This window comes from Micromonospora sp. WMMD987 (genome assembly GCF_029581435.1).
Classification (GTDB): Bacteria; Actinomycetota; Actinomycetes; order Mycobacteriales; family Micromonosporaceae; genus Micromonospora; species Micromonospora rifamycinica.
Map to the genome: position 1 here is coordinate 5,745,066 of NZ_CP120861.1, position 115,343 is coordinate 5,860,408.

Consider the following 115,343-nt stretch of genomic DNA (forward strand, 5'->3'; position numbering starts at 1 on the left):
GTCGGGGATCCAGACGTCGGGGGTGACCGCGGTGCCGCTCGCCTGCCCCACCCCGGCGAGGCTGGCCCCGTGCTTGCTGGCCACCGCGGCGGCCACCTCGACCGGCTCGGAGGCGGTGACGTTCACCTTGATGCAGGTGCCACCGACCGCCGCCCCGTCGGCCACCCACTGGGCCGCCGCCCCCTCGACCGCCGGGGCGACCTCGGGCGCGGCGGCCACGCCGAGCTGGATCTCACCGGAACAGGACGGTCCGGCCAACTGCTGGTAACCGATCCAGGATCCGCCGACCACGACGACGAGCGCGGTCGCCGCCGCGGCGGCGCCTGCTCCACGGATACTTGTTCGCATGCGATGGCGGCCAGACACGCTGACCATCTTGCGTATCTCGTTCGCTTTCTGCCATGACCGTTCGGACGAAAGTTACGCAGGAGAAACAGTTGATCACTGTTTTGACACTCTGCGTAGTCGAATCATCTCGTGACGTGGCCCGGTCCATACCGGACAGCCGCACGTCAGACGGCCGTACGTCAGGGCAGTACGCAGGTCGGGCTCGGGACGGGCACCGGCTCGCCCACCGGCGACGGCACGCCCGAGTCGGGGTCGACCCAAAACACCCGGATCATGTCAGCCCGCTCGTCGGCCACATAGAGGTGCCCGTCGGTCAGCGCGAAGTGCCGGGGCCACTCCCCGCCGGTGTCCACCTCGTGGACCAGCCGGGGCAGCTCCCCGTCGAGGGCGAAGACCGCCAGCGTGCCCACCCCCCGGTTGCCCAGGTAGAGGAACCGGCCGTCCGGCCCGACCAGGATCTCCGACGGCTGGACGTGACCGGCCCGCCCGCTCGCGTCCACCCGACCCCGCTGGTGCAGCGTCCCCTCGTCGGTCACCTGGTAGGCGGTCACCGTCGCGTCCAGCTCACCGGCGAGCCAGCAGCGCCGACCGTCCGGGTGTCGGGCCAGGTGACGGGGGCCGGTGCCGGGGATCGTCCGCACCCGGGGGTCACGCGGGACGAGCCGGCCGGTGGCGGCGTCCAGGTCGTACCGGTAGATCGAGTCGGTGCCCAGGTCGACGGCGAGCAGCGGACCACCGCCGGGGTCGGGCGACACCATGTGGCAGTGCGCCTGCTCCTGACGCTCCGGGTCCGGGCCGTGCCCCTGGTGGACCAGCAGGTCGGTGCGCTCCCCGGGCACCCCCCGGGCATCCAGCGGCAGCACGGCGACGCTGCCCCCGCCGTAGTTGGCGACGAACAGGTGCCCGCCGTCGGGGGCGACCGCCAGGTGGGCCGGCTCGGCACCCCCGGTGGACCACACCCCCAGCGGGGTCAGCCCGCCGTCGGCGTCGACGTCGAAGGCGCTGACCTGCCCCTCGGGCAGCTCGTTGACCGCGTACAGCACCGGCCGGGCCGGGTGCCGCACGAGGAAGGACGGCGCCGGGGTCACCGCGACCGTGCCGAGCGGGGTCAGCCGCCCCGACTCCGGATCCCGCCGGGCGGCGACGATGCCCTCCCCGCGTCCACCCGTGTGTGCCGTGTAACCGCCGATGTGGACGATCGTGCCCGTCACCGAACCACCCTCCGTCGATCCGCGCCGTCGACCCCCAGGCTTCCCGGAATCGCCGGCCGTCACCCCTGATTCCCGGATTTCCCCGCCCCACCGGCGGCCGGGCCGCCCGACCCCACCGCACCACAGAGCCGGGCCGGGCCGGGGCCGGGCGGGTCAGCCTACCGGCACCGGTTCGCCACGCTGCCGGGCCACGTGCTCGACCAGCGAGATCAACACCAGTTTGCCGGACTGCCGGTCCCGGGCGTCGCAGAGCACCACCGGCACCTCCGGCTCGATGTCCAGCGCCTGCCGGACCGCCTCGGCGCCGAACCGGCGGGTGTCCTCGAAGCAGTTGACGCCCACCACGAACGGAATGCCCCGCTGCTCGAAGTAGTCGATCGAGGGGAAGCAGTCGGCCAGCCGACGGGTGTCGGCCAGCACCACCGCGCCGAGCGCCCCGAAGGCCAGCTCGTCCCAGAGGAACCAGAACCGGTCCTGCCCCGGGGTGCCGAACAGGTAGACCTGGAGGTCGTCGGTGATGGTGATCCGGCCGAAGTCCATCGCCACCGTGGTGGTCGACTTCCCCTCCACCCCGGAGAGGTCGTCGGTGCCGATCCCGGCGTCGGTCAGCACCTCCTCGGTCTGCAACGGCCGGACCTCGCTGAGCGCACTCACCAGCGTCGTCTTGCCGGCGCCGAAGCCGCCGGCAATGAGGATCTTGAGGGCCAGCGGGAGCCGGCCCGCTGAGGAATCGCGATCAGAGCGCACGTAGTCCACTGACCACCGCCTTGAGGATGTCGTCGTCGGGAAGGCCGGCGGCGGCCGGCGGTTGGTGCACGGTGACCAGCCCACGGGCGATCAGGTCACCGAGGAGGACCTGGACCACCCCGAGGGCGAGGTCCAGGTCGGCGGCGAGGTCCACGACCGCCACCGGCTGCCGGGCGCACTCCACCAGCCGGCGGTGCTCCGGTTGCAGACCCGACTGCCCGTACGGGTCGACACCGGCCGCAGCCAGGACGAAGGCCACCAGGTCGAAGCCACCCACGGCGGGCCGCACCCGGCCGCCGGTGAGCGTGTACGGGCGGACGACCGGGCCGGCTGCGGCGTCCAGCCACTCGTGCTGGGAACCCGGCTGCTCAGCCCGCATCGGCGATCCCCGCCGCGGCCCTGGTCGGCGCGGTCAGGTTCTCGCCGACCCGGACGACCAGCATCGCCATCTCGTACGCCACCAGGCCGATGTCGGCGTCCGCCGCGCAGGCCACCGCCAGACAGGCGCCCTGACCGGCGGCGGTCACGAAGAGGTAGGCCTCCTCCATCTCCACCACGGTCTGCCGGACGCCCCCGGCGGCGAGCTGCCGGCTGGCCCCCTTGGCCAGACTGGAGAAACCCGAGGCCAGCGCACAGAGGTGTTCGGCGTCGGCGCGTTCCAGTCCGGCGGACGCGCCGAGCAACAGGCCGTCGGCGGAGAGGACCACCGCCTGCCGGGCCGCCGGCACCCGGTCCACCAGTTCGTCGAGCAACCAGCCGAGGTCGGCGTTCTGCCGTGTCGTGTGCACCACTAGGCGTCCCTCTCAGTCGCGGTCGAATCGGGCGTCGCCGCCGGGCCGGCAGGCGACGGGGATGCTCCAGCGTCGCCGGAAGGCGACGGGGATGCTCCAGCGTCGCCGGAAGGCGACGGGGATGCTCCGGCACCGCCGGGGCGCCCCGGGCCGTCGCCGACGGCCGGGCCGGGCCGGGCCGTCGACACCGGGTGGACGCCGCTGCTGTCCAGACGTCCCCGGGCGGTGCCGGCCTGGAGGGCCGACATCTGCCGCCGCACCTCCTCGGGCGAGCGGGCGGTGGGCGCGTCGTGCCCCGTCGGGGTACGCGGCCGGGCCGCCGGGCCGCGTCGCCGGACCCGCCGGGGCAGGCTGTCACCGTCGACGGCGGCCTCCACCGACGAGGTACGGGCCGGGGCGAACGGCAGCACGGTCTGCTCCGACCGCTCCGGGACGGTCCGGGGCGGCCGGGGCAGGGTGGTCAACCGGGACACCGACGTCGCCGGTCGGTCCCGGGCCGGCGGGGAGATCTCCGGTTCATCGGTGATCAGGTCGGCCGGGAGGCGCACCAGCGCGGTGAGCCCGACCGGTGTCCCGGCGCGCAGGGTGACCCCGACCTCGTGCCGGGCAGCCAGCCGGGACACCACGAACAGGCCGAGCCGGGCGCTGTCGGCCGGATCGAACTCCGGTGGCGTGGCCAGTCGGCGGTTGGCGTCCTCGACGGCCTGCGGGGCCATCCCGAGCCCGTGGTCGACGATCTCGACCAGGTAGCCGTCGGCCGTCGCCGTCCCGGTCACCTCGACCCGGCGTTCCGGTGGCGAGAACGCGGTGGCGTTCTCGATCAGCTCGGCGAGCAGGTGGATGACGTCGGCGACGGCCCGGCCGAGCAGCCCGGCCGGTTCGACCCGGCCGATGTCCACCCGCTCGTACGCCTCGACCTCGGAGGTGGCACCCCGCAGCACGTCCAGCAGGGCGACCGGCTGTCGCCAGCCCCGCCCCGGCGCGGCCCCGGCCAGGATCACCAGGTCCTCGGCGTGCCGGCGCAGCCGGGTGGCCAGGTGGTCGACCCGGAACAGCTCGGCCAGCTCGTCCGGATCCTCGGCGCGGCGCTCCATCCGGTCGAGCACGGCGAGCTGCCGGTGCACCAGCCCCTGGCTACGCCGGGCGAGGTTGAGGAAGACCTCGTTCAACCCCCGGCGCAGCGTCACCTCGTCGATCGCCGACCGGACCGCCACCCGGCTGACCTCGGTGAACGCCCGACTGACATCGCCGATCTCGTCCGCGCCGTGCGACAGCGGCGGGGCTTCCCGGGCCACGTCGACCCGCTCGCCCCGGCGCAACCGGGTCACCACGTCGGGCAGCCGGTGCTCGGCCAGCTCCAGCGCGGCGCCGCGTACCGCGGTCAACCGGCGGGCCAGCGTCCGGCCGACCCGGAAGGCGACCAGCACCGAGACCACGATCGCCGCCAGCCCCAGCACTCCGGCGACACCGAGCCGGGCCAGGATCGTCACGGCGACCGGCACGGAACGCTCGGCCAGCCGGTCGGCCTGGCTGAGTTCGAAGTCGCGCAGCTCCTGTTGGACGGCCTCCTGACTGGTCTGCCACTCCCGCGCGTCGACCGGCGGGGCGGCGGACGGGCCGGCGGCCAGCACCCGCTCCTGCATGGTGCGCAGCCGGACGAACGCCTCCCCCGCCACCAGCCGCTGGTAGGCGGTCCGGCCGGCCGGCGGCAGATCGGCCACGGCCGTCTCGGCGAGGAACCGCTCGTTGGCGATGGTCCGGACCACCCGCAGGTGCTCGCCCTCGGTGAACCGGCCGGTGACCAGTGCCCCGGCCAGCACCGCGTCGGTCTGGCCGAGCAGCTCGCGGGAACGGCCGATCGCGGTCAGGGCGAGCGCCTGCCGGTTCAGCTCGGCGTCGGGCAGGGCCGCGGTGGCGGCGAACGCCTGGAACGCCGAGGAGATCATGCCGCTGTACAGGCCGATCACGCCGGCCCGGTCGACCTCCCGGCGGTCGATGAAGCCCCGACCGGCCGGCAGCGCCTCCAGGGCGGCCCCGAGCGCGGTGAGCCGGGTGTCGAGCAGGTCGCCGGCCGCGTCCCGGAGCTGCTCGCTGCCCATTCTGCGGCGCAGCTCGACGATCGCCTCGTCAGTGCGTCGCCGTTGCTCGGCGAGGGTGGGCAGGGTGCCGGTGCCGGCCAGTTGGATCACCGAGGCCCGGCGCTCGCGTTGCAGCTCGGCCACCACCCGTTCGCCGGGACGGCCGAAGTCCGCCAGCAGGGTGCGGGCGGCGAGCAGGTCCAGCGCCGGCCCGAAGGTCAGCGTGGTGGCGAAGATCCAGAGCGCCAGCAGGGCGGCCACCGGGGTGACGACCAGGGCGGTCAGCTTGGCGCGGATCGGCCAGTCGCGGGTGTCCATGAATCCTCGCCTGGGCGGGTGTGTCGGCGGTGACGCCGGCACCGGCCGGGCGGGTCCGGCATCGGCGCCGGGCACCGGCGCGGCACCGTGGGCAGAATACGTAATCCTGAGGCTCAGCACTACCGTGCGTCCCCCGACGTCACCGCTGCGTCGTTGGTGCCGCGCTGACCGGTTCGCGGCGGTGGACCGGCGCGGGAACCGGCCACAGCCGGGTTGATCAGGCATCGACGCCGGCCCGTCGGCTCACGCGACGGTCACCGCCCGCCCGGTACGGCGACGGAAAAACCTGCCGGGGATTCGTCACCCGATCGCCCCGGGGACCTACGCCGTGCCCGGTTCGTCATACCTCCGGTGGGCGGACGACGGAGGAAATTCGCCGGATCGGGATTGGTGATCAGTGCGGGGAGGGAATACCGCAGGGCGAAGGAGGAGCCATGTCGCCCACGCAGATAGTCCTACTGGTTCTCGTCGTACTGGTGGTGGCGGCGCTGGTCGCCGTGGCCGTGGTGGCCAGCCGCCGACGCGCCCTGAGGTCCCGGTTCGGCCCGGAGTACGACCGGGTGGTCGCGGAGCAGGACAGCCGCGGCGCCGCCGAACGGGAGTTGCGCGAACGGGAGCGCCGCCACGCGGAGCTGGAACTCACCCCGCTCGACCCGCAGGACCGCGCCCGGTACACCGCCGCCTGGGAGGAACTCCAGGTCCGTTTCGTCGACGACCCGGCCGCGACCGTCACCGACGCCGACGAGCTGGTCAGCCGGCTGATCGCCGATCGTGGCTACCCGACCGGCGAGTTCGCCGAGCAGGCCGCCCACCTCTCCGTGGAGCACGCCCGCACCCTGACCCACTACCGGGACGCGCACGAGATCCGGCTGCGTCACGAGCGCGGCGAGGCCGGCACCGAGGACCTCCGCCAGGCCGTCGTCCACTACCGGGCGCTCTTCGCCGACCTGTTGGGCGAGGAACCGGTCGGGCACCGCCCCACGCAGCAGCCGCGCCCGGACACCCCGCAGGACGCCACCACCCGCTGAGGAGACCACCGCCATGCGCCAGGACGAGCAGCAGCTCAACAACGACCACCCGGAGGTCGTCCGGTCCACTCCGGTGGCGGTGCCGCCCCCGGACGCCGGGGACGCCACCACCGGCCGGCACGGCCGGGACCGGCACGCCGGGACGCCCGAGGACGCGCTCGACGACCGGGGCACCTTCGACGGGCCGGGGGCCGCCGACGACCCGGACGGCACCCGCCCGTACCCGCTGGACCACGCCGACCGGGACGACGCGGACACCCGGGACCGGACGAGCGACCGGGACACCGTGGCCGACCGGGATGCACTGGTCGACCGGGACACCGTGGCCGACCGCGACGGTGACCGGCGGCCGGAGTTCCACGAGCCGGCCCCGCTGCCGACCGCCTTCGGGGCGACCAGCGTGGGCGACGCGGTCGCCGCGTCGGCCCTGGCCGGCGGACCGCAGGACGAGCGGGACGCCCGGGACGAGCACACCGCGCTGCCCGGCGACGGTGCCCCGGGGCGGACCGAACCGTTCGACGACGAGCGGGCCGACCCCACCGCGGCGGACCGGATCCACGACGGGAACCGGTGGACGGCCGGCGGCAGCGCCCCGGAGGCGCTCGACCGGGACACCACCGACCGGAACCCCGTCGGCGGTGCCGCCGACGGGGTGGCGACGGCCTCCGACGGCACGGCCGCAGCGGTGGGCGCGACGGGGACCGACGGCCGCACGGCCGACACGGTGGTCGCGAAGGAAACCGACGGACGCACGGCCGACACGGTGGTCGCGACGGGGACCGACGGCGGCACGGCGGGTGCGGTGGTCGCGGCGGAGGCCGGCGGACCCGGCACCGGGAACGTACCCAGCGACGCCGCCACCCTGTTCGAGGCGGACACCGCCCAGGGCTTCCGGGACCGGTGGCGCGACGTCCAGCTCCGGTTCGTCGACGACCCCCGGGCCGCGGCCGGCGAGGCGCAGTCGCTCGTCGAGGAGGCGATCCGGTCCCTCTCGGAGGCGCTCGCCGCGCAGAAGGAGCGGCTGGGTGGCTGGCAGGGCGCCGGTGAGGCCGACACCGAGCAGCTCCGGGTGGCGGTCCGCCAGTACCGCGACTTCCTGGACCGGGTGTTGGGCCGCTGACCCGGGCCGGACCCGACGACACCGACACGCGACGCCCCGGCCGGAGCCACTCCCGGCCGGGGCGTCGTCGGATCGACGTCGAGTCGACCCGGACGGACGGCATGAAAGCCCGCACGAAGGGTAATAGCGCGCCCGGTGAGTGCCGACGACGCGGCGGAAGGGTGGCGGGCGATGGACGGTGCCGGGCTCAGACTCGACATGAACGCGCTGGACTACGGGATCCTCGCGCTCTACTTCGTCACCGTGCTGGGCGTCGGTTTCGCCGCCCGCCGGGCGATCCGCACCAGCGTCGACTTCTTCCTCTCCGGGCGGTCGCTGCCCGCCTGGGTGACCGGCCTGGCCTTCGTCTCGGCCAACCTGGGCGCCCTGGAGATCATCGGGATGGCCGCCAACGGCGCGCAGTACGGCATCATGACGGTCCACTACTACTGGATCGGCGCCGTGCCGGCGATGATCTTCCTGGGCATCGTGATGATGCCGTTCTACTACGGCTCCCGGGTCCGCAGCGTCCCGGAGTACCTACGGCTACGGTTCAACCGCCCGACCCACCTGCTGAACGCGATCAGCTTCGCGGTGGCCCAGGTGCTGATCGCCGGGGTCAACCTGTACGCGCTGGCGCTGATCATGCAGGCGCTGCTCGGTTGGCCGCTCTGGCTGGCGATCGTCGTCGGCGCGGCGATCGTGCTGGCCTACATCACCGTCGGCGGGCTCTCCGGCGCGATCTACAACGAGGTGCTCCAGTTCTTCGTCATCATCGCCGGCCTGGTGCCGATCACCGTCATCGGCCTGGTCAAGGTGGGTGGCTGGTCCGGCCTGATGGAGTCGGTCCGCGACTCCAAGCTGGGCGAGGCCGGGCTGCACGCCTGGGAGGGCACCGGCAGCACCGCGAACCCGCTCGGCGCACACTGGCTGGGCATCGTGTTCGGGCTCGGTTTCGTGCTCTCCTTCGGCTACTGGACCACCAACTTCGCCGAGGTGCAGCGGGCGCTGTCGGCCAAGAACATGAGCGCCGCCCGGCGTACGCCGATCATCGCCGCGTACCCGAAGCTGGTCATCCCGGTGGTCACCGTGATCCCCGGTCTGATCGCGCTGGTCACCGTCAAGGGGCTGGGCGCCGACTCCGGTGACCTGGTCTACAACAACGCGATCCCGCTGTTGATGCGCGACCTGCTGCCCAACGGGGTGCTCGGAATCGCGGTCACCGGCCTGGTCGCCTCGTTCATGGCCGGCATGGCCGCCAACATCAGCGGCTTCAACACCGTCTTCACGTACGACATCTGGCAGGCGTACGTCCGCAAGGACCGGTCCGACGAGTACTACATCCGGATCGGCCGGATCGCGACCGTCGCCGGCGTGGTGGTCGGCATCGGCACCGCGTTCATCGCGGCCGGGTTCAGCAACATCATGAACTACATCCAGGCGCTCTTCTCGCTGTTCAACGCCCCGCTCTTCGCGACGTTCATCATCGGCATGTTCTGGAAGCGGATGAGCGCGCTGGCCGGCTTCTGGTCGCTGCTGGCGGGCACCCTGGCCGCGCTGGCGACCTACCTGCTCTACAAGGCCGGCGTGGTGCACTTCAACTCCGACCTGGAGGAGAGTTTCTGGGGGGCGGGCATCGCGTTCGTCACGGTCGCCGTGGTGGCCGCGGTGGTCACCCCGCTGACCCGCCCCAAGCGCTCCGAGGAGCTGACGGGCCTGGTCTACGGCATGGGTGGGATCGACCTGAAGGGCGACGTGCTCGCCGGTGACCAGGTCTGGTGGCGGTCGCCGGTGCTGCTCGGCGCGATCGCGCTGGTCCTGGCCGTGCTCTTCTACATCCCGGTCTTCTGAGCCCGGTCCGTCACGAGAGGGAGGCGCAGGACATGGACCAGCACAGCGAGCGGGCGGACGACCCGCGGATCGCCGAGACCGAGGACGAGCGGAAGCGGTCCGCCGCCGCCCGGCTGTTCGACATCCGCCGGGTCATCGGTGGTCTCTTCGTCGCGTACGGGGTGATCGTCGGGCTGGTCGGCCTCTTCGACTCCGCCGCCGAGATCGACAAGGCGCAGGGCGTCCGGATCAACCTGTGGGCCGGGCTGGCGATGCTGGTCTTCGGACTGCTCATGCTGGCCTGGCAGTGGCTGCGTCCGGTGGTGCCGCCCACCACCGAGGAGGCCCGCGAGGTCTGATCCGCGCCCGGCATGGGGTCGCCCGGACGGGGTACCCGGGGCGCGGGAAGGCGTCTGGGACAGGAGGGCGGCACCATGACCGATCGTGACCCGAACCGACCGTTGGAGGAGCGCCCGGAGGTGGCCGCCGCGGTGGACGACGACTCCACCGTGCCGCGGATGACCCGTGCCGAGGGCGTCGACCCGGCGAACCCGTCGTTCGTCGAGCCGGGCGGCCGGACGTCGGCGGTCGACGCCCCGACCGGGGACCTGATCGGTGACCCGTACGCCGCCGGCACCGGGGCGACCGGGACCGGCACCGGGGCCGGCGGGGACGACATCCGCACCGGGGCCGAACAGCCCTGGGAACCGGAGGACCTGGTGATGGCACGCGGCCAGGACCTGACGCCGGCGAACCTGGAACGGGCCCGCCGTGACCTGGCCGAACTGGGCCGGGCCGCGGTGGAGCGGACGGTGCCCTGACCCTGCGGATTCGGGCTCCGCTGCGGCGCTGCCGCGCCGGGGCTCATTCGGCTCCGCTGCGGGCTTCGCGCCGGGCGGATCCGGCTCCGCTGCGGGCGTCGGGCCGGGCGGATCCGGCTCCGCTGCGGGCGTCGGGCCGGGCGGATCCGGCTCCGCTGCGGGCGTCGCGCCGAGCGAATCCGGCTTCGCTGCGGGCTTCGCGCCGGGTCCGTGCCACGGCGTGGCCCGCGCGCCATCCGTCACCCCACGGGGACGCCGGTACCACGGGTGGGCCCCCGGTCCGACCTCTCGGTCGGACCGGGGGCCCGGGTGCGCCCTACCGCGTCAGTGCCTCACTCCAGCCGCGGCGGGCAGGTTCGTCAGAGCGCCGGGTAGGCGTTCTTCATGAGCTCCTGGAACTGAGCGGAGAACCAGGCGCCGGAGATCGGCGCGTTGGGCAGGGCACCGCTCATGCTGTTGCCGTTACGGGCGTTACCGGTGTAGGTCGGGTCGCACATCCGGTCGAAGCCCTTGCCCTCGTTGTTCGGGATGAGGGAGCTGGAGCCGTCGGACTCACCCGGGGGCTTCACCCAGACGTAGGCGTCGATGCCCGGCTCGGGGTTGGCCTTCGGCCGCTCGCCGAGACCCGCGCCGGCCTGGTTGCACCAGTTGCCGGCGTGGAAGCGACGGTCGACGCGGCCACCGTTGACGTAGGTGTCGACGCTGGTCGTCGCGCCCGGACCGGTGGGCCGGGCGGTGCCGCCCCAGCCGTTACGGGAGGTGTCGATCAGCATGCCGATGTTGCTGTTGAAGCCGACCGAGACCAGCTTGTCGCGGAACGCCTGGGCGAACGACAGCTCGTCGACGTAGTAGTTCCAGTCGATCCACTTGGACTGGCGGACGGTCTGGCCGTTCACCGAGTCGGTGATCTTGATGTACGGCTCCTTCAGGGCGGAGTAGTTCGCCGTGTTGGTGATGAAGCCGTGCACGTAGTTCACGTTGCTGCCGGAGGCGACCGCGGCGGTCTTCAGGATGTCGGCGGTCGGGCCGAAGTTGGTGTCCCAGCCCAGCCAGCCGTGGTGACCGGCGTCGATGTAGTTGTAGACGTTGCCGATCGGACCCAGCTTGGACAGGGCGTAGCCGACGCCGTTGACGTACGCGCCGTTGGCCTTCACCACGTCACACTGCACGGTGCCACCGGCGTTGCCGGAGGTGTTGGTGACCAGGTTCGGCAGCGAGTCGATCTCGATGATGTTGATGATCCGCAGGCTGGCGTACTTGGCCTGGCTCTGGATCGCGGCGATCGGGTCGATGTACTCCGCCTTGTAGCGCGGCAGTTCGTCGGCGGCCAGCTCACCGTTGGAGGCGAGCGCCGAGCAGTCCCGGCCGGGCAGGTTGTAGATCACGAACTGGATGTAGCCGGCACCCTGGGCGAGGGCGGCGTCCAGGTGGTCCTTGACGCCCATCGCGCCGTTGGAGCTGCTGTCCGGGGTGCCGTTGATCGCGGCGATCCGGTCCAGCCAGACGGCGGTCGGGTTGTTGGAGACCCGGCTGCCACCGGCCTCGGCGTCCGCCTTGGCCTTCCACTCCGGGTTCACGTAGCCCTTGACCCCGGCGTAGGGGTTGTCCACCTTCTGCCCCGGCGGAGGCGTGGTGGGCGGAGGCGTGGTCGGCGGAGGCGTCGTGGGCGGCGGGGTGGTGGGCGGCGGCGTGGTCGTCGGCGGAGGCGTGGTGGGCGGCGGCGTGGTGGGCGTGACGCCACCGCAGACCACCCCGTTCAGGGTGAACGAGGTCGGCTTGGGGTTGCTGCCGCTCCACGAGCCGTTGAAGCCGAGGGTGGTGCTGCCGCCGCGACCCAGCGAGCCGTTGTAGGACTCGTTGGTGGCGGTCACGTTCTGGCCGCTCTGCGACCACTTGGCCGACCAGCCCTGGGTCACCCGCTGGCTGCTGTTGGGGAAGGTGAAGCCGAGGGTCCAGTTGCTGATCGGGTCACCCACGTTGCGGATGGTGACGTTCGCGGTGAAGCCGCCGGACCAGTCGTTGGTGGTGTAGTCGATGCTGCACTGGGTGGCGGCCTGCGCCGCGGTGACCGGGATGGTCACCAGCCCGCCCGCGACCAGCACGCTCGCCCCGGTGAGGGCGAACGCCCGGCGTCGGGCGGACATACTTCTCCACAGATTCATGCCTTTTGCACTCCTTGGGCGAGACCGGCACCGCGAGGGGACCGGCAAGTGGCGCGTGAGCGTCCTGGGGTACGGACGACCCCGGCGCCAACGGGACATCTCGGGGGGGTGCCCGACCCCGGAGGGCGGGCGTGGTGGTGGCGAGCTGCACCGGCCCCGTGGGACCGGTCGGCGGCGACGTCGTCCGGTGCACCGGTTGCCCTCGACCTCTGCCGTGCGCGGTGTGGCTCCCCGAACCGCGTGTAGGGATTCTTGCATGGGAGCGCTTCCATGGCAATGGCTCGATACCTCGCGGCAACCTGCCCGCAACGCCCGGACCGGCACTCCGGCCCCGACGAGCGTATCCCCGCCCAGCTCGGCCGGCAGCACACCAACCGCGCGCCGAGGTGGCAAGTGCCGACAGAAGCCCTCTAGATCTCTTAAGCCCCGCATCATCGCTAAAGCCGAAAACACGAATCTTTCCCCGAATAAGTCGTGAAACCGTCTAACGTCGGTCATAGCTCGACTGTCGTCGGGCTCAGGACAACAGGGGATGGAGTGACGCAGGTCATGGCTAACAAGATGCTCGGGAAGGTCGTCGCGGGTGCCGCTCTCGGTGGCGCGTCCCTTCTGGTATTCACGCCGGGGATCGCGTTCGCGGACGGTCACCACGACGGCGAGAGCCGGGACGGCAAGGTCTTCGCCAAGCCGCACGTCGTCAAGCCCGGCGAAGAGGTCAAGCTCATCGAGATCTGCCCCCAGGCGCAGGAACACGCCTTCGCCTGGTCCAAGGTCACCGGCAAGGTCAAGCTCAAGCCGGCCGAGGGCCGGGGTGAGGACCACGGTGACTGGAAGGACGACGAGGGCAGAGGCGAGGACCACGGCAAGGGCGAAGAGGGCAAGGGCGAGGACCACGGCAAGGGTCCTGACGGCAAGGGCCCCGACGACAACGGCCCCAAGCCGCAGCCGCCGGCCGAGGGTGGACAGCCGCCGGCCGACGGCGGGCAGCCGCCGGCCGGTGGCCGGGGTGGTGGCTTCATGGCTGCCGACCAGGGTCCGGACCACGGCGACAAGGGCGACGAGGGCAAGGGCAAGGGCGAGGAGCACGGCAAGCCCGGTGACGAGTCCGGCGAGCACGGCAAGCCCGGCAAGCCCGGCGACGAGTCCGGCGAGCACGGCAAGCCCGGCGAAGAATCCGGCGAGCACGGCAAGCCGGGCGAAGAATCCGGTGAGCACGGCAAGCCGGGCTACGGCGAGGAGTCCGACGAGGACGACTGGCTGGGCCACGAGGGGTACGGCGAGGACGAGGAGTACGACCACGGCAAGGAGGACGGCGGCTGGGAGCACAAGAAGCACTTCGTCTACTACGGCGAGGCCGAGGTCTCCGAGGACGCCCGTCCGGGCCGCTACGAGCTGAAGGGCTCGTGCGGCGAGGGTGCACTGGTCGTCCTGCCGAGGGGGCACGTCGACGGCGGCGACGGTGGGATGACCACCACCGGTGCCGACCGGAGCATGGTCGCCGGCGGGGCGGGCATGATCGGCGCGGCTGCCCTCGGTGGCATCGTGCTGATGCGTCGGCGTCGGGCCGATGAGCTCGGCTGACCTGACGGCGACACGGGCCGGCGGCCGTCACGGGAGACCGTGGCGTGCCGCCGGCGCGGCCGTCGTCGTCCTGCTCGCCATGGCCGGTTCCGGCCTCGTCGGCGCGTCCCTGCGCACCACGCCCCCGCCGCGTCCGCCGCAGCCGGCCGCCCAGGCCGCGCCGCAGACCGCCCCGGCGGCCACCCCCGGCACGGACACCGGGCCGGTCGACGACCCGGACGCCGGCGTCCCCGCCGACGCCAGCGCGCCGGCGGGCCCCGACCCGCTGCCCCGGTCCGCCCCCACCACCATCACGATCCCGAAGATCGGGGTGAACGCGGAGATCATGCCGCTGGGTACCAACCCGGACGGCACGGTCCAGGTGCCCCCGTTGGAGCAGGCCCAGCGGGCCGGCTGGTACGAGCCCGGAACCAGCCCCGGCGAGGCCGGCAACGCGGTGATCGTCGGGCACGTCGACTCGGCGAAGCTCGGGCCGGCGGTCTTCTTCCAGCTCGGCGCGCTCCTGCCGGGCGACCTCGTCGCGGTCTCCCGGGCCGACGGCAGCACGGCCACCTTCACCGTCGACGAGGTGCGCTCCTATCCCAAGGAACAGTTCCCCACCGAGCTGGTGTACGGCCCGAACGACCGGCCCGGGCTGCGGGTGGTGACCTGCGGCGGCCAGTTCGACCAGGGCACCGCCAGCTACCGGGACAACGTGATCGTCTTCGCGACGCTGACGTCCTGACCCGTCGCGCGTCCGCCGCCGCGCGGGCGCGGCACCCCACGACAGGGCACCGACCCGCGCCCCCGGTTCGTCACCGGGGGCGCGGGTCGGCGTACGGTCAGGCCGCCGCCGACGTCCGCACCAGGGTACGGATCTGGCGCAGCAGCACCGACAGCGAGGCGAGGTCGGCCCGCGACTCGTCGAACTCCCCCATCGCCCGGTGCGCCCGGTGGATCGAGGTGGCGTTCGACTGCTCCCACTGGAGCACCCGCTCCTGCGGCGGCAGGTCACCGGCCGTGGAGTCGAGCACCTCCCCGGTGAGCGCGGCCAGCGCGGCGTACAGGTCGTAGCGCAGCGCCATCCGGGCCAGCGTCTGCCAACGGTCCTCCCGCGGCAGCAGGGAGATCTTCGACAACAGCGAGTCCACCCGGAACCGGTCGGAGAGCACGAAGTAGACCGAGGCCACCTCGCCGACGTCCCGCCCGCTGGTGCGCGCCGTCTCCACCACGTCCAGCAGACCGAAGCTGTACATCAGCCGGGTCGCCTGCTCGGCCAGCCCGGCGGGCAGCCCCCGGGCGGTCATCGTGTCGATGTGCGCCCGCAGCGACTCCCGTTCGCTGCCGTGGAACCGGTCCTGGAGGTCGGGCAGCAGCCGGGCCACCCCGTCACGGAGCCGTTCGATCTCGGCCGGCACGTCGATCGGCGAGCGCCGGTTGGTCACCAGCCAGCGCACCGCCCGGTCGAGCAGCCGCCGGGTGTCCAGGTAGACGCTGGTCTGCAACTCCGGCGAAACCCGGTTGTCCAACGCCTCGACCGCGTCCCACAGCTCCCGCAGCCCGAAGACCTCGCGGACCACCACGTACGCCCGGATCACGTCGGCCGCCGACGCGGCCGTCTCCTCGACGACCCGGAAGACGAACGAGATGCCGCCCCGGTTGATCGCCTCGTTCACCAGGACGGTGGTGACGATGTCCCGGCGCAGCCGGTGCTGCGCCATCCGGTCGGCGAACCGCTCGCGCATCGGCGTCGGGAAGTAGTCGACCAGCACCCTGGTCGTCCACTCCTCGTCCGCGAGGCCCTCGGCCAGGATCTCCCGCTCCAGCACGATCTTCACGTACGCGAGGAGCACGGCGAACTCCGGCGCGGTCAGCCCGGACTCGGTGCGTACCGCCAGTTCCTCGTCCGGGGGCAGCGCCTCCAGCGCCCGGTCGAGCTGACCGGCCCGTTCCAGCTCGCTGATCATCCGGCGGTGCACCGGCAGCAGCGAGGCGGCCTGGGCCTGCGAGTTGTTGATCGCCCGCGCCTGGTCGTAGTTGTCCCGCAGCACCAGCTCGGCGACCTCGTCGGTCATCTGGGCGAGCAGTTCGTCGCGGGCGGGGACGTCCAGCGCGCCGTCGGCGACCGCCGTGTTGAGCAGGATCTTGATGTTCACCTCGTGGTCGGAGCAGTCCACCCCGGCCGCGTTGTCGATGAAGTCGGTGTAGATCCGGCCGCCGGTGGACGCGTACTCGATCCGGCCGTGCTGGGTGCAGCCCAGGTTGCCACCCTCGCCGACGACCCGGCACCGCAGGCTCTTGCCGTCCACCCGGATCGCGTCGTTGGACTTGTCGCCCACCTCGGCGTTGGTCTGGCTGGACGCCTTCACGTACGTGCCGATGCCGCCGTTCCAGAACAGGTCCACCGGCGCGGTGAGGATCGCCTTCATCAGCTCCGCCGGGCTGAGCTGGGTGACGTCTTCGGCCAGGCCGATGGCGGCCCGCACCTGCGGGGTGACCGGGATCGACTTCGCCCCGCGCGGGAAGACGCCGCCGCCTTCGGAGATCAGCTTCGGGTCGTAGTCCTCCCAGGACGACCGGGGCAGCTCGAACAGCCGCTTCCGCTCGGCGTACGACGCGGCGGCGTCCGGATCGGGGTCGAGGAAGATGTGCCGGTGGTCGAACGCGGCCACCAACCGGATGTGCTCGGAGAGCAGCATCCCGTTGCCGAACACGTCGCCGGACATGTCGCCGACGCCGACCACGGTGAAGTCCTGGGTCTGGGTGTCGTGGCCCAGCTCCCGGAAGTGCCGCTTGACCGACTCCCAGGCACCCCGGGCGGTGATGCCCATCTTCTTGTGGTCGTAGCCGGCGGAACCACCGGAGGCGAACGCGTCGCCCAGCCAGAAGCCGTGCGCCGCCGAGATCTGGTTGGCGATGTCGGAGAACGTGGCGGTGCCCTTGTCCGCCGCGACCACCAGGTAGGGGTCGTCCGGATCGTGCCGCACCACGTCCACCGGCGCGACGATCTCCCCGGCGACGATGTTGTCGGTGACGTCGAGCATCGCGCCGACGAACTCCTGGTAGCAGGCGACCGCCTCGTCCCGGTCACCCGGCTTCTGCTTGAGCACGAAGCCGCCCTTGGCGCCCACCGGCACGATCACCGCGTTCTTCACCATCTGCGCCTTGACCAGGCCGAGCACCTCGGTCCGGAAGTCCTCCCGCCGGTCGGACCAGCGCAGCCCGCCCCGGGCCACCGGCCCGTACCGCAGGTGCACACCCTCGAACCGGGGCGAGTAGACGAAGATCTCGAACTTGGGCCGGGGCGCCGGCAGGTCCGGAATGGACTGCGGGTCCAGCTTGAACGCCACGTACGGCTTGGGTCGCCCGTCGGCGCGCTTCTGGTAGAAACTGGTCCGCAGGGTGGCCTGGATCAGCGTCAGGTAGGCGCGCAGGATCCGGTCCTGGTCGAGGCTGGCCACGGCGTCCAGCGCGCCGCCGACCGCCTCTACCAGCTCGTCGCTGCGCTCCCGACGCTGCGCGGCACCGCCGCCGTCCGGGGCGAACCGGACCTCGAACAGTTCCACCAGCAGCGCGGCGATCCGCGGGTACGCGATGAAGGTCTGCTCCATGTACTCCTGGGAGAAGACCGCCCCGGTCTGCCGCAGGTACTTCGCGTACGCCCGCAGCACCACCACCTGCCGCCAGGTCAGGCCGCCGCGCAGCACCAGCTCGTTGAAGCCGTCCACCTCGGCCTCGCCCCGCCAGGCGGCGGCGAAGGCGTTCTCCACGTGCGGGCGCACCTCGGCCAGCTCCTGGTGCCCCTCGGGCAGCCGCAGCCCGAAGTCGTACAGGAAGACCCGGCCGTCGATCCGGTCCACCTCGTACGGGTGTTCGTCGACCACCCGGACGCCCAGCGAGTGCAGCACCGGCAGCACGGCGGAGAGCATCATCGGCTCGCCGTAGCGGTAGACCTTGAACCGGACGTCCATCGCCTCGTCGACGCCGGTGTCGCGCTGCCCCGGCCGGGACGCCCACTGCTTGCGGAACAGGTGCATCTCCAGCTGGCCGGGCTCCTCCAGCAGCTCCAGCTTGGCCAGGTCCTTCATCGCCTCGTACGGCGTGTGCCCGTCCTTGTAGCCCTCCGGGAACGCGTCGGCGTACCGGGTGAACAGGTGCTTCGACTGCTCGTCACCGAGCTTGCGCTCCAGCACCAGGCGGTAGTCGTCGTCCCAGAGCCGGGTGGCGTCGGCCAACTCCTCGGCGAGCAGGTCGGCGTCGATCTCCCCGGGCGGCCGGTTCGGGTCGGTCCGCACGATGAAGTGCACCCGGGCCAGCATCGACTCGGTCACCCGGGTGGTGTAGTCCACCCCGACACCGTTCAGCTCACGCAGCAGGATGTCCTGCATGCGTAGCCGGTTCTGGGTGGTGAACCGGTCCCGGGGCAGGTAGATCAGGCAGGAGATGAACCGCCCGTACGCGTCGCGGCGCAGGAACACCCGCAGTTGCCGGCGGCCGGCCATCCGTAGCACGCCGACCACCGCGTGGTACAGGTCGTCGGTCTTGATCTGGAACAGCTCGTCGCGCGGGTAGGTCTCCAGGATCTGGAGCAGGTCCTTGCCGGAGTGGCTGCGCTGGCTCAGCCCGGAGCGGTCCAGCACCTCGGCCACCTTGCGGCGGACCACCGGCAGTTCCCGCACGCTGGTCCGGTACGCCGCGGTGGAGAACAGGCCCAGGAACCGCCGCTCGCCGACCACCTCGCCGGCCTCGTCGAAGATCTTGAACCCGATGTAGTCCAGGTAGGCCGAACGGTGCACGGTGGCCCGGGAGTTCGCCTTGGTGATGATCAGCAGCCGCTTCTCCATCACTTTCTCGTGCGCCTCCGGCGTCATCGACGACAGCGCCCGCGCCTCCGGCGAGTCCGACCGCAGGATGCCGAGGCCGGTGCCGAGCACCGCCTCCAACGCCGGGCCGCCCTGGCCACCGGAGTCGACCAGCCGGTACTCCCGGTAACCGAGGAAGGTGAAGTGGTCGTGGGCCAGCCAGCGCAGCAGCTCCACCGAGTCGGTGATGTCCTTCTCCGGCACCGGCGGGCGGTCGTCGGCCGTCCGGGCCGAGGCCAGCTCGTCGGCCAGGGCGAGCGCGCGCTGGCGCATCTTGGGCCAGTCCTCGACGGCCTCCCGCACGTCGGTGAGTACCCGCTGCAACTCGCGGCGCAACTGGTCGCGCTGGTCGGCGTCGCGGACCGGGTCGATCTCGATCCGCATCCAGCTCTCGACCAGGTCGCCGGCGATCGCGTCGTCCGGCTCCACGTCGGCGGAGACCTCGGTCAGCCGGCCCAGCGGCTCCCGCCGGACCACCACCAGCGGGTGTACCAGCAGGTGCACGTCGAGGTGGTGCGCGTTGAGCAGGGCGGTCACCGAGTCGACCAGGAACGGCATGTCGTCGGTGACGATCTCGACGACGGTGTGGTGCTGGTCGGCGTCGGGTGAGTGGATGCGCAGCTTCAGCTCGCCCGGCACCCGCTGCTGGGCCAGGTCCCGGTGCGCGCGGGCCGCGTCGAGCATCTCCTCGGCGGTGAAGCCGATCAGCTCCTCGTCCGGCGCGAACCGCCAGAACCGCCCCACCAGGGTCGCCGCGTCGTGGTCGTCACCGGCCAGCGCCACCGCCTGGGCGACCAGGCGTTCGGCGTTGGGCACCGGCTCGTCGAGTGCGGCGTCCTCCACGTCGTCGCCGAGCACTTCCACCGGAAGCCCCAGGTCGTAGAGGGTGTCGACGCTCGAACCGGTCATCCCGGTCACGCCTGTGTCGAGTCGACCGTAGCCGTCCCCGCCGGGTGGACTGTCCCCGTCGGTCACCGAATCGAAGCTGTCGTCCCGGCCGGTGTCGCTCTGCCGGAGGTCGGGTACCGGTTTGATCGCCGGACGCCGGTCCATCGGTGCCACTCCCCTCGACGACCCACCGCGTTGTGGGTCACTCTGCCGCCCCACCATAGGCCCTGCCGTTGCGTGTCTGCGTCGGCGGACCACCGGTGGGACGTCCGGTTCGGGACGCTGGCCTGGCATCCGTTGCAGATGCCCGGTCGGCCGGGTGCCGAGTACCCCGTCTCGGGATGTTCATCACACCTGCGCGTCCGCCTCTTCGCCCGCCGCCGGCCCGTCGCGATCCGCCCACCGGGCGGTCACGAAGCGACCGGATCCGGCAGCCGTCAGGTGCGCCCCGGCGGCCGGGCCGGTGGCGCGGGGCAGTGCCGGCGGCGGGCGCGTACTAGCGTGCAGGGCAGCCCGTCCTCCGGAAGGTGCAGCTCCATGTCCCTGTCGTACCCGTACCGCCGCCCCGGCACTCCCCCTCGGCGGGGGCTCGCCGCCCTGGCCGTCTGCGTGGTGGCGGCGGTCGCCCTGGTCGGCTGCTCCGGTGACGACGGGCTCGACGTCAGCGTGGACGCGTTCCTCGCGGGCTGGCGCTCCGGCGACCTCGACGAGGTGGGCTTCGTCGAGCCCACCGGGGCCAGGGTGCCCGCCGCCACCGTCACCGAAGAGATCAAGAAGCTCTCCGGTGACCTCGCCGCCACCCCGCCCACGCTGGAACGCGTGGGTGACGTCGAGGTCACCAAAAACCTGGCCACCGCCCGGGTCGACATCCGGTGGGCGCTGCCGGGCGGGGCGACCTGGGCCTACCAGCGGCCGGTCCGGTTGCGCCAGAACAGCGGCGACCAGTGGCAGGTGATCTGGGAACCCGAGGTGCTGCACGAGCAACTGGCCAAGGGCGACCGGCTGGCGCTGCGGCGGACCGCCGCGCCCCGGGCGGGTGTGCTCGACGGCGCGGGCCAGCCGATCGTGACGCCCCGGCCGGTGGTCCGGATCGGCGTGCAGCCGAGCCAGGCCGGCGATGTCAAGGCCCTGGTCGGACGGCTGGACGCGGCGTTCAAGGCGATCCGGCCGCCGATCAGCCCGCCGGTCGACCTGACCGACCTGCCGCAGCGGCTCAGCGCGGCCGACCCCGACGCCTTCGTCGAGGTGGTGACGTTGCGCGACGAGGCGTACCGGCAGATCCGGTCCCGGATCTACGACCTGCCGGGGACGACGTTCCGGGCCGAGAAGCTCGACCTGGCCCCCACCCGGGAGTTCGCCCGCGCCCTGCTCGGCACGGTCGACCAGGCGCAGGCCGACGACCTGGCCGCCCACCCCGACCGGTACGCCAAGGGTGACCTGGTCGGGCACGGTGGCCTCCAGGGCCGCTACGACGAACGGCTGCGCGGCGCTCCCGGGACGACCGTCGAGATCCGCCGGCCCGCCCCCGAGGGGGGCAGCACGGTGGTCACCGAGGCGTTCCGGCAGGAGCCGACCGCCGGTCAGCCGGTGCGCACCAGCCTCGACGTGGCCACCCAGAACGCCGCCGACGCCGCGTTGCGGGCCGAGAAGCGACGGTCGGCCGTGGTGGCGCTGCGGATCAGCGACGGCGCGGTGCTCGCCGCCGCCAACGGTCCCGGGGCGGCCGGCGAGAACCTCGCCTTCACCGCCCAGGTGCCGCCGGGCTCCACCTTCAAGACGGTCAGCGCCCTCGGCCTGCTGGACCGGGGCGCGGTGACCCCGCAGACCGTCGTCGACTGTCCGAAGACCCGCGCGGTGGACGGTCGGTCGTTCAAGAACTCCGACGACTTCGTCCTGGGCAAGGTGCCGTTCCGGACCGACTTCGCGAAGTCCTGCAACACCGCGTTCGTCGGGCTGGCCCCGCAGCTCGGCCCGGACGGGCTGGCCGTCACCGGCCGCACCCTGGGTCTGGAGGGCCGCTGGGACCTCGGCGCGGACGTCTTCACCGGCAAGGTCTCCACCGGCGGCGGCCCGACCGAGCAGGCCGCCGCGGCGATCGGCCAGGGCACCACCGTGGTCAGCCCGCTGGCCATGGCCGGGGTGACCGCCGCCGTCGCCCGGGGCCGTTGGGAGCAGCCGAAGCTGGTGCTCGACCCGGCCCCCGCCGCGCCCGCCGGGGCCGGCCCGCCGCTGAAGGCCGAATCGGTGGCGGGGCTGAAGACGATGATGCGCGAGGTGGTCACCGCCGGCACCGGCAGGACGCTGGCCGACGTGCCGGGTGACCCGGTGTACGGCAAGACCGGCACCGCCGAGTACGACAACGACCCGACGCACACCCACGCCTGGTTCGTCGGTTGGCGGGGGGACGTCGCGTTCGCCGTCTTCGTCGAGCAGGGTGGATCGAGCACGGCCAGCGCCGTCCCGATCGCCGAACGCTTCCTCCGCGCCCTGGGCTGACCCGGCGGTCAGGCCACCGGCTCCTCGGCCCGTCCCGCCCCTTCGGCCCGGCCGCCCGGCTCCCCGGCCCGGTCCTGCCCCTCGACCCGGCCCAGCTGCCCGGCCCGCCCCGACTCCCAGGCCGGGTTCGGCTCCCCGGCCAGCCCTGCGCCGCCGGCCAGCCCTTCGCTCCCGCTCGGGTCCGGCTGCGCCGGGACCAGGTCGGGGTGGGCCGCCCGGGGTGGCAGCAGCCGGGGCGCGACCGCGTCCGGCGCGACGACCGGGGCCAGCCCGGCGACGACCGTGTTGACGATCTCGGCGGCGTACGCGCCGTCCGGGTCGTAGTCGGGGTCGAAGACGGTCAGTTCGACACCGAGGCAGTGCGGGGTGTCCACCAGGCCGGCGAGCAGGATCTCCAGCTCGGCGAAGGCGATCCCGCCCGGGTCGGGGGCGTCCACCGCCGGCATCACCGCCGGGTCCAGCACGTCCACGTCGATGTGCACCCAGTAACCGGCGCAGTCGGCCAGTTGCTCGTGCGCCCACTGGGCGCTGCGGGCGGCCCCTTCGGCGCGCAGCGCCGGCACCGGTCGGGTGGTGATCCCGGCGGCCTGGAGGTCGAGGCGGTACTCGTCCTGCGCCCGGATGCCGAGCACCACCACGTCGATGTCCCGGAAGTACGGTCGGCGGCCCTCGATGGCGGCCAGGTCGGCCTGCCCGCGCCCGGTGACCAGGGCCAGGTCCTCCCCGGCCGCGGCACCGACGTACGAGGCGTTGCCGGGGTGCCGGAAGTCGGAGTGGCCGTCGACGAAGACCAGCCCGATCCGCCCGCCGACCGCCTCGCCGAGCCGGTGCATGGCCAGGGCCGAACCGAGCAGCACCGAGCAGTCACCGCCGAGGACCAGCGGGAACTCACCCCGGTCGATGATCGCGCCGATCCGGTCGGCGAGCACCGTCGAGTAGCCGGAGATCTCCCGGGCGTGGCAGACCCCGTCGCCGGGCCGCCAGTCGCCCGGGTCGTACCGGGGGGCGGTGAGGCAGCCGGCGTCCCGCGCGCCCAGCCGGGCGAGCAGGCCGTGGTCGCGCAGCGCCCCGGGAGCCTTGCCACAGCCGGGGACGGAGGTGGCGGTGGGCGGGCGCAGACCGAGATTGGTCGGCGCGTCGAGGACGGCGATTCGGCGCATCACGGGCTCCCGTCCTCGATGGTCGGCGGGCCGGCCCACCGGCCGGCCCGCTCGGGGGTGTCAGGGGTTCAGAACAGGGCGCTGGCCAGGGCACGTCGGGCGGAGGCCACGGCGGGGTCGTCCGGGCCGGCGATGCTGAACAGGGAGACCAGGTGCTGGCGGGCCCGGTCCCGGTCGTCGCCGCTGGTCCGGCGGACCAACCCGACCAGTCGCGCGTACGCCTGCTCGGCCATCCCGCTGAGCACCTCGATGTCGGCGGCGAGCAGCTGCGCGTCGACGTCGTCGGGCTTGTCCCGCGCGGCGGCGAGCGCGGCCTGCGGGTCCGCGCCCGCGACCCGCCGGGCCACCCCGACCTGGGCCAGCCCGGCCTCGGCCGCGGCGTCCGCCGGGGACTCGGCCAGGATCTTGCGGTACGCCTGCTCGGCGGCGTCCAGGTCGCCGCTCATCAACGCGTCGTCGGCCTCGTCGAGGCGCGGGTCCTCCGGCTCGGCCACGGTGACGCCGCCGGCCTTCAGCACGGCGGCGAGCCACTGGCGTAGCTGCGGCTCGGGGATCACGCCGGGGAAGGCGTCGATCGGCCGCCCGCCGACGACCGCGTAGACGGTCGGGATCGCCTGGATCTGGAACATCTGCGCGATCCGGGGGTTCTCCTGGACGTCCACCCGGGCGAGAACCCACTGGCCGGCGCCCTCGGCCGCCAACCGCTCCAGCACCGGGGCGAACTGGTCGCTGTCCGGATAGCCGGCCGCGCCGAAGAAGACCACCACCGGGGTGGTCAGCGATCGTTCGAGCACCTCGGCCTGGATGTTCGCCTCGGTCACGTCGAGCGCGGCACTGCCGGCTGTGGTGGGACCACCCGGCACCCCGGTGGGTGCGCCGGTCTGGCTCGGTGTGGCGGGACGGGAACTGGCCGGTGCGGTGCCGCGCAGCGCGCTGAGGTCGACCGCGCCGCGGGTGAAGATCGACGAGGTGATCCGTGGGTCGCTCATGGTTACCTAGTCTCGCACGAGCCCCAGCGTCCCTGGCTCAGCCACAACGCCCACAGTTGCCACTCTCACCTCCCGTTCCTCCCCCCGCCACCCCCAACCCCCCGCGCCCGCCCTCCGCCCCGTCGATCATGGAGTTGTGGTGGGCGTAGCGCCCCTTTTACGAGGATCTGCCACCACCACAACTCCATGATCGACCTGGGGTGGGGGTGGGGGTGGGGGTGGGGGTGGGTTAGAAGCGGGCGGGTTCGCGGTAGGTGCCCCATTCCGTGCGGAGGGCGTCGCAGATCTCGCCGAGGGTGGCTTCGGCGCGGACGGCGTCGAGCATGGGAGGGATCATGTTGCCGCCGGTGCGGCTGACCTCGATCATGCGCTGCACCGCCGCCGTCACCGCCGCGTCGTCCCGGGCGGCCTTGCGCTCGGCGAGCACCCGGCGCTGCTCCAGCTCCACCTCGTGCGAGATGCGCAGGATCTCCAGTTCCTTGGCGACCGTGCCGGTGTGGCAGTTGACCCCGACGATCTTCTTGTCGCCCTTCTCCAGCGCCTGCTGGTAGACGAAGGCCGACTCGGCGATATGGCCGGTGAACCAGCCGTCCTCGATACCGCGCAGGATGCCGGAGGTCATCGGGCCGATCCGGTGCGGGCCGTCGCCGCCGAGCTGCCGGATCCGGGCGAAGATCTCCTCCGCCTCGGCCTCGATGGCGTCGGTGAGCGCCTCGACGTACCAGGAGCCGCCGAGCGGGTCGGCCACGTTGGTCACCCCGATCTCCTCCATCAGCACCTGCTGGGTGCGCAGGGCGATCTCGGCGGATTCGTCGGTGGGCAGGGCCAGGGTCTCGTCCAGGGCGTTGGTGTGCAGCGAGTTGGTGCCGCCGAGCACCGCTGCGAGGGCCTCCACGGCGGTGCGTACCACGTTGTTGACCGGCTGTTGCGCGGTCAGCGACACCCCGGCGGTCTGGGTGTGGAACCGCAGCCAGAGGGCCTTCTCGCTGGTCGCGCCGTAGACGTCGCGCAGCCAGCGGGCCCAGATCCGGCGGGCGGCGCGGAACTTGGCGATCTCCTCGAAGAAATCCAGGTGCGCGTCGAAGAAGAAGCTCAGCCCGGGGGCGAAGACGTTGACGTCCAGGCCGCGCGAGAGCCCCAGCTCGACGTAGCCGAACCCGTCGGCCAGGGTGTACGCCAGCTCCTGCGCGGCGGTGGAGCCGGCCTCGCGGATGTGGTAGCCGGAGACCGACAGCGGCTTGTAGCGGGGGATCTCGGTGGCGCAGTACTCCATCAGGTCGCCGATCAGGCGCAGGTGCGGCTCCGGGTCGAACAGCCACTCCTTCTGCGCGATGTACTCCTTGAAGATGTCGGTCTGCAACGTGCCGTCCAGCCGGGACGGGTCGACGCCCTGCCGCTCGGCGGCGACCAGGTACATGCAGAAGACCGGCACCGCCGGGCCGGAGATGGTCATCGAGGTGGTGACACCGGCCAGGTCGATGCCGTCGAAGAGCACCTCCATGTCGGCGGCCGTGTCCACCGCGACCCCGCAGTGCCCGACCTCGCCGAGCGCCTGCGGGTCGTCGGAGTCGCGCCCCATCAGCGTCGGCATGTCGAACGCCACGGAGAGCCCGCCGCCGCCCGCGCCGAGGATCATCTTGTACCGCTCGTTGGTCTGCCGGGCGTTGCCGAAGCCGGCGAACTGCCGGATCGTCCAGGCCCGACCCCGGTAGCCGGTCGGATGCAACCCCCGGGTGTACGGGAACTCGCCCGGCCAGCCGATCCGTTCGAACCCCGGGTACGCGGTGCCCTCGGGTGGCCCGTACACCGGCTGCACAGTGGCCCCGGACAGGGTGGTGAAGTCCGCGTCCCGCTTGCGCGCGGCGTCGTACCGGGCCTGCCAGCGTGCCCGTCCGGCGGCGATCTCGTCGGCGTTCATCCGCGGGGCTCCTCCTCGAGTCCTCGACTGTGCCCCGAGTGTAGAACGACACCTGAACGATCGCTAAGGAAACTCGTACCGGACGGTAGCCGGTCGGCGGGAGCAGGGGCCGTCGTGGTCGGCGCGCAGCAGGCAGCGTCGGCCGGTGTCCAGCCGCAGGTCACAGAAGACCCGATGGTGTACGCCCTGCTCGTCCTCCGCCGACACGGTGGTCTCGCCGGGGTCGGCCTGGGCGAGCACCCCCGCCCAGCGGGCCAGCACCCGGGCCAGCCGGACGGCACCGGGCAGGTCCACGGCGACCACGGGCAGGTGGACGACGAACCGCTCCCGGCCGGCGGTCACCGGTACCACCCCTCGTTCACCCGCTGCCGGAACTGCGTGGACTGCCAGCGGCGCAGCGCGTCCCGAACCCGGGCGGCCTCGTGCCGGCTGTCGCCGAGCGCCTGGTAGGCGGCGGCCAGGTCGACGGCGACCCGGTCGAGGAACTCCTGCACCTCCGCCGGGTCGAGCCCACGCCGACCGAATCGGGTCCAGCGGAACTGCCACTCCCGCACCTGCCACGGCCGCAGCGGGCGGTAGGCAGCCGAGCGGTAGCAGCGCGGCCGGCGGGGGTGCCGGGTCCACCCGGGTCGACCGAGTAAACGGAGGATCAACCGCACGACGATCCACCTCTCTGTATTGGGGGTTGGGTTGTGTCGCTGGGAATTCACTGCCACAGGGGTTCGCCATCCAAAGACGCACAGTCGCAGGGATTGGGGTCGCACGGGCTGGAAGGGGTGGGTCCGCCCGCCCGCCTCGCACGGGCGGACCCACCCCGCCCCGCGACCGCAGCCCTCGTCGGCAGTACGGCGGCGGAGCAGCTCAACCAGCCAGCGAACCCGAAGGAGTGAACACCCTTCGTAACCTCACGAGCACGCGTTGCCACAAGAGAAAGTAGCAACGATTCAACGTGGCTACAATCCATCATTGCAATGAAGCCTTGTTCGAAGGCGGCAACGGGGGCATAAGGCTTGCGGGATGACCATCGATCCGCGCTCACACACGCCGGTCTACGTGCAGCTCGCCGAACTCCTTCGGGGGCAGATCGAATCCGGTGACCTGCCGGCTGGGTCGAGCGTCGGCAGCGAGACCCGGTTGAGCCAGGAGTACGGGATCGGCCGTGACGCCGTCCGGATGGCCATCGCGCTGCTGCGATCGGAGGGACTGGTCACCACCAGCCGACCCTTCGGAACACGGGTTCGCGATCTGCCACAGCGCAGGAGGGTGGAGTTGGCGGGAGGCGCGAGGGTGATCACGCGGATGCCGAGTGGTGCGGAGCGGCGCAGCATGCAGCTCGACGAGGGCGTACCGATCCTCGAAGTCCACAGCCCGCAGGGCGACGTGGAACTGCTACCGGGCGACGAGGTCGAACTGATCCGACCGAAACACGACTGAGCCGCCGGACCGAGCTGGCCCAAGCGACCGAGAGGGTGGCCGCTGCTGCGGCGACCATCCTGATCCGTCAGACGTCGTAGACCTTGAGTACCTCGTCGCCGTAGTGGTTGATGACCTTTACCGCGATCTTGCCGGAGTCGGGGCGCGGGAAGGGGCGGGAGCGGGTGGAGTAGAGCGACGCCCACGCCGACTCGTCGATGTCGTTCCGGAGCGCCTTGCGCAGTCGAGTGTAGGGATCAAGGGCATCCGGCTTGCCCTCGCTGCCGGCGAAGTAGATGTGCCGGACGAAGAACTCTTCCTCGTCATAGGCGGTGTCGCGCATCCACATGGCGATGTCGTCGGTGTCGCCGTCGCCGCGTAGCTCGCCGGTGGTGGGGTTGTAGACGTCCACTCCCCGGATGTCGACCACCAGCCCGTCCCGGGTCGAGTCGATGGCGATGTCCGGCTCACCGAACACCGTAAAGAGGTTGGCCGTGCCGGTCTTCTTGAGCAGCGTGTCGCCCATGGCGAGGTCCGCGTTCATCCGGACCATGAGGATCGGCAGCCGGCCGACCTGACGCTGCTCGGCAACCGTCGCGAAGTCCTACCTCGTTCACCTGCCGGTTCTGGGTGATGTCGTCCTGGGTGAAGACGGTCAGCTCCATCTGGCCGCCGCGCTTGCGTGGCCGGGGCACCGGAATGAAGAAGCTGGACGGACGGCGACCATCGAGCACCCGATCGGTGATGCCGTCCCGGTCAAAATCGAAGTATCGGCTGGGTGCCTCGTAGGGCGAGTTGATGATGGGGTTGTCAATCACCCGGTCGCCCACGCCGCCTCCGTCGCCCCTCGCCGAAGGAAAGAGCTTACCGGTTCGCGTAGACAGGGAATCCATCCAGGGGACTGCGACAGGGCCACCATCTGGGCTTCCCGTTCAGACCACCCAGCCGGCTAATGCACCTGAACCAATTTCAGCACCACATCGGCCATGTTGATCTCGTCGGCCGGTAGGCCGTCGACCGACATCGGGCCGGCTGAGCGACAGCTACCCGACAGGGAAGAATATTGCGACTGCGACCCTGGTGTCTGAATAATGGCCTCTCTTGCCGGGTTCGGCGGTTGCTACCTCGCCGGCATCACTCGGCCGGGCTGCCCTGGGGCAGGCCCATGTCCGACCAACTTCGCCAGACTTCAGGGAGGCTGATCTATGCATGCCATCGCCCGCACACAGAGAGTGCCTGGCCAGACCCCTGCCCAGGAAGGCTTCACCACTCAGCGTGACATAGCCGGATGGCGGTTCCCCTGGCGTAGCGCCCGTGCCACCATTGCAGCAGAGAAGGCGTTTACCCAGTGACACGACCACGTCACGCTAAGGGCGGTGCATACGAGGATCTACTGAAGGAGGCAGAGCGGGCCGGTTGGACCGTCGCAGGTGGGGGAAACAAGCACTTCAAGCTGAAGTGCCCGAATCCGTGCAAGTGCATGAAGACCATGTCGACGACGCCATCTGACCCAAACTACCTGCGGAACATGCGGGCACAGCTCCATCGAGTGACTTGTTGGGAGGACAAATGAAGATCGAGATTCGTCTCGCTGCCGAGATGACCTTCTTCTCCGACCCGGAGGGCACCGACGAGCAGTTCGAGGCGTTCCTGGACGAGGTGATGGATCAACTGGGTGCCATCGGACGTGCGGACGTCGACCTCGCCGCCAGACTGACCGAGCGGTACGCCGAGTTCGAGACGACGGTGGAGGCGGCCGACTTCAACATCGCTGGTGCCGGCTTCATGATGGACCTGCGCACCGCCCTGCATGCGGCTGGCTGCAACACGGCGGAGTGGCCACGGTTCGCGCCGAGCCAGCAGCACATCCGCGAGTTGCAACCAAGCTGACCGGACCAACGCAGCCCCCTGGCCTCCCTCGCGGAGACAGGGGGCTTCGCCGTTGCACACCCGGCCACTCAGGCGACGGATGCTCCTGAATCGCTCAAGGCTACGTCGTCGACCCGGATGTTGATCTCGTCGGCGCGGAGGCCGTACGACTCGACGGCTGCCGTGACGGCAGCCCGGACCGCGTCGGTGACCTGGGGTACCGGGTGGCCTGCAGAGATCACCAGGACCAGGTTGACCACGACCGCGCCGTTGGTGACATGCGCCGAGCAGCCCCGCCGGGCGTCGCCCACCCGGTCCAACCCAACCCTGTCGAGCACGGCGTTGAAGAACCGGGCCACGTCACCACCCAGCTCGGCCACCCCGGGGACGGACTTCGCGGCGGCCACCGCGATCTTCTCCACCACCTCGTCGGAGACCTGCGTGGTCCCGCCCGCCACCGCGTCCGCCGTCACCGACAACTCCTGCGTCGCCTCGTGATCCATCGACACCCCTGCCCCTCCCCCACCCGCACCCAATGACCCCCGAACCCTACAAGCCACCACCCCAGCCGACGATCATGGAGTTATGGTGCCGCGGATGCCTGCTTTCGCGGCTTTCTTCTGGCACCACAACTCCATGATCGCCGCGGTGGGGGCGGGGTGGGAGCGAGGATGGGCAGGGGGCGGTGGGTCAGGAGCTGATCTGGGCGAGCAACTCGTCCGCCGCCGCGTACGGGTCGAGGGTGCCCTCGGCGACCTTCGTGGCGAGCGTGCTCAGCTGCGTACCGTCGCGCAGGGAACCGATGCGGGCGCGCAGGGTGCCGAGCGCGATCGCCTCGATCTCGGCGGCGGCCCGCTTCTCGCGGCGGCGGCGCAGCTCGTCGTGCTGTTCCAGCCAGCCCCGGTGCTTGTCGATCGCGGCGGCGATGTCGTCGATCCCCTCGCCGCGCGCGGCGACCGACCGGACCACCTGCGGCCGCCACTGCCCCGGCCCGCGCTCGCCCAGCGCGATCATGCCCTGGATGTCGCGGACGGTGTTGTCCGCGCCGTCCCGGTCGGCCTTGTTGACCACGAAGACGTCGGCGATCTCCAGGATGCCGGCCTTGACCGCCTGGATCGCGTCACCCATGCCCGGGGCGAGCAGCACCAGCGTGGTGTCGGCGAGCGAGGCCACCTCCACCTCGGCCTGGCCGACCCCGACGGTCTCCACCAGCACCACGTCACAGCCGGCGCCCTCCAGCACCCGGACCGCCTGCGGGGTGGCCGCCGACAGCCCACCCAGGTGGCCCCGGCTGGACATCGACCGGATGTAGACGCCCGGGTCGGTGGCGTGGTCCTGCATCCGTACCCGGTCGCCGAGGATCGCCCCGCCGGTGAACGGGCTGGACGGGTCGATGGCCAGCACCCCGACCCGACGCCCGGTCGCCCGCAGCGCCCGGACCAGCTCGTTGGTGGTGGTCGACTTGCCGACCCCCGGGGAGCCGGTCAACCCGACCACCTGGGCCTGCCCGGCGTACGGCGCGAGCGCCGCCGCCACCTGCGGCAACACCGCGTCCCCGGACTCGACCAGGGTGATCAGCCGGGCCACCGCCCGGGGGTCACCCTCGCGTGCCCGCCGCACCAGCATCGGTACGTCCCGACTGCGGCGTACCCCGACGGCGGCCACGGTGGGGGCGTTCTCGACACTCACTGGGCCACCTTCACTCACGACTGCGGTGCTCGCCAACCCTCACTGCCAGGCTCGACGGCCGGTCAGCTCCGGGCGTCGGCCGGCACGTGGATGATCAGCGCGTCGCCCTGGCCGCCGCCACCGCAGAGCGCCGCCGCGCCGGTGCCGCCGCCGCGCCGCTGGAGTTCCAGCGCGAGGGTGAGCACCAGCCGGGCGCCGGACATGCCGATGGGGTGACCGAGCGCGATGGCCCCGCCGTTGACGTTGATCTTGTCGGTGCTGATCCCGAGGTCCCGTGCGGACTGGATGCCGACCTGGGCGAACGCCTCGTTGATCTCGATGAGGTCGAGATCCTCGATGCTCAGGCCACCCTTCTTCAGGGCGTGCTGGATGGCGTTCGACGGCTGCAAGTGCAGGGAGTTGTCGGGGCCGGCCACGTTGCCGTGCGCGCCGACCTCGGCCAGCCAGGTCAGCCCCAACTCGTTCGCCTTGGCCTTGCTCATCACCACGACGGCCGCCGCGCCGTCCGAGATCGGCGACGAGGAGCCGGCGGTGATCGTGCCGTCCTTGGCGAACGCCGGACGCAGCTTGGCCAGCGACTCGACGGTGGTTTCCGGCCGGATGCCCTCGTCCTCGGTGATCACCAGCGGCTCGCCCTTGCGCTGCGGGATGACCACCGGGGTGATCTCGTCGGCGAAGTGCCCGTTCTTCTGGGCGGCCGCGGCCCGCTGGTGGCTGGCCGCCGCGAACTCGTCCTGTTCCGTCCGGGTGATGCCGTGCCGCGCGCCGAGGCGCTCGGTGGACTCCCCCATCGAGCAGCAGTCCCAGGCGTCGCTGAGCCCGTCGTGGGCCATGTGGTCCTTGATCGTGACGTCGCCGTACTTGTAACCGGTGCGCTGGCCGAGCAGCAGGTGCGGGGCGTTGGTCATCGACTCCATGCCACCGGCCACCACGATGTCGAACTCGCCGGCCCGGATGAGCTGGTCGGCCAGGGCGATCGCGTCCAGGCCGGAGAGGCACACCTTGTTGATGGTCAGCGCGGGCACCGACATCGGGACGCCGGCCTCGACGGCCGCCTGGCGGGCCGGGATCTGCCCGGTGCCCGCCTGGAGCACCTGCCCCATGATCACGTACTGCACCTGGTCGGGGGCGACCCCGGCGCGCTCCAGGGCCGCCTTGATCGCGATCCCGCCGAGCTTCGTCGCGGGGAGATCCTTGAGGTTGCCCAGCAGCCGGCCCATCGGGGTCCGCGCGCCGCTGACGATCACCGATGCCACTGCCTGCCTCCGAGGGGGTACCGAACTGTACGCCTTAACGGCTGTTCGGCCAGACTAACCTCATGGCTGAGAACTCCCCCGTCGAGCCCGCTGCCGACTGCGTCACAGACATCGGGCTGCGCCGTATCGACCACGTCGGCGTGGCGGTCCCCGACCTGGACGCCGCGATCGACTTCTACCAGCGCACCTTCGGGATGCGCTGCATCCACGAGGAGACCAACACCGAGCAGGGCGTCCGCGAGGCGATGATGGCGGTCGGCCCGACCGCCGAGGGGGGCTGCGTGCAGCTGCTCGCCCCGCTGACGCCGGAGTCGACCATCGCCAAGTTCCTCAACCGCAACGGCCCCGGCCTGCAACAGCTCGCCTACACGGTGGCCGACATCGACGCCGCCTGCGCGACGCTGCGCGAGCGCGGTGTCCGGCTCCTCTACGACACCCCGAAGCGCGGCACCGCCAACTCCCGGGTCAACTTCGTCCACCCCAAGGCCGCCGGCGGCGTCCTCATCGAACTCGTGGAACCCGCCCCCACCCCCCACTGACCCATCCTCCCCGCCCCCACTGCCCGTCGACGTCGATCACGAGGCTGGCGTCAGGTTTCACGTTCGGACCGACGCCAACCTCGTGACCGGCCGGGTTGATCCGCCGGGAGGCGGAAAGAGGCGCGAGTGGTAGGAGGCACGGGTGCGATCGGGGGGCTGACCGACCGGCGGAGTGGTGGGGGATCGGTGGGAGTGCGGTTCGGCGGAGGTGGTGGGAAAGCAGCCGAGGTGGTGCATTCTTTCGTCGTCCCGGGGAGTCGGGGTACCGCCCGGACCTGGCAAGATCGCGCCGCGGGACGCACCGGCGGGACGATCCGGCAGACCCTGTAAAGAGGACACGAAAGCTCGGCACCGCTCTTGCGAACGACCCCGGGGGGTCTGCGAGTATGTCCCAATGCCCCAGCAGCAGTCCTCCCCTCTCGCGTTCTTCGATAACGCGAACTCGCAGCCGGACTTCACGGTCGGCCTGCGCGGATACAACACCCACCAGGTCGACGACTTCCTCGGCCGGATGACAGCCGCGCTGACCCAGTCGGAGCAGGCCCGCGCCGAGGCCGAGCAGCGGATGAACGACGCCCAGCGTCGGCTCCGCCAGGCCGAGCAGCGGCAGGCCGCGCTCGAGCAGAAGCTCACCGACACCAACAAGCAGCTCGAGGAGAACAGCCGGCCGACCCTCTCCGGTCTCGGCACCCGGGTCGAGCAGATCCTCCGGCTGGCCGAGGAGCAGGCCAACGACCACCGCAACGAGGCCAAGCGCGAGTCGGAGGGGATCCTCTCCGCCGCCCGGCTGGAGGCGCGGGAGATCACCGACAAGGCCCGCGCGGAGGCCGCCGCGATGAAGGCGACCGCCGAGCGGGAGGCCGGCACCGTCCGTACCGCCGCCGAGCGGGAGGCCGCCGAGGCCCGGGTGCAGGCCCGCCGGGAGGCGGACACGCTGCGCGCCGACGCCGACCGGGAGACCAAGCAGCTGCGTACGGTCACCGCGCACGAGGTGGCCGAGCTGAAGTCGACCGTCGAGCGTGAGGTCGCCACGCTGCGTGCCACCGCCGAGCGGGAGATCACCCAGCAGCGGGCCAAGGCGGCCCGGGAGGCCGAGGAGAAGCGCGCCGAGGCTACCAAGCTGCTGACCGACGCCCGCGACAAGCGGGACAAGGACCTCCAGGCCCTGGAGCTCCAGCTCGCCGAGCGCCGGGAGAAGGCCGAGCGCGAGGAGTCGGAGCGGCACGCCGCCCAGGTGGCGCAGACCCAGAAGCTGGTCGGCGAGGCCGAGCAGCGGGCCCGGGCCGCCCAGGAGCGCGCCAAGGAGATCGAGCAGCGCGCCGAGGCCCGTCGGATCGAGTCCGAGCGCACCGCCAACGAGACCGTCGACAAGGCCAAGGCGCTGTCCGAGAAGACCCTCAACGAGGCCAAGGCCGAGGCGAAGCGGCTGCTCACCGAGGCGCGTACCGAGGCGGACCTGACCACCCAGGCGGCCCGCCGCGAGGTGGAGGACCTCACCCGCCAGAAGGACGCGGTCACCTCCCAGCTCGGTCAGATGCTCTCCGGCCTGGCCGGGATCGTGCCGGGCGTGCCGGCCCAGCAGCCGGCCGCCGCGCCGGCCAAGCCGGAGCCGGCCAAGGCCGACACCGAGGCGCGGGCCACCGCGGAGACCGCCAGCTGACCGACTGCATCGACGGGGCATGAGTCGCGGCGCGGGAGCCCACCGGAAGACCGGTGGACCCCCGCGCCGCGCCCGTTCTCGTGCTGTGACACCCTGTCGCGCGACCACAGTGAAACAGCTCCCCACAGCGGCGTCCGTATCGCCCCAGGAGGGCCGGATGCGTGTGAGGATGGGGGCATGTCGCACGGCGAGGAACTGTTCGCTCTCGGCGGGGATGTGACGACGGAGCCCAGCTTCGAGTCCGCCCTGCGGGGATACGACAAACGACAGGTCGACCGGTACGTCGCTCGTGCGGAGCACGAGATCACCACCCTGACGGGTGAGCGGGAACAGGCGTACACGCAGATCCACAAGCTGGCCGGCCAGGTCGAGCACCTCCAGCGGGATCTCGCCCAGGTGCGCAAGCAGGTCGGCGTGGTGGACCGGGCCTCCTTCAAGCATCTCGGCCCCCGGGTCGAGCAGATCCTCGCCCTCGCCGAGGAGCAGGCGGACGCCATTCTGGCCGCCGCCAACGAGGAGATCGAGGCCCGCCGGGCCGCCGCCGAGCACATCATCGCCGAGGCCCGCGAGCAGGCCGCCCGGGCACTCAAGGACTTCGAGATCGCGCTCGCCGCCCGGCGGGCCGAGGAGGAGCGGCACACCACGGCCCGCAAGGCCGAGGCGGACGCCGCCGTCCGTACGGCCAAGGCGGAGGCGGCCCGGCTGCGCGCCACCGCCAAGGACGAGTCGACCCTGCTGCGCGCCACCGCCGAGGAGGAGTCGAACCGGCTGCGCGCCGCCGCCGAGGAGGAGTCGAACCAGCTACGCAGCACCGCCCGGGAGGCCCTGGACAAGGCCAAGCAGGAGGCCACCCAGCTCCGCGACACCGCCCGGGAGATCCACAGCCGGGCCCAGCAGGAGGCCACCAAGCTCCGCGAGATGGCCAAGGCGGCGCTGGCCAAGGCCCAGAAGGAGGCCACCGACCTGCGGGACGCCGCCAAGGAGGTGCACACCAAGGCGCAGCAGGAGGCCAGGCGGCTCATCGAGACGGCCACCGAGACCAGCCGGGTCACCCACGCCAGGGCGCAGCAGGAGGCGAAGCAGGTCACCGACGACGCCGCGGGGGCGGCGAAGGCGACCCGGAACCAGGCCCGCCAGGAGGCGCACCGGCTGGTCACCGAGGCGACCGAGGCGGCCCAGCGCAGCCGGGCCGAGGCCGAGGCGTACGTACAACGGATGCACACCGAGACCGAGGAGTACGTCCGGCAGTCCCGCGCCCAGACACAGCAGGAGCTGGGTGCCTGGCGTGCGGGGGTGGAGCAGGAGGTCAACGGTCGGCGGGAGGCCGCCGACCGGGAGCTGGCCCAGCGCCGCGCCGCCGCCGAGCAGGAGTTCGCCAAGCACCGCGACGGGCTGGACCGCAAGCATCAGGCCCGGCACGACGAGTTGGAGCAGCAGCACCAGGCCCGGCAGGCGGAGCTGGAACGGGAGTGGACCGCCCGGCGCGACGAGATCGAGCAGGGTGCAGCGGAGATCCGTGGCGCCGCCGAGGCGGACGCGGCGACGCTGCGCCGGCAGGCCGAGCAGGAGACCACCGAGCTGCGCCGGCAGGCCGAGCAGGAGACCACCGAGCTGCGCCGGCAGGCCGAGCAGGAGACCACCGAACTGCGCGACCGGGCCGAGCGGGAGACCGCGGACAAGCGTCGCCAGGCCGACGAGCACGTCGCCGCCTCGCGTCGGCAGTTCGACGAGTACGCGGCCACCACCCAGCAGCACCTGGCCACCACCCAGCAGCACCTCGCCGCCACCCAGCAGGAGGCGGCGGCGGGTCGTCAGCAGCTCGCCCGGGTGATGCTGGAGATCGCCCAGGCCCAGCAACAGCTGGCCGACCTGCGGCAGGAGACCTGGCAGGCGCGGCAGGAGCACGACGAGCTCCAGCGGGAGGTCACCGAACTCCGGGTGCGCGCCGCGGCACCGGCGGCCCTCGACGCGGCGGTACCGTCGCCCGACGGCGGCCGTCCCGGGACGGGTTCCCGCGGCAACGGCAGGAAACCGAAGGCGGAGCCGGTGACCACGGTGGACGGAGGGACGGCCAGCGCCGGAGTGGACGGCGAGCCGACCGTCGCCGCGGTGCCGGGTACCGCAGGCCGGGAGGCCACCCCGACGAAGATCACCAGCACCGGCGAGAACGGCAAGCGGCCCACCAAGCCGACCACCGACGAACGCAGCGCCGCACCGAACACGGTGACCGTCGAGTCGGAGTGACCCGGACCGGCGGGCCGCAGGCCCCGACGGCCGGCTGGCCGGCATCGGCGGCCGGCCACTACCCTGCGGGTAGAGGCTCGTACGGTAGGTGTCCGGCGGCGTGGACCGGGCGGGACGCACCGGTGCGCGGCACCGGAGGGGGACCGGACCGCCGGCAGCGGTCCGGGTACGGCAGGGAGGCTCGGTGGCACAGCACGACCCGGCGCGCGACGACGTGACCCGGGACAGCGCCCTCCGGGGCCTACCGGCACCCCGCCCCGGGGCGGCGGGCGATACCCCGACCGGGCAGGCGGGCCACACCCCGACCGGGCAGGGGGGCACCGTGACGGAATCGACGAGCGGCACCCCGACCGGACCGGGTGACGCCGGGGCAGACGACGGCACCCCGACCGGGCCGGAGGGTGGCGTCACCGGCACCGCGCAGGCCCGTCCGGGCGACGTGGCGGTGAGCGGCGAGCGGGAGGACCACCGGTCCGCTGAGCCGACCGCCACCGGCTCGGGGCGGTTCGGACGGCCCGGTCGACCGTTGCGCCGCAGCAGCTTCCTGGTCGGCTTCACCGGCGCGCTCGGCGTGCTGCTGGCGTACACCGTGTTCCTGGGGATCCGTAACGCCGGTGGGATTCTGGTCCTGGTGGTGATCGCGCTCTTCCTGGCGGTGGGGCTCAACCCGGCCGTGGTCCGGTTGCGGCGCTGGGGGCTGCCGCACGGCCTGGCCGTGACGGTGGTGGTGCTGACCCTGATCCTGCTGATCGTCGCCGGGTTGGTGGCGCTGGTGCCGCCGGTGTTGACGCAGACCGGGCAGTTCATCGACCAGTTGCCCAGCTACGTCGAGGAGCTGCGCCGCAACCGCACCGTCAACGACCTCGTGGTGCGGTACGACGTGATGCAGCGGGTGCAGGAGCTGGCGAACGCGGACACCGTCGGCCGGGCGCTCGGCGGGGTCCTCGGCGGCGCCCAGATCATCTTCGGCACCATCTTCCGGGTGCTCACCGTGCTGGTGCTGACGATCTACTTCCTGGCCTACTTCGACCGGCTACGCGACCTCGGGTACGCGTTGGTGCCGAGGTCACGCCGGCAGCGGGTCAGCCTGATCGGCGACGAGATCCTGACCAAGGTCGGCGCATACATGGTGGGGGCGCTGAGCATCGCGGTCCTGGCCGGTGCGACCACCTTCGTGTTCGCGCTGGTCGTCGAGCTGCCCTACCCGTTCGCGCTGGCCGTGGTGGTGGCGGTGACGGACCTGATCCCGCAGATCGGGGCCACCCTCGGCGCGGTGATCGTCAGTCTGGTCGGGTTCGCCACCGGCCTGCCGGTCGGGATCGCCTGCGCGGTCTTCTTCGTGCTCTACCAGCAGGTGGAGAACTACCTCATCTACCCCAAGATCATGCGGCGCTCGGTGCAGGTCAACGAGGTGGCCGCGCTGCTCGCCGCGCTACTGGGGGTGGCCCTGATGGGGGTGGTCGGCGCTCTGATCGCCATCCCGGTGGTCGCCGCCCTCCAGCTCATCCTGCGCGAGGTGGTCCTCCCCCGCCAGGAACGCCGCTGAGCCCCACCGCGGTCACGGCGACCCGCCCCACCGGTACCTCGCCCCACCACGACCACGCCCCACCGGGACGACGGCGACCTCGACCACCGCGACCACGGCGGGTTCTCTCAGTCGGTGGCGGGGCCGGGCACCGGGGTGTCGGCGAAGGCGGCCACCGTACGGTCGGCGTACGCGCTGACGTTGCCGGTCTCGACCGGGCCGTCCCAGCTGGTCGGCAGGGGCAGCGGCAGCGCCGGGTTCACCCGACGGACGATCTCGTCGAGCACCCGCTCGGCGTCGCCGACCCAGAGGTGCTTGGCCTTCGGCACGCCGACCACCTCGGCCTGCGGCACCACCGCGAAACGTTCCCGGGCCTCGTCGGGGCGCAGGTAGTCGTCGAACTCGGGCACCAGCGCGACCAGCGGCCGGCCCGACTCCGCCCAGACGGCCAGGTCCTCCGGCTTCGAGAAACGCAGGGGCGGCGAGAGCAGGATCGCCCCGGTCACCGCCGGGTCACAGCCGTACCTGACCGCCAGGTCGGTGCCGAACGACCAGCCGACCAGCCAGATGTTCGGCAGCTCGTGGAACTCGGCGTACTCGATCGCGGCGGCCACGTCGAAGCGCTCACCCACCGCGTTGTCGAAGGCCCCCTCGCTGGTGCCCCGGACGCTGCTGGTGCCCCGGGTGTTGAACCGGAGCACCGCCAGGTCGGCCAGGGCGGGCAACCGCCAGGCCGCCTTGCGGAAGATGTGGCTGTCCATCATCCCGCCGTGGGTGGGCAACGGGTGCAGGCAGACCAGGGTGCCCACCGGCGGCCGGTCGACCGGGCGGGACAGCTCACCGACGAGCCGCAGGCCGTCGGCGGTGTGCAGCTCGATGTCCTCCCGGTGGCCGGGCAGGATCGACGACGCGCGGATCGGTGTGCTCACCACCCAAGTCTGACGTGAAGTCGCGCCGGTCGCTCGCCCGGGTAGGAAACGAGGTGATCCAGGTCGCCCGCCCGGGGCGGAAACCGGGTCACCCGTAACGGGGAGCGCCCCGGCCGCGCAGCAGGTTCGGTCCCCGCCGGTCCCGGGCCCCCCAGCAGCCACGGTGCCAGTGCCGCCGGTCGGTCAGGTCACCCGCACCGTCGGCCGGCCAGGCCACCAGGTGCGCCACCCCGGGGCGGATCTCCTGGTCGCAACCGGGGCAGCGGTACGTCTTGACCGACGCCCCGCCGCTGATCCCGCGTACCTGCCACTCACCGTCGCGCCACTGCTGCACCGATTCCACGCCCTGCCGGGCACGGTCGGCGTCCAGCCGGGCGGGGTCCTCGCGGCGGGCACGGTTGCGACGGGGGCTCACCTTGCCAAGGTTACGGTGACCTCCCGGCCGCCGCCCGGGTGAGGCCGCCGCCCGGGTGAGGCCGCCGGCCGGGTGAGGCCGCCGGCCGGGTGAGGCCGCCGGCCGGGTGAGGCCGCCGGCCGGGTGAGATCGCCGGCCGGGTGAGGTCGTCGGCTCGGTGAGATCGCCGGCCGGCACCGCCCCCAGGAGCCGGATCAGCGCGGGGTGTGGTCGCGGAAGCCCCGGCCGGTCCCCCGGCCCAGGTAGCCGGCGGTCACCAGGTGCTCCAGCAGCGGCGCGGGGGCGAGGCCCGGCTCCCGCGACTCCCGGTAGAGCGCCCGCTGGGCGGCCAGCGCCACATCCAGGCCGATCGTGTCGAGCAGCGCGAACGGACCCGCCGGGTAGCCGCAGCCCAGCGTCATCGCGTGGTCGATGCCGTCGGCGGTGGCGTAGCCGGCCTCCAACATCCGTACCGCGTCGTTGAGGTACGGGAAGAGCAACGCGTCGACCACGCGGCCCGCCCGGTCACCGCAGACCACCGCGGTCCGGCCGAGCGCGGCGCAGACCGCGCGGGCGGTGGCGGTGGCCTCCGCCGAGGTACGGACCGTGCGGACCACCTCGACCAGCGGCACCGCCGCCGCCGGGTCGACGAAGTGCAGGCCGAGCACGTCGGCGGGGCGTCCGGTGGCCATCGCCACCTCGATCACCGGCAGCGACGAGCCGGTGGTGGCGAGCAGCACGCCGGGCTTGCAGATCTCGTCGAGGCTGGTGAACAGTGTCTGCTCGACGCCCGGCCCCCCGGTGACCGCCTCGACCACCAGGTCGACGTCGGCGAGCTGGTCCAGGGTCGCCGACCAGGTGATCCGGGCCAGGGCGGCGTCCCGGTCGACCCCGTCGAGGCCGCCGCGGCGCACCTCCTCGTTGAGCGAGTCCCGGACCGCCCCGCCGAGCCCGGCGGACTCCCCTGCACCGGTCCCGGCGGGCTCCTCCGCACCGCCGGGCACCGAGACCACCTGGTAGCCGGCCCGGCCGAAGAGCCCGACGAGGCCGGCCGCCAGCGTCCCCGACCCGACGATGCCGACCCGGGTGACCTCCCGCGCGCCGTCCGCGCCGGCGGGGGTCGCGGCCGGGGTCCACTCGTCGGGTACGACCGTCGACGAGCCCGGCCTGTCGTAGGTGTAGAAGCCGCGTCCGGACTTGCGGCCGAGCAGCCCCGCGGTGACCATCTGCCGCAGCAGCGGCGCCGGGGCGTGCCGGCGGTCCCGCCCGCCGCGCCGGTACATGGTGTTCAGGATCTCGTACGCGGTGTCCAGGCCGATCAGGTCCAGCAGGGCGAGCGGACCCATCGGCAACCGGCAGCCGAGCCGCATCGCCGCGTCGAGGTCCTCCCGGGTGACGTACCGGGTCTCGAACAGGCTCACCGCCTGGTTGAGGTAACCGAACAGCAGGGCGTTGGCGATGAAGCCGGCCCGGTCGCCGATGGTGACGGCGACCTTGCCGAGCCGGGCGCACAGCGCCTCGACGTCGTCGACCACCTCGGCGGCGGTGATCACCGTGCGCACCACCTCGACCAGCTTCATCACCGGTGCCGGGTTGAAGAAGTGCATCCCGACGACCTGCCGGGGACGGTCCGTGGCGACCGCGACGTCGGTGACGCTCAACGACGAGGTGTTGGTGGCCAGGATGGTGTCGGGACGGCAGACCCGGTCCAGCTCGGCGAAGATCCGCCGCTTGAGGTCGAGCTGCTCGGGGACCGCCTCGACCACCAGGTCCACCGCGTGCAGCGCGTCCAGCCCGACCTGGAAGTCGACCCGGGAGTGCAGGGCGTCCCGCTCGGCCTCGGCCAGCTTGCCCTTGGCCACCGCCCGGTCGGTCGACCGGGCGAGGGTGGCCCGGCCCCGCGCCAGGGCGGCCTCGGAGATCTCCACCGCGACGACGTCGACGCCGTTGCGGGCGAACACCTCGACGATGCCGGCACCCATGGTGCCCAGACCCACCACGCCCACCCTGGTGAACTCGCGCGCCACGACCGGCCTCCCTGGTTGACTCCGCCGTCGCCGACGTTAACGAACGCTAAGGTTATCGCCGGAGTCTGCCACGCGACGGCACGCCGACGCGACGCCGGGCGGGCACTCCCGGCCCGCCGCGGCACCCAGCCCGACCGCACCCCGCCCGACGGCAGCCGGCCCCGGGGCGGATCCCGGTCGCCGTATAGGGGCCACCTCTCGGTCAGGCCTCGACGCCGCCACGGACCGGGGCGGCCGGCAGGGCATCGGTCGGGCCGGGGGCGCGCGGCGGCAACGGCAGCGTCGGCCGGTGGTCCCGACGCCCCCCGGTGCCCCCGCTGAACCGCAGGCCGACCGGGTCGGTGGTGGCCAGGCCGGGATCGAAGTAGCGCAGCTCGGTACGGCCCAGCCGGATCACGTCGCCGTCGGTGAGCGGCTCGGGTCCGGTGATCCGCCGGTCGTTCAGCCAGGTGCCGTTGGTCGACGTCAGGTCGGCCAGGACCACCCCGTCGTCGGTCAGCCGCACCTCGGCGTGCCGCCGGCTCAGGTGCGCGTCGGCGACCGCGATGTCGGCGGTCGGAGCCCGGCCGATCACCTGTGGTTGGGGCCGGACGCGGAAGCTCGCCCCCCGCATCGGCCCACCGGTGACCGTCAACAGCGGCATCAGTTCCGGATGATCCTGCATGAACAGTCAGCTCTCCCAGCGTCGCCCGCGGTCAGCCTGCCAGCTCCGCGTGACCACCTCACCACCCGCCCGGTCATCTCCGCGACCCCTGGCGGACACCTGTCGTCCACCGAACAGGCGGCACACACGCCATAGACGAAGAGTGCTCACAACTACCGACCGGTAGCCTCCGGGTCTAGACTTCCGCCATGACGGCTGTGCAGGTCCCGGGTGTCCCGGTCATCGCCGAGGGTCGACTGGTATCGACCAGTCCCGCCACCGGCCTCGAAGCCGGCAGCCTGCCGGTCGCCACCGCCGAACAGGTGGCCGCCGCGGTCGCCACCGCCCGGACGGCCGGGCAGTGGTGGGCCGGACTCGGCTTCGACGGTCGTCGTGCGCGGCTGCTGCGCTGGCGTGCCCTGCTCGCCCAGCGGATCGAGGAACTGGCCGAGTTGATCCACGTCGAGGGCGGCAAGCCGGTCGGCGACGGGGTCGTCGAGGTCCTCACCGCCATCGAGCACATCGACTGGGCGGCCCGCAACGCCCGCCGGGTGCTGGGCCCCCGCCGGGTCCGGTCCCGGGTGATCCTCGCCGAGTTCTCCGGCCACCTCGAGTACCAACCGCACGGCGTGGTCGGGGTGATCGGCCCGTGGAACTACCCGGTCTTCACGCCGATCGGCTCCGCCGCGTACGCGCTGGCCGCCGGCAACGCGGTCGTCCTCAAGCCCAGCGAGTACACCCCGGTCGTGGGCCAGTGGCTGGTCGACGCGTTCGCCGAGGTGGTGCCGGAACAGCCGGTGTTCACCGCGGTACACGGCCTCGGCGACGTCGGCGCGGCACTGTGCCGCTCGGGCGTGGACAAGGTCGCGTTCACCGGTTCCACCGCGACCGCCCGCGCGGTGATGGCGGCCTGCGCCGAATCGCTGACCCCGGTGCTGCTGGAGGCCGGCGGCAAGGACGCGATGATCGTGGCCGCCGACGCCGACCTGGACGCCGCCGCCGACGCCTGCGTCTGGGGCGCGCTGACCAACGCCGGCCAGACCTGCATCGGCATTGAACGCGTGTACGCGGTGGCACCGGTCTACGACGAGTTCGTCGGCAAGGTGGTCGCCCGCGCCGAGCGCCTGACCGTCGGCGCGGACGGGGCCGACCTCGGTCCGATCACCATGCCGAGCCAGGTCGACGTGATCCGCCGGCACATCGACGACGCCATCGCCGCCGGCGGGCGGGCGGTGCTGGGCGGCCCCGACGCCGTACAGCCGCCGTACGTGCACCCGACGGTGCTGGTGGACGTCCCCGAGTCCGCCTCGGCCGTCCGCGAGGAGACGTTCGGGCCGACCGTGACCATCAGCCGGGTCGCCGACGCCGACGAGGCCGTCCGCCGGGCCAACGCCCTGCCGTACGGCCTGGGGGGTTCGGTGTTCGGCCGGCGCGACGCGGTGGCGATCGCCCGACGGCTGCGCTCGGGCATGGCGTCGATCAACTCGGCGCTCACCTTCGCCGGGATGTCCACGCTGCCGTTCGGCGGGGTGGGCGACTCGGGCTTCGGCCGGATCCACGGCGAGGACGGGTTGCGCGAGTTCGGCCGGGCGAAGTCGATCACCAAGCGACGGGCCCGCTCGCTGCTGCCGTCGATGACCTTCGAGCGGACCCCGACCGACGTGGCCCGCCTCGTCAAGGTCACCAAGGCGCTCTACGGCCGACGCTGACCCGGCCGGGGTCGGTCCGGGACGGCGGGCGACGCCCCGGCCCGCCCGCCCGGCTGTCGGGCCGGCCGGGGGACCGGCGGTCGCACAGAACCGGAGACCGGCCAGGGCCGCCGAGCCGGAGACCGACCAGGACCGGAAGGCCGCCGGGCCGGAAGCCGACCAGGACCGGAGAGCGGCCGGGCCGGGAGACCGACCAGGACCCAGGTCGGTCGCGGTCAGAAGAGGGTCAGCTCGTCGCGGACGATGCCGCGCAGCCGGTCGTAGTCGACGACCACGCAGCGGATACCGCGGTCGGTGGCGAGGACCCGGGCCTGCGGCTTGATCTCCTGGGCGGCGAAGACGCCGGTCACCGGGGCGAGCAGCGGATCCCGGTTCATCAGTTCGAGGTAGCGGGTGAGCTGCTCCACCCCGTCGATCTCACCGCGCCGCTTGACCTCGACGGCGACCGCGCCGGAGTCGGCGTCCCGGCAAAGCAGGTCGACCGGGCCGATCGCGGTCATGTACTCCCGCCGGACCAGGGTGAAACCCTCGCCGAGGGTTTCCGGGTTGGCGGCCAGCAGTTCCTGCAGGTGCGCCTCGACACCGTCCTTGCGCAGCCCCGGGTCGACCCCCAGCTCGTACGAGGTGTCCTGGAAGATCTCCGTGAGGTTGATCCGCAGCTCCTCGCCGGCCTTGTTGACCACCCGCCACACGCCGGGGGCCTCCTCCAGTCGACAGGGTGGGCTCATCCAGTTCAACGGCTTGTACGCGCGGTCGTCGGCGTGGATCGACACCGACCCGTCCGCCTTCACCATGAGCAGGCGGGTGGCCAGCGGCAGGTGTGCCGAGAGCCGTCCGACATAGTCCACCGAGCACTTCGCAATCACCAGACGCACCCGACGAGGGTAGCCGAGGACCGGCCGGTCACCGTCGCGCGGCACTGGCGTGCCGGTGCGATGCTGAGATGGTGCTCGAAGTCCTCACCGGTACCGGTCTCGCCGCCTCGGCGGGCCTCAACGCCTACGTTCCCCTGCTCACCATGGGTCTGCTCGCCCGCTACACCAGCCTGATCGACCTGCCGAGCGGCTGGCAGTGGCTGGGCAACGGCTGGGTGCTGGCGATCCTGGCGGCGCTGCTCGCGGTCGAGGTGGTCGCCGACAAGGTGCCCGTGGTCGACCATGTCAACGACGTGGTGCAGACGGTGGTCCGCCCCACGGCCGGCGGCCTCGCCTTCGGTGCCGGGTCGGGCTCGGAGACGGTGACGGTGAGCGACCCGGGTGGCTTCTTCACCTCCCACCAGTGGCTGCCGGTGGCCGCCGGGGTGGCCATCGCGCTCGGGGTGCACCTGTTCAAGGCGGCGGCCCGGCCGGTGGTCAACGCGACCACGGCGGGCTTCGGCGCACCGGTCGCCAGCACCGCCGAGGACGCCACCAGCGTGCTGATGTCCCTGGTGGCGATCATCCTGCCCGTGCTGGTGCTGGCGTTCCTCCTGGCCATGGCGGCGTTCGTGGTCTGGTTCCTGCGTCGGCGTCGGGGTCGCCGCCGGGAACGCGAGGCGGCCCGCGCCGCCGGCTACCGGGTCTGACCCGCAGCCACCGACGGCCGGCACCCCGGGTGGGGTGCCGGCCGTCGGTGTCGTGCGGGGTCGGCGGTTGTCGTGCGGGTCAGCTGTTCCAGTGCTGGGTGACGAGGTCGGCGGCCTGCTGTTCCCACTGGGCGTAGTGGTCGGGGTAGGCGGAGACCTGGACGGTCTGGGCGGCCTTGGTCAGGGGCATGTCCTGCCAGCCGTCGACCTGCTTGAGGCCCTTGAGGAACGCGGTGGTGGCGTATTCGGGGTCGGTGATCTGTTCGACGGTGCCCCAGCCGGAGGAGGGGCGCTGTTGGAACAGGCCCTGGGAGTCGTGGTCGTTGCGGTCGCCGAGGTGGCCGAGGTTGTTCAGCTTGGATTCCTGGAGGGCGGTGGCGAGGGAGACGACGGCGGCGCGTTCGTCCATGCCGGCCTTCTTGGTGGCGGCGATGATGGCCTTGACGTTGCCGGTCTGCTCGTCGTCGAGGTCGATGCGGGACTGCTCGCCCTGCACCCCGTGCGGGATCAGCTTGCTCGTGTCCACGGCCGGCTTGTCGGCCTGCACCACGGCCACCGGGTGGTCGGTGGCGGTCGACTCGACGGTGCCGTGGTTCAGCGGGCCGGCGGCCAGACCACCGGCGACGGCGAGACCGGCGATACCGAGAACACTCTTACGCAGCATGGTGGTCTTCATGGGGGATGCTCCTTCGAGGGGGTCGACGCCACCCGGCCGGTCGGGGGACCGGGCCACCGGCGGTAGCCGGCGGTGGGGGCGTAAGCACCACGACGAGGCGCTCGTGAGGGGGTGTCGGTGGGTCTCCGGCGGGTCCTGCCAGCTGTGCCGGAGCCAGGTGTAACGACCGGCTGGCCCGGGTCATTCCGGGGCGCTGCCCGCGTCCGGGCTGGCCGGGCGGGGTGCTGCTGCGGTCGTACAGAGGGTGTAACGACTGCGGGCCGGCCGGGATTCCGCCATCGGCGTGCCGCCGGTCACGGGACACGGCACCCCGGACCACCCGGACGGCACACCGGCGGTGAGGCCGCCGGGCCAGAATCCGGACATCCCACCCACCGGAGACGCGCGGAACAGACCGGCCAGGGGGTTCGGACCGGACGCCACGCCGTTTCGCCCCACGGCGACACCACGTCGGGGTGACCAGCGGCGGAACCCCCCGCGCCCGCCTGTCACATACCTACCATTGAGGGCAAATCCATCTAGAGGAGACTGTCATGACCGCAGCGATGGAAATGCCCCGGGTCCAGGAGTGCGCGGCCTCGTCCTGCGCCTACAACCACACCAACGACTGTCACGCCTTCGCCATCACCATCGGCAGCACCGACCACGCCCACTGCCACACCTTCGTGGAGCTGCCCGTACGCGGTGGCCTCGACCGGCTGATCGCCCAGGTCGGCGCGTGCAGCCGCGCCGACTGCCGGCACAACGCCGAGCTGGAGTGCCGCGCCCCGGCGATCACCGTCGGCCCCGACAACGACCTGGCCGACTGCATGACCTACCAGAGCCGCTGACCCGCAGCTCCCGGTCACACCCCGCCACGACGGGCGGTGCGGAACACCGCCCGTCCGGCGGTGACCGGACCCGGCGCACGGCGGTGACCGGACCCGGCGCACGGCGCGCGTCGGGACCACCGGGGCGTCCCGATGTGCGCCGGCCGGCACCGGCGCACCCCCGGCCGCCGCGCCGGCCGGCCTGGTCGCACACTGGACGCCATGGATGACGAGCTCGCGATCTCCGTACGGGGACTGCGCAAGGCGTACGGCGGCAACGTCGCGGTGGCGGGGGTGGACCTCGACGTCCGCCGGGGCGAGGTGTTCGCCCTGCTCGGCCCGAACGGCGCGGGCAAGACCACCACGGTGGAGATCCTGGAGGGCTACCGGCAGCGCGACGCCGGCGAGGTGAGCGTGCTCGGCGTCGACCCCGGACTCGCCCTCGGCCCACGGCGGCGGGGCGCACCGGCGCGCTCCCCGGGCACCGCCCGGCACCGGACGGCCGACTGGCGTTCCCGGGTCGGCATCGTGCTCCAGGGCACCGGGGAGTTCGACGAGCTGACCGTGGCCGAGGTGGTCCGGCACTTCTCCGGCTTCTACCCGGACGCCGACGACCCGGCCCGGGTCGTCGAGCGGGTCGGGCTGGGGGCCAAGGCCGACGCCCGCACCCACACCCTCTCCGGCGGGCAGAAGCGCCGGCTCGACGTGGCGCTGGGCATCATCGGCCGTCCCGAGCTGCTCTTCCTCGACGAGCCCACCACCGGCTTCGACCCGGAGGCCCGGCGCGAGTTCTGGGAGCTGATCCGGGACCTCGCCGCCGCCGGCACCACCATCGTGCTCACCACCCACTACCTGGACGAGGCCGAGTCACTCGCCGACCGGGTCGGGGTGATCGCCGCCGGGCGGGTGATCGAGGTGGCCCCACCCGACCGGCTCGGCAACCGGCAGGGCGCCCTGGCGACGGTCTCCTGGCGTACCCCCGACGGGACGCCGGAGTCGGCGCAGAGCGCGACGCCGACGGCGCTGGTGGCGGAGCTGGCCGCGCGCTTCGGTGGCGAGGTGCCGGGCCTGACGGTGACCCGGCCGACCCTGGAAGACGTCTACCTCAGCATGATCGGACACTGATGACGACCACCACGAGGCCGGGGCACCCGGTCGCCGCCACCGGCAGCCGACGGATCGGGCCGGGGGCGCTCGCCCTGCGCCAGGGCCGGCTGGAGATCACCCAGTTCCTGCGCAGCCGGGAGTCCGTCGTCTTCACGATGGGCTTCCCGATCATCATGATCCTGATCTTCGCGTCGATCTTCGACGGGACGATCGGCGGTGGGGTGAGGTTCACCCAGTACTTCATCACCGGCATGATCGCGACCGGCCTGATGACGGTGAGCTTCCAGAATCTGGGCATCTGGATCCCGATCGAGCGGGACCGGGGAGTGCTCAAGCGCTACCGGGGCACCCCGATGCCGAAGTGGGTCTGGTTCGCCGGCAAGGTGATCATGGTGGTGGCCATCGGCATCGCCGAGACGGCCCTGCTGCTGGCGGTCGCCGTGGCCCTGTTCGACCTCGACCTGCCGGCCACCGCCGGGAAGTGGTTCACCTTCGGCTGGGTCGCCGTGCTGGGGGTGACCGCCTGCACCCTGTGCGGGATCGCCATCTCGTCACTGGCCCGCACCGCCCGCAGCGGGTCCGCCGTGGTCACCCCGGTCTCCCTGGTGCTCCAGTTCATCTCCGGGGTGTTCTTCGTCTTCACCGACCTGCCCACCTGGATGCAGCAGGTTGCCGCGCTCTTCCCGCTCAAGTGGATGTGCCAGGGGCTGCGGGCGGTGTTCCTGCCGGAGAGCTTCGGCGCCCAGGAACCCGGTGGCTCCTTCGAGCTGGGCCGGGTCGCCCTGGTCCTCGCCCTGTGGTGCGTGATCGGCCTGGTCCTCTGCCTGACGACCTTCCGCTGGACCACCAAGCGCGACGGCTGACCCGTCCGCGGCGGCCCCGCCGCCGTGCGGCCCGGCCGGGCCACCACCGGGCCGCGGCCCGCGCGGCGGTGGCCCGGGCGGGCGGCGCACCGGCACCCCGGCGACTCAGTAGGAGTAGAAGCCCTGGCCGGTCTTGCGGCCCAGGTCGCCGGCCGTGGCCATCCGTTGGAGCAGCTCCGGGGGGAAGAACTTCTCGTCGGCCGTGTCGGTGTAGATGTTCTTCGTCGCGTTCAGCAGGACGTCCACGCCGGTCAGGTCGATCGTGGCCAGCGGACCCATCGCGTGACCGAAGCCGAGCTTGCAGGCGGTGTCCAGGTCCTCGGCCGACATCACCCCGGACTCGACCAGCTTCACCGCCTCCATCGCCAACGCGCAGATCAGCCGGGTGGTGACGAAGCCGGCGATGTCCCGGTTGACCACCACCACCGTCTTGCCGATCTCCTCCGCGAACGCCTTCGCGGTGGCGATGGTCGCGTCGCTGGTCTTGTAGCCGCGGACCAGCTCGCAGAGCTTCATCATCGGCACCGGGGAGAAGAAGTGGGTGCCGACGACCGCCTCCGGCCGCTCGGTCACCGCGGCGATCTGGGTCACCGGGATGGCCGAGGTGTTGGTCGCCAGCACCGCGTCGGCCCGACAGATCTTGTCCAGCGCACGGAACACCTCGTGCTTGATCTCGATCTTCTCGAAGACCGCCTCGACCACCACGTCCGCGTCGGCCGCCGCTTCCAGCTCGGTGGTCGCGGTGATCCGGCCGAGGGTCGCCTCGACGTCGGACGGGTCGATCTTCCCCTTCTCGGCGAACCTCGCCAGCGACGTCCGGATGCCGGCCAGGCCCCGGGCGGTGGCCGCGTCGTCGACGTCCCGCAGGGTCACCTGCCAGCCCGCCTGCGCCGCCACCTGGGCGATGCCGGAACCCATCAGCCCTGCTCCGACGACCGCGAGTCGACCCGCCATCTGCTTCTCCCTCGCTGCGATTGAGTGTCTGCCAGCACCCTAGTCGGCGAGCCTGAACGACCGCTAAGCCCCGGGGTACCCGTCGCGGGCGGCGACCGGACGGGCAGCGGACCGTGGTCGGCCGGACTGGGGGCGGCGCGGCGCGGCGACCGGACCGGCAGCGGACCGTGGTGGGGCGGGCTGGGGCGTCATAGCGCAGCGACCGGACGGGCAGCCGGCACGGGTCAGATGGTCAGCTCGGGAGCTTCCGGGGCGGTACCGCGCTCCACCTCCACGCCGAGCGCCCGCAGATCGGCCACGAAATCCGGGTAGCCCCGGTCCACGTGGTGCACGTGGGAGACCTCGGTGACCCCGTCAGCGCAGAGCCCCGCGATGATCAGCCCGGCACCGGCCCGGATGTCGGTGGCCCGCACCGGTGCCCCGGAGAGCCGGTCCCGACCCCGGACCACGGCATGGTGGCCGTCGGTCTTGATGTCCGCACCGAGGCGCATCATCTCGTTGGCGAACATGAACCGGCCGTCGAAGATGTTCTCGGTGATCAGCGAGGCCCCGTCACTGACCGCCGCCAGGCCGATCGCCATCGGCAGCAGGTCGGTGGCGAACCCCGGGTACGGCAGGGTCACCACGTCGACGGCGGCGGGCCGGTCGTCGGCGCGGATCCGGAAGGCGTCCCCCCGGGTCTCCACCAGCGCGCCGGCCGACACCAGCTTGTCCAGCGCGACCTCCAGGCAGACCGGATCGATCCCGGTGACCGTCACGTCCCCCCGGGTCATCGCCGCGGCGAACGCCCAGGTGCCGGCCACGATCCGGTCCCCCACCGTCGCGTGCCGCACCGGCCGCAGCGCGGGCACCCCGACGATACGCAGGGTGGAGCTGCCGCCGCCGGAGATCCGGGCACCCATCCGTTGGAGCATGGTGCACAGGTCGACGATCTCCGGTTCCCGGGCCGCGTTGTCGATCGTCGTCACGCCCCGGGCCAGCACCGCCGCCATGACCAGGTTCTCGGTCGCTCCCACGCTCGGGAAGTCCAGCACGATCTCGGCACCCCGCAGGCCGTCCGGGGCGGCGGCGATGACGAATCCGTGCTCACCGGAGACGTCCGCGCCCATCCGGGCCAGCCCGGCGACGTGCATGTCCAGCCCCCGGGAGCCGATGGCGTCACCGCCCGGGTGGGCCACCCGCACGTACCCCCGGCGGGCCAGCAGCGGGCCGAGCACGCAGATCGACGCCCGCAGCCGGCGGACCAGGTCGTAGTCGGCGTCCGCGCCGGGCTGCTCGGGCACGTCGATGACGACCGAGCGGGACCGGGCCTGCCCGCCGTAGGCGACCATCGGGTCCACCGGGTCGTCCGCCTCGAAGCGCACCGCGCAGCCGAGCCGGCGCAGCACCTCGCCCATGATGGCGATGTCGGTGATCCGCGGCACGTTCGTGATCACCGTACGCCCCGGTGCCAGCAGCGCCGCCGCCATCAGCTTCAACGCCGAGTTCTTCGCCCCGACGACGTGCACCGTGCCGGCCAGCCGGGCGTTCCCGCCGACCCGGATGACGTCGACGTCGTCGACCGCCGGGTCACCCGCGTCACCCGGGCCGGTCCCCACCGGCCAACCGGTCGGGACCGTCCGGACCGGGAGCGTCAGATCCGGTATCCGTAGGCTGTGCGTCATGGCTGTCCACCTCACGCGCATCTACACCAAGGCCGGCGACGCCGGCATGACCAGGCTGAGCAACAACGAGCAGGTGCCGAAGACCGATCCGCGGATCGCCGCGTACGCGGACGTCGACGAGTGCAACGCCGCGCTCGGCGTGGCGCTCGCCCTGGGACAGCTCGACGACGAGCTGCGGACCGTGCTGGAGTCGATCCAGAACGACCTGTTCGACGTCGGCGCCGACCTGGCCACCCCCGTCGAGCCGGAACCGGCGTACCCGCCGCTGCGGGTCACCGAGGAGTACGTGGAACGCCTCGAAGGCTGGTGCGACGAGTTCAACGGGCGTCTGGGCAAGCTCGACTCCTTCATCCTCCCCGGCGGCACCGCGGGTGCGGCGCTGCTGCACGTGGCACGGACGATCGCCCGGCGGGCCGAACGGACGGCCTGGGCACTGCTCGCCCACGATCCGGATCGCACCAGCTCCCTTCCGGCAAAGTATCTCAACCGCCTCTCCGACCTGCTGTTCATCCTGTCAAGAACGGCCAACCCGGGCGGCGATGTGCTATGGGTGCCGGGCGGCAGGCGCTGAGCACGGGCGGGCTGCACCACGTCGAGGTCTGGGTGCCCGACCTGGCCGCCGCGAAACGGAGCTGGGGCTGGCTGCTCGGCGAACTGGGCTGGACCCCGTACCAGGACTGGCCGGCCGGCCGCTCCTGGCGGCACGGCCCGACGTACCTGGTCGTCGAGGAGTCCCCAGCCCTGACCGGGCGGACCCACGACCGGCTCGCCCCGGGCCTCAACCACCTGGCCTTCCACGCCGGTCCGCCGCACACGGTGGACCGGCTGGTGACTGACGCCGCCGCCCACGGCTGGGCGCTGCTGTTCGCCGACCGCCACCCGCACGCCGGTGGCCCGGACAGCTACGCCGCCTACCTCACCGACCGGCAGGGCTACGAGGTCGAGCTGGTGGCTGACGTCGCCGCACCGTGACCGCGACCGGGCGGGTCAGGCCGCCGGCCAGTCCTGGGAGGCCATACGCGGCGAGGCCGCCCCGGGTGGGGCGGCCTCGAGCCAGGAGGAGAAACCGGTCACCGTGGACCGCGCCATGGCGATCTCGACCGGTGCGTGTTGACTGGTACAGCGGAGGATCACCCAGTCGGACGGCATGGAGAGCCGTTCCTGCCCCTCGGGGAGACGCCGCCGTTCCACCACCAGCTCCTTGCGGGAGAGCACCCGCTTGGGCCGCAGGGCGAAGCTGAACATGCGGTACCAGCGGAGCTGGTCGCCGACGAACCGCGCGAACCCCGGTGACCAGCCCCGGCCGTCCAGGACGGTGGTCACCCGGACGCTCAGCCGGATGATGCCCCCGCTACGGGTCACCAGTGCCCGCCGGACGAAGAGGATCAGGACCGCGACCAGGATCACCGCGATGCCGATTCCGATCCCTTCGACGATCTCCATCGGCGGGATTACTCAGCGGGCCGGAGTGGCCGGGGTGGCACTCTCGGCGAGCACTGTCACGCTCTCCGCGCCGACCGACAGGAACCCGCCGGTGATGTCGTAGGCGACCTGCTGGCCGCCGGCCTGCTTGATCCGGACCTGGCTGGGCTCGGCGAGCTGGCCGAGCAGGGGCGCGTGCCCCGGCAGCACACCCAGCTCACCCTCGGTCGTGCGGGCGACGACCATCTCGGCCTCGCCGGACCAGACCTTCTCCTCGACGGCTACGAGGTCGACGTGAAGCTGCTGTGCCACGCTGTCTCCTTGCTGCGGCGACGGATTGTCGAAAGTCTAGTCGGACCGCGGTGACCACCCCAACGCGGGTACCGAGACATACGCCACCCCCCGGCGTGTCGCTGCACCGGGGGTGGCGTCCGCGCCGGGCGGGAGTCACTTGGCCTTGTTGCGCAACTCCGGGTGTTCCAGCAGGAAAGCGTCCAACTGTTCCTTGCCGAGGGCGGTGAAGAAGTCGTCGGCGACGGGCAGCAGACGTTCGCCCCGGTAACCGGACCCGGTGCCGATCCCCTCCCCCGGCAGCTTGATCAGCTTGACGTTCTCCGAACGGATGCCCTTGAGCGCGATCGCGAAGTCGACCACGCTGTTGCCCCGACCGTTGAAGGTCAGCGACTGGCCGGCGGCCCGGATCACCCGGTCCAGCTTGATCGGGTTGGTCACCACGTCGGCGCTGAACGCCTGGCCGACCATCGCCTTGATGAACTGCTGCTGGTGGCGCTGCCGGCCGTAGTCGCCGTCCGGGACGCCGTTCTTGGGGTAGCGCTGCCGCACGTAGTCTAGCGCCTGCCAACCGCTGAGGTGCTGGTTGCCCTTCTTGTAGACGGCCTGCGGCCCGATGTAGCCCTCGCCGTACGGGTTGCCCTTGCGGTGCTTGCCGTTCGGCTCGCGGTGCTCGGACCTGACCTCCCGCTCGACGTACATATCGACGCCGCCCATCGCGTCGACGATCTTCTGGAAGCCGGTGAAGTTGATGATCGCACCGGCGTCGAACCGGTCGATCCCGGTCGCCTTCTGCACGGTCTTGGCGAGCAGCTCGAAGCCCTGCGCCGCACTGGGGTTCCTGCCCTCGACGATGCTGCCGTGCGACATCGCACCGTTGATCTTGCCGGAGCCGCCCCGGTAGCCGGCCTTGTCGAACCGGGGGATCTCGACGTAGAGGTCGCGCGGAACGGAGAAGATGTACGCCCGGTCCAGCGACGCCGGCACGTGCATCACCATGATCGAGTCGGCCAGCGGCGGGGTCTTCGCGTCCCGTGGGTCGATCCCCACCAGCAGGATGTTCAGCGGACCCTTGACGTTGCTCTTGCGCTCCTGCGCCCCGGCCGCCTTGTCGCCGAACAGGTCGGCCTTGCCCACCGAGCCCTCGTAGCGGGACAGCAGCGTCTCGTAGCCGACCAGGACCGCACCACTGAGCAGCATCAGCACGACCCCGAAGACGGTGCAGACGCGGGCCCAGCGCGGCACCCCGGACCAGATCGACCGCCTGCCGGTCTTGCCGGTCCTACCGACCTCGCCGGCGTTGCCAACCGTGCCGCCCTTGCCGACCCCGCCGACCTTACCGTCCCTGCCGCCCTTGCCGGCCTTGCCCACCAGCAGCTCCATTCGTCGCGCACGGGGACTCGTCACGAGGATTCGTCACGCCCACGAAGAGGAGACGGGCGTACCCGGTCGAAAAGTTGCACCACACCGACACCCGGATCCGAGAGTCGTTCTCGAAACGGTACCCCTCCCCCACGGCGACCGCTCGCCCGGCAACCGGATACCGGCCCCCACCAGGCAGGAATGGCCGAGGGCCACCCCGGTCGACCCGGGATGGCCCTCGCGGAACTACTGTCCGAGGAACTCAGCTGTCGGGGGACTCAGCCCTCCGACATCAGCTCCTTCGCCTTGCGCTCCAGGTCCTCCAGACCACCGCACATGAAGAAGGCCTGCTCGGGGAAGTGGTCGTACTCGCCCTCGCTGATCTTCTTGAACGCCTCGATGGTCTCGGCGATCGCGACCGTCGAGCCCGGCACACCGGTGAACTGCTCGGCGGCGTAGGTGTTCTGGGAGAGGAAGCGCTCGATCCGGCGGGCCCGGCCGACGGTGAGCTTGTCCTCCTCCGAGAGCTCCTCGATACCGAGGATGGCGATGATGTCCTGGAGGTCCTTGTAGCGCTGGAGGATCCGCTTGACCTCGGTGGCCACCGTGAAGTGCTCCTCGCCGACGAACTCCGGGGCGAGGATCCGGGACGAGGACGCCAGCGGGTCCACGGCCGGGTAGATGCCCTTGTCGGAGATCGACCGCTCCAGGTTGGTGGTCGCGTCCAGGTGGGCGAAGGTGGTGGCCGGCGCCGGGTCGGTGTAGTCGTCGGCGGGCACGTAGATCGCCTGGAGCGAGGTGATGGCCTGGCCCCGGACGGAGGTGATCCGCTCCTGGAGTTCGCCCATCTCGTCGGCCAGGGTCGGCTGGTAGCCCACCGCACTCGGCATCCGGCCGAGCAGGGTGGAGACCTCGGAACCGGCCTGGGTGAAGCGGAAGATGTTGTCGATGAAGAGCAGCACCTCCTGCTTCTTGACGTCCCGGAAGTACTCGGCCATGGTCAGCGCGGACAGCGCCACCCGCAGCCGGGTGCCCGGCGGCTCGTCCATCTGGCCGTAGACCAGCGCGGTCTTGTCGATGACGCCGGACTCGGTCATCTCGGCGATGAGGTCGTTGCCCTCACGGGTACGCTCACCCACCCCGGCGAAGACCGAGGTACCACCGAAGTTCCGGGCCACCCGGGTGATCATCTCCTGGATGAGCACCGTCTTGCCCACGCCCGCGCCGCCGAACAGGCCGATCTTGCCGCCCTTGACGTACGGGGCGAGCAGGTCGATGACCTTGATGCCGGTCTCCAGCATCTCGGTCTTCGGCTCCAGGTCCGCGAAGGCCGGGGCCTTGCGGTGGATGCCCCACCGGTCGTCCGCGTCGAGCGTCTCGCCCTCGGTGAGGTTGAGGCACTCGCCGATGGCGTTGAAGACGTGGCCCTTGACCGCGTCGCCCACCGGAACGGTGATCGGCGAGCCGGTGTCGATCACCTCGGCGCCCCGGACCAGACCGTCGGTCGGCTGCATGGAGATGGCCCGGATCAGGTTGTCACCCAGGTGCTGGGCGACCTCCAGGGTCAGCGTCTTCTCACCGCCGGAGAGCTTCACCTCGACGTTCAGGGCGTTGAACAGGGTCGGCATGGCGTCGCGCGGGAACTCGGCGTCGACGACCGGGCCGATGACCCGGACCACGCGACCGGTGGCCGTCCTGGTCTCTGCCGGTCCCCCGGCAACTGCGGATACAGTCATCACACTTCACTTCCCGACGCGGCCAGCGCGTTCGCGCCGCCGACGATCTCACTGATCTCCTGGGTGATCCCGGCCTGCCGGGCCGAGTTCATCTCACGCGTGTACTTCTCGATCATCTCTTCGGCGTTGTCGGTGGCGCTCTTCATCGCCCGCCGCCGGGCCGCCGACTCGCTCGCCGCCGACTCCAGCAACGCCGCGTAGATCCGCGTGTTGATGTACTTCGGCAACAGCGCGTCGAGCAGCGACTCCGCCTCCGGCTCGAACTCGTACGCCGGCAGCAGCCCCTCGGAGCGCGGCCGGTCCTCGACCTGCATCGGTCCGATGATCTTCGTGACCGGGTTCTGGGTCATCAGGCTGTGGAACTCGGTGTAGACGATGTGCAACTCGTCGATGCCGAGCACGCCGTCCGGCCCGGCGTCACCGTCGGTGTCGTCCGCCCCGGCGGTGAACGCCGCGATCAGCGTCTCGCCGACCTCACGGGCGTCGGCGAAGGTGGGCTGCTCCGAGAAGCCGGTCCAGTTCGCCGCGATCTTCCGGTTACGGAACCGGTAGAACGTCAGGCCCTTGCGCCCGATGACGTAGAGCACCGGCTCCTTGCCGTCGGCGGTGAGCCGGGCGATCAGCGACTCGGCGGTCCTGATCGCGTTGGAGCTGTACCCACCGGCGAGGCCCCGGTCCGAGGTGACCAGCAGGACGCCCGCCCGCCGCACCTGCTCGCGCGGGGTGAGCAGCGGGTGGTCGATCCGGGCGTTCGAGGCCAGCGCGGTGAGCACGCCGGTGATCGCCTGGGCGTACGGCAGGGACGCCGTCACCCGGGCCTGGGCCTTGGCGATGCGGCTCGTCGCCACGAGCTCCATCGCCTTGGTGATCTTCTTCATCCCCTTCGCCGAACGGATCCGTTGACGAAGAACGCGTACCTGGGCCGCCATGAGTCAGCCCTACTGCTTCTCGGCGTCGCCGCCGGCGTAGCGGGTGACCGTCTCGCGGTCGGCCTCGCCCTCCAGCGGCTTGGCCGGCGCGTCGTTGACCCGACGCTCGTCGGCCTTGCCCAGGAAGACCTGCTTGAACTCGGTGATGGCCGAGTCGAGCGAGGACGCGATGTCGTCGCCCCACTTGCCGTCTGCGATCGTGGCCAGCACACCCTCGTGCTTGTGCCGCAGGTACTGGAGGAACTCCGACTCGAAGCGACGGATCTCGCCGACCGGGACGTCGTCCAGCTTGCCCTCGACGCCGGCCCAGACCGAGACGACCTGCTCCTGCACCGGGTACGGCGAGTAGTTCGGCTGCTTGAGCAGCTCGACCAGCCGGGAACCCCGGTTCAGCTGGGCCTGCGAGGCCTTGTCCAGGTCGGAGGCGAAGGCGGCGAACGCCTCCAGCTCACGGAACTGGGCCAGGTTGAGCCGCAGCGAGCCGGAGACCTTCTTCATCGGCTTCATCTGGGCGGCGCCGCCGACCCGGGAGACCGAGGTACCGACGTTGATGGCCGGCCGGACGCCCTGGTTGAACAGGTCGGACTCCAGGAAGATCTGGCCGTCGGTGATGGAGATGACGTTGGTCGGGATGAAGGCCGAGATGTCGTTGGCCTTCGTCTCGATGATCGGCAGGCCGGTCATCGAGCCGCCGCCCAGCTCGTCGGAGAGCTTCGCGCAGCGCTCCAGCAGGCGGGAGTGCAGGTAGAAGACGTCACCCGGGTACGCCTCACGGCCCGGCGGGCGGCGCAGCAGCAGCGACACGGCCCGGTACGCCTCGGCCTGCTTGCTCAGGTCGTCGAAGACGATCAGGACGTGCTTGCCGCCGTACATCCAGTGCTGCCCGATGGACGAGCCGGTGTAGGGGGCGAGGTACTTGAAGCCGGCCGGGTCGGACGCCGGGGAGGCCACGATGGTGGTGTACTCCAGCGCGCCCGCGTCCTCCAGGATGCCCTTGATCGAGGCGATCGTGGAGGCCTTCTGGCCGATGGCGACGTAGATGCAGCGGACCTGCTTCTTCGGGTCGCCGGAGCGCCAGTTGTCCCGCTGGTTGAGGATGGTGTCCAGCGCGACGGTGGTCTTGCCGGTCTTCCGGTCGCCGATGATCAGCTGCCGCTGGCCCCGACCGATCGGGGTCATCGCGTCGATCGCCTTGATGCCGGTCTGCAGCGGCTCGTCGACGGACTGCCGGGACATCACGTTGGGGGCCTGGAGCTCCAGCTCGCGGTAGCCCTCGTCGGCGATGTCGCCGAGGCCGTCGATCGGCTGGCCGAGCGCGTTGACCACGCGGCCGAGGAAGGCGTCGCCGACCGGCACGGAGAGCACCCGGCCGGTGCGCTTGACGCGCTGCCCCTCCTCCAGCTTGGCGGAGTCACCGAGAACGACGACACCGATCTCCCGGACGTCGAGGTTCAACGCCACGCCGAGCGTGCCGTCCTCGAACTCCAGGAGTTCGTTGGTCATGGTCGAGGGCAGGCCCTCGACGTGGGCGATGCCGTCACCGGTGTCGGCGACGGTGCCGACCTCCTCGCGGGAGACGTCGGTCGAGTAGGAGGAGACGTAGCGCTCCAGCGCGCCGCGGATCTCCTCCGTCGAGATGGTCAGCTCGGCCATCCTCTGCTTCCTTAAGTATCAGGGGCCCGGGATACCTAGTACCGACCGGTCCGAATGGCGTCGATCAAAGGGCGGTGAGGCCGCTGGTCAGCGCTTCACGAGCGCGTTGCGGGTCTCGTTGAGGCGGCGCAGGACGGTGCCGTCGTACAGGTCGGAACCGACCCGCACGCTCACCCCACCGAGCACCTCCGGGTCGACCGTCTGCTTGACGGAAACCTCTCGACCGTACATCGCGGAAAGCCGGGCACCGAGCCGCTGCTCGTCGGCCTCACTCAACGGGGCCGCCACGGTCACGTACGCGACCTGGCGGTCCCGCCGGTCGGCGGCCAGCTCGACCAGCCGGGTGAGCGCCCCGGTGAAGGAGCGTCCCCCGAACCCGCCGAGGGCCACCTCGACGAGGCGGACGGTGACCGGCCGGGCCTTGCCGGCGAGCAGTTCCCGGGCCAGGGCGGCCCGCTGCCCGGCCGGGGCGACCGGGTCGGCCAGCGCCGCGGAGAGCGCGGACTGACCGGCGACCACCTGACCGAAGCGGAACAGCTCGTCCTCGACCTCACCGAGGTCACCGGCGGAGTCGGCGCTGGCCAGCAGCGCCTCCACGCCGATCCGCTCGGTGCCGTCGAGCAGCTCCGACGGCGTCGACCAACGGCCGGCGACCAGGCCGGACAGCAGGCCGAGCGCATCCGTGCCGATCTTGCCGGCCAGGATGCCGTCGAGCAGCGCCGCACGGTCGGCACCGCTGCGGGCCGGGTCGGACAGCGCCCGGCGCAGCCGCGGCTCGCCCCGCAGCAGCGCGGCGACGGAGAGGATGTCGTCGGCGGTGGTGGCCACCGCCGACGGCTCCGCACCGCGGACGTACGCGTCGAGGCGCTCGGCCGCGACCGCGTACGATTCCCGGCTGGCCGCCTGCATCAGCGGGCCCCCGTGCTCTCGAGGTTGCTCAGGAACCGGTCGACGGTGCCCTTGCGGCGGGCCTCGTCGGCCAGCGACTCGCCGACGATCTTGCTGGCCAGGTCGACCGCGATCGTGCCGACCTCGGTGCGCAGCTCACGCACGATGGTGGCCCGCTCCGCGGCGAGCTGCTCCTTGCCGGCCGCGATGATCCGGTCGGACTCTTCCCGCGCCTTGCCGAGGATGTCCTGCCGGATGCCCTCCGCGTCGGCCCGGGCGTCGTCCCGGATCTTGGCGGCGTCGGTACGCGCCTCGGCGAGCTGCGCGCGGTACTGCTCGAGGAGCTGGTTGGCCTCGGCCTGGGCGGCCTCGGCACGTTTGATGCCGCCCTCGATCGCGTCGACCCGGGCCTGGAACGTCTGCTCCATGCGCGGGAAGACGAACTTCATCAGTACGAAGCAGAGCACGGCGAAGGCGACGCTGCCGACCACGATCTCCTGCCAGATCGGAAGGATCGGGTTGTGCGTCGACTCACCACCCTCAGCGGCGAGGAAGTACATGGATGACCTCCTGGTCTGCGGGACTGGGTCAGCCGGCCCAGATGAAGCCGAAGGCGATGCCCAGCAGCGCGAGCGCCTCGATGACGGCGAAGCCGATCCAGACGTACGGCAGGGTCATCCGGGACGACTCCGGCTGGCGGGCGGTCGACTGGATGTAGGCGGCGAAGACCAGGCCGACGCCGATGCCCGGGCCGATGGCGGCGAGGCCGTAGCCGATGGCGGCGGTGCTGCCGGTGACCTCGGCGAGAACGCTAGCGTCCATGGGTGTGGTTCCTCCTGGGTATCTCGCGTGACTCTCACGCGGGACGACAACGGGTTGATGCGGTGGACCAGTGCTCGCTCGCGAGCCCCCGCCCGTGGACCGGCGTTCGCTGGCGAACCCCCGCCCGGTGGATCAGTGCTCGTCGGCGAGCGCGCCCTGCACGTAGCTTGCGGTGAGGACGGTGAAGACGTAGGCCTGCAGGCAGATGACCAGGAACTCGAGGAAGGTGAGCGCGATGGTCATCACCCAGGACAGCACCGAGACCGGTGCCAGCCAGGCGTTGGCGCTGAGCATCGCGAAGCCGCCGAGGGTGAAGACCAGCAGCAGCATGTGCCCGGCGAACATGTTGGCGAACAGACGCACGGCCAGCGAGAACGGCCGGACGATGAAGGTCGAGAAGAGCTCGATCGGGATCAGCAGCGGCAGGATGAACCACGGCGCCGGCGGAACCAGAGAGTTCTTGAAGTACTTCACGAAGCCGTGGTGCCGGATGCCGATGTAGTTGAACAGCACGTAGCTGATCACCGCGAGGATCGCCGGGAAGGCGATGTGCGAGTTCGGCGAGATCTGGAAGAACGGCACGATCGCGAAGAAGTTGGTCAGCAGCACGAAGCAGAACAGCGTGGTGAAGTACGGCGCGAACCGCACCCCCCGGTGCCCGAGCATGTCGACCGCGATGTTGTTGCGCACGAAGCCGTAGATGGACTCGGCGAGCCACTGCTTCTTGGTCGGGACCAGCTGCGGCTTCCGGTAGGTCGCCAGGAAGAAGATGATCAGGATGCCGACGGCGACCCACACCATCGCCGTGATCTTGGTGAACCAGTACGAGTCGTGCGCACCCCAGGGCAGGATGCTGGGCAGGTAGAAGTCCTCCACGCTGGGTGGGAATGCCGCCTGGCCCGCTGCCAGGACGTTCGCCTGTCCGAACACCGCGTCCCTTCCTATGTAGGCGTGCCGAGCCGGCGGACGACCAGGATGATCCCCCCGGCCATGCCGAGCACGACACCGATCCCGGTGGCGATGCCGCCGGAGTCGAGCCACCGGTCGACCAGCCAGCCGATGAAACCCCAGACGAGCATGCCCCCGATGAGGTACGAGAGCGCGGTCCAACCCTGACCGGCGCCGGTCGGAACGTCGCCCGGACCGCCGGTGGATGGGGGGTTTCGGTCGTCAGCCATGACGGGGCGAACGATATCAGCCGGAGAGACGAGGCTGTGCCTCACCCCCCGCACAACCGTCGTTGTGTGGGCGTCGGGCGGGCTCCTTCGTCTGGGGGCACGGTACTCCCCTTCCGCCAGTGAGAGAATGACCGCACGCCCACAGTCGTGCGGGTGTCCACCAATTGAGACGGTCAGCTCCCGGGTCGGCGGGAAAACACCCTGGTCAGCCACCAGATGTGCACCCCGGTCCAGACCACCACCCCGGCGGCGATGCCGACACAGAGCGGAACCAGCCCGTCCCACCCGGTCGACGCCACCGCCACCATCACCACACCCAGGACGGTGAACTTCACGGCGTACAGGCCCAGCCCGAGCGGAAGCACCAACTGCGGGTTGATCGCGTCGGCCCAGGCCAGCACCACGGTGCTCAGGGTGTAGCTGAGCACCGTCACCGCCACCCCCGCCGCCGCGCCGGCCGCCGCCGCACCACCGCCGGTCACCGCGCCGACCAGCGCCGCGACCGCGCCCAGCACCGCCGAGGCGACCAGCAGCACCGGCAGGTGGCGCAGCCGCCAGCCCCGGTCGTCGGCCGCCACGGCTGCGCGCACCCCGGACTCAGCCACGCCGGTACGCCCGGCAGCCGCCGGCCCGATCGACGGACGCCGGACCGGTGCCGGGCCACGCCGGGTCCGGCCCCCACGAGATGCGCTTCGCGTTCTCCACAGCGAAGAAGTCTACGGAGCCGCACACTGGTGACCGTGAGATGCCTCGTCACCGGCGCCACCGGTTACATCGGTGGACGACTCGCGCCCCGACTGCTCGCCGAGGGGCACCAGGTCCGCTGCCTGGCCCGCAAGGCCGGGCGGCTCCGCGACGTGCCCTGGGCGGCCGAGGCCGAGGTGGCCGAGGGCGACCTGCGCCGACCGGAGACACTGCCGGCCGCCTTCGCGGACGTCGACGTCGCGTACTACCTGGTGCACTCGCTCGGTCAGGCCGACTTCGAGGCGGCCGACCGGGAGGCCGCCGCCCACTTCGCCGAGGCCGCCGCGGCGGCCGGCGTACGCCGGATCGTCTACCTGGGTGGACCGGAGCCGACGGCGGACGGCGGGGTGGCCTCGCCGCACCTGCGGTCCCGGGCCGAGGTCGCCCGGATCCTGCTGGCCGGTGCGGTGCCCACCGTGGTGCTGCGGGCCGCCGTGATCATCGGGTCCGGGTCGGCCTCGTTCGAGATGCTGCGCTACCTCACCGAACGCCTGCCGGCCATGGTCACCCCCCGCTGGGTGCGCAACCGGATCCAGCCGATCGCCGTCCGGGACGTGCTGCGCTACCTGGTCGGTTGCGCCACCCTGCCACCGGAGGTGGACCGGGCCTTCGACATCGGCGGCCCGGACGTGCTGACCTTCCGGGAGATGATGCAGCGGTACGCCCGGGTCGCCGGGCTGCGTCGCCGGATCATCGTGCCGGTACGCCCGCTGACCCCGGCGCTCTCCGCGCACTGGGTGGGACTGATCACCCCGGTGCCGAACGCCATCGCCCGCCCCCTGGTGGAGAGCCTGATCCACGAGGCGGTGACCCACGAGCACGACATCGCCCGGTGGCTGCCCGACCCGCCGGGCGGGCTGACCGGCTTCGACGACGCCGTGGCGCTGGCCCTGACCAAGGTGCGCGACGCCCAGGTGGAGACCCGCTGGTCGAACGCGAGCGGCCCGGACGCCCCGGCCGAGCCCCTGCCGTCGGACCCGGACTGGTCCGGCGGGACCGCCTACACCGACGTCCGGGAGCAGGAGGTGGCCGCACCGCAGGCCGCGCTCTGGCGGGTCATCGAGGGCGTCGGCGGCGAGCACGGCTGGTATTCGTTCCCGCTCGCCTGGTCGGTGCGCGGCTGGCTGGACAGGTTGGTCGGCGGGGTGGGGCTGCGTCGGGGCCGCCGCGACCCGCACCGCCTCCAGGTCGGCGAGGCGCTGGACTTCTGGCGGGTGGAGGAGATCGTCCCCGGGGAACTGCTGCGGCTGCGCGCCGAGATGCGGTTGCCCGGCCGGGCCTGGCTGGAGCTGCGCGCCGAACCGGCCGGCGACGGCCGCAGCCGCTACGTCCAACGCGCCGTCTTCCTGCCACGCGGCCTCCCCGGCCACCTCTACTGGCTCTCGGTGGCCCCCTTCCACGCCGTCATCTTCGGCGGCATGGCCCGCAACATCGCCAACCACGCCCCCACCCCCTAATCCCCCACCCCGCCCCCGCCCCCGCCCCACCCCCGGCTCCTGTCGATCATGGAGTTGTGGTGGACGGATCAGACCGCTTTGACCCGTTCTGCGGGCACCACAACTCCATGATCGACGGGCAAGGGTGGGGCGAGGGTGGGGCGAGGGTGGGGGTGGGGGTGGGGGGTGGGGGTGGGGTGGGTCAGTTGCCGTTGCGGGGGGTGGGGGCGAGGCGGTAGGTGATCGACTCGCCGGGGGGGACGAAGTCCCGGACCGGGGTGTCGGACAGGGCGTCGGCCAGAATCCGGCCCACCGCGTCGACCATCCGGGACTGGACGGCGGCACCGACGGCGTCCCGCGGATCGTCCGGGTTGGCGGCGATCTGGGCCACCGCGAGCTGCGGGGTGAAGGCCACCACCGACTCGGTCTCGTTCCGCTCCGAGCTGCCGGTCTTGCCGGCCACCGGGCGACCCAGCCCCGGCCGGAGCTTCTCCGCCGTGCCCCCGTCGCAGCGGCGGTACATCGACTGGTCGCCGACCGGGCAGCGGGCCGCGTCGGCGGCGGCGCGGGCCACCTCGGTGTCGATCACCTGCCGACAGTCGGGCCGGGCGGCGGCCACCTCCCGGCCGGCGCTGTCGGTGATCGACACCACCGGCAGCGGCGCGCACCAGGTTCCCTCGGCGGCCACCGTGGCGTACGCGTTGGCCAGGTCGAGCGGGGTGGTGGAGGAGACCCCGAGGGTGAACGCCCCCCAGTCCCGGGCGCTGTGCCGGGCCAGCGCGGCATCGTCGGGGGCGCGGAACCGGATGCCCAGCCGCTCGGCCATCTCCACCACCCGGTCCGCGCCGACCCTCTCGGTGAGCCAGGCGAAGTAGGTGTTCACCGAGCGGCCGAAGGCGGTCCACATGGTCCGGTAGCCGTCCATCCACTCGGGGGTGGCGTTGGCCGGGCACCACCGCCCGCCGCAGCCGGACCGGGCGTCGTCGGTCGGGAACCGGGTCACGATCCGGCTCGGCGCGGCGAAGCCGGTCTCCAGCGGCAGCCCGGACTCCAGGGCCGCCAGCAGGGCGAACAGCTTGAACGTCGAGCCGGCCTGATAGCCCTCGATGCCGTTGCCACCGGCGATCAGCTGGTTGACCGTGTTCGGATGGTTGCGCTGCCCGGCCGGGTTGGGGTCCACGCTGTAGTTGCGGTTCACCGCCAGGGCGAGCACCCGTCCGGTGCCCGGCTGGACCACCGCCACGGGCGCGGCCCGGGGATCGTCGACGTCGTAGATGTCGGCCACCTGCCGCACGGCCGCCCGCTGCACGGCCGGGTCGAGCGAGGAGACGATCCGGAATCCACCCCGGCGCAGGTTGTCCTGCCGTTCGGCGGCGGTGGCGCCGAAGGCGGGCTGGTCGCTCCACCACTGGGTGAACCAGTCGCAGAAGAAACCCCAGTCGTTGCGTGCCTCGGGCACGGCGGTGCAGTCGTTCGGTGTCCGGCTGGGCCGCAGCACCAGCGGGGCGTCCCGGGCCGCCGCCGCCTCGGCCGGCGGCACCTGGCCCAGCGCCACCATCCGGTCCAGCACGTACGACCGGCGGCTCAGCGCCGCGTCGGCGTCGCCGTTGATCGGGTCGTCGGTGTCCGGGGACCGGACCAGCCCGGCCAGCAGTGACGCCTGGGCCAGGGTCAGCCGGGCCGGGGTGGTGGAGAAGTAGCGTTTCGTCGCCGCCGCGATGCCGTACGCCCCGGCGCCGAAGTACGCGATGTTGAGGTAGCGGGTGAGGATCTCGTCCTTGGTCAGCTCGCGTTCCAGCGCCAGGGCGTACCGCATCTCCTGGAGCTTGCGGGCCGTGCTGATCTCGGTGGCCTTCTTCCGCTGCTCCTTGGTCAGCCGGGGGTCGTTGCTGAGCACGTTGCGGACGTACTGCATGCTCAGCGTGGAAGCGCCCTGGCGGGTCCGGCCGTCGCGCTGGTTGGCGGTGAACGCCCGCACCACGCCCCGCGGGTCGACGCCCCGGTGCTGGTAGAAGCGGGCGTCCTCGGCGGCGACGATGGCCTGCCGCATCACCGGGGCCACCTTGGCCAGCGGCACGTCCACCCGGTCCTCGGTGTAGAACGAGGTGACCAGGGTGACGCCGTCGGCGGCGTACAGGGTGGAACGTTGGGCGGTGGGCGGGGTGCGCAGGGTGTTGGGCAGTTCGGCGTAGGAGGACGCGAGCCCGCCGAAGCCGATGCCGAACACCAGGGCGAGCGGCAGGGCCGCCGCTGCCAGCACCAGCCCGGCGAGCACGCCGGCGAGCAACACGGTGAACACCTTGTGGAGGTGGGCCCGGATCATCAGTACTCCCCGCAGGAGTCGTCAGGACCCGTTCAGCATGACCCGCAAAACCACCCGAACTCTCATCTTCCCGCAAAAACGGATTAAGCGCCCGGGGCGGACACGGCGCGCGGAGCCGGACACGCCGCCCCGGTCACCCGGACGAGACCGCACCGTCACCACGGGCGGCCGACCGCGGCGGACCACAGCCGGACCCGACCCCGGGGCCGGCGGTCAGGTGACCCGACCGGGCCGGCGGTCAGCGTGACCCGACCGGGCCGGCGGTCAGCGTGACCCGACCGGGCCGGCGGTCAGCGTGCCCCGACCGGGCCGGAACGGCGGTACGGCGGGAGAAACGGCGGGGTCAGGGCAGCAGGGCCGAGGTGAGCGGGTGCACCGTCTCCTCGATCTCGTCGGCCACCCGGCTGAAGCACTGGTCGCCCCGGCCCCACGGATCGTCCAGGTCGTCGGAGTGCACCGCGGCCGCACCCTGCCGCGCCGCGTCGGCCGCCGCCACCAGGGCGACCCCCCGGGCGTACACCGCCTCCGGAACGGCCCGGGCCGGCGGCAGGGCGGCGGTGTCCAGCACGCCGAGCAGCCGGCCGAACTCCCCCAGCACGAAGGTGCGCGAGGCCGCGTCCGGCCGGAGCGCCACCACGTACTCCTGCTGGTCGGCGGTGGCGGTGAGGACGAGGTCGGCGGCGTCGATCAGGTCGGACCGCAGCTTGCGGGCGGCGAAGCCCTCGACGTCACCACCCCTGCTGAGCACCTGCCGGGCAGCGGGCGGGTTCATCTCCTCCCCCGCGTGCCAGCCACCGGTCCCGGCGCTGTGGCTGTGCAGCAACGCGTCCGAGCCGGCCGGGTCGACACCGAGCCGGCCCAGCCGCTCCCGGACGGCCAGCACCAGCAACCGCTCGGCCATCGGGGAACGGCAGATGTTGCCCATGCAGACGTGCAGGACGGTGAACGGCGGCACTCAGGCCCCCCGCTCGTCGAGGATGTCCGGCGCGACCTCACGGAGCTGGTCCAGGTCGATCGCGCCGGCCCGGAGCAACCGGGGCGTCTCACCGGTCAGGTCGACGATGGTGCTCGGCACCGGGTCGGGGCACGCGCCCGCCTCCAGATAGACACGCACCGAGTAACTGAGCTGGTCCCGGGCCTCCTCGGCGGTCAACGCGGCCGGCTGACCCACCTTGTTGGCCGCGGCCACCGCCATCGGGCCGGTCTCCCGCAGCACCTCCAGCGCCACCGGGTGCAGCGGCATCCGCACGGCGACCGTCCCGCTGGCGTCGCCCAGGTCCCAGGCGAGGCTCGGCGAGTGCTCCACCACGATGGTCAACGCCCCCGGCCAGAACGCCTCCACCAGGTCACGGGCCGCCTTGGGCAGCGAGAAGACCAGGCCGTCGAGGGTGTGCCGGGAGCCGATCAGCACCGGCGGCGCCTGTTGGCTGCCGCCCCGGGCATCGGATAGCGCCCGCACCGCGTACGGGGTGAACGCGTCCGCGCCGATCCCGTAGACCGTGTCGGTGGGCAGAACGACCAGCTCGCCGTTCTTGACCGCCTCGATCGCCGCGGCCACCCCGCGGTCCCGGTCGGCGGGCGACCGACAGTCGTAGAGCATCACGAGGAGCCAGTCTGCCACGCCGGCCCACCGACGGCGTGCGGGCCGTCCGACCCGCGGGACGCGGTGGCGAACCGCGCCCGGCCGGCCAGGTCCCGGTGCGCCCGCACCGCCGTGTACCGGCCGTCCGCGGCGAGCAACGCCGGCACCGCCGCGCCGTGCGTGTCGTCGTGCTCGACACCCAGGTCACCGCCGGGGCGCAGCAGGTCGGCCGCCCGGCGCAGCACCGGCCGGACCACCGCCAGGCCGTCCACCCCGCCGAACACCGCCTCGTCCGGGTCGAACCCGGCCACCTCCGGCGGGACCACCACCGCACGCGGCACGTACGGCGGGTTGCACAGCAGTACGTCCACCGCACCGACCAGGTCGGCGAGCAGCTCCGGGTCGGTGACGTCGGCGGCCACCACCTCGACCGGCCGGTCCCCGGCGGCGGCCCGACCGGCCGCGTTGCGCCGCAGCCAGGCCAGTGCGGCGGGGGACCGCTCCACCGCCACCACCCGGGCCGTCGGGACCTCCTGGGCCACCGCCAGCGCGACCGCCCCGGAACCACTGCACAGGTCGACCACCACCGGGGCCGGGCGGGTCGACGCCCGCTCGATCCCCCAACCGGCCAGCAGCTCCGTCTCCGGGCGGGGCACGAAGACCCCCGGCCCGACCGCCAGCTCCAGGTGCCGGAAGCCGGCCCGCCCGGTCAGGTGCTGCAACGGCTCACGGTCGGCCCGGCGGGCCACCAGGACGTCGTACCGGTCCCGCTGGGCCGGGGTGAAGCCGTCGGCCAGGGCCAGCCGCCCCCGGGGCACGCCCAGCACGTACGCGGCGAGCTGCTCCGCCTCGGAACGGGCCGAGGCCACCCCGGCGGCGGCGAGGGCACGGGCGGCGCGGGCCACCACCGGCGAGGGCCGCTCGCGTTCTGTCCCTTCGGACGGGTGGCGCGGAAGTGAGGTCACGACATAATCATGAGGCGTCGTCGGCCGCGCCACGTACGGGTGGGTCCAACGCCGGCCGGTGCCGACGCGGCTCGTCCGATCGCGCGCCGACAGGAGGTTCACCAGGTGGGGTGGCTCGACCGGGTCGACGACCAGGTTGACGCCCTGACGCACGCCCGCCACCTCCAGGAGGCCAGCCGCTCGGCCGAGGCGATCGTGGTGCTCGACCGGGTGCTGCGCACCACCACCGACCCGTACACCAGGGCCGACGCGCTGGTGCAACGGCTCTGCGCGCTGATCAACCTCGGCCGGACCGCCGAGTTCACCCTGGCCATCGAGGACGCCTCCGGTGCCGTCCGGGACCTCGCCGAGCCCTACCTGCACGGGCATCTCAACGCGTTGGCGGCGCTGGCCGCGCACCACCAGGGCGCGCTGGACCGGTGCGTCACCCACCTGGTCCGGGCGGCCCGCGCGCTCGGCGCCGCCGAGGACCGCGACCGGGACACCGCCTGGGGCTGGCACGACCTGGCGATGGCGTACTCCTACCTCAGCTTCCACGGCTACGCGCTCGGCGCGATCGAACGGGCCCGCCAGCACGGCGCCGCCGCCGGCATCCCGGAGGAGACCTTCGCCGCGCCGGGCATCCGGCTGCGCAACGCCGTCGCGCTGGACCACAACGGCGACAGCGACGGCTGCCTGCGGGTGCTCCGCGACATCGCGGCCGACCTGTCCCGGTTCACCGCCGACGGTCGGGCCGACCGGCTGCGACCGAGCAGCCTCGCCGCGTACGGTTACGCGGCGGTCCGCCGGGCCGCGCTCGGCGACGCAGCCCCGGTCGGCCCGGAGCCGGCCCGGTTGCTCGACCACGGCGGTGACAGTGCCCGCGCCCGGGACATGCGCCAGCTCGGCCACGTGTGCCTGGCGGTGGCCGACGAACGCCCGATCGAGGCGATCACCCGACTGGACTCGGCCCGGGTGTCGGCCGAGACGCTCGGCGCGGCGGAGGCGTCCCGGCTCCGCAGCATCGCCCTGTCCCGGGCCGGTGACCACGCCGCCGCGCACCGCGCCGACCGGCGGGCGTTCCGGCTGGCCGCGCAGCGCAACGACCGGCTGCGGGACGTCTACATCGACGGCATCGCGGCCCGGATCGACCACGAGGAGATGCGCCGGGAGGCGGCCCGCTACGAGGGTGAGGCGCTGACCGACCCGCTGACCGGCCTGGCCAACCGGCGTCAGCTGGAGCGGCACATCGCCTCGGTGGTGTCCCGGGGCGAGCGGGTGGTGATCGGCGTCTGCGACCTGGACGGCTTCAAGGCGGTCAACACCACCCACGGCCACCACTCCGGCGACCTGGTGCTGCAACGCATCGCCGGGGTGATCAACCGGGTGATGCGCCGCGGCGACTTCGTGGCCCGCTACGGTGGCGACGAGTTCGTGGTGGTGCTCTCCGGGGCCGGCATGACCGAGGCCGCCGAGGTGGCCCGCCGGATCGACGCGGCCGTGCGCACCGAGGACTGGGAGTCGCTGGTGCCCGGCACCCCGGTCGGCGTCAGCATCGGTTTCGCCGAGGTCCACGGCGGCGGTGGCGGCACCGCCGTGCGCGACGCGCTCGGCAGCGCGTTCGAGATCGCCGACCGGGAGATGCTGCGGGCCAAGGCCCGCTCCCGGGTCTGCTGACCCACCCCGGCAGGGATCAGACGGATCAGTTCGGTGTCGCCCGGGGCCGGGCGGCACGGATCAGCTCGGTGTCGCCCGGGGCCGGGCGGCACGGATCAGCTCGGTGTCGCCCGGGGCCGGGCGGCACGGATCAGTGCCGGGTCAGTTCGGTGTCGCCCGCGAGCCGGGCGGCACGGTCGGCCTCGGTGAGGGCGTCGAGGACGCCGTCCAGCTCCCCGGCGAGGGCCAGGTCGAGGTTGTACGCCGTGTAGCCGATCCGGTGGTCGGTGATCCGGTTCTGCGGGAAGTTGTAGGTGCGGATCCGTTCCGAGCGGTCCACCGTGCGCACCTGCGCCTTGCGGGCGTCCGAGGCGGCGGCGTCGGCCTGTTCCTGGGCCACCGCCAGCAGCCTGGCCCGCAGGATCCGCATCGCCTGCTCGCGGTTCTGCAACTGGGACTTCTCGTTCTGGCAGGAGACCACCACGCCGGTCGGCAGGTGGGTGATCCGGACCGCCGAGTCGGTGGTGTTCACCGACTGCCCACCCGGCCCGGAGGACCGGAACACGTCGATCCGCAGGTCGTTCGGGTCGATGGTGACGTCGACGTCCTCGGCCTCGGGCAGCACCAGCACGCCGGCCGCGCTGGTGTGGATGCGTCCCTGCGACTCGGTGACCGGAACCCGCTGCACCCGGTGCACGCCGCCCTCCCACTTGAGCCGGGACCAGACCCCGTTGCCGCCGTCCGGGACTCCCTTGGTCTTGATCGCCAACGAGACGTCCTTGACCCCGCCGAGGTCGGAGTCCTGCGCGTCGATCACCTCGGTCAGCCAGCCGTGCCGCTCGGCGTACCTGGTGTACATCCGCAGCAGGTCCCCGGCGAAGAGCGCCGACTCCTCCCCGCCCTCGCCGGCCTTGATCTCGATGATCACGTCCTTGGCGTCGTGCGGATCCCGGGGGATCAGCAGCTCGGCCAACCGTTCCTCGAGCACCGGCAGGGTCGCCGCGATCGACTCCGCCTCCTCGGCGAAGGCCGGTTCCTCGGCGGCCAGCTCCCGGGCCGCGACCAGATCGGCGCGGGCCTGCTCCAGCTCAGCGGCGGCCTTGTGCAGCGGGACCAGCTCGGCGTAGCGGCGGCCGACCCGGCGGGCGGTGTTCTGGTCGGCGTGGATGGCCGGGTCGGCCAGCCGCTTCTCCAGCTCGGCGTACTCGTCGAGGAGGGCGGCCAGGCGCTCGCTGCTCATACGGGGTGCTCCTTCGACGGGGACGGCGGGGCGCAGGACGGCGGAAGTAGGCGGAACGGACGAACGCCCGCGTCCGGCACGGGGCCGGACACGGGCGTCGTCGGTGGAGCTACTTGGCCTTCTTCGCCTGAACCTTGGCGTACTTCTGCTGGAACTTGGCGACCCGGCCGGCGGTGTCGAGCACGCGCTGCTTACCGGTGTAGAACGGGTGGCAGGCGCTGCAGGTCTCGACGCTGATCGCACCACCCTTGGCGGTGCTGCGGGTGGTGAAGGAGCTGCCGCAGGAGCACTTGACCTCGGTGGTCACGTACTCGGGGTGGATGTTGGGCTTCATGTCGCCTCGGTCCTTTCGTCAGGTGGTCGCCGGGTCGCCGCTGATCCCCCGTCGCCTGGTGCGCGACGGACTCGGGCGTGAACCGGAACCGGTGGCCGATTGACCAGTGTGCCATGGGCGTGAGCCGACCCGTCGGGCGGGCCACACGATCGGTCCGGCAGTGGTAACGCCCGCCCACCGGGCCGCATTCCCGCCGCTCCCGACCCACATTCCTCCTCCGGCACGGTGACCGACGCGAGCAGCTGGGCGGGGCTCAGCCGGGCGGGCGGGGCGCAGCCGGGCGGGCGGGGCGCAGCCGGGCGGGCGGGGCGCAGCCGGGCGGGCGCGAGCAGCCGGGCGGGGTGCAGCCGGGCGGGCGGGCGAGCAGCCGGGCGGCGCTCAGCCGGGCGCGGGCGGCGCGGCCGGACCGGGCGGGCTCCTCCCCCAGGTTCAGGAGCCCGCCCGACGGGGCAGCCGAGCGGCGGACGCCTCCCCAGGCCTCTTCCGCCGCCCTCCGTGATCGCGCCCCGGCCGGATGGACCGCGAACCCGCCTACCCAGTCAACCCGGCCACGCACAGGATTTTCAAGAGCTGGAATCCCACCGAAAGAAAGTTCTACGTGGGAATTTCCCTGCAACAGCAGTTCCGGGTACGACGAAGGGCACGGCCGCTGCGGCCGTGCCCTTCGTGTCGGTCTCACCCGGGTGAGGTGATCACTCTCCCGGTGTCGACTTGGCGATCTGCATCAGGAACTCGATGTTGGTGCGGGACTGCTTGAGTCGGTCGATCAGCAGGTCCAGCGCCGCCTGCGAATCCAGCGAGTGCAGCACCTTGCGGAGCTTGTGGATGATCGCCAGCTCCTCCGGCGCGAACAGGACCTCCTCCTTGCGCGTGCCGGAGGGGTTGATGTCGATCGCCGGGAAGACCCGCTTGTCGGCGATCTTCCGGTCCAGCTTCAGCTCGGCGTTACCGGTGCCCTTGAACTCCTCGAAGATGACCGTGTCCGCCATGGACCCGGTCTCCACCAGCGCGGTGGCGAGGATGGTCAGCGAGCCGCCGTTCTCGATGTTGCGGGCCGCGCCCAGGAACCGCTTCGGCGGGTAGAGCGCCGTGGAGTCGATACCACCGGACATGATCCGGCCGGAGGCCGGTGCCGCCAGGTTGTACGACCGACCGAGCCGGGTCACCGAGTCGAGCAGGACGACCACGTCGTGACCCAGCTCGACGAGGCGCTTGGCCCGCTCGATCGCCAACTCGGCGATCGTGGTGTGGTCCTGCGGCGGGCGGTCGAACGTGGCCGCGATGACCTCGCCCTTCACCGACCGCTGCATGTCGGTGACCTCTTCGGGCCGCTCGTCCACCAGCACCACCATCAGGTGGCACTCCGGGTTGTTCCGGGTGATGGCGTTCGCGATGGCCTGGAGCACCATCGTCTTGCCCGCCTTGGGCGGGGACACGATCAACGCCCGCTGCCCCTTGCCGATGGGCATCACCAGGTCGATCACCCGGGTGGTGAGGATGTGCGGCTCGGTCTCCAGCCGCAGCCGTTCCTGCGGGTAGAGCGGCGTGAGCTTGTAGAACTCCGGCCGGCGGCGGGCCTCCTCCGGCTCCATGCCGTTGATGGTGTCCAGCCGGACCAGCGGGTTGTACTTGTCCCGCCGCTGGTCGCCACTGCCGCCGCTGTCCCGGGCGGCCCGGACGGCACCGGTGATCGCGTCACCCCGGCGCAGGCCGTGCTTCTTGATCTGGGACATCGAGACGTAGACATCGTTCGGGCCGGCCAGGTAGCCGGTGGTCCGGACGAAGGCGTAGTTGTCGAGCACGTCGATGATGCCGGCGACCGGGACCAGCACGTCGTCCTCGCCGACCTGCGGTTCGCGGCCACCACCGTTGTCGCTGCCGCCCTCGACGCGGTCGCCCCGACCACGCCGACGGTCCCGGAACCGGCTGCGCCGGCCCCGCCGGCCGCCACCCTCGCCGTCGTCGTCCGAGTCGTCCCGGTTGTCGCGGTTGTCGCGCTGACCCCGGTCGTTGACGCGGTCACCCCGGTCGCCACGGTCGGAGCGCTCGGCCCGGTCGTTACGGTCGGACCGGTCGTTGCGGTCGGACCGCTCGCCGCGCTCGCCACGGTCGGACCGCTCGTTGCCGGCCCGCTCGGCCCGGTCACCGCCGGCCCGCTCGTTGCCGGCCCGGTCACCGCCGGCCCGCTCGTTGCCGGTACGACCGGCCCGGTCGCCGTCCGTCCGCTCGGCACGGTCGCCGCGCTCGGCACCGGCCCGCTCGCCACGCTCGGCCCGGTCGACGCCGGCCCGGTCACCGCCGGCCCGCTCGCCACGGTCCCGACCGCCGCGCCCCTCGGCCCGCTCGGGGCGCTCGCCGGTCTCGGCCGGCGGCTCCTCGGCACGGGCCTCGACGGGCCGCGTCTCGGCGACCGGCCGCGCCTCGGCGGTGCTGGCCCGGCTGCGCCGGGTCCTGGGCCGACTCTCGGTCTCGCCGGTGGCGGCAGGGGTCGCCGCCGGCTCGGTCACCCGCTCCGGGGTGACCTCGGCGCGCACCTCCTCCCGGACGGGGGCAGCCGCAGCGGCCACCTCGGCCCGCGGTCGAGGGGTGCCGGTCGCGGCGCCGCCCTGCTGCCGCTCGGAGATCGCGCTGATCAACTCGCCCTTACGCATGCGAGCCGTCCCGGAGATGCCGAGCGACGCGGCCAGGCTCTGCAGCTCCGGCAGCAGCATCGCCGACAGGCCGGTGCCGCTGCGCCGACGGCGGGCGGGGGCGGCGGTGGTGGCATCGCCAGCGACGTTGGAAACATCCGACGTCACGTCGGTGGTGTCGCTCAATGGATTCCTTCCCTCGATAGGCCGGGACTGCCCGGGATCGACAAGCAAGGTGGCCGGGCGGCCTCGGTGCACCCGCCTCGCATGACGCGTCGCGGGAGTCTGTGGCACAGCAGCCGGGCGGTTTCCCGACTCACCAACGTCGGTGAGCAGGTCTCGCCGTCTGCGGCGACCTGCGGAAACTGCGGTGCGGCGTGGGCCTTTGGCAGGGGTGACGGGCTGACCGCCGAGAGCTTCGGGGTGCGCCGACCCGCAGAGAGATCGCGTGCTTCGCGGCTGTGCTGAGTCTAGAGCGTAATCAACTCTTCCGACCTGCGGCAACAGGGTCCCGCTCGGCGTGTCCAAGTCTACCCCGTACGACGGTCGCCCCGCGCACCTCTACCGGCAACCGCCAGACTTCCCATTCTGTTCCCGGGGTGAACCCCTCGGGCGGCGCGTCGAACGCCAGCACGGTCGGCCCCGCCCCACTGACCACGGCGGCCACACCGGCCGCACGCAGCTCACCGACCAGGGCCGCGGTCGCCGGCATTCCTGCCGCGCGGTAATCCTGGTGCAGCCGGTCGACGGTGGCCGGCAGCAGCAACGCCGGCTCGGTGGTCAACGCGTGCACCAGCAACGCCGACCGGCCCGCGTTCAACGCCGCGTCCGGATGCGGCACCGTCGACGGCAGCGCCGCCCGCGCGGTGGCCGTCAGCCCCCGCCCGGCCGGCACGAGGACCGTGGGCCGCACCCCGGCCGCGACCGGCAGCGAGACCGCCCGCCCGCCGGACGGCTCGGTCCAGGCGATGGTGAACCCGCCCAGCAGACAGGGGGCGACGTTGTCCGGGTGCCCCTCGATCTCGGCCGCCAACCGGAGCACCGCGTCGTCGTCGAGCCGTCGCCCGCCGTCGGTGACCAACGCGCGGGCCAGCAGCACCCCGGCCACGATCGCCGCCGAGGAGGAACCCAGGCCGCGGGCCTGCGGGATCCGGTTGACGCAGTCCAGCGCCAGGCCCGGTGGCTGACCGCCGAGCTGGTCGAAGGCGGCCCGCATGGCGACCACCACCAGGTGCCGGTCGTCCGGCGGCAACTCACCGGCGCCCTCGCCGGTGACCGTCACCCGGACCCCGGCCGGGACCACCTCGGCGGCCACGTCGTCGTGCAGGGCGAGGGCCAGCCCGAGGGCGTCGAACCCGGGGCCCAGGTTGGCGCTGGTCGCGGGCACCCGCACCCGCACCGGCCCGGAGGCGAAAGTCGTCGGCACCGACCCATGCTAGGACCAGGGGCCGACGTCGCGCCCGCTCGCCCGGACGGTGGGACTGGATCAGCTCGGTTAGCCTGACGCCGACCCACCCCGGTCGGGAGGACGGATGGACATGTTCAGTTACCGGCTCACCCAGTTGCTGGGCCACCTGCCCGTGCTGCTGACCCTGCTCGGCGTCCTGGTGCTCGCCGCCACCGCCCGCCGCCGGCTACCGGGGCGGGCCAGGTCGTTGCTGATCGCCGGGGCCGCCGTCCTGCTGATGCTGGAACTGCTCGGCGCCGCCTGGCTGGCCGCCCTGCCGGAGCTGGTCCGGTCGCGTTCCCTCTCCGGCGGGATGCGGCAGTTCGAGCTGATGAACCTGACCGTCAACGTGGTCCGCTGGCTCGGCTACCCCGTCGGCCTGGGACTGGTCGTCGCCGCCGTGTTCGTCGACCGCGCCGCTACCCCCGCGCCCGACCGGCCGTGGGGTGCCTGGACGCCCCCGGCCGGAGCCACCGCCGCCGGTCCGCCGCCCGGCCACACCGCGGGTCCGCCGCCCGGCCACACCGCGGGTCCGCCGCCCGGCCACACCGCCGGCCACCCGGCCCCCGGCCCGGTGCCGCCGGGCCAGGCCGCCGGCTGGGGCGGGAGCGACCGGCCGCCGGCCGTACCGCCGCAGGTCGACCGCGCCGACTGAGCCCCGTCCGGTGGTCAGCGGGCGGGCAACGGATCCGTACCGGTGACCGGGTCGGTGAGCGAGAGCCGGCGGGTCGCGACCCGCCAACCGACCGCGTACACCAGGGTGACCAGGCCACAGCCGGCCAGCACCAGCCGCTCGTCCACCCGGTCGACCACACCGGCGACCACCAGCTGGCTGACCGAGATCGCCAGGGTCGCCAGCATCATGTCGGTGGCGAACACCCGGCCTCGCAGCCGGTCCGGCACCTCACCCTGGAGAGCGAAGTTCGACAGCACCCAGTTACTGCCACCGCCGAAGTGGGCCACGAAGACCAGCACCACCACCAGCGGGAACCAGGGCGTCACCGCCGTGCCCAGATAGGCCAGCCCGTACAGCGACATCGACAGCGCCAGGCCGGGCAGCAGCCAGGCCCGGTTGGTCAGCACCCGACGCATCAGGATCGGTCCGACCAGCGCCCCCGCCCCACGCGCCGCGAAGAGCAGCCCGGTGCCGACCGGACCCACCCCGTACAGGGCGGCCAGCAGGGGGAAGACGGTCAGCACGCCGTTGCCCAGCCCCACCGCCGACTTCACCGTCACCAGCGCCAGCACCCTCGGCCGGTGCCGGATGTGGCCTAACGCCTCGCCGATCGCCGCCCAGGTGCGCGGCATCGACCGACCGGGTTCCCGGGCCGCCTGCAACGGGCGACGGATCCGCGCGGCCAGGCCCGCCGCCAGCACCAGGCCGACCGCCCCCACCCAGAAGCAGGCGTACGGCCCGACCGCCGCGCTCAACACGCCGCCGAGGGACGCGCCGACCACCGTCATCGTCCCCCAGGCGGACCCGGCCACGGCATTGCCCGCGGCCAGGTCGGCGGGGTCGAGCACGTTGGGCAGGGCGGCCTGCGCCGACGGCGAGTAGAACGCCTTGCCCACCGCCACCAGGCTGATCGCCACCATGGCCAGCCAGGCCGTACCGGCGCTCCGGACGCCGAGCAGCAGCAGCACGCCGAGCAGCGTCAGCCCGTTGGCGGCCATCATGACCTTCCGGCGGTCGAACCGGTCGGCGACGGTCCCGGTGTACGGCAGCAGCAACGCCAGCACGCCGGTGTCCAGCGCCAGCACCAGAGCGCCCCACACCCCGCTGCCGGTCAGCTCCGGCAACAGCACCAGCAGCGGCACCATGACGAACCAGTCGGCACCGAAGACGACCAGCTCAGCGAGGAAGAGGTTGCGGAAGTCCCGGTTGCGGACCAGGACCGAGAGCGGAGAGGACACGTGCCCGGACCCTACCCGCCGGGTCGGGGGCCGGTCGGGTGACCCAGGAGCTGGGAGACCGTGACGAAGGTGTAGCCGCGGGACCGCAGCCCGGTGATCATCGCGTCCAGGCCGCGCAACGCCACCTGCCGGTTCGCCGAACCCGCGTCGTGGGCCAGCAGGATGGTGCCCGGCACCACGTCGGCCACGATCCGCCGGGCGTGGCCGGCCGGGTCGTCCGGGAACTCGCCCTCGACCATCTGCAACGACCAGAGCACGATGCGGTAGTCGAGGCGTACGGCGGCGTGCAGCACCCCGCCGCCCAGGTGCCCGTACGGCGGCCGGGCCAGCCGGGGCGGCACCCCGGTGACCTCGGCGATGGCGTCGTGCGAGCGGCGCAGGTCGTCGTGCACGGCGGCGGCGGCCAGCCTGGCCAGGTCCCGGTGCCGCCAACTGTGGTTGCCGACCTCGTGCCGGGCCAGCCGACCCCGGATCAGGTCGGCGTGCCGGCGTACCCGGCTACCGACCAGGAAGAAGGTCGCCGGCACCGCGTACCGGTCGAGGGTGTCCAGCACCGTGGGCGTCCACTGCGGCAGCGGCCCGTCGTCGAAGGTGAGCGCGACCAGCCGCTCGGTGGTCGGTACGTGCCAGACCACCTGGAGCCCGCCCGAGCCGACGTCCTGCCGCCGGTTGCCGACGGTGGCGCTGGCCGGGCCGGTGGACAACGGCAGGTGCCGGTCGGCGAGCCAGGTGCCCTGCGACATCCCGGCGGCCCCCAGGGCGACGCCCCCGGCCAGCAGCGCCCCGCCGCCCAGCACCCGCCGCCGGCTCCACCGTCCGCCGTCGGGACCGGCCGGCCCCGCCTCGCGCGTCATCACCCAGGGTGGGACGACGATGACGGAAAGTCGATATCCACGGCCTGACCGTACCCGCCGATAGGCCCGATGTCCCGACCCCGACGCGACGCGCCCCCGGCCGGGGACACCCGGACCGGGGGCGCGGCACGCGCGACGGCGGAGGTTACTCGGCCGGCGGGAGCGGCGACCGGCGGCTCTTCGGCAGCCGCAGCACCTCGAACTGGTCGGTGCCGTCCACCAGCGCCGCGGAGGGGGCCGGGCGGTCCGGTGCCTCGGCCGACGCCCCGGCGGCCGGGGCACCCACCGGGACCGGGACCTCGGCGTCCCGGTCGTCGGGGGTGCCGGTCGGGTCACCGTCGGCGGGGGTGTCGCCCCGCCGGGCGGCCCGCCGGGCCCGCAGCGACTCCTTGGTGCGCTCCACCATCGTGTAGAGGGTCGGCACCAGGACCAGGGTGAGCAGGGTGGAGCTGAGCAGGCCGCCGATCACCACCACCGCGAGCGGCTGGGAGATGAAGCCACCCTCCCCGGTGAGCCCGAGGGCCATCGGCAGCAACGCGAAGATGGTGGCCACCGCGGTCATCAGGATCGGTCGCAGACGCCGCCGACCGCCCTCGACCACCGCCTCGGTGACGCCCATCCCCTGCGCCCGGTACTGGTTGACCAGATCCAGCAGCACGATCGCGTTGGTGACCACGATGCCGACCAGCATGAGCACGCCGATCAGCGCCGGCACACCCAGCGGCGTCCCGGTGACCAGCAGCAGTCCGATCGCGCCGGTCGCGGCGAACGGGATGGAGATGAGCAGGATCAGCGCCTGGGTGATGCTCCGGAACGTCGCCACCATGATCAGGAAGACGATCGCGATCGCCGCCAGCACGGCCAGGCCGAGGTCGCCGAAGGCGTCCTCCTGCTGGGCGCTGGCCCCGCCCACGGCGACCGTCGCCCCCGGCACGTCCACGTCGGCCAGCCGCTTCTTGAGTTCGGCGGTGGTCGCGCCGAGGTTGGAACCGGTGGCCGTCCCGGTCACCGACACGCTGCGCTCACCGTCGATCCGGGTGACCTGCTGCGGCCCCTCCCCCCGGGTCACGTCGGCGATGTCGTCCAGCTTCACCGGGCCCACCGGCAGCGCCCGCAACTGTTCCTCGGTCGCCGGCGGGGTGGCCGTGCTCCGCAGCACCACGTCCTGCTGACCGCCGTCGAGCGTCACCCGGCCCAGCGGGCTGCCCCGGTACGCCTGCGACACCAGCTGCCCGACCGCCGCCTCGCTGAGCCCCACCCGGGCCGCGGCCAACCGGTCGACGGTGACGTCGACCCGGGGCACCCGCTCGGACAGGCTGGTGGCCACGTCCTCCACCCCGGACATGCCGGCCATCGCGGCCCGGACCTGCTCGGCGGCCCGGTTCAGGGTGTCGGTGTCGGCGGCCTGGACGACCACCTCCAACTGGTTGCCCGAGGTGGCGCCCTGCCCGGTGCCGAAACTCAGCTCACCGGCGGAGGCACCGAGCCGGTCGAACTCCCGGCGCAGGACCTGCCTCATCTCCTTGGCGTCGGTGTCGCCGTCGAGCGCCACCGACCACTGGGCGGTGTTGTTGCCGCCGCCGGCCAGCCACGGCTGGTCGCTGCCACCCGCGCTCACCTGGTACGACTCGACCCCGTCGGTACGCCCCAGCACCCCCTCCACCAGGCGGGCCGCCTGGTCGGTGGCGGCCAGCCCCGCCCCGGCCGGCAGCTTCTGGCTGATGTTGAGGGTGTCCTGGCCGGAGTCGTCCAGGAAGTTGGTCTCCAGCTTCTGGGCCAGCCCGAACGTGCCGAACAGCAGCAGGATGCCCACCGCCACGGTGATCCACCGGGTCCGGCGGCTCCGGGTGGCGAACCCGATCGCCGGCAGGTACGCCCGCTGCAACGGGCTGCGCAGCTCCTTGGCCTCGGCGGCCCGGCGCACCGCCTCGTCCGCCCCGTCGCGCGGCGGCTTGAGGAACCAGTACGCCAGCACCGGGATCACCGTCAGCGACACCAGCAGCGAGGCGAGCAGGGCCACCGTGACGGTGATCGCGAAGGGCGCGAAGAGCTGCCCGACGAAGCCACCCACCAGGGCGATCGGCGCGAACACCGCCACCGTGGTGAGGGTCGACGCGGTGACCGCCCCGGCCACCTCTCGGACGGCGGTGACGATGGCGTCCCGTTTCGGCTCGCCGTACTCCAGGTGGCGTTTGATGTTCTCCAACACCACGATCGAGTCGTCGACCACCCGGCCGACCGCGATGGTCAACGCGCCCAGGGTGAGCAGGTTGAGCGAGTAGTCGCCGATCCAGAGGGCGAGCAGCGCCACCACCACCGACAGCGGGATGGAGACCGCGGTGACCAGGGTGGACCGGACCGACAGCAGGAAGACCAGGATCACCACGACCGCCATCAGCAGGCCGAGCAGACCCTCGGTGGTCAGGCTCTCGATCGACTTCTCCACGAACGGGGCCTGGTCGAACACGATGGTCAGCTCGGCACCGGAGGCGGACCGCAGGTCGTCGAGCCGGTCCCGGATGTCGTGCGAGACGCGCACGGCGTTGCCGTCCTGGGCGGCCGTGACCTGGATCCCGATGCTGTCCTTGCCGTTGGTGCGGGTGATCGCGGTGGCCGGGGCGAGCTGCTGCTCCACGGTCGCCACGTCGCCGAGCCGGACCGGCGGGGCCTTCGGCGCGGTCGGGGTGAGCGCGATGCCGCGCAACTGGTCGAGGGTGGTGACCGGGGCTCCCACCTGCACCGGCAGCGTGCTGGTGCCGTCGACGACCGCGCCGGCCGGGACGGCGATGCCGTTGGTCTTCAGCGCGGTGGCGATCGCGGCCGGGTTCAGCTTCGCGGCGGCGAACTTCGCCGGGTCCGGCACGATCGTCACGACCTGCTCGCGGGTGCCGGTCACGGCGACCGTGCGGACGCCGTCGATCCCCTCCAGCTCGGGTACGACGGTGGCGCGCAGCCGCTCGGCGAGCGCCTGCTCGTCACCGCCACCGGTGGCGGCCAGCACCACCGCCGGCAGGTCGTCGGTGCTGCCGGTGAGGACCTGCGGGTCGACGTCGGCCGGGAGCTGGGCGTCGACCCGGCTCAGCGCGGTCTGCATCTTGTTGGCCGCGTCGTCGATGTCGGTGCCGAAGGCGAACTCCACCGCGATCGTCGCCGACCCCTCGCGCGAGGTGGAGGTGACCTTCTCCAGCCCGGCGATGCCCTGGAGGCTGTTCTCGATCGGCTCGGTGACCTGCGCCTCGACGATCTCCGGCGACGCGCCCGGGTAGACCGCGACGACGAACGCCCCGGGGAACTCCAGCGACGGCAGGAGCTGCTGCTTGAGCGAGGGGACGGTGAACGCCCCGAACGCCGCGGTCACCACCGCGATGAGGGCGACGAGCCCCCGGTTGGCGAGGCTTGATCTGGCGAGCAGCGACATCGGCGTGGCTCACTCCTGGGAGAGGGGACAGGCGTAGGAAAGTCTGCCCGATCCGGTCTCCCCCACCCGTAACGGGGTGGTCACCCGCCGGCCGGGCGACGGGAACGGCACGCCGGCCGGCACCGCCGCCCGGGTCGGGACCGGGATCAGGCCAGGTCGAGGGAGCGGGCGGCGGTCAGGGCGTCGTTGGCGATGGTGATCGGGGCGGGCGCGGTGGAGATCGCCCACTCCGGGTCCTTCAGGCCGTGGCCGGTGACCGTGCAGACCACCGTCGCCCCGGCGGGCACCCGGCCCTCGGCACCCTGCTGGAGCAGACCGGCCACGCTGGCCGCGCTGCCCAGCTCGACGAAGACGCCCACCTCCCGGGCCAGCAGCCGGTAGGCGGCGAGGATCTCCCGGTCGGTCACCGCGGCGATCAGCCCCTGCGAGGCGTCCCGGGCGTCGAGCGCCTTGGTCCAGCTCGCCGGGTTGCCGATCCGGATGGCGGTGGCGATGGTCGACGGCTCCGGCACCACCTGGCCGCTGACGATCGGGGCCGCCCCGGCGGCCTGGAAGCCGTACATCCTGGGGGCGCGGGTGGCGTTGCCGTCCCGCAGGTCCTCCGAGTAGCCCATCCAGTAGGCGGAGATGTTGCCGGCGTTGCCGACCGGCAGGCAGTGGATGTCGGGGGCGTCGCCGAGCGCCTCGACGATCTCGAAGGCGGCCGTCTTCTGGCCGTGCAGCCGGTCCGGGTTGACCGAGTTGACCAGGGCCACCGGGAAGTCCTGGGCGAGCTTCGAGGCCAGCGCGAGGCAGTCGTCGAAGTTGCCCTGCACCTGGAGCAGCTTGGCCCCGTGCACCAGCGCCTGGGCCAGCTTGCCCAGCGCGATCTTGCCCTGCGGCACCAGGACCGCGCAGGTGATCCCGGCGCGGGCCGCGTACGCGGCGGCGGAGGCGCTGGTGTTGCCGGTGGAGGCGCAGATGATCGCCTTGTCGCCGGCCTCGACGGCCTTGGAGACGGCGACCGTCATGCCCCGGTCCTTGAACGACCCGGTCGGGTTGGCCCCCTCGACCTTCAGGTAGACGTCGGCGCCGAGCCGGGCGGAGAGCGCCGGCGCGGGCAGCAGCGGGGTGTTCCCCTCGTGCAGGGTGACCACGGGCGTGGCGTCGGTGACCGGCAGCCGGTCCCGGTACGTCTCGATCAGGCCCCGCCACATGTCGCTCTCCTCGCCTCTGCCGCCCCGGCCGTGCCGGAGACCCTGCCAGCCTGGACCAGCCTCGCCGACCGGCCCCCGGCACACCCACTGGTAACCATCAGGCGAGACGCCGGGTCACGCGCCGCCCTCGACCCGCAGCACGCTGGCCACCGAGCGGACGATGTCCAGCCCGCGCAGCTCGCGTACCGTCGCGGCGAGCGCGGCGTCCGGGGCGACGTGGGTGACGATCACCAGGTCGGCGTCCTCGCCGCGCCCGGCCGGACCGCCGCCGGCCGGTCCCTGCCGGACGGTGGCGATGGAGACGTCGTGCCGGGCGAACACCCCGGCCACCGCCTGGAGCACACCCGGGCGGTCGACCACGTCGAGGCTGATGTGGTAGCGGGTCAGCGCCTCGCCCATCGGCCGGACCGACAGGTCGGCGTAGGCGGACTCGCTGGCCGCGTACGCCCCGGCGAGCCGGTTGCGGGCCACCGCCACCACGTCGCCGAGGACCGCGCTGGCGGTCGGCGCCCCGCCCGCCCCCCGGCCGTAGAACATCAACTGCCCGGCCGCCTCGGCCTCGACGAAGACCGCGTTGAACGCGTCGCCGACGCTGGCCAGCGGGTGGGTCAGCGGGATCATCGCGGGGTGCACCCGGACGCTGACCGTCTCCCCACCGGCCGCGTCGGTGCCCCGGGCGGCGATGCAGAGCAGCTTGATGGTGCAGCCCATCGCCTTGGCGCTGGCCATGTCGGCGACGGTGACCTCGGTGATGCCCTCGCGGTGCACGTCGGCGGCGGTGACCCGGGTGTGGAAGGCGAGCGAGGCCAGGATGGCGGCCTTGGCGGCGGCGTCGAAGCCCTCCACGTCGGCGGTCGGGTCGGCCTCGGCGTACCCCAGCTCGGTCGCCTCGTCCAGCGCCTCGGCGAAGCCGGCGCCGGTGGCGTCCATCGCGGAGAGGATGAAGTTGGTGGTGCCGTTGACGATGCCGGTGACCCGGTTGATCCGGTCGCCGTGCAGCGACTCGCGCAGCGGGCGCAGCAGCGGGATCGCCCCGGCCACGGACGCCTCGTAGTAGAGGTCGGCCCCGCCCTCGGCCGCCGCGTCGTGCAGGGCCGCCCCGTCCTCGGCGAGCAGCGCCTTGTTGGCGGTGACCACGCTCTTACCGGCGCGTAGCGCCTCCACCAGCCAGCTCCGCGCCGGCTCGATGCCGCCGACCACCTCGACGACCACGTCCACGTCGTCGCGTTTGATCAGGCCGAGCGGGTCGGTGGTGAACAGCGCCGGGTCGACGGGGAGGTCACCCCGGTCCCGGCCGACCCGGCGGACGGCGATACCGGCGATCTCCAGCGGAGCGCCGATCCGGGCGGCCAGGTCGGCGGCCTGCGTGTGCAGCAGCCGGACCACCTCGCTGCCCACCGTTCCACAGCCGAGCAGGGCCAAGCGCACAGGTGACGTCATCCCACATCCAAGGCGAGCAGGTCTTCTTCGGTTTCCCGTCGAACGATCAGCCGGGCTCGGCCGTCACGCACCGCGACCACCGGGGGGCGGGGCACGTGGTTGTAGTTGCTGGCCATGCTGCGGCAGTACGCCCCCGTGCCGGGGACCGCGACAAGATCTCCGGGCTGCACGTCGGCGGGCAGGAATTCATCCTTCACCACGATGTCCCCGGACTCACAGTGCTTTCCCACCACGCGGGCCAGCAGCGGCTCGGCGGTCGAGGCCCGGTCGGCCAGCGTCGCCGAGTAGGACGCGTCGTAGAGGGCGGTCCGGATGTTGTCGCTCATCCCGCCGTCCACGCTGACGTACGTCCGCAGCCCGTCGACGTCCTTGACGGTGCCGACCGTGTACAGGGTGAACACGGCGGGGCCGACGATGGCCCGGCCCGGCTCGATCGACAGGTGCGGAACGGACAGGTTCTCCGCCGCGCACTCCGAGTCGACGATCTTGCGGAGCCGCTTGGCCAGCTCGTCCGGGGTGGCCGGGTCGTCCTGGGTGGTGTACGCGATGCCGAAGCCGCCGCCCAGGTCCAGCTCGGGCAGCTCCACCCCGCGCGCGTCGCGGATCTGCGCCTGGAGGGCGAGCACCCGGCGGGCGGAGACCTCGAAACCGCTGGTGTCGAAGATCTGCGAGCCGATGTGCGAGTGCAGCCCGCGCAGGTCCAGCACACCTTCGTCGATGACCCGGAAGGCCGCCGCGGCGGCGGCCCCGCCGGCCAGCGAGAAGCCGAACTTCTGGTCCTCGTGGGCGGTGGCGATGAACTCGTGGGTGTGCGCCTCCACCCCGACGGTGACCCGGATCAGCACGCCGGGGCGGACCCCGCGCTCCCGGGCCAGCGCGGTCAGCCGGTCGATCTCGGTGAACGAGTCGAGGATGATCCGGCCCACCCCGGCATCCAGCGCCCGGGTCAGCTCGGCGACCGACTTGTTGTTGCCGTGGAAGCCGATCCGTTCCGCCGGCATCCCGGCCGACAGCGCGGTGGCCAGCTCGCCCCCGGAGCAGACGTCCAGGTGCAGCCCCTCCTCGGCGATCATCCGGACCACCGCCCGGCAGAGGAACGCCTTGCCGGCGTAGTAGACGTCCACGTCGGGGAAGGCGGCCCGGAAGTCCCGGGCGCGCGAGCGCAGGTCGTCCTCGTCGAGGACGTACGCCGGGGTGCCGTACCCGGCCGCCAGCTCGCGGACGTCGAGCCCCGCGACGGTCAGCGCGCCGTCCGCGCCGCGCTCCACCTGGCGGGGCCAGAGCTGCGGGACCAGGGCGTTGACGTCGGCCGGGGGCCGCAGCCAGCCCGGACCCCGGTCCCCGATGTCGCCGTGCATCGCACCGGCTTCGTGGGCGCGCATCAGCGACCGCCGCCCCGGGGCCGCGGCGACCGCCGGCCCACGCCGTCGACCTGCGGACGCAGGCCCGTTCCTCGGGTACGCATCAGGGCTACATCCTCTCCGGAGCGGAGACGCCGAGCAGGCGCAGCCCGTTGGCGATCACCGTGCGGGTGGCGTCGTTGAGCCAGAGCCGGGCCCGGTGCAGGTCGGTGACCTCCTCGTCGCCACGCGGCAGGATCCGGCAGTTGTCGTAGAACCGGTGGTACGCCCCGGCCAGGTCCTCCAGGTAGCGGGCCACCCGGTGCGGTTCGCGCAGCTCGGCGGCGGCGGCGACCACGGCGGGGAACTCGGCGAGCGCCTTGAGCAGCTCGTTCTCCTTGTCGTGGTCGAGCAACCCGGGGTCGAACCCGGCCCCGTCGCCCCGGTCCAGGCCGACCTCGGCGGCGTTGCGGCCGACGCTGGCCGTCCGGGCGGCGACGTACTGCACGTAGTAGACCGGGTTGTCGCGGGTGGCCCGGGTCCACAGCTCCACGTCGATGTCGATCGGCGAGTCGCTGGAGTAACGGGCCAGCGCGTAGCGGGCCGCGTCCACCCCGATCGCGTCGACCAGGTCCTCCAGGGTGACCACGGTGCCGGCCCGCTTGCTCATCCGTACCGGCACGCCGTCGCGGACCAGGTTGACCAGCTGGCCGATGAGGATCTCCAGGTTGACCGCCGGGTCGTCGCCGAAGCAGGCGGACATCGCCTTCATCCGTCCGAGGTAGCCGTGGTGGTCGGCGCCCAGCATGATCACGACCCGCTCGAAGCCGCGCTCCCGCTTGTCCAGGTAGTAGGCGCAGTCGGCGGCGAAGTAGGTCCACTCGCCGTTGGACTTGCGCAGCACCCGGTCCTTGTCGTCACCGAAGTCGGTGGTGCGCAGCCAGGTCGCCCCGTCGGCCTCGTAGAGGTGGCCCTGCGTGCGCAACCGGTCCAGGGCCAGGTCCAGCTCACCCCGGTCGTGCAGGTCCTTCTCGTTGAAGTAGGTGTCGAACTCCACCCCGAAGCCGCGCAGCGACGACCTGATCTCGGCGAACATCAGCGTCACGCCCTCGACCCTGAACACCTCCTGGGCCTGCGCGTCGGGCAGGTCGAGCACGTCCGGCCGGACCGCCCGGACCTGCTCGGCGATCTCGGCGATGTACGCCCCGCCGTAGCCGTCCTCGGGGGCCGGCTCGCCCTTCGCCGCGCACAGCAGCGACCGGGCGAACCGGTCGATCTGCGACCCGGCGTCGTTGAAGTAGTACTCGGTGCCGACCTCGGCGCCGGCGGCCCGCAGCAGCCGGCTGAGCGCGTCGCCGACGGCGGCCCAGCGGACCCCGCCGATGTGCACCGGGCCGGTCGGGTTGGCCGAGACGAACTCCAGGTTGATCCGCTGGCCGGCGAGCCGGTCGCTGCGGCCGTACTCCTCGCCGGCCTCGACGATCACCCGGGCGAGCTGGCCGGCGGCGGCGGCGTCGAGCCGGATGTTGAGGAACCCGGGGCCGGCGATCTCCACCGACTTGACCCCGGTCGCCCGGCCGAGCTGCCCGGCCAGCGCGGCGGCCAGCTCCCGGGGCGGGACGCCGACCTTCTTGCTGAGCTGGAGGGCCAGCGTCGAGGCGTAGTCGCCGTGGTCGGGGTTACGCGGTCGCTCCACCGTCGTACGCCCCGGAAGCGCGGCGGGGTCGAGCCCGCGCTCGGTGAAAACGGCGTGGGCTGCGGAGAGGACGACCTCGGCGAGTTCTGCGGGAGTCACCGAACCATGTTATCGGGGGTAGACTCGGGCACTCGGCGGCGACCCTGAGCGTCACCCGGCCCGCCAGATCCCCTGACCGACCGACCTGACGAGGCACGATGAGCATCAGCACCCCGGGCGGCCCTGAGCGCCGTCCGACCGTGGTCAGCACCGGCAAGAAGCCGGCGGCGGGCCGGCCCGCGTCCGGCGCCAAGCCCGGGGCAGCCAAGTCCGCCGCACCCCGGCAGACGTCGGGCGGCAAGGGCCCCCGCAAGCCGATCACCCCGGTGAAGGTCAGCCAGGGCCGTTCCTGGGGTCCGATCGCCCTGTTCGTCGCCGTGGGTGTGCTCGCCGTCTCGATCATCGGCTACGGCGCGTACGCGGCCTTCCAGGGTTCCAAGTCGTGGGAGCAGCGGGCCGCCGACATCGACGGCATCGTCGACTTCCGGGAGAAGGACCCCAAGCTCGTCCAGGGCGGTCAGCACCAGCAGGGCGCGATCAAGTACGACGTCCTCCCGCCGGTCGCCGGTCCGCACAACCCGGCCTGGCAGAACTGCATGGGTGACGTCTACGACGCCCCGATCGCCAACGAGCACGCGGTGCACAGCCTGGAGCACGGCACCGTCTGGATCACCTACCGCCCCGACCTGCCGGCCGACCAGGTCAGCAAGCTCCGGAGCAAGGTGCAGGGCGTGGAGAAGGCGATGCTCAGCCCGTTCGAGGGGCTGGACAAGCCGATCTCGCTCCAGGCGTGGGGCTACCAGCTCAAGGTCGACAACGCCGACGACGGCCGGATCGACGAGTTCATCAAGACGCTGCGGGTGAACGCCTCGGTCGAGGGTCCGAACGCCAACTGCGGCCAGGGCATCACGGCCACCGGCACGGCCCCGCGCGACAACGTCCCGCAGCAACAGCAGCAGCCCCCCACCCAGTGAGGACGTGGCGATGACCGCCTCCGTGACGACCAGCACCCCGTCGGCCGAGCCCTCGGTCACCGGTTCCGGTGACCGGCGGCCCGCCGGCCGCTACGGCGTGCTCGCCCTGGCCGCCGCCGTCGTGGTCGGCCTCCTCCTCGGGTACGCCGGCGGCCTGCTGACCCCGACGTTGACCCGGCCGGGCGACGACTCCGCGGAGGCGGGCTTCGCCCGGGACATGACCACCCACCACGCCCAGGCGGTGGAGATGGGGCTGATCGCCTTCGACCGGGGCACCGACCCGGAGGTACGCCAGATCGGCGGCGACATCGCCACCGGCCAGCAGGGCGAGATCGGCACCATGCAGACCTGGCTGCGGTCGTGGGGGCTCGACCCGACCGGCGACCAGCCCCGGATGGCCTGGATGCCGGACGGCACCGGCAAGATCGAAAACGGTCTGATGCCGGGCATGGCGACCCCGGAGGAGATGGCGAAGCTGCGCGTCGCCCAGGGGCGTGAGCTGGACGTCCTCTTCCTCCAGATGATGATCAAGCATCACCTCGGCGGCATCCACATGATCCAGGGCATCCTCGACGCCGGTGGCGAGGACGACGTCCTCACGGTGGCGCAGACCATGAAGAACACCCAGCAGACCGACCTGACCAACCTGCAGAACGCCCTGAAGCGCCTGGGCGGCTGACCCCACCTCCGCGCGCCGGCAGGCCCGCGTCCCGCTCCGGCGGACGCGGGCCTGCGCGCGTCCGCGGGCCTGCCCCAGACCTTCCCCGCGCCCTCCCCCGGAGTCGGCACGCACACCCTGACACCTTATGAGAGTTATGGGTGTTTTGCGTTTTTAGCGTGCGTCACACCTTTGAAGACCTAAGAGAATTTTCTACCTACATATCGTGACCAGTTGTGATTCGTGCTCGTTGCGCAGGACGTGGGGGTTGCACTCAGAGACGCGCGGCGCTCGGTCACCAGTTGGTGCCGACGCCACACCATCGGCGGTGACGGAGCGGTGGCAGCCGCCCGTCGCGGACACCGGCAGGGCGAGTCGGGAGCGCTCAGCCGGGAACAGGAACTCGAACTGATCGACGTCCTGCGGGGCGTCCACCCCGACGAGTTCGGGCTGGACGAGGAGCTGTGGACGCGGCAGAGCCTGGCCGCGCTGATCCAGCGCCGCTTCGACCTGACGATCGACGCCGGCACGGTCGGGGCCTACCTGCGGGCCTGGGGGCTCGGCCCCCGGGAGCCGCGCGAACGGGCCTGCGGGCTCTGCGTCGGCGCGGTCGAGCGCTGGGTACGCGGCGAGTACCCGGCCATCACCCGGGCCGCCCAGGAGCACGACGCGGAGGTCTACTGGATCGGCCGGGTACGCCTGCGGGGCACCATGCCGGCCGCCGAGGTTATCTCGGCGGTGTCCTCCCGGGGCCGGGTCCGGTTCATGGTGACCACACCGAGCGTGGACCCGCCGCTGCCCCGCGACTTCGTGTTCCGGCTCAGCGGTGCCGACCAGCACCCGGTGCACCTGATCGTGGACGGCTCCTGGCCCCGCAACGAATGGCCCCGCCGGCTCCCCCGGCGCATCGCCCTGCACCCGCTGCCGAGCTGCGGTCGCGCCCTGGCCGCCGCCTGACCACCCGGCCGCCCGCGCCGGTCGGCCCGGCGTGGCCGACACCCGCACCGGGCCGACCGGTACGGGCGGTGACCGATCCGGCCGGCCCCACCGACGGTCGTCGCGGGCGGCCCGCTGCCATGATCACGCAGGTCAGCGGGATGCGCCGGTGGGAGCCGGGTGGCGATTCGGTGATCCCGGAGGGGTTTGCTACTCTTCTCAGGTCGCTGAGCCCCCGTAGCTCAGGGGATAGAGCACCGCCCTCCGGAGGCGGGGGCGCAGGTTCGAATCCTGCCGGGGGCACCACGGACGACCAGCACGAGAAGGCCGCTGACCAGGGGAAACCCGATCAGCGGCCTTCGTCGTGTGTACGGCCATGTCCGGCCGTCAGCGGCCCGTGGCGGGTGTCTGTGCCACCGGCGTGCCACCGTTTGCGGTGCGGTCAGTCGTGGCCGAGTGCCCGCTCGATGCGCTGCCTGAGAGCTGCGTCACCGCCGTCCAGGCACTTGGCATAGATCCTGAGCAGCACCTCTACCGACTGTCCGGCCCACTCGGCTACCTGGGTCGGCGGCACTCCCCCGTTGAGCCAGGTCGACACGGCCGCGTGCCGCAGGTCGTACGGCGTGCGGGCCAGCGGCGAGGCTTTCGCCTCCGGGGTGAACGTGGCCGCTCGCGCCCACCGCCACACGCGGTTGATCGTCCCCTTCGGTAGTTCCTCCTTGTTGCGCTCTCCTACGAACAGCCGTCCGTTCGGTCCGTAGCCGAACAGCTCGACGTGGGCGTTGATGATCGCGGTCAGCTCGGGCGGACTCGGAACGGTCCGGGTTTCCCCTCGTGCACGCTGCTTGAGTTGACGGCTGTCGCGGTTCTTCCCGCTGTCGGTCCATTCACGTCCGGCGTGTGGGTCCGCTCCGTCGAGCGTGAATTCCCCCCACCCTTTTTCGGGCAGGTGAAGGTTCGGCTTGGCGAGCCGAACAGCTTCCTCCGGACGCAGGGCCGAGTAGTACAGGCAGGCGTAGAACGCGACCATACGCGGACCGATCCGACCCTGCTCCCTCACGCTTTTCAGTAGGGTCCGCACCTGAACCGGGTTAGCTACCGACCGTCGGTCGATCGTCGTGACGGTCTTCGGCGGCTTCCATTTCAACTGCGGCAGCGGATTTACGGGCAGCAGCCGCTTTTCTACCGCGTATTCGATCGCGGTATTGAATATCTTCCGGCGACGGCTGATAACACTTGGCGCTGCGGGTGCGCCGTCGAGTCTCACGGTGAGTCCGTCCAGCACGGGGCGTAGCACATCGGGACGACTGAGGCTGGCTACGTCCCGGCTGTTCCGCTTCACCCATTCGAGCGTGGTCCGAACCTGCTCAGGTATCTCCTCGCTGGCGCGGCGGGTGGTGTTGAAGGCCCAGCGTCCCAGCGCGTAGCGGATCACCTTGCCGTCCGGGCGGCCCCGGGCGTTCTTCAGCATGAGCACCGTCAACGCCGTCAGCGCCTCCGCGTGGGTGCGCCTGGTCGTAGCAGCCACATGCGGCCACTTCATATCCGCGAAGGAACACGCCAGGTCATACCACGACATGACCGCACCCTTGCGTCGCGTCGAGATCGGAAGTCCCGACTCGACATCGAACGCTTCACCCTTCCGGGAAGCCGTCACCAATTCGGAACGGAAGCTTTCTGCGAGAGCTTTCGTCCTGAACACCTTTTTACGTGGCTGACCGGCAACCCCCCAACGGACACGGTAGGTGCACCCCCGCTTTCCCGCGTAGGTTTCGATTGACCATATACGTATGTCATAGGTAGTGCTCAAGCGGCCTCCTCGCACAGGGACTCAAGCCAGGATTCGTAGTCGCTTCGTTCGATTCGAATCTCTCCGTTCGGCAGCTTCCGGGCCGGCGGACCCTTCCGCTTTGCCCGCCAGTCATAGAAGGTGGATCGACTGATTCCGAGGTCATCGCATACATCGGCAATGGTGAGATGGCGGGCAGGGCGAGGGCTTTTCACAGACGGCTGTCCTTCCTCGGGGTGGCGTGGAGGTCGGTTCGTCGCTGGGCGGTCAGGGGTGCCCGGGGTAGCCGTCCCAGCCGTCCCAGCCGTCCCGTTGCAGGTCAGGGCTGGGACGGCTTGGGAGCTGGGACGGCTTAAGCCGTCCCAGCGGCAGGCTGGGCGGTGGTGGTGTGGGACGGCTTGAGCCGTCCCAGGGGGATGACCCGTCCCGGGGTTGAGCTGGGCGGGGACGGCTGGGACGGCTGGGACGCCTCCGGTGGGGGTAGGGCTTCGGGGCCGGGGCAGTAGCGCTGCCAGGCGTCGGTGAAGTCGGCTTGGTAGTAGCCCTTGACCTGCCCGTGGGGTGGCCCGAATCGGATGTTCGTGGACCGGATCTCGTACTCGGCCAGGAGTTGGCCGAGTTTCATGGCGGTGAGGCCGGTGCCGCTCTTGCCGTACTCGGCCCACGGTGCTTCGGCGTCGGCTCGCAGGTGGTCCAGCAGGATGCTGCTGGGGATGCCGGGCCGGTTCTGGGTGTCGGGCACCCCGGCGGTGCGGAAGATCGCGCGGCAGTCGGCCAGGAGCCGAATCCGGTCGGAGGGAACGGCTGCCCCGTCGCGTAGGGCGGTAAGGGTTTCACAGGCACGGCGTGCCCGGTCGGGCCAGGGTCCACCGGCAAGGTCCGCGACGGCCACGAGGGGTTCCCAGGTGTCGGCGGCGCGGTCTTCGACGGGCATGGGTGGTTCCGCGGCTTCGAGGGTGGGCAGGTTCGCGCGTAGCCAGGTGGTGAGCGTCCGGGCCAGGGTCCGCAGGGCCGGGCCGTCACGGCGGTGCCGGTACGGGGCGACCTGCTCCCCCGGTGCGCGGCGACGCATGCGGACGACGACGGCGCGGTCTTCGATGGTGTCGGGCATCGCCCCGATGCCGGCGAGGGCGGCCATGGCGAAGGTGGGGATCTTCTCCAGGCTGCGGGTGTTGTTGTCCCACCGGATCGCGGGGCGGTTGCGTTGGTGGCCGGCGTTGAGCAGGCCACGTAGGTCTTCATTGCCCTCGGCGGCGGCCCCGAAAATGGTGTCGGCTTCGTCCACGAGCAGGGTGGGCGGGTCGTCACTGCCGATGGCCCGGTAGACGGCGGCCGGTGAAGCGTTGACGGTGATCAGCGGCGCGTAGCAGGTGGCCTCCACCACGTCGAGCAGTCGGGACTTACCGCACCGCTTTTCGGGTGCCCGGATGACCAGGCGTGGGGCGTGTGCCCACGCGGGTTGGGCGTGGCTGGCGGCGATCCACAGCGTTACCGCGTCTGCGGCTTCCGCCGAGGGCAGGATCACGTACTTGGTGAGGCAGGCGTGTACCTGGTCAAGGATCGCCGCACCGTCGACGGGCTGATCGGCAGTGCTGGTTGGTGGGTTCATGCGGCGATTCCTTCGGCGCGGAAGCCCTCGGTGATGGCGGCGCGAATGTCCCGGTCGGTCTGCTCTGCCTGGTGGCCGGCGGTGGTGAGGGCGGCCACCGCGTCGTGGTGGTTGATGGCTCCGGCGGTGACCATGCGGGCGATGCCTCGGGCTGCCCCGTAGAGGGTGGTCCGGCGGCTGCCTTGCGGGGCGGTGGCGACCGCGTGCAGGTGTGCGGCGAGGAGCCGGTCGGGATGGGAGATGCCCCCCGCCTCCCGAGTGCTGGCCGGCGTGTGCGCCGGGACCGGGATCGGCAGGGGCGGGGCCGGTCGGCAGGCATCAACCAGCGCGGGGGGCATCTCCCGCATTTCCCGACGCGGCGCCCGCCGGTACGGGCGGCCCGTGCGTGGGTGCACGCTTGGGGGTAGCACCACATACCCGCCGTCGGCTTTGACGTCGATGCCGGGGCCGAGTCCCTGTCCGGGCTTGCCCTGACTGCACGACACCGGCTGTCCGGGGTGCCGGTAGTACAGGTGCAGGCCTCCCGACCCGGTGATCACGTAGGCGGTGGGTGGCAACAAGCCGGCGGCGATGAGCGCGTTCATGGTGTCCCTGCCTCCGTGGGCGGGGTCGACGTCGATCACGACGGTGCCGGATGGGACACCGGTGCGTAGGGCGAGTTGCCCGGTGGGGACGGCGGTCACGATCGCGGTGACCCGGTCGGGGTCGGTGGTGGCGGCGTAGAAGCCGTGGCAGGTCAGGCACGTGCAGGCTTCCCGGTCGTGGTCGGGGCCGGGGGTGGTGCAGGGTGGGCAGTTGGCGACGGGTCGTTTCGACCGGGCGAGCATGAACACCGGCCACCCACGACCGGCGTAGGTCAGGGCGGGGACGAGCAGCGAAGGCGTGTCAGGCATGGCGCTCCTCTTAGCTTCGTTCAGGGACGTCGATGCGGGTTCGGGCCGCCCAGCGAGAGCGTTCGGCGTGTGGGCCGGGCAGCGGGGGCCTTGCAGGTAGGGGCGGACATGATCGGGGTGGTGGCAGTAGCGCCGTTCCACGCCGATCCAGTGCCCGCACCGGATGCCATTCGGGGGCATGGGGCCGCTCCTTCCCGGGGGCGGCGTGACGATCGCCAGCGTCCGGCGGGAACTGGCCGCCAAGGGGTGAGAGCGCGAAGCGCGCCGTCGTCGTATTAGCGGTGGGATCGCAGCAGCGCCCAGAGCACGAACACGGCGACGGCGACGACGAGGGCGGCGGCGAGGAGCCAGTTGCTGAGGTCGCGCAGGAGCCAGCCGGTGATGCGGGCGCGGGCAATGGTGGCGTCGGCGTACCAGGCGAGGCGTTCGACGCGGCGGCCGAGGGGGATACCGAGGGTGATGCCGAGGAGGGTGCCGAAGGCTAGCGCGGTAAGGGAGATGGTGGCCGGGTTCATGGGTGTGCTCCTGTGGGTGGGCAGGGTGGGGTGGCCGTGAATTGCACGTGTACTTCACGGCGGGTTTGCCTAGGTGGGGGGCCGTGTAATCGGTGTGAAGTTCACGCCGATTACACGGCCGGCGCGGTGGCGGGTTAGGGGGTGCGCAGGATGCGGTAGCGGCCGTTGCGGGTGACCGGCATCAGCATCGGTTCGTGACCGGCGGTGAGTTCTTTGAGGGCTTTGGTGAGCCAGGCTGCGCCGTAGCCGGTCGCGGCGAGCACGTCACCGAAGTCTGCCGGCCTCACCTCGGTGTGCCCCTGCTCGGCGAGGATGGCGAGGTGTTCGCGGAGCAGGGTGCGGGCCTGTTCGGGGCCGACCTGCTTGGGTAGGGCGAGGGCGAACCGGCGCGGGGTCGGGGTGGTGTCGATCTCCTGGGAAGGGTCGACGTCATCGGGTGGGTCGTTGGGGTTGACGCCGGGGCGGGTGGCCATGGCCGGCACCTCCTGGCCGTCGTCGGTGTCGGTCGGGCGGATCGTCGCGGCGGCCGGCCCGGCGGTCGCGGTGGTGGCGGTGGTGGTGGTGGGGGTGGTGGGCATGACGGGGGCGAGAGCTTTGGCGGTGGTGGGGTCGAGGGGTCGGCGCACGGGTGCCCAGCCGGTGACGGCTTCGGCGAGGTCGGCGCGTTGGGCGAGTTCGGCGCGGCAGGGGATCGGCCACCGGCCGGTGGGGATGCCGGGGGATTCGATGTAGAGGTAGCCGGGTTTGCTGCTGCCCCACGCCTGCGGTGACGCTCCCGCGTCGACCGTCTCCCCGGTCAGCGCAAGCGACGGGTCATCGCGGCTGTCGATGCCGAAGCACACGTTCGTCGCGAACTGCGACCGCAGAGAGGTCGGTGCCCGGTCGTGGGTCCACCGCTGTTGGGACAGCACGAGGCAGATACCGGCCGACCGTGCCCGTTCAGCGACCTGTACCAGGGCCGGATGCCCGGACCACGCCGCCGATTCCTCCACCCACACCGTGAGGTGCGACAGCGAGCACCCCGGCATCCACTCGGTGAGGTCTTCGCGGCCGAGGGCTTCGGTGCGGGCGGGGATGACCTGCTCGGCAAGGACGTCGAAGAACGCCTCCGCATGGTCGTCCTCGGTGACCAGCAACGTCAACCCACCCTTGAGCGGCTTGACCGTCTGATCCCGCTTCACCGTGTCCACCACGATCAACGCCCCATCGGTGCGGGTCAGGTAGTCGGTCATGACCACCAACGCCCACTCGGTCTTCCCCGAACCGGTCATACCGGTCGCGCGGACGTGGGTGGCGGGGCGGACCCCGGGACGGCCGGTGAGCATCAACCCGACCGGCTCCCCATCCTCAGCCAGACCGAACCGCAACGGCGCATCCCCCACCGACCGGCCGGGGGCGGACGGGCCGGCCCATCCGATGGTGTCGCGGAGTTGGTCGACGGGCACGACTTCGATGTGGCCGGTGCGCACGCTGTCGGTGTTGCGGTGCACCCGCACTGCCGTCGGTGCGACGTCAAGCGCGGAGGCAATGGACTCGCGGGAGCCTTCGACGTCGGCGAGGGTCTCACCGTGGGGCATGGCGATCGACGCGCGGACCTTCGCCCCGTCGACCTTCGGCCGTCCGATCCGCGCATCCCGCAGAGCAGCGACCGCCTCAGCGAGTCCCCCGCCCCCACCGCCGGTGGTGGTGGGTTGTTCGTCGGGGTTGGCCTTGGCCATCAGCCGCATGACCGCGACCGCGACCGACGCGACAACGGTCCCGCCGGCCCACACGTCCAGCCAGGGGCGTTCCCAGGGTGCGCCGATCGTCGCGCCGAGCGCCCACGCCGATCCGGTCGCGGTGAGCAGCGTGGACACCCGCTGCCGGATGACACCCCGCGCCCGGCCGGCGGTCCAGGTCAGCGCGGTGAGTCCGCCACCGGCAGCGGTGATCCCGGCCGCGGCCCACGGGTTGGTCCCCCACCACAGGTGCGACGCGGCAGCAGCCGGCCACGCGAGCAGACACCCGGCGGGGCAGACGAGGTAGGGAAGGGCCGCCGACCGAAGGTCGACCCTGTACGACATCGGGGAGAGTCCCCCGTGGCGGGGCATCCTCGTGCGGCGGCCCATCAGCGGCCACCCCCGTCGCCGGTGGTGAAGCGGAACCCGTCGCGGCGCGGCTTGTAGCCGACGGCCTGCAACTCGGGCATGTACACGGCTTCGAAGCGGGTCGAGGCGGTCACGATGTACTGCGACGCGGTAACGAGGGCTTCGGAAGCGTGGGTGATCGGGCGGGCGACCTGCCGGGCGCGAGCGCGGCCGGTGAGTCCGCCAACCATGATGCCGCCGCCGACGACCCGCAGCCGGGCGTCGAGTTCGGAGGCAGTCACGCCGAGTTCCAGAGCGGCGGCGTGCAGGATCCGGCGGGTGGAGTTGAACCACTCCACCAACGCCACATTGTCGGTCAGCGCGTCGGCACCGGTGAAGACGCCACGCTCCTGGGGCATGCCTGTCATGCTGTGGTTCTCCTTCAGTGGGAGGGCCGGACGCGGAGACGTTTCCTAGGCGGTACCGCGTCCGGCACACAACGGGGATAGTGCGGGCCGGTCGGCCCCCGCACCCACCCACACCCGAAGGGGTGTGAGTGAGCACGGCCGGGTGACCGGTCAACCAAGCAGGGCCAGAGCAGCCGTGAGCGCGGTGCCGACCATGCCGGCCAGCAGCAGATCCACGGCGGTACGGACCCGCCGGTACTTCCGCACCGCCGTGCGGGACAGCCACACCAGGTGATGCGCCCGTTCGGCGGTGGTGGTCAACGGCGAGGTGGTGGCTTCGGTCATCAGGTCCCCCGGCACGGCAGCCGCGTAGTGGACCAGGCCGTGATCACCGCCGAGGCACGGCCGGACCGCACCAGCGAGCAGTCCCACCGCCGTGCCGACCAGCCCGACCGTGACCACACCGGCGGCCAGGGCCGGGCCGGGCAGGTCGGTGCGAGCGAGGATCGCCACGCCGACCGTCAGCGCGGCTCCGGCGACGGCCATCAGGGTGGACGCTTTGGTGTCGGCGCGGGCGAGTTCGGCGCGGACTTCGGTGATCCGGTCGGTGAACCACACCGGGTCGGGTACTGGCACCATCAGAGATGCCCTCCTCTCACATGAGGGTTGGGTGACCGGACCGGCGGCACAGCACGGGTTTCTCAGGCCAAGGGGCTGTGCCGCCGGGCGGGGTCAGCGGGCGGGTTTCGCCGCGTGGGGACGGTTGACGTTGCGGGAGTTGACGTGCCGCCAATAGGGGTGGCTGTCGTCGTCAACCCACTCGATGACGCCGTGGCAGGTACCGCACACGTCCTGCACCCGGGTCACCGCTTCGCCGCCGCGTTGATCCGCCCGCCCAACTCGACCAGGCAGATCGACGCGACGACGACCAGGCCATCGACGGACAGCGGGAGCAGATACTGCGCCCCGTTCGTCTCCCCGTAGTGCGCGGCGACGGAGGCCATGTGCCAGTAGGACACCCACGCGGCGATCCCCGCGATCAACGCCGTCGCCGCCCACCGACCGATCGCCAACCGACGCGAGTGCACCGGCACCCGAGAGATCAGCTCAATCGTCAACAACAGCGCCAGGGGCGACCACGCGGAGATGACCTGACTGATGATCTCGTCCCGGGCGTGAAGCACGTTGCCCGCGATCGACGCGGCCACCCCCAGCGCAAGCACCACCCGCACCGCCCACCGGATCCGCTTGAACTGCCGGACCTGCCCAGCCCCAGGCCCCTCCGACACCGAAACCGGTTCGGGGATGGGCTGCGGGTCCGGGGTGGGGGTGATCTTCGGACCCGGGTGTCCGTCCACCCGGACCTGCGACAACTCACCCACCACCCGGCGACGACGCAACCACCCCCGACCCGGACGGGGCACCTCGTCAGGCTCCGGGGCGACGTCGGGCTCCGGGGCGACCGCCACCGGCACCGGATCCGAGGTCGGGGCCGGGACCGGGCCGATCGGCTCCGGGTAGTCCCACACCACCGGCTCAACGCCAACGGCCGGGTCCGGGCTGACCACCGGGTCCGGGGTGGCGATCGGGTCGAGGGTGCGGGTCAGCAGTCGTTCGCGTAGCTCGGTGGCCTTCGGAGCGCCGATCTTGAACTGCTTCTGAAGCCGGTTACGCGAGGGAACCTCGCCGAGCTGGTCGGCCAGCGCCAACGCGCCCGGGTAGAGGTCATCGACACTGCGGGGGTGGACGCTGGCAGGAGCGGTCATCGGAGGGTCTCCTTCACCGTCGGGGTGGTGTGGTTGAGGGCGTGGGCGAGGGCGAACGGGGCGAGCATCACCAACGGCCCGCCCAGCAGAATCAGCAACAGCCAGATCACCAGGGGACTCCCTCGAAGCAGTCAAGGCACTCGTTCAGCGAGCGCGGGATGTAGTAGGGCTGGACCCGCTCGCAGACGCGGCAGGTACGACGGGCGGTCAGCGCCTTGTCGATAGCGGCACGCTGGGCGGGGGTAGCCGTGCGCTTCGGCCGGGCCAGATCAACCCGGTAGAGGTAGGCGGCGCGGGTGCCACCGACACCACGCCAGAGGACCTGAGCGGCGATCTCCTGACCACCCGGGCACAGACCGGCCGCCCGTAGTTGGCGGCGGGTGGCGTAACCGGGCGGGGCACCCTGCCACCAGAAGGTGGGGATGCCGTACCGGTCGCCGTCCGGATCGTGGAAGACGGCCCGCATGCGGGTCATCAGGCGACCCGGGACGCGGCCTGCCCCCCGGTGGCCGGTCGCCCGGCCACCTCGGCGGCGACGCGAGTGACGCGGGACTCGGCCCGACGCAACCTGCGCCAGTCCAACGGCGACGGACCACCCCGGTCATCGGCGTAGAACAAGCTGATCTCAGCGTCGAGCACATCCAACTCAGCGGCGATCACCGGCCACTCAACATCGATCGCGGCCAGGTCATCGCCGGTCGGCTCGATCGGCGTCACGTCGAAGGACATCAGGATGGTTCCTCTCGGAGTTAGGAAGATCAGCGGCGACGGCGACGCTTCGGCGGACACGGGCACGCGGCGCTGTTGATCACCGCGTCGCACCGGTTGCACTGCCGCAGCGGGGACGAATTCCGGACGGAGATCCGGACGTTGACGGCAAAGCTCATGGGGATCACCTCTCGGATCAGCGACGGACCGGGGTGCGGCACCGACCGGCACCGCACCCCGAAACGAATCAATGGCCCAGCCAAGCCGGGCAGGTCAAAGCACGAGTAACCACCGCTCGTGCACGACGCCTTATCGGGGAGGCGTAGCCCCTTCCTCTATGCAGTTCTCAAACACCAGGCGCACAGCGGCCCGTACGCGAACGCCGCAGCCGTAGCCACAGCGCCGTCGCCGACAACCAACCGACGCTCTTGCGGTTTACCCCCCTGAACCGACCCGGTTCGCTGGGGTGCACACAGCAGAACATGGCAACCGCGAGCCGGTCAAGCCCCCTAAACCCGAAGGGTCGCGAGGGGGCAACCATCCGGCTGAGGCTAGGCCGGGTAGTCGCAGGTAGAGTGCGATTAGCCCCCTAGACCGATGACGGGAGACTGCGTGACGGCCGACGTTGAGATCGCGGAGATCACCGACCCGAAGCGTCGAGCGCTAGCCATCGGCGCAAGGATCGACGAGCACCAAGCGGCGATAGCCGAACTTTCCCGGTTGCGACGCGAGACGTTAGAAGAGTTGATCGCAGGTGGAATGACGCAAACTCAGGTTGCCGATCTGCTCGGCATGTCCAAGGGGCGCGTCTCTCAACTCATGTCGGTCGGACTGCGGCCCGAGCGCGCATTCCTTGGCACCGGAAAACTCACCGTAGCGATCGGCGCCAAGCGGGAAAGCAATCGGAGTGATCCGAGCAACGTTCTTTCCGCCGAAGCATTCAACGCTTACGAACGACTTGGCGCAGCCGCACGGGCCGCCGGCCTTGATGCGGTCAATGAAGTCGTGCCAGCGCCAGGCAACGTGCATCTCAACCGGCCGAATCTAGTCGTGCTCACCAACCCTCGCCTGCTGCCATTTCTCGGACAGGTAATGGAAGCTGACCCACACATTCGGTACGTGCTAGACGACAAAGGCTGGCACCTGGTCGACCTGACCACGGGAACCGAATACCGGTCGCCAAGAGACCATGGAGAGCCTGCCGATTACGGATACGTCGGCAGACTTCCTCGGCCCGACCGCAAGGGCACCTTTCTTTATCTTGCAGGCACGCACGCGCCAGGAACTCTTGGTGCCGCCGCCTATGTGGCAGATAATCTGGCGGAACTGTACAGAGAATTGAAGACCAGGCGTTTTTCAACTATTGTCAAGTGCGTGTTCGAGCCTGGAAATCAGTTGAATATAATTTCGACCGACCGGGTAACGCCGCTCTACCGGCACGAGGGGGCTTAGCGTGCGTACGCTGGTAGCGACCGAAGCTGGATCACCGGATGTTCCGAGCGAGGATCGCGCGGTCACCGCGCCAAACTTCGTTGCAGTCTTGGATGGGGCAACTGTCCGCACGGAAACCGGATGCACTCACGGGGTCGCGTGGTACGCCGACCATCTGGCAACAACCCTCGTTAAGAATGCCTCGCTCGGGCCGACTGACGCCCTAGCGATTGCCATACAACAAACAGCCGATCAGCACCGTGATACGTGCGACCTAAGCCACCCGGGCACGCCATCGGCTGCCGTTGCGGCTATACACATAACCGAAAGCACGTTGCGATATCTCGTACTTGGCGACGTGACTATCGTTCTCGACCTCGAACATGAGAATGCAATTGTCACCGATGATCGAGTAAGCAAGACCGCGCTTGCAGAACGCGCAATAGCGGACGCGCTACCAAATGGCTCACCCGAAAAGGCGGCAGCGCTGGTTCGAATGAAGCATGCCGAGTTAGCCGCCCGAAATTCCCCCGGCGGTTACTGGATAGCTGCGAGCAATCCACAGGCAGCCGAGCACGCCATTACAGGGCATATAAGATTGAGTAGCGTACGACGGTTTGCGATCCTGACCGATGGCGTCACACGAATTGTCGAACCGTTCAGGGTCTACGACTGGAGCATGGTGCTCGACGTGCTGGAGTCAGCCGGGCCAGCAAGGCTCATCGGTCAAGTGCGCGAAGTCGAGGCCAGCGACCCACGAGGAAAGCGCTGGCCCCGTAACAAGCCCTCCGATGACGCGACTGCCGTCTACTGCGACGGCTTCCCTCGGTGAACGCTGTGCCAAATACGTGCCCAAGTCCACGCCGCCGGCCCTTCCCGGCTTGCTCCTGACCAGCTCACAGGCCCTTTACTGTCGTCCATGATCCCGCCCTCCGGAGGCGGGGGCGCAGGTTCGAATCCTGCCGGGGGCACGTCACAGAACTGCAACAACGCAGCGTTGCTGATCGGTTTCTGACAGTAGAAGCCAACTTTGCGATCGCCTAGACCGACGATGCGAAGCCCGGACCGTGTCTAGGCCTCGCATCAGGTTTATGGCCCTGATCGTCTTGCGGGCATGCTGGCGGTGGACGGCCACTTACAGCCAACGGGTTGATCTCGGAATCAGCCTCTGTCGCCGCCTCCGTGGCCACGGGCACCGGCCGCCCTTCGATGGCGTTCCTGTCATACAGTGACGACCGATCTCTGTGGGTGTCGAGGATCCGAGCGTTCGACCTCGATGACGTAGGCGACCCAGGTCCGAATGGATTGGTTGATGACGCAGCAGGTAAGTGCTTCGCCTCGGCTGACGGTCGTGGGCTCCGGACACGCAGGGCGCGGCGGGGGCGGCTTCTGGGAGGCATTTTCCGACGGGACCGCGGCGATCACTGTTGGTGGGGTTGTCGCGGGGGGCTTCGGCGTCGAGGCGATCAAGTCGCTGATGACTGGCGAGGCGGCCGGGCGTTGGGGGTTCTTCCTGGGCTGTGTAGCCGGGGTGGCACTCGTGGTGTTGGGGTTTTGGCTTCGGGGTCGTGCCCAACGCCGGGTGCGGGTGGGCATCGTGGTCACCGCGATGGACGCGCGGCGAGGTCTGGCACGGGCGCGGCAACTCGATCAGCAGGCGGAGACGTTCAGTCGCGACACGTGCTCAGTTACTCTGAAGACGGATGTCGAACTGTCCGGTGACGGGTCCCGGGATCGACAACTGGTGGACCTACTGGCCGACGAGACGCTTGTGGCGACGATGATGGCGGAACGGCTCACGCCGGACGCGGCCCGTATCAATCTGATTCCCACGATGCCGTTGAACGCGGCCTTCTGGTTCGGGGCACGGTTGGGGCATACCCACGCCCGAGAGGTTGCGGTACACGCGATCCGCCAGGCTGACGGATCACCACCGTACTTCCCGGCCACGTCCCTGCGCGCGGTGGAGCCGACCGTGAGGCCGTTGATTGCGGAGCGCCTTGAAGCGGTTGATGGCGGCGACGCGTCCAAGGTCGCGATCGCGCTGGATCTCCAGGGGTTCGGTGACCAGTTCACCGATCAGGTCATGGCGGCCTGCCGCCAGCACGGGATCGGTTACGTGCTGCGGCTGCACTCGTCCACGTCACGACTAGCGGAGGACGGCGAGACGTTCAGTGGCGTCGTGGAGCAGACGTGCCTAGCCTGGCGTACGGCCGCGCTGCCCGCTGCCGCCAGGACCGGCCATCACGCCATTTTCCTCAGTGGCCCGGTGGCGATCGCGGTGGCCCTGGGTGCACGGCTCGCCGCACCTGAGAGGAACAAGTGGACCGCGTTCACGTTCGACACCTCGACCAGTTCCTACGAACCGTTCCCACCGCCGTCAGTTTCCTGAGCTGGGATCGAGCGCGTCCCCCGCTGCACGACGTGAAGAAGTGTCGTACCCCCGGCCTACTCTTGAGCTGCAGGAGTGGCCGCAGGTCAGGGAGGGCCGAGCCGTGGTGTGCCACGGCTCGGTGACTGGTGCCATTGGATTTCCATGAGGGGGGATTTGGTGACGTTGAACGAGGCGTTCGACGCCTTCCAGCAGAAGGTTGACGCGGACCCGGAGCAGGTCAAGGAGGCCCGCGCCCGCCGCGACACGTTCAAGACGGCCCTGGGCAGCGAGACGGACGTCGTCGATGTCTGGGGGTCCGGGTCGCTGCGGCGCAGCACGCATATCGGGCCGAAGATCCACGATCTGGACCTCGTGGTGATCTTCGACTCGGACGAGCACCCTGAGTGGGGGCAGGCCGGTGACTCGGCCGGCGAGGCGTTGGACGTGCTGAGCGGGAAGGTCAACAAGCTGCTCGGCGTGACGAACGGCACCGTGGAGAAGCTGGTCCGCCTCGCCAGCCCGCGCGATCATGCGGTGAAGTGCTTCATCGACCTGCCAGGTGACAAGGACGGCTTTACGGTCGACTCGATGCCCGCGCTCCGGCATAACGGGGCGTTGCTGATTCCCGAGAAGAGCTCAAGCCTGTGGGTTCCGGCCGATCCGATGTACCTGGTGCAGGAGATCGCCAAGCAGAGCGCGAAGTGGGACTTCTACCTGCGCATGATCCGGGTGCTGCGGTGGTGGACGCGGCGGGCCAAGGTCGACGGCAAGGTCAAGAAGCTGGTGGTGGAGGTGCTCGGCCTCCACCACCTGCCGACCGGCTACTCACGGCCGGAAGCCTTGAAGAGATTCTTCACCGCCGCCGCGATCGCCGTCGGCAACGGCCCCGTCAAGGACCCGGCTGGGCTCTGCGGTGAGATCCAGCGGGATCTTGACTATGTCGGCCTGCGTAAGTCGTTGGCCGACGCCGCTGACCTGGCCGATCAGGCTTGCGAGGCGGCCGAGCAGGGGTACACGGGCGACGCCAAGCGCCTGTGGCGTGATGTGTTCGGCAACGACTTCCCGGCACCGAAGGGCAAGCCCAACTCCGGGCCGGCGCTCATCGTCCCGGCAGTGGCCCCGCGGCCCATCCAGGACGCTCCTCAGGGGTGACCGTGTCGGACCGTCATAGCGTCGTGTCGGTCAACTGGTGGGAGGCCGAGCCGCACCGCTTCGCCCGGGACCAGGCCGAGGTGACCGCTCGGTTCCCGGATCTGCGCTGGGTCGCCGAGGACTCTGGCCGGTGGGAGGGCCGCCTGCCGATGTGGCCCGTCGACCGCCCTCAGCCACCTGGCCTGACCGAACTGCTCGGGGGCCGGGGGATGACGGTCGTTATCGTGTATCGCCAGGCGTACCCCATGGTGGCCCCTCGGATCTACCCGGTCGATCCACGCCCGGAGCCCCTCGAATGCACGCAACACCGCTGGCATGTGCTGGGCGACGGCAGCCTATGTCTCTTCCAGACCGAGACGGCCTGGACACCGAACGACTCGATCGGCGATCTGATCGTCAAGGCCGCAGCCTGGCGCGTCGAATACGCCCTCGTCAAGGCAGGCGCCATCGACGGGATGACGCTCAACGGGATCGTCAGTGACAGCAGCCACGACGCCGTCATCACCCGCACCGCAGTACCGGTCAGCAGCGGTTCACCAACGAATTCGGTGGTGGGGGCACCATGATCGGGCCGCTCATCCTGCTGCCGCGTGACGGTGCCCGCCATCTCTTCGCGGCCTCCGGCGCTCACGGCGCGATACGTTTCAGTCGTGCGCCTCTAGACCACCTCACCCTCATCAGCTTCGTGCATAACGGCACAGCTGGGTACCAGATCAAGCTGCGCCCCAGGCTGCACCCGCTAAACAACGCCGACCCCGGCGGCGACGGGCTCTGGTGCAAGGTACCGGCCGACCTTCACCTCGCCTGGTACGAGATCGCTAGACGCCGGGCGGCGATGACCACGTTCGACGCCTTCAACGACATGGTCCCCGTCGCCTTGAAGGACCCCGGAAACACAGGCTACGTCGTCCTCACCTATGCGCCGGACGTTGCCGCTGAGCCGTACACCGAGGTACCGATCCCGTTGTTCGCCGGCTGGTTTGTCACCCGGCAGGGTGCCGAACCAGTTCGAGTAGAAACCGAACCCGAGGCGACCGGCCTCGACCAAATCCGCCGCTACTGGCCAGTGGACGACCTGGCAAAGGTCACAGCACTGGTCATCGGGGTCGGCAGCATCGGCGGCGCTGCCACCCGAGCCCTCGCCGGGTACGGCATCGGTCGGTTGCAGCTCCTAGATCCTGACCGGCTGATGTGGCACAACATCGTCCGCCACGTGCTGCCCGAACAATACGTCGGACAGTACAAGGTCGACGGAATGCACGCTCTCCTCACCGAACGCTACCCAGACACTGCTGTGGAGGCCTACCGCCTCGACGTTGTCGAGCACGCCGACCAGGTACGCGGACTCCTCACCGACACCGACATCGTGCTGTGCTGCGCAGACGGGGTCACAGCCCGACGAACCGTCAGCCACCTCGCACGCCGAGCCCACCGCCCCGCAGTCCTCGCCTGCGTCCTAGCCGACGGCGGCATCGGCGAGATCATCCGGCTCCGCCCCTGGCCCGATCACGGCTGCCTAATGTGCCGAAGACAAGCCCTCATCGACGCAGCCGCTCTCGACCCGGAACCCGAACTCGAGGCCACCTATGGCACCGGCACACTGCACCGCCCGATGACTGCGGTCGGCTCCGACCTGACTCTTATCGGCGATCTAGCAGCCAAGATCACCGTTGCGACAGCGCTGGAGGCAGCCGGCCACTTTGAACACCGCTTACCCGCAGAGACCCTAACGATCGGACTGCAAGCCCGCAGAGGGTGGACCGGTCCATTCGACCTCGGCTTCACCGGGCAAACTCGATGGACGCCCGGGACACCGCCGATACAAGGGTGCTTTACATGTGCACTCCCTGACTAGCTGACGAGAACACGTGGTGTGGCCCTCGGTTCTCGTCGTAGATGCCGTGATTGTCAGAAGGTGCAGCCATGACGGAGCGGCGACGTCCTGCCCGGGTGCCATGCAGCCGAGGCAGTCTGAAACAGGTTCGCCGTGGCTGCTCGAACCCCGCACCATGGTGAGGTGAACTCCGCTGAAGGCCACCGTAGGAGCCCGCAGATGGCGCTGACCACTCACTCCGACAGCAGCGACACAATCATGACCGCCGCAGATGCCAGCACTGACGAGCGGCTCGCTCACCTGTTCGACGGCATCTTCTCTGTCGCAGAGGAGTGGCACGACCTGCCAGAGCGCCTGCACCAGCTTGTCGAGGGGAGCGGCGTTGACCTCGACGAAATGCCTGGGGCGAGTCTGCGGTGGGCCCTCGGCTACTTCCTCGACGAGACAACACGGCAGGGCCGGGCAGAGGTGCAGTTGTCCTGGAAGACCGGATCCGACACGGCCGCTGCACCTCCACACCGCAGCCCTTCCGGGGAGAAGGTGCTCGACCAGTGGGAGCGGCTAGCCGCACTCGTCACACACCCGGCCGCCGCCGCCCGACTACGTGATCTGTTGGCACAGGGCCGCCGCGGCACTCCGCACCAATCGGCGTCCGCAATCAGTCATTACCTCCAGCATGTTCACCAGCCGCAGGCAACGATCTCCCTGGCAAGTGGTGCCGAGGTTACCCGCCGCTGGTCGCAACATGCCGTGGACTTGTCGCTGGGGCGGGCTCTGACACTTCTTCCGATTGCCAAGGCAACCCCTGCCGGACGACCGGCGGCCGACCAGGCTCTGCGGACCGGCCTGGATACTGCGGCAGCCGCCATTCGCTCGCCGCACTCTCAGGTAGGTACGGCGATGAGCATGCTGCGCCTGCTGACCGGCAACCGAAATCACCTCGCCCTCGCCGATCGCGACGAACTGTTGGCCATGACCGACGAAGCAGCCGCCAGGTATTCGGACCTTGACCATGTCATCGATGAACTGGCAGAGCTGCAGATTCAACTCGACCCCGGCCGCCGGGAGGCCGCCCGCCGAATGCAGGTCCAAGTCCGGCTAAACGCCGCCGCAGCACTGGCACCGATGGTCCAAATGCTGCGCTTTGAGGAAGCTGCCGGCCTCGCCCGGGATCACCACCTGGTCGATCTGCGGGCCGAAGCGGTACGGCGCATGCAGCAGCTCTCCAACGCCGACTTCGGCTTCGAAGCCGTCACATCCGAGGCTACTGTCCCCGGAGAAATCCGCGACCGCCAAGTACGAATGGCCAGTGACGGCGCCAACTGGCGGGAGGCACTCGCCAATTGGTTGAACACCCCATCGCCGTCGGGAAGCCGCTCCGCTAACGAACAATACGTCCGGGAAATCACCCACCACAGCTTCGTAAGGACATTAAGATCCCACCACTTCGGCACTGGACAGCTCCCGCGATGGCATGCCATTACTGAGGCAGACAAGGATGCGGCCGACCTCGCCTGGTTTGAGAGCCTGCATTGCGCAGTCAACGGCGAGATCCTCGCTGAGGCCCTCGACCGCATCGTCCGACGCCATGGTGCTCCAGAGGAACGGGAGCTCACGCTGTTCCTCTCCAAGGATGGCGCTGATGCCGACCTGGCTGCGGCCCTGGCCCGTGCACTTCGCCGATATTGGGCAGGCGACCTAGAGGGCGCACTGCACACCTCGGCCGTCCGGGTTGAAGCCGCCGCCCGTAACGTTGTTCTCCTACTCGATGAGCCCGCCTTCACCGTGGCCAACAACGATACCCAAGGCCGATTCGTCGGGCTGGATCAACTCCTGGACATTCTTCTCCGCCATGACTTTGACGAGGATTGGGACCGCTACTTACGAACCCTACTCCTCGGCCCGACCGGGCAGAATCTGCGTCACGCCGTCGCCCATGGCCTGTTTCTCAATCCACCCTCCGCTGCGACCGCCGCGCTAAGCCTCCGTGCCTTCGCCTTGTTCGTTTGCCTCTCACGCCAGCCACCAAGACTCAATACCCCGGCCACCCGTCCGCTGCCGGGGCCGACCTGGACAGTCACAGATGCCCTCGCCCGAGCCATGCGCCTTGGTGCCCGTAGCCCTCGCATGCTCCTGCCACTGGTCAGAGCAGAGATCAGCGCCGTGGGACGCATCGTGGTAAATGTCAGAAGGTGGTTGCTCGGCGGTCACTGATTGGATCCAGTGCGGCCCACGTCTAGTCGATCCGCACATCTGCTGGCCGTAAGATCGGGCGCACTGTACTCGGCTATCTGTACGTCCAGTTCCAGATAGCTCAGCGCGCCCGTCACGCAACGTCACCGATCTGGATCGCCGCGAAGTCAAGGGGCAGTCGTCGTGCGTAGGTCGGGATCAGCGCGTATGCACTGGCAGCTGTACCTGACTCTGTAGTCGGACCTGTACGCCGACAGGTGGTCCTGGTAGCTGCCGGAACACCACTGCCAGAAGTAGCCGGTCAAGAACCGCTCGTCGTCCAGCAGCTCGTCAACTCCCTCCGGCTCAGCCCGCAGGCACTTCGAAAGACCCGCTTACACAGGTCTTGTGGAACACGATTTCGACCCCCACCAGTCACCGTTCGAAACCAGCCTGACGTTCCGTTGGTAGTCCGCCTTGTGATCAGGTAGTTGCGCTGGCATGCTGACGTGGCATTCCGGCAAACCGGACCGTCTGGCCGCCTCGTTCGGCAGAAGGGGGGCCGAGGTCCAGCAGACCAGGGATGAGGGTGGCAGCGATCTTGCAGGGCCGCCCGATAGGACTACCAGCGAGTTTCGACGGGCGGTGATGGGTTGGCACCGAAGTCGGGTGCGTCAGATGGCCCCAACACCCTACTCAGCGACGCCCGCCGTCGACTTCTGTCCCCGAGCGGTTCAGGCCGACGGATGTCCCGGCAGGAGGTCGCCGAGGCGGTCAACAACTACCTGTGGGACACCTACGGCACGAAAACCAGCATGGACGCTAACCACGTCGGGAAGCTTGAGCGAGGAGAACACCGCTGGCCCAAGCCCACGACCCGGGAGGCATTCCGGGCGGTGCTGAAGGCATCGCGGGACGCCGACCTGGGCTTCTACATCACCCGTGGCCAACGCCATTCTGATCCCGTTGCGCACCAGATGTCCCCTGGCAGGATGCCCACCCCTGGTGATGATCACGCTGGCGAGTCGCTGATCGGCGGGGAGATCACGGACACTGGCGATATGAACCGCCGCGAGTTGCTACGCGTGCTGAGCCTGACAGGTGCGCTGTTGGCCGTGCCCGTCCCGGGCAGCCAGCTCGACTGGGCGCGCATCGAGTCCTCCGGTGAGGGGAACAGGCGCCTAGACCCAGCGACCCTCGACGAGTACGAGGGGCTGAACGCCCAGCTGTGGGCGGCCTTCGGCGCGGCCGAGTCCAAGGCGGCAGTATCACCGCTGGTCAACCGTCAGCTGACGATGCTCACCGCCAAACTACGTCGCTCCCACACGACACCCGTGCACCGTCGGCTCTGCGGGGTCACCGCTGACCTGCTTCAGCTCGCCGGCGAGGTCGCTTTCGACGCGAACGCGTACAGCGAGGCCGCGCACTGCTACACGCTGGCAGCGACCGCCGCCCGAGAAGCCGCTGCGTACGACCTCTGGGCGTGCGCGATGATCCGGCACGCCTTCATCAGCGTCTACGAGCGCAACTTCCGGCACGCAGCACCGATGCTGGCCGTTGCCGCCGATCTGGCCCAGAACGGAGACAGCGCGCTGTCGACCCGGCACTGGGCACGAACTGTGCAGGCGCAGGCTTTCGCAGGCCTCGGCGACCTGGGCGGATGCCGGCGGGCGCTCGACCAAGCTGAGGAGGTCAATCACCTGCCCGGCCGAGTGCACAACGGCGGTTGGCTGCGCTTCGACGGCTCCCGGCTCGCCGAGGAACGCGGAGCCTGCTACGCCGAGTTGAGGCGCCCAGACCTGGCCGAGCCGGTGCTGTCCGGCGCTCTGTCTCAGACCCTCTCCACGCGACGACGCGGAACCGTTCTGACGGACCTCGCCTTGGTCGGAGTCCAACGTAGCGACGTACACCAGATCGTGCTCTACGGCAGCGCCGCCCTCGACACTGCCCGCCAAAGTGGCTCGGGCGTGGTCGGCTCCAAACTTAACCAACTACACCATCACTTGCGGCCGTTCCTTGCCGACACTCACGTGCGGCATCTCAACCGCCAGATCAGCGCCTTGACAACGGCAGGGAACTGACACGACCAGAGGGGGGACCAGCGTGCAGGTCGAAGAACCGGGGCGTGTGTTCCGGGAGGCATGGATCGCGGGAGTCCGTAAGCACTACCCCGGCGAACCGAAACCGGGCTACGTCACGCCCTGGGAGGATACTCCCGAATGGGAACGGGAGAGTGCCGCTGCTGTGTATGAGCAGGTCCGCCAGTTCATCGAGGTAGCCGACGGTGCAACCGCGAAGCTGACCCGTGAACAGAAAGGACGCTTCGTCGCCCTGTGCTGGATTGCGCAGATATTCAAACACTTCCCCAGCCCGAAGGCTTCCTACGTAGCCGACTGGTCAGACATGCCGGAGTGGCACCAAGAGACCGACTCGGACATCTTCGAACACATTGAGCAGGCGCTCGTCTCGACGCGCTGAGCGGACGACAGGTCGACAGTAGAGCGCAACTCCCGCTTCATGCCCGCATCGCCGTCCGGCTCCTTGTGAGCTGGCGCGAGATTGGCGGGCACGGTACGACGTTCAGCATGAACTACGCCTGCATGCGGTGAAGCGCACGTCGGCCGAGGTCAGCACGGCGCGCCCGGCTTCCCGGGCGCGCCGACGAGGCAGCAGCTCAGTAGGCGTCAAACTCACCGTCGCGGATGGCGTCAGTGAACGCCGTCCACTCACCTCGGGTGAACCCCAGCACTGGTCCCGTCCGGTCCTTCGAGTCCCGCATGCCCACGGTGCCGTCGATCGCGACGGCGACCTCGATGCAGTTGTCGCCACCGCCGGAGCGGCTGGACTTCCGCCAGTTGGTGAACTTCTCGGGGTGCATGGTCATCTCCTGGTGTAGTCGGGCAGTTCCTCCGCCACGCTGGCGAGGAAGTCGAGGCTGTCAGCAGGGCTGAGGGCCGCGGAACGCAGGCGCTCGTACAGGGAGGCGTAGTTGGCAACCTCGTCCGGGTCGGTGAGGACGAGGTCGCTGGTGACGGTGTCGACCGCGACGACCACCGGATCGCTCGGGTCGGGGTATCGGTAGCTGAAGTACGACGAACGGGGTACCGCGTTGCCAGCGATTCGTGCGGTCAACCGCAGTACCCGGATCGTGGTCTTCTGCTTCTCGTGACCGACGTTGATCAAGTGGTCGAGCTGCGCGCGAACGACCTCCGGCGGTGCGGCCTGCCGACGGATCGCGAGCTCATCGATGATCACTTCGTAGGTGGGTCCGCCGGGTCTGTCAAGGACCCGTTGCCGGGCAGCTCGGGCTTCCAGTGCTCGCTCTACCGTGAACCTTCGGGGGTAGGCAGCACGATCTGCCACCGCGCGGACCTCGGTGTACGCCGGAATCTGCAACAAGCCCGGCAGCAGGGTGATGTGGTACTCGGCGATGTGCTCCGCACCGGCTTCCAGGTCCGCGTAGAGGGCCTGGCGTGGTCCCATCTCGACGCGGAACTTCTCCCACCAGCCGTTCTCCTGGGACTCGCGCGCGATGGCCATGATCTCTTCCCACCGCTGCTCGTCAACCCGAAAGTGGTCGAGAATTCGCATGATCTCGTCTTGATCTGGTCGGACTCTCGCGTTCTCCAAACGGCTCAGCTTCTGCTTGGCAATCTTTGTCTCTTTGCAAAGCCGCTCAGCGGAGTAGCCGTGTTCCTCCCGTAGCCGCACGAGTTCGGTAGCGAGCCGGCGACGCCGCACATATGGACTGATCAACGAAACCCCCGACGAGAGACGCGAATCGCCCCGGCGATCCATTCTGACTGGACCTCGGCGACGAGAGCGTAACGCCTGTTTTGCCGATCACCGCCAGCGCCGATCACGCTTTCCGCATAGAAGCCCCTGGTCAAGCGCGCGGCGACCGGTAAGTCTCCCCCTAACTTTCCCCATTGGCCGGTGTTCCCGGGGCTACGCAAGAACCGCGATCGTGGAAGCACCACAAGCGATGTGTCTACGGCTTAAGTGGGGTCATGCGGCGACAGGTTCGCGGCGGACTCTCACGTCCGAGGTGCGGGAGGAGCGGCATGCACGTCACGAGCGCAAGGCTGATCGCCATCAACGCTACCGGGGTCCGTGTCGGCGCTACGCCGGAAGATCTGGTGCTCGTCCGGCGGACCTGAGGCTCCTGCCCGCTGTTACTGCCGGGGAGAGCGTGGCGGCGGGCAGGCCGAACGTCGCGAATTCTCTTGGGACGCCGTTCAAGGAAGGCGGATCGATCCGCCAGCCAACGTGCCGGTAGCTGCGGGGGCTACCTGCCCACCCATCATCCCAGTCCCATTGGAGGTTGCCATGAACAGCCTGCTCGCCGTCAGCGACGACCCGTTCGAACTCGACGTACAGATCGTCACGGAGGGTCCGGTCGCCGCCGCTCTGCTGGGCGACACGGACGACGGCTGCGACACCGTGAGGGGCAGCGACTGCTGACCGAACATCCCCGCTGGTTCCGGCAGGCGATCCCCCGGTCCCTGCCGGAACCAGCACCCCCTATCCAGCCATGTCCTGCAGGCACGCCTCGCGACGGAAGGAGAGCGACTCATGTTTCGGTCGGTCGATGCCGCGACGATCCGCATTGCCGCTCACTCATGGCCCGGCGGCCCGGCGCCTTGGCCGGACCGGAGTGATGCCTCCGGTATCGGGGACTGGTTGCAAGCAACGTGGCAGAAGGTCGGCCTGGCCGAGGCTGTCTGGGCCGCCAGCCCTGAGTTCGCTGCTCGCGTGGAAGCGGTCCTCGCCACAGGAGGCGCTACTCCGGACCGAGGGTGGCGGATCGCGCTGGCGTTGGCGCGGTACTTGGTCCGTGCGCAGCGGCGTGCGACGCCCTTCGGGTTGTTCTCGGGCGTGGCGGCCCTGCGGTTCGACACGGTGGCTGCGGTGGTGCCGGCAGGGCGGCCGGCGATCCGGGTACGACCGGACGCAAGTTGGCTCGCGTCCCTGATTGCGCACCTTGAAGCTGAGCCCGACGTGCGCCGCCGTCTGCCCGTGCAGGCGAACAACCTGGCGCTGGTGAACGGGCCTCGGATAGTCGTGGCGCGCCGGCCGCACGCTTCTGCAAGTGCGGAGTCGACCTCGGTGAGGAACACCGCAGCGGTACGGCTGGCGGTGTCACTCGCCCGTACCCCAGTGCCGTGGGCTGAGCTGGTCGACACGGTCGCTGCTGCGTTTCCAGGCTTCCCACGCGCGTCCGCTGACACGATGATTTCCGGCCTCGTGGACCATGGCATGTTGATCTCCGCTCTCCGGCCACCATCGACGTGCACAGACTCGATCAGGTATGTCCTGGACACCCTCGATGCGATGTTCGACGGTGATCCTGAGGGACAGCGAGCCCTTCGGGCCGAACTGCGCTCGCTGCATGGTCGTCTCGGTGGTACCAGCGCAGGGAGCGCGACGTACCTTCGTGGGCTCGCCGACCACATGCGCAGCAGGGCACCAGCTACCCAGCCGCTCGCGGTGGATCTTCAGCTCGCGGATCAGGTCGGCCTGCCGGAGCAGGTCGCCGTCGAGATCGCCGCATCGGTGGAGGTGTTACGGCGGCTGACGCCAGATCCGGCGGGGCGGCCGGAGTGGCGTGCGTACCGGGCCCGGTTCGTCGACCGCTATGGGATGACGGCGGTGGTGCCGCTCGCTCGGCTGGTAGATCCGCTCGTCGGGTTGGGCTTCCCCGA

The 115,343-nt window shown here is 71.3% G+C and carries 103 protein-coding genes, 2 tRNA genes and 1 pseudogene (2 of these 106 cut by a window edge); 40 read left to right on the forward strand and 66 right to left on the reverse strand.

From position 1 onward, the window contains the following. The 6 genes from O7612_RS24275 to O7612_RS24300 all read right to left on the reverse strand — a co-directional run. A protein-coding gene (locus O7612_RS24275) for a substrate-binding domain-containing protein (protein WP_282267606.1) crosses the window boundary here: on the reverse strand, window positions 1-348 show its 5' end (the start). Its footprint begins 1,395 nt before the window's first position; 348 of the gene's 1,743 nt are visible here — the first part of the coding sequence; it begins with the start codon at window positions 346-348; its stop codon lies beyond the left edge, outside the window. A 179-nt stretch (window positions 349-527) separates the two neighbouring features. Beyond that, window positions 528-1,559 carry a lactonase family protein gene (locus O7612_RS24280; protein ID WP_282267608.1) on the reverse strand — a complete coding sequence of 344 codons (1,032 nt, stop codon included), beginning with the start codon at window positions 1,557-1,559 and terminating at the stop codon, window positions 528-530. A 153-nt stretch (window positions 1,560-1,712) separates the two neighbouring features. Further along, a complete protein-coding gene (locus O7612_RS24285) occupies window positions 1,713-2,315 on the reverse strand; it encodes an ATP/GTP-binding protein (protein ID WP_282267609.1) in 603 nt (200 codons plus the stop codon). Further along, window positions 2,296-2,685 (reverse strand): DUF742 domain-containing protein, encoded by a 390-nt coding sequence (locus O7612_RS24290; RefSeq protein ID WP_282267611.1) that lies wholly within the window; start codon window positions 2,683-2,685, stop codon window positions 2,296-2,298. The genes O7612_RS24285 and O7612_RS24290 overlap by 20 nt, the downstream gene beginning before the upstream one ends. Continuing rightward, a complete protein-coding gene (locus O7612_RS24295; RefSeq protein ID WP_282267613.1) occupies window positions 2,675-3,097 on the reverse strand; it encodes a roadblock/LC7 domain-containing protein in 423 nt (140 codons plus the stop codon). Before O7612_RS24295 ends, O7612_RS24290 begins: the two co-directional genes overlap by 11 nt. Further along, on the reverse strand, window positions 3,097-5,493 hold the full coding sequence (locus tag O7612_RS24300; protein ID WP_282267614.1) for a nitrate- and nitrite sensing domain-containing protein: 2,397 nt from the start codon (window positions 5,491-5,493) through the stop codon (window positions 3,097-3,099). Before O7612_RS24300 ends, O7612_RS24295 begins: the two co-directional genes overlap by 1 nt. A 434-nt stretch (window positions 5,494-5,927) precedes the next feature. On the opposite strand from O7612_RS24300, the gene O7612_RS24305 reads away from it, so the two are divergent. The 5 genes and pseudogenes from O7612_RS24305 to O7612_RS24325 all read left to right on the forward strand — a co-directional run bounded on the left by O7612_RS24305 (window position 5,928) and on the right by O7612_RS24325 (window position 10,271). Beyond that, the gene (locus tag O7612_RS24305; RefSeq protein WP_282267616.1) at window positions 5,928-6,521 is read left to right on the forward strand and encodes a hypothetical protein; all 594 of its coding nucleotides are present in this window, start codon (window positions 5,928-5,930) and stop codon (window positions 6,519-6,521) included. 325 nt (window positions 6,522-6,846) lie between these two features. Next, window positions 6,847-7,065 (forward strand): annotated as a pseudogene (locus tag O7612_RS29500) (hypothetical protein); the annotation flags it as partial. A gap of 747 nt (window positions 7,066-7,812) precedes the next feature. After that, window positions 7,813-9,471 (forward strand): sodium:solute symporter family protein, encoded by a 1,659-nt coding sequence (locus O7612_RS24315; RefSeq protein WP_282274032.1) that lies wholly within the window; start codon window positions 7,813-7,815, stop codon window positions 9,469-9,471. A 32-nt stretch (window positions 9,472-9,503) separates the two neighbouring features. After that, window positions 9,504-9,809, forward strand: coding sequence for a hypothetical protein (locus O7612_RS24320; protein WP_282267620.1), 306 nt, complete (start codon window positions 9,504-9,506; stop codon window positions 9,807-9,809). 75 nt (window positions 9,810-9,884) lie between these two features. Continuing rightward, window positions 9,885-10,271: a hypothetical protein gene (locus O7612_RS24325; protein ID WP_282267622.1), complete on the forward strand. Its 387-nt coding sequence runs from the start codon at window positions 9,885-9,887 to the stop codon at window positions 10,269-10,271. 359 nt (window positions 10,272-10,630) lie between these two features. On the opposite strand, the gene O7612_RS24330 is transcribed toward O7612_RS24325, so the two are convergent. After that, the gene (locus O7612_RS24330; protein ID WP_282267625.1) at window positions 10,631-12,433 is read right to left on the reverse strand and encodes a glycoside hydrolase family 6 protein; all 1,803 of its coding nucleotides are present in this window, start codon (window positions 12,431-12,433) and stop codon (window positions 10,631-10,633) included. A gap of 549 nt (window positions 12,434-12,982) precedes the next feature. On the opposite strand from O7612_RS24330, the gene O7612_RS24335 reads away from it, so the two are divergent. Together O7612_RS24335 and O7612_RS24340 are read left to right on the forward strand one after the other, a co-directional pair. After that, the gene (locus tag O7612_RS24335; protein WP_282267627.1) at window positions 12,983-14,014 is read left to right on the forward strand and encodes a hypothetical protein; all 1,032 of its coding nucleotides are present in this window, start codon (window positions 12,983-12,985) and stop codon (window positions 14,012-14,014) included. A 1-nt stretch (window position 14,015) separates the two neighbouring features. Further along, window positions 14,016-14,738, forward strand: coding sequence for a class F sortase (locus tag O7612_RS24340; protein ID WP_282274033.1), 723 nt, complete (start codon window positions 14,016-14,018; stop codon window positions 14,736-14,738). Window positions 14,739-14,835: 97 nt separating this feature from the next. Here the strand turns inward: O7612_RS24340 and O7612_RS24345 are convergent, their stop codons facing one another. Next, window positions 14,836-19,908 carry an NAD-glutamate dehydrogenase gene (locus O7612_RS24345; RefSeq protein ID WP_282267629.1) on the reverse strand — a complete coding sequence of 1,691 codons (5,073 nt, stop codon included), beginning with the start codon at window positions 19,906-19,908 and terminating at the stop codon, window positions 14,836-14,838. Between the two features lie 372 nt (window positions 19,909-20,280). On the opposite strand from O7612_RS24345, the gene O7612_RS24350 reads away from it, so the two are divergent. After that, the gene (locus O7612_RS24350) at window positions 20,281-22,239 is read left to right on the forward strand and encodes a penicillin-binding transpeptidase domain-containing protein (protein WP_282267631.1); all 1,959 of its coding nucleotides are present in this window, start codon (window positions 20,281-20,283) and stop codon (window positions 22,237-22,239) included. 8 nt (window positions 22,240-22,247) lie between these two features. On the opposite strand, the gene O7612_RS24355 is transcribed toward O7612_RS24350, so the two are convergent. The 5 genes from O7612_RS24355 to O7612_RS24375 all read right to left on the reverse strand — a co-directional run bounded on the left by O7612_RS24355 (window position 22,248) and on the right by O7612_RS24375 (window position 26,959). Next, window positions 22,248-23,402 (reverse strand): arginase family protein, encoded by a 1,155-nt coding sequence (locus tag O7612_RS24355; RefSeq protein ID WP_348774251.1) that lies wholly within the window; start codon window positions 23,400-23,402, stop codon window positions 22,248-22,250. 65 nt (window positions 23,403-23,467) lie between these two features. Beyond that, window positions 23,468-24,388, reverse strand: a complete 921-nt coding sequence (locus O7612_RS24360; RefSeq protein ID WP_282267633.1) for a tetratricopeptide repeat protein — start codon at window positions 24,386-24,388, stop codon at window positions 23,468-23,470. 229 nt (window positions 24,389-24,617) lie between these two features. Then, the gene (locus O7612_RS24365; protein ID WP_282267635.1) at window positions 24,618-26,306 is read right to left on the reverse strand and encodes a methylmalonyl-CoA mutase family protein; all 1,689 of its coding nucleotides are present in this window, start codon (window positions 26,304-26,306) and stop codon (window positions 24,618-24,620) included. Window positions 26,307-26,369: 63 nt separating this feature from the next. After that, the gene (locus O7612_RS24370; protein WP_067314060.1) at window positions 26,370-26,648 is read right to left on the reverse strand and encodes a hypothetical protein; all 279 of its coding nucleotides are present in this window, start codon (window positions 26,646-26,648) and stop codon (window positions 26,370-26,372) included. Continuing rightward, the gene (locus tag O7612_RS24375; RefSeq protein WP_282274034.1) at window positions 26,645-26,959 is read right to left on the reverse strand and encodes a DivIVA domain-containing protein; all 315 of its coding nucleotides are present in this window, start codon (window positions 26,957-26,959) and stop codon (window positions 26,645-26,647) included. The genes O7612_RS24370 and O7612_RS24375 overlap by 4 nt, the downstream gene beginning before the upstream one ends. A gap of 364 nt (window positions 26,960-27,323) precedes the next feature. Between O7612_RS24375 and O7612_RS24380 the strand changes: the two genes are divergently transcribed. After that, the gene (locus tag O7612_RS24380) at window positions 27,324-27,740 is read left to right on the forward strand and encodes a GntR family transcriptional regulator (RefSeq protein WP_282267640.1); all 417 of its coding nucleotides are present in this window, start codon (window positions 27,324-27,326) and stop codon (window positions 27,738-27,740) included. Window positions 27,741-27,807: 67 nt separating this feature from the next. On the opposite strand, the gene O7612_RS24385 is transcribed toward O7612_RS24380, so the two are convergent. Beyond that, a complete protein-coding gene (locus tag O7612_RS24385; RefSeq protein WP_282267642.1) occupies window positions 27,808-28,263 on the reverse strand; it encodes a hypothetical protein in 456 nt (151 codons plus the stop codon). Continuing rightward, window positions 28,187-28,549, reverse strand: a complete 363-nt coding sequence (locus tag O7612_RS24390; protein WP_157746991.1) for a hypothetical protein — start codon at window positions 28,547-28,549, stop codon at window positions 28,187-28,189. Before O7612_RS24390 ends, O7612_RS24385 begins: the two co-directional genes overlap by 77 nt. A gap of 739 nt (window positions 28,550-29,288) precedes the next feature. On the opposite strand from O7612_RS24390, the gene O7612_RS24395 reads away from it, so the two are divergent. Beyond that, window positions 29,289-29,609, forward strand: a complete 321-nt coding sequence (locus O7612_RS24395; RefSeq protein ID WP_067314045.1) for a hypothetical protein — start codon at window positions 29,289-29,291, stop codon at window positions 29,607-29,609. A gap of 68 nt (window positions 29,610-29,677) precedes the next feature. Here the strand turns inward: O7612_RS24395 and O7612_RS24400 are convergent, their stop codons facing one another. The 3 genes from O7612_RS24400 to O7612_RS24410 form a co-directional block, all read right to left on the reverse strand. Continuing rightward, a complete protein-coding gene (locus O7612_RS24400) occupies window positions 29,678-30,091 on the reverse strand; it encodes an Asp23/Gls24 family envelope stress response protein (protein WP_067314064.1) in 414 nt (137 codons plus the stop codon). Window positions 30,092-30,278: 187 nt separating this feature from the next. Beyond that, the gene (gene meaB, locus O7612_RS24405) at window positions 30,279-31,214 is read right to left on the reverse strand and encodes a methylmalonyl Co-A mutase-associated GTPase MeaB (protein WP_282274035.1); all 936 of its coding nucleotides are present in this window, start codon (window positions 31,212-31,214) and stop codon (window positions 30,279-30,281) included. A 125-nt stretch (window positions 31,215-31,339) separates the two neighbouring features. Continuing rightward, window positions 31,340-32,533 carry an acetyl-CoA C-acetyltransferase gene (locus O7612_RS24410; RefSeq protein ID WP_282267648.1) on the reverse strand — a complete coding sequence of 398 codons (1,194 nt, stop codon included), beginning with the start codon at window positions 32,531-32,533 and terminating at the stop codon, window positions 31,340-31,342. A 62-nt stretch (window positions 32,534-32,595) separates the two neighbouring features. On the opposite strand from O7612_RS24410, the gene mce reads away from it, so the two are divergent. The 4 genes from mce (at window position 32,596) to O7612_RS24430 (ending at window position 38,522) form a co-directional block, all read left to right on the forward strand. Then, window positions 32,596-33,072 (forward strand): methylmalonyl-CoA epimerase, encoded by a 477-nt coding sequence (gene mce / locus O7612_RS24415; protein ID WP_282267650.1) that lies wholly within the window; start codon window positions 32,596-32,598, stop codon window positions 33,070-33,072. Window positions 33,073-33,466: 394 nt separating this feature from the next. Beyond that, window positions 33,467-34,732, forward strand: a complete 1,266-nt coding sequence (locus O7612_RS24420) for a DivIVA domain-containing protein (protein WP_282267652.1) — start codon at window positions 33,467-33,469, stop codon at window positions 34,730-34,732. Between the two features lie 177 nt (window positions 34,733-34,909). Beyond that, window positions 34,910-36,976: a hypothetical protein gene (locus O7612_RS24425; RefSeq protein WP_282267654.1), complete on the forward strand. Its 2,067-nt coding sequence runs from the start codon at window positions 34,910-34,912 to the stop codon at window positions 36,974-36,976. Window positions 36,977-37,415: 439 nt separating this feature from the next. Next, complete coding sequence (locus tag O7612_RS24430; protein WP_282274036.1) at window positions 37,416-38,522, forward strand: AI-2E family transporter; 1,107 nt, start codon at window positions 37,416-37,418, stop codon at window positions 38,520-38,522. 107 nt (window positions 38,523-38,629) lie between these two features. Here the strand turns inward: O7612_RS24430 and O7612_RS24435 are convergent, their stop codons facing one another. From O7612_RS24435 to O7612_RS24450, 4 genes are all read right to left on the reverse strand, one after another. Continuing rightward, on the reverse strand, window positions 38,630-39,430 hold the full coding sequence (locus tag O7612_RS24435; RefSeq protein WP_282267657.1) for an alpha/beta hydrolase: 801 nt from the start codon (window positions 39,428-39,430) through the stop codon (window positions 38,630-38,632). Between the two features lie 88 nt (window positions 39,431-39,518). Then, window positions 39,519-39,845, reverse strand: coding sequence for a hypothetical protein (locus O7612_RS24440; RefSeq protein ID WP_282267660.1), 327 nt, complete (start codon window positions 39,843-39,845; stop codon window positions 39,519-39,521). Window positions 39,846-40,039: 194 nt separating this feature from the next. Next, the gene (locus O7612_RS24445; protein ID WP_282267662.1) at window positions 40,040-41,851 is read right to left on the reverse strand and encodes a 3-hydroxybutyryl-CoA dehydrogenase; all 1,812 of its coding nucleotides are present in this window, start codon (window positions 41,849-41,851) and stop codon (window positions 40,040-40,042) included. A gap of 202 nt (window positions 41,852-42,053) precedes the next feature. Next, window positions 42,054-42,515, reverse strand: coding sequence for an FHA domain-containing protein (locus tag O7612_RS24450; RefSeq protein WP_282267663.1), 462 nt, complete (start codon window positions 42,513-42,515; stop codon window positions 42,054-42,056). Between the two features lie 188 nt (window positions 42,516-42,703). Between O7612_RS24450 and O7612_RS24455 the strand changes: the two genes are divergently transcribed. Next, a complete protein-coding gene (locus O7612_RS24455; RefSeq protein WP_282267665.1) occupies window positions 42,704-44,203 on the forward strand; it encodes an aldehyde dehydrogenase family protein in 1,500 nt (499 codons plus the stop codon). A gap of 215 nt (window positions 44,204-44,418) precedes the next feature. Here O7612_RS24455 and nucS read toward each other — a convergent pair whose 3' ends face one another. After that, window positions 44,419-45,078: an endonuclease NucS gene (gene nucS / locus O7612_RS24460; protein WP_282267667.1), complete on the reverse strand. Its 660-nt coding sequence runs from the start codon at window positions 45,076-45,078 to the stop codon at window positions 44,419-44,421. A gap of 71 nt (window positions 45,079-45,149) precedes the next feature. On the opposite strand from nucS, the gene O7612_RS24465 reads away from it, so the two are divergent. Continuing rightward, window positions 45,150-45,767: a DUF4126 domain-containing protein gene (locus tag O7612_RS24465; protein WP_282274037.1), complete on the forward strand. Its 618-nt coding sequence runs from the start codon at window positions 45,150-45,152 to the stop codon at window positions 45,765-45,767. A gap of 79 nt (window positions 45,768-45,846) precedes the next feature. Here O7612_RS24465 and O7612_RS24470 read toward each other — a convergent pair whose 3' ends face one another. After that, the gene (locus O7612_RS24470; protein ID WP_282267669.1) at window positions 45,847-46,443 is read right to left on the reverse strand and encodes a hypothetical protein; all 597 of its coding nucleotides are present in this window, start codon (window positions 46,441-46,443) and stop codon (window positions 45,847-45,849) included. A gap of 533 nt (window positions 46,444-46,976) precedes the next feature. Here O7612_RS24470 and O7612_RS24475 point away from each other — a divergent pair. The 3 genes from O7612_RS24475 (at window position 46,977) to O7612_RS24485 (ending at window position 49,222) form a co-directional block, all read left to right on the forward strand. Then, window positions 46,977-47,273: a DUF1540 domain-containing protein gene (locus tag O7612_RS24475; protein ID WP_067312880.1), complete on the forward strand. Its 297-nt coding sequence runs from the start codon at window positions 46,977-46,979 to the stop codon at window positions 47,271-47,273. 201 nt (window positions 47,274-47,474) lie between these two features. Continuing rightward, the gene (locus tag O7612_RS24480; protein WP_282267674.1) at window positions 47,475-48,377 is read left to right on the forward strand and encodes an ABC transporter ATP-binding protein; all 903 of its coding nucleotides are present in this window, start codon (window positions 47,475-47,477) and stop codon (window positions 48,375-48,377) included. After that, window positions 48,377-49,222 (forward strand): ABC transporter permease, encoded by an 846-nt coding sequence (locus tag O7612_RS24485; RefSeq protein WP_282267676.1) that lies wholly within the window; start codon window positions 48,377-48,379, stop codon window positions 49,220-49,222. The genes O7612_RS24480 and O7612_RS24485 overlap by 1 nt, the downstream gene beginning before the upstream one ends. Before the next feature lie 105 nt (window positions 49,223-49,327). On the opposite strand, the gene O7612_RS24490 is transcribed toward O7612_RS24485, so the two are convergent. Beyond that, complete coding sequence (locus tag O7612_RS24490) at window positions 49,328-50,176, reverse strand: 3-hydroxyacyl-CoA dehydrogenase family protein (protein ID WP_282267678.1); 849 nt, start codon at window positions 50,174-50,176, stop codon at window positions 49,328-49,330. 224 nt (window positions 50,177-50,400) lie between these two features. Beyond that, a complete protein-coding gene (gene murA, locus O7612_RS24495) occupies window positions 50,401-51,840 on the reverse strand; it encodes a UDP-N-acetylglucosamine 1-carboxyvinyltransferase (protein ID WP_282267680.1) in 1,440 nt (479 codons plus the stop codon). On the opposite strand from murA, the gene O7612_RS24500 reads away from it, so the two are divergent. Continuing rightward, window positions 51,839-52,411 (forward strand): cob(I)yrinic acid a,c-diamide adenosyltransferase, encoded by a 573-nt coding sequence (locus O7612_RS24500; protein ID WP_282267682.1) that lies wholly within the window; start codon window positions 51,839-51,841, stop codon window positions 52,409-52,411. The two genes, murA and O7612_RS24500, sit on opposite strands and share 2 nt — an antisense overlap. After that, window positions 52,387-52,812, forward strand: coding sequence for a VOC family protein (locus O7612_RS24505; protein ID WP_282267684.1), 426 nt, complete (start codon window positions 52,387-52,389; stop codon window positions 52,810-52,812). The genes O7612_RS24500 and O7612_RS24505 overlap by 25 nt, the downstream gene beginning before the upstream one ends. Before the next feature lie 15 nt (window positions 52,813-52,827). Here the strand turns inward: O7612_RS24505 and O7612_RS24510 are convergent, their stop codons facing one another. From O7612_RS24510 to O7612_RS24565, 12 genes are all read right to left on the reverse strand, one after another. Beyond that, window positions 52,828-53,283, reverse strand: a complete 456-nt coding sequence (locus tag O7612_RS24510; RefSeq protein WP_067312866.1) for a DUF2550 domain-containing protein — start codon at window positions 53,281-53,283, stop codon at window positions 52,828-52,830. Window positions 53,284-53,295: 12 nt separating this feature from the next. Beyond that, on the reverse strand, window positions 53,296-53,574 hold the full coding sequence (locus O7612_RS24515) for a F0F1 ATP synthase subunit epsilon (protein WP_067312863.1): 279 nt from the start codon (window positions 53,572-53,574) through the stop codon (window positions 53,296-53,298). A 135-nt stretch (window positions 53,575-53,709) separates the two neighbouring features. Continuing rightward, window positions 53,710-54,960 carry an LCP family protein gene (locus tag O7612_RS24520; protein ID WP_282267687.1) on the reverse strand — a complete coding sequence of 417 codons (1,251 nt, stop codon included), beginning with the start codon at window positions 54,958-54,960 and terminating at the stop codon, window positions 53,710-53,712. A gap of 233 nt (window positions 54,961-55,193) precedes the next feature. Continuing rightward, window positions 55,194-56,651 carry a F0F1 ATP synthase subunit beta gene (atpD, locus tag O7612_RS24525; protein WP_282267688.1) on the reverse strand — a complete coding sequence of 486 codons (1,458 nt, stop codon included), beginning with the start codon at window positions 56,649-56,651 and terminating at the stop codon, window positions 55,194-55,196. After that, window positions 56,651-57,580 carry a F0F1 ATP synthase subunit gamma gene (locus O7612_RS24530; protein WP_282267689.1) on the reverse strand — a complete coding sequence of 310 codons (930 nt, stop codon included), beginning with the start codon at window positions 57,578-57,580 and terminating at the stop codon, window positions 56,651-56,653. Before O7612_RS24530 ends, atpD begins: the two co-directional genes overlap by 1 nt. Window positions 57,581-57,589: 9 nt before the next feature. Beyond that, complete coding sequence (atpA, locus tag O7612_RS24535; protein ID WP_282267691.1) at window positions 57,590-59,233, reverse strand: F0F1 ATP synthase subunit alpha; 1,644 nt, start codon at window positions 59,231-59,233, stop codon at window positions 57,590-57,592. An 87-nt stretch (window positions 59,234-59,320) separates the two neighbouring features. Continuing rightward, window positions 59,321-60,142, reverse strand: coding sequence for a F0F1 ATP synthase subunit delta (locus O7612_RS24540; RefSeq protein WP_282267694.1), 822 nt, complete (start codon window positions 60,140-60,142; stop codon window positions 59,321-59,323). Next, on the reverse strand, window positions 60,142-60,681 hold the full coding sequence (locus tag O7612_RS24545) for a F0F1 ATP synthase subunit B (RefSeq protein WP_067312851.1): 540 nt from the start codon (window positions 60,679-60,681) through the stop codon (window positions 60,142-60,144). Before O7612_RS24545 ends, O7612_RS24540 begins: the two co-directional genes overlap by 1 nt. A 28-nt stretch (window positions 60,682-60,709) precedes the next feature. Beyond that, window positions 60,710-60,943: an ATP synthase subunit C gene (locus O7612_RS24550; protein WP_067312849.1), complete on the reverse strand. Its 234-nt coding sequence runs from the start codon at window positions 60,941-60,943 to the stop codon at window positions 60,710-60,712. 132 nt (window positions 60,944-61,075) lie between these two features. After that, window positions 61,076-61,873, reverse strand: coding sequence for a F0F1 ATP synthase subunit A (gene atpB, locus O7612_RS24555; protein WP_282267697.1), 798 nt, complete (start codon window positions 61,871-61,873; stop codon window positions 61,076-61,078). A gap of 11 nt (window positions 61,874-61,884) precedes the next feature. Continuing rightward, window positions 61,885-62,121, reverse strand: a complete 237-nt coding sequence (locus tag O7612_RS24560) for an AtpZ/AtpI family protein (RefSeq protein WP_282267699.1) — start codon at window positions 62,119-62,121, stop codon at window positions 61,885-61,887. Window positions 62,122-62,294: 173 nt separating this feature from the next. Further along, window positions 62,295-62,711: a hypothetical protein gene (locus O7612_RS24565; RefSeq protein ID WP_282267701.1), complete on the reverse strand. Its 417-nt coding sequence runs from the start codon at window positions 62,709-62,711 to the stop codon at window positions 62,295-62,297. Window positions 62,712-62,861: 150 nt separating this feature from the next. Here O7612_RS24565 and O7612_RS24570 point away from each other — a divergent pair, with 150 nt between their 5' ends. Further along, window positions 62,862-64,322 (forward strand): SDR family oxidoreductase, encoded by a 1,461-nt coding sequence (locus O7612_RS24570; protein ID WP_282274038.1) that lies wholly within the window; start codon window positions 62,862-62,864, stop codon window positions 64,320-64,322. Between the two features lie 181 nt (window positions 64,323-64,503). Here O7612_RS24570 and O7612_RS24575 read toward each other — a convergent pair whose 3' ends face one another. The 4 genes from O7612_RS24575 to prmC form a co-directional block, all read right to left on the reverse strand. Further along, window positions 64,504-66,624, reverse strand: coding sequence for a transglycosylase domain-containing protein (locus tag O7612_RS24575; protein WP_282267703.1), 2,121 nt, complete (start codon window positions 66,622-66,624; stop codon window positions 64,504-64,506). Between the two features lie 343 nt (window positions 66,625-66,967). Next, on the reverse strand, window positions 66,968-67,579 hold the full coding sequence (locus tag O7612_RS24580; RefSeq protein ID WP_282267705.1) for a phosphotyrosine protein phosphatase: 612 nt from the start codon (window positions 67,577-67,579) through the stop codon (window positions 66,968-66,970). Then, window positions 67,580-68,224 (reverse strand): L-threonylcarbamoyladenylate synthase, encoded by a 645-nt coding sequence (locus O7612_RS24585; protein WP_282274039.1) that lies wholly within the window; start codon window positions 68,222-68,224, stop codon window positions 67,580-67,582. Beyond that, a complete protein-coding gene (gene prmC / locus O7612_RS24590; protein ID WP_282267707.1) occupies window positions 68,224-69,171 on the reverse strand; it encodes a peptide chain release factor N(5)-glutamine methyltransferase in 948 nt (315 codons plus the stop codon). Before prmC ends, O7612_RS24585 begins: the two co-directional genes overlap by 1 nt. Window positions 69,172-69,276: 105 nt before the next feature. Between prmC and O7612_RS24595 the strand changes: the two genes are divergently transcribed. Next, on the forward strand, window positions 69,277-70,827 hold the full coding sequence (locus O7612_RS24595; RefSeq protein WP_282267709.1) for a GGDEF domain-containing protein: 1,551 nt from the start codon (window positions 69,277-69,279) through the stop codon (window positions 70,825-70,827). 130 nt (window positions 70,828-70,957) lie between these two features. Here the strand turns inward: O7612_RS24595 and prfA are convergent, their stop codons facing one another. The 4 genes from prfA to thrB all read right to left on the reverse strand — a co-directional run bounded on the left by prfA (window position 70,958) and on the right by thrB (window position 76,436). Continuing rightward, window positions 70,958-72,046 (reverse strand): peptide chain release factor 1, encoded by a 1,089-nt coding sequence (gene prfA, locus O7612_RS24600; protein WP_282267710.1) that lies wholly within the window; start codon window positions 72,044-72,046, stop codon window positions 70,958-70,960. A 109-nt stretch (window positions 72,047-72,155) separates the two neighbouring features. Further along, a complete protein-coding gene (gene rpmE / locus O7612_RS24605; RefSeq protein ID WP_067314506.1) occupies window positions 72,156-72,380 on the reverse strand; it encodes a 50S ribosomal protein L31 in 225 nt (74 codons plus the stop codon). A gap of 692 nt (window positions 72,381-73,072) precedes the next feature. Then, entirely contained in the window at window positions 73,073-75,196 is a 2,124-nt protein-coding gene (rho, locus tag O7612_RS24610) for a transcription termination factor Rho (RefSeq protein ID WP_282267716.1), read from the reverse strand. A gap of 295 nt (window positions 75,197-75,491) precedes the next feature. After that, entirely contained in the window at window positions 75,492-76,436 is a 945-nt protein-coding gene (gene thrB / locus O7612_RS24615) for a homoserine kinase (protein WP_282267717.1), read from the reverse strand. Window positions 76,437-76,542: 106 nt separating this feature from the next. Between thrB and O7612_RS24620 the strand changes: the two genes are divergently transcribed. Then, a complete protein-coding gene (locus O7612_RS24620; RefSeq protein WP_282267720.1) occupies window positions 76,543-77,112 on the forward strand; it encodes a hypothetical protein in 570 nt (189 codons plus the stop codon). Window positions 77,113-77,126: 14 nt separating this feature from the next. On the opposite strand, the gene O7612_RS24625 is transcribed toward O7612_RS24620, so the two are convergent. The 7 genes from O7612_RS24625 to argS all read right to left on the reverse strand — a co-directional run bounded on the left by O7612_RS24625 (window position 77,127) and on the right by argS (window position 88,414). Continuing rightward, window positions 77,127-78,371: an MFS transporter gene (locus O7612_RS24625; RefSeq protein ID WP_282267722.1), complete on the reverse strand. Its 1,245-nt coding sequence runs from the start codon at window positions 78,369-78,371 to the stop codon at window positions 77,127-77,129. 11 nt (window positions 78,372-78,382) lie between these two features. Beyond that, window positions 78,383-79,225 carry a polysaccharide deacetylase family protein gene (locus O7612_RS24630; RefSeq protein ID WP_282267724.1) on the reverse strand — a complete coding sequence of 281 codons (843 nt, stop codon included), beginning with the start codon at window positions 79,223-79,225 and terminating at the stop codon, window positions 78,383-78,385. 145 nt (window positions 79,226-79,370) lie between these two features. After that, a complete protein-coding gene (locus O7612_RS24635; protein WP_282267726.1) occupies window positions 79,371-82,643 on the reverse strand; it encodes an efflux RND transporter permease subunit in 3,273 nt (1,090 codons plus the stop codon). A 146-nt stretch (window positions 82,644-82,789) separates the two neighbouring features. Next, complete coding sequence (gene thrC, locus O7612_RS24640; RefSeq protein WP_282267728.1) at window positions 82,790-83,839, reverse strand: threonine synthase; 1,050 nt, start codon at window positions 83,837-83,839, stop codon at window positions 82,790-82,792. A 114-nt stretch (window positions 83,840-83,953) separates the two neighbouring features. Further along, entirely contained in the window at window positions 83,954-85,267 is a 1,314-nt protein-coding gene (locus O7612_RS24645; protein ID WP_282274040.1) for a homoserine dehydrogenase, read from the reverse strand. 8 nt (window positions 85,268-85,275) lie between these two features. Next, window positions 85,276-86,661, reverse strand: a complete 1,386-nt coding sequence (lysA, locus tag O7612_RS24650) for a diaminopimelate decarboxylase (protein WP_282267730.1) — start codon at window positions 86,659-86,661, stop codon at window positions 85,276-85,278. A gap of 88 nt (window positions 86,662-86,749) precedes the next feature. Beyond that, window positions 86,750-88,414, reverse strand: coding sequence for an arginine--tRNA ligase (argS, locus tag O7612_RS24655; protein WP_282267732.1), 1,665 nt, complete (start codon window positions 88,412-88,414; stop codon window positions 86,750-86,752). 98 nt (window positions 88,415-88,512) lie between these two features. Here argS and O7612_RS24660 point away from each other — a divergent pair, with 98 nt between their 5' ends. The 4 genes from O7612_RS24660 to O7612_RS24675 all read left to right on the forward strand — a co-directional run bounded on the left by O7612_RS24660 (window position 88,513) and on the right by O7612_RS24675 (window position 91,228). Then, on the forward strand, window positions 88,513-89,328 hold the full coding sequence (locus tag O7612_RS24660; RefSeq protein WP_282267734.1) for a DUF3105 domain-containing protein: 816 nt from the start codon (window positions 88,513-88,515) through the stop codon (window positions 89,326-89,328). A 10-nt stretch (window positions 89,329-89,338) separates the two neighbouring features. Beyond that, the gene (locus O7612_RS24665; protein ID WP_282267736.1) at window positions 89,339-90,007 is read left to right on the forward strand and encodes a DUF305 domain-containing protein; all 669 of its coding nucleotides are present in this window, start codon (window positions 89,339-89,341) and stop codon (window positions 90,005-90,007) included. A 240-nt stretch (window positions 90,008-90,247) separates the two neighbouring features. Next, window positions 90,248-90,943 carry a winged helix-turn-helix domain-containing protein gene (locus tag O7612_RS24670; RefSeq protein WP_282267738.1) on the forward strand — a complete coding sequence of 232 codons (696 nt, stop codon included), beginning with the start codon at window positions 90,248-90,250 and terminating at the stop codon, window positions 90,941-90,943. 210 nt (window positions 90,944-91,153) lie between these two features. After that, a tRNA-Arg gene (locus tag O7612_RS24675) sits at window positions 91,154-91,228 on the forward strand. A gap of 136 nt (window positions 91,229-91,364) precedes the next feature. Here the strand turns inward: O7612_RS24675 and O7612_RS24680 are convergent. From O7612_RS24680 to O7612_RS24730, 11 genes are all read right to left on the reverse strand, one after another. Continuing rightward, the gene (locus O7612_RS24680) at window positions 91,365-92,501 is read right to left on the reverse strand and encodes an integrase (protein ID WP_282267740.1); all 1,137 of its coding nucleotides are present in this window, start codon (window positions 92,499-92,501) and stop codon (window positions 91,365-91,367) included. A 227-nt stretch (window positions 92,502-92,728) separates the two neighbouring features. Then, the gene (locus O7612_RS24685) at window positions 92,729-92,926 is read right to left on the reverse strand and encodes a helix-turn-helix domain-containing protein (protein WP_282267742.1); all 198 of its coding nucleotides are present in this window, start codon (window positions 92,924-92,926) and stop codon (window positions 92,729-92,731) included. A 137-nt stretch (window positions 92,927-93,063) separates the two neighbouring features. After that, window positions 93,064-94,320, reverse strand: coding sequence for a DUF3631 domain-containing protein (locus O7612_RS24690; protein WP_282267744.1), 1,257 nt, complete (start codon window positions 94,318-94,320; stop codon window positions 93,064-93,066). Further along, window positions 94,317-95,213, reverse strand: a complete 897-nt coding sequence (locus O7612_RS24695; protein ID WP_282267746.1) for a bifunctional DNA primase/polymerase — start codon at window positions 95,211-95,213, stop codon at window positions 94,317-94,319. Before O7612_RS24695 ends, O7612_RS24690 begins: the two co-directional genes overlap by 4 nt. A gap of 275 nt (window positions 95,214-95,488) precedes the next feature. After that, entirely contained in the window at window positions 95,489-95,728 is a 240-nt protein-coding gene (locus O7612_RS24700) for a hypothetical protein (RefSeq protein ID WP_282267748.1), read from the reverse strand. 134 nt (window positions 95,729-95,862) lie between these two features. Further along, window positions 95,863-97,791 (reverse strand): conjugal transfer protein TraB, encoded by a 1,929-nt coding sequence (locus O7612_RS24705; RefSeq protein WP_282267750.1) that lies wholly within the window; start codon window positions 97,789-97,791, stop codon window positions 95,863-95,865. Between the two features lie 44 nt (window positions 97,792-97,835). Further along, window positions 97,836-98,213, reverse strand: a complete 378-nt coding sequence (locus O7612_RS24710) for a hypothetical protein (RefSeq protein WP_282274041.1) — start codon at window positions 98,211-98,213, stop codon at window positions 97,836-97,838. Window positions 98,214-98,372: 159 nt separating this feature from the next. Beyond that, complete coding sequence (locus O7612_RS24715; protein WP_282267752.1) at window positions 98,373-98,840, reverse strand: Pycsar system effector family protein; 468 nt, start codon at window positions 98,838-98,840, stop codon at window positions 98,373-98,375. 224 nt (window positions 98,841-99,064) lie between these two features. Beyond that, window positions 99,065-99,967, reverse strand: coding sequence for a DUF2637 domain-containing protein (locus tag O7612_RS24720; RefSeq protein WP_282267754.1), 903 nt, complete (start codon window positions 99,965-99,967; stop codon window positions 99,065-99,067). A gap of 106 nt (window positions 99,968-100,073) precedes the next feature. Next, entirely contained in the window at window positions 100,074-100,442 is a 369-nt protein-coding gene (locus tag O7612_RS24725) for an RRQRL motif-containing zinc-binding protein (protein ID WP_282267756.1), read from the reverse strand. Next, the gene (locus tag O7612_RS24730; RefSeq protein ID WP_282274042.1) at window positions 100,442-100,696 is read right to left on the reverse strand and encodes a DUF6284 family protein; all 255 of its coding nucleotides are present in this window, start codon (window positions 100,694-100,696) and stop codon (window positions 100,442-100,444) included. Before O7612_RS24730 ends, O7612_RS24725 begins: the two co-directional genes overlap by 1 nt. 591 nt (window positions 100,697-101,287) lie before the next feature. Between O7612_RS24730 and O7612_RS24735 the strand changes: the two genes are divergently transcribed. The 10 genes from O7612_RS24735 to O7612_RS24780 all read left to right on the forward strand — a co-directional run bounded on the left by O7612_RS24735 (window position 101,288) and on the right by O7612_RS24780 (window position 112,116). After that, complete coding sequence (locus O7612_RS24735; protein ID WP_282267758.1) at window positions 101,288-102,127, forward strand: sigma factor-like helix-turn-helix DNA-binding protein; 840 nt, start codon at window positions 101,288-101,290, stop codon at window positions 102,125-102,127. 1 nt (window position 102,128) lies between these two features. After that, window positions 102,129-102,938: a protein phosphatase 2C domain-containing protein gene (locus O7612_RS24740; RefSeq protein ID WP_282267760.1), complete on the forward strand. Its 810-nt coding sequence runs from the start codon at window positions 102,129-102,131 to the stop codon at window positions 102,936-102,938. 70 nt (window positions 102,939-103,008) lie between these two features. Continuing rightward, a tRNA-Arg gene (locus O7612_RS24745) sits at window positions 103,009-103,077 on the forward strand. A gap of 341 nt (window positions 103,078-103,418) precedes the next feature. Next, a complete protein-coding gene (locus tag O7612_RS24750; protein ID WP_282267763.1) occupies window positions 103,419-104,498 on the forward strand; it encodes an SAVED domain-containing protein in 1,080 nt (359 codons plus the stop codon). Between the two features lie 159 nt (window positions 104,499-104,657). Beyond that, window positions 104,658-105,632 carry a hypothetical protein gene (locus O7612_RS24755; protein WP_282267765.1) on the forward strand — a complete coding sequence of 325 codons (975 nt, stop codon included), beginning with the start codon at window positions 104,658-104,660 and terminating at the stop codon, window positions 105,630-105,632. Beyond that, entirely contained in the window at window positions 105,629-106,198 is a 570-nt protein-coding gene (locus tag O7612_RS24760; protein WP_282267767.1) for a hypothetical protein, read from the forward strand. The genes O7612_RS24755 and O7612_RS24760 overlap by 4 nt, the downstream gene beginning before the upstream one ends. Further along, on the forward strand, window positions 106,195-107,487 hold the full coding sequence (locus O7612_RS24765) for a ThiF family adenylyltransferase (protein WP_282267771.1): 1,293 nt from the start codon (window positions 106,195-106,197) through the stop codon (window positions 107,485-107,487). Before O7612_RS24760 ends, O7612_RS24765 begins: the two co-directional genes overlap by 4 nt. Window positions 107,488-107,685: 198 nt before the next feature. Then, window positions 107,686-109,680, forward strand: a complete 1,995-nt coding sequence (locus tag O7612_RS24770) for a hypothetical protein (protein ID WP_282267773.1) — start codon at window positions 107,686-107,688, stop codon at window positions 109,678-109,680. A gap of 704 nt (window positions 109,681-110,384) precedes the next feature. Beyond that, window positions 110,385-111,719, forward strand: a complete 1,335-nt coding sequence (locus tag O7612_RS24775; protein ID WP_282267775.1) for a transcriptional regulator — start codon at window positions 110,385-110,387, stop codon at window positions 111,717-111,719. Window positions 111,720-111,741: 22 nt separating this feature from the next. Beyond that, window positions 111,742-112,116 (forward strand): hypothetical protein, encoded by a 375-nt coding sequence (locus O7612_RS24780; protein ID WP_282267777.1) that lies wholly within the window; start codon window positions 111,742-111,744, stop codon window positions 112,114-112,116. A 196-nt stretch (window positions 112,117-112,312) separates the two neighbouring features. Here O7612_RS24780 and O7612_RS24785 read toward each other — a convergent pair whose 3' ends face one another. Together O7612_RS24785 and O7612_RS24790 are read right to left on the reverse strand one after the other, a co-directional pair. Then, window positions 112,313-112,522 carry a DUF397 domain-containing protein gene (locus O7612_RS24785; protein ID WP_282267779.1) on the reverse strand — a complete coding sequence of 70 codons (210 nt, stop codon included), beginning with the start codon at window positions 112,520-112,522 and terminating at the stop codon, window positions 112,313-112,315. Next, window positions 112,519-113,394 carry a helix-turn-helix transcriptional regulator gene (locus tag O7612_RS24790; protein WP_282274043.1) on the reverse strand — a complete coding sequence of 292 codons (876 nt, stop codon included), beginning with the start codon at window positions 113,392-113,394 and terminating at the stop codon, window positions 112,519-112,521. Before O7612_RS24790 ends, O7612_RS24785 begins: the two co-directional genes overlap by 4 nt. 573 nt (window positions 113,395-113,967) lie before the next feature. Between O7612_RS24790 and O7612_RS24795 the strand changes: the two genes are divergently transcribed. Together O7612_RS24795 and O7612_RS24800 are read left to right on the forward strand one after the other, a co-directional pair. Then, window positions 113,968-114,102 (forward strand): FxLD family lanthipeptide, encoded by a 135-nt coding sequence (locus tag O7612_RS24795; RefSeq protein ID WP_282267781.1) that lies wholly within the window; start codon window positions 113,968-113,970, stop codon window positions 114,100-114,102. Between the two features lie 111 nt (window positions 114,103-114,213). Continuing rightward, window positions 114,214-115,343, forward strand: the 5' portion of a protein-coding gene (locus O7612_RS24800) for a lantibiotic dehydratase (RefSeq protein WP_282267782.1). It continues 1,900 nt past the right edge of the window; only the first 1,130 of its 3,030 coding nucleotides appear in the window; the start codon lies at window positions 114,214-114,216; the stop codon falls past the right edge of the window.

Coding starts and splice junctions, on each gene's coding strand:
- O7612_RS24420 (WP_282267652.1), top strand. CDS start 33,467: ATGCCCCAGCAGCAGTCCTCCCCTCTCGCGTTCTTCGATAACGCGAAC.
- O7612_RS24730 (WP_282274042.1), bottom strand. CDS start 100,696: ATGTCCTTCGACGTGACGCCGATCGAGCCGACCGGCGATGACCTGGCC.
- O7612_RS24485 (WP_282267676.1), top strand. CDS start 48,377: ATGACGACCACCACGAGGCCGGGGCACCCGGTCGCCGCCACCGGCAGC.
- O7612_RS24360 (WP_282267633.1), bottom strand. CDS start 24,388: ATGAGCGACCCACGGATCACCTCGTCGATCTTCACCCGCGGCGCGGTC.
- O7612_RS24315 (WP_282274032.1), top strand. CDS start 7,813: ATGGACGGTGCCGGGCTCAGACTCGACATGAACGCGCTGGACTACGGG.
- O7612_RS24540 (WP_282267694.1), bottom strand. CDS start 60,142: ATGCAGGCGGCCAGCCGGGAATCGTACGCGGTCGCGGCCGAGCGCCTC.
- O7612_RS24690 (WP_282267744.1), bottom strand. CDS start 94,320: ATGAACCCACCAACCAGCACTGCCGATCAGCCCGTCGACGGTGCGGCG.
- O7612_RS24710 (WP_282274041.1), bottom strand. CDS start 98,213: ATGCCCCAGGAGCGTGGCGTCTTCACCGGTGCCGACGCGCTGACCGAC.
- lysA (WP_282267730.1), bottom strand. CDS start 86,661: ATGCGCGCCCACGAAGCCGGTGCGATGCACGGCGACATCGGGGACCGG.
- O7612_RS24680 (WP_282267740.1), bottom strand. CDS start 92,501: ATGTCGTGGTATGACCTGGCGTGTTCCTTCGCGGATATGAAGTGGCCG.
- O7612_RS24335 (WP_282267627.1), top strand. CDS start 12,983: ATGGCTAACAAGATGCTCGGGAAGGTCGTCGCGGGTGCCGCTCTCGGT.
- O7612_RS24715 (WP_282267752.1), bottom strand. CDS start 98,840: ATGGTGCCAGTACCCGACCCGGTGTGGTTCACCGACCGGATCACCGAA.
- O7612_RS24425 (WP_282267654.1), top strand. CDS start 34,910: ATGTCGCACGGCGAGGAACTGTTCGCTCTCGGCGGGGATGTGACGACG.
- O7612_RS24395 (WP_067314045.1), top strand. CDS start 29,289: ATGAAGATCGAGATTCGTCTCGCTGCCGAGATGACCTTCTTCTCCGAC.
- O7612_RS24490 (WP_282267678.1), bottom strand. CDS start 50,176: ATGGCGGGTCGACTCGCGGTCGTCGGAGCAGGGCTGATGGGTTCCGGC.
- O7612_RS24300 (WP_282267614.1), bottom strand. CDS start 5,493: ATGGACACCCGCGACTGGCCGATCCGCGCCAAGCTGACCGCCCTGGTC.
- thrC (WP_282267728.1), bottom strand. CDS start 83,839: ATGTGGCGGGGCCTGATCGAGACGTACCGGGACCGGCTGCCGGTCACC.
- rpmE (WP_067314506.1), bottom strand. CDS start 72,380: ATGAAGCCCAACATCCACCCCGAGTACGTGACCACCGAGGTCAAGTGC.
- O7612_RS24380 (WP_282267640.1), top strand. CDS start 27,324: ATGACCATCGATCCGCGCTCACACACGCCGGTCTACGTGCAGCTCGCC.
- O7612_RS24510 (WP_067312866.1), bottom strand. CDS start 53,283: ATGGAGATCGTCGAAGGGATCGGAATCGGCATCGCGGTGATCCTGGTC.
- O7612_RS24500 (WP_282267682.1), top strand. CDS start 51,839: ATGGCTGTCCACCTCACGCGCATCTACACCAAGGCCGGCGACGCCGGC.
- prfA (WP_282267710.1), bottom strand. CDS start 72,046: ATGAGCAGCGAGCGCCTGGCCGCCCTCCTCGACGAGTACGCCGAGCTG.
- O7612_RS24325 (WP_282267622.1), top strand. CDS start 9,885: ATGACCGATCGTGACCCGAACCGACCGTTGGAGGAGCGCCCGGAGGTG.
- O7612_RS24630 (WP_282267724.1), bottom strand. CDS start 79,225: ATGACGCGCGAGGCGGGGCCGGCCGGTCCCGACGGCGGACGGTGGAGC.
- O7612_RS24700 (WP_282267748.1), bottom strand. CDS start 95,728: ATGAACCCGGCCACCATCTCCCTTACCGCGCTAGCCTTCGGCACCCTC.
- O7612_RS24530 (WP_282267689.1), bottom strand. CDS start 57,580: ATGGCGGCCCAGGTACGCGTTCTTCGTCAACGGATCCGTTCGGCGAAG.
- atpD (WP_282267688.1), bottom strand. CDS start 56,651: ATGACTGTATCCGCAGTTGCCGGGGGACCGGCAGAGACCAGGACGGCC.
- O7612_RS24505 (WP_282267684.1), top strand. CDS start 52,387: ATGGGTGCCGGGCGGCAGGCGCTGAGCACGGGCGGGCTGCACCACGTC.
- O7612_RS24620 (WP_282267720.1), top strand. CDS start 76,543: ATGGACATGTTCAGTTACCGGCTCACCCAGTTGCTGGGCCACCTGCCC.
- O7612_RS24585 (WP_282274039.1), bottom strand. CDS start 68,224: ATGCTCTACGACTGTCGGTCGCCCGCCGACCGGGACCGCGGGGTGGCC.
- meaB (WP_282274035.1), bottom strand. CDS start 31,214: ATGCTGGTGCGGCGGGCACGCGAGGGTGACCCCCGGGCGGTGGCCCGG.
- O7612_RS24475 (WP_067312880.1), top strand. CDS start 46,977: ATGACCGCAGCGATGGAAATGCCCCGGGTCCAGGAGTGCGCGGCCTCG.
- O7612_RS24480 (WP_282267674.1), top strand. CDS start 47,475: ATGGATGACGAGCTCGCGATCTCCGTACGGGGACTGCGCAAGGCGTAC.
- O7612_RS24350 (WP_282267631.1), top strand. CDS start 20,281: ATGTCCCTGTCGTACCCGTACCGCCGCCCCGGCACTCCCCCTCGGCGG.
- O7612_RS24305 (WP_282267616.1), top strand. CDS start 5,928: ATGTCGCCCACGCAGATAGTCCTACTGGTTCTCGTCGTACTGGTGGTG.
- O7612_RS24785 (WP_282267779.1), bottom strand. CDS start 112,522: ATGACCATGCACCCCGAGAAGTTCACCAACTGGCGGAAGTCCAGCCGC.
- O7612_RS24795 (WP_282267781.1), top strand. CDS start 113,968: ATGAACAGCCTGCTCGCCGTCAGCGACGACCCGTTCGAACTCGACGTA.
- O7612_RS24345 (WP_282267629.1), bottom strand. CDS start 19,908: ATGGACCGGCGTCCGGCGATCAAACCGGTACCCGACCTCCGGCAGAGC.
- O7612_RS24385 (WP_282267642.1), bottom strand. CDS start 28,263: ATGAACGCGGACCTCGCCATGGGCGACACGCTGCTCAAGAAGACCGGC.
- O7612_RS24725 (WP_282267756.1), bottom strand. CDS start 100,442: ATGACCCGCATGCGGGCCGTCTTCCACGATCCGGACGGCGACCGGTAC.
- O7612_RS24550 (WP_067312849.1), bottom strand. CDS start 60,943: ATGGACGCTAGCGTTCTCGCCGAGGTCACCGGCAGCACCGCCGCCATC.
- O7612_RS24775 (WP_282267775.1), top strand. CDS start 110,385: ATGTCCCGGCAGGAGGTCGCCGAGGCGGTCAACAACTACCTGTGGGAC.
- O7612_RS24545 (WP_067312851.1), bottom strand. CDS start 60,681: ATGTACTTCCTCGCCGCTGAGGGTGGTGAGTCGACGCACAACCCGATC.
- O7612_RS24560 (WP_282267699.1), bottom strand. CDS start 62,121: ATGGCTGACGACCGAAACCCCCCATCCACCGGCGGTCCGGGCGACGTT.
- O7612_RS24770 (WP_282267773.1), top strand. CDS start 107,686: ATGGCGCTGACCACTCACTCCGACAGCAGCGACACAATCATGACCGCC.
- O7612_RS24705 (WP_282267750.1), bottom strand. CDS start 97,791: ATGTCGTACAGGGTCGACCTTCGGTCGGCGGCCCTTCCCTACCTCGTC.
- O7612_RS24365 (WP_282267635.1), bottom strand. CDS start 26,306: ATGAACGCCGACGAGATCGCCGCCGGACGGGCACGCTGGCAGGCCCGG.
- O7612_RS24455 (WP_282267665.1), top strand. CDS start 42,704: ATGACGGCTGTGCAGGTCCCGGGTGTCCCGGTCATCGCCGAGGGTCGA.
- O7612_RS24470 (WP_282267669.1), bottom strand. CDS start 46,443: ATGAAGACCACCATGCTGCGTAAGAGTGTTCTCGGTATCGCCGGTCTC.
- O7612_RS24695 (WP_282267746.1), bottom strand. CDS start 95,213: ATGCCTGACACGCCTTCGCTGCTCGTCCCCGCCCTGACCTACGCCGGT.
- O7612_RS24660 (WP_282267734.1), top strand. CDS start 88,513: ATGAGCATCAGCACCCCGGGCGGCCCTGAGCGCCGTCCGACCGTGGTC.
- O7612_RS24290 (WP_282267611.1), bottom strand. CDS start 2,685: ATGCGGGCTGAGCAGCCGGGTTCCCAGCACGAGTGGCTGGACGCCGCA.
- O7612_RS24720 (WP_282267754.1), bottom strand. CDS start 99,967: ATGACCGCTCCTGCCAGCGTCCACCCCCGCAGTGTCGATGACCTCTAC.
- O7612_RS24330 (WP_282267625.1), bottom strand. CDS start 12,433: ATGAATCTGTGGAGAAGTATGTCCGCCCGACGCCGGGCGTTCGCCCTC.
- O7612_RS24320 (WP_282267620.1), top strand. CDS start 9,504: ATGGACCAGCACAGCGAGCGGGCGGACGACCCGCGGATCGCCGAGACC.
- O7612_RS24450 (WP_282267663.1), bottom strand. CDS start 42,515: ATGCAGGATCATCCGGAACTGATGCCGCTGTTGACGGTCACCGGTGGG.
- O7612_RS24400 (WP_067314064.1), bottom strand. CDS start 30,091: ATGGATCACGAGGCGACGCAGGAGTTGTCGGTGACGGCGGACGCGGTG.
- O7612_RS24575 (WP_282267703.1), bottom strand. CDS start 66,624: ATGATCCGGGCCCACCTCCACAAGGTGTTCACCGTGTTGCTCGCCGGC.
- O7612_RS24635 (WP_282267726.1), bottom strand. CDS start 82,643: ATGTCGCTGCTCGCCAGATCAAGCCTCGCCAACCGGGGGCTCGTCGCC.
- murA (WP_282267680.1), bottom strand. CDS start 51,840: ATGACGCACAGCCTACGGATACCGGATCTGACGCTCCCGGTCCGGACG.
- O7612_RS24765 (WP_282267771.1), top strand. CDS start 106,195: ATGATCGGGCCGCTCATCCTGCTGCCGCGTGACGGTGCCCGCCATCTC.
- mce (WP_282267650.1), top strand. CDS start 32,596: ATGGCTGAGAACTCCCCCGTCGAGCCCGCTGCCGACTGCGTCACAGAC.
- O7612_RS24750 (WP_282267763.1), top strand. CDS start 103,419: ATGACGCAGCAGGTAAGTGCTTCGCCTCGGCTGACGGTCGTGGGCTCC.
- O7612_RS24665 (WP_282267736.1), top strand. CDS start 89,339: ATGACCGCCTCCGTGACGACCAGCACCCCGTCGGCCGAGCCCTCGGTC.
- atpA (WP_282267691.1), bottom strand. CDS start 59,233: ATGGCCGAGCTGACCATCTCGACGGAGGAGATCCGCGGCGCGCTGGAG.